General features: G+C 66.7%; 114 protein-coding genes, 2 tRNA genes, 2 pseudogenes and 1 CRISPR repeat array (1 of these 119 running past the window's edge). Of the genes and pseudogenes, 67 read left to right on the top strand and 51 right to left on the bottom strand.

Translation table 11 applies throughout. The features are described from left to right. Together CW348_RS09590 and CW348_RS09585 are read right to left on the bottom strand one after the other, a co-directional pair. Nucleotides 1-46 carry the 5' portion of an MMPL family transporter gene (locus CW348_RS09590; protein ID WP_287463498.1) on the bottom strand. The gene continues 2,288 nt to the left of window position 1, outside the view, so the window shows 46 of its 2,334 coding nt (coding positions 1-46); the start codon lies at nt 44-46; its stop codon lies off the left edge, out of view. Nucleotides 47-436: 390 nt separating this feature from the next. Beyond that, a complete protein-coding gene (locus CW348_RS09585) occupies nt 437-949 on the bottom strand; it encodes a hypothetical protein (RefSeq protein ID WP_011293413.1) in 513 nt (170 codons plus the stop codon). Between the two features lie 138 nt (nt 950-1,087). Between CW348_RS09585 and CW348_RS09580 the strand changes: the two genes are divergently transcribed. Continuing rightward, on the top strand, nt 1,088-2,086 hold the full coding sequence (locus tag CW348_RS09580) for a glutathione S-transferase family protein (protein ID WP_011293412.1): 999 nt from the start codon (nt 1,088-1,090) through the stop codon (nt 2,084-2,086). 7 nt (nt 2,087-2,093) lie between these two features. Here CW348_RS09580 and CW348_RS09575 read toward each other — a convergent pair whose 3' ends face one another. Beyond that, a complete protein-coding gene (locus CW348_RS09575; protein ID WP_016189407.1) occupies nt 2,094-3,305 on the bottom strand; it encodes an MFS transporter in 1,212 nt (403 codons plus the stop codon). A gap of 154 nt (nt 3,306-3,459) precedes the next feature. Here CW348_RS09575 and CW348_RS09570 point away from each other — a divergent pair, with 154 nt between their 5' ends. Genes CW348_RS09570 through CW348_RS09560 form a run of 3 tightly spaced genes read left to right on the top strand, consistent with a single transcriptional unit; the run spans nt 3,460 to nt 5,125 of the window. Then, nucleotides 3,460-4,056, top strand: a complete 597-nt coding sequence (locus CW348_RS09570) for a hypothetical protein (protein ID WP_104612682.1) — start codon at nt 3,460-3,462, stop codon at nt 4,054-4,056. Between the two features lie 41 nt (nt 4,057-4,097). Next, entirely contained in the window at nt 4,098-4,538 is a 441-nt protein-coding gene (locus CW348_RS09565; protein WP_011293409.1) for a phage holin family protein, read from the top strand. Next, nucleotides 4,514-5,125: a DUF3618 domain-containing protein gene (locus CW348_RS09560; protein ID WP_258076857.1), complete on the top strand. Its 612-nt coding sequence runs from the start codon at nt 4,514-4,516 to the stop codon at nt 5,123-5,125. The genes CW348_RS09565 and CW348_RS09560 overlap by 25 nt, the downstream gene beginning before the upstream one ends. 103 nt (nt 5,126-5,228) lie before the next feature. Here CW348_RS09560 and CW348_RS09555 read toward each other — a convergent pair whose 3' ends face one another. The 4 genes from CW348_RS09555 to CW348_RS09540 form a co-directional block, all read right to left on the bottom strand. After that, nucleotides 5,229-6,329 carry a cellulose binding domain-containing protein gene (locus CW348_RS09555; protein WP_104612681.1) on the bottom strand — a complete coding sequence of 367 codons (1,101 nt, stop codon included), beginning with the start codon at nt 6,327-6,329 and terminating at the stop codon, nt 5,229-5,231. Nucleotides 6,330-6,477: 148 nt separating this feature from the next. Continuing rightward, a complete protein-coding gene (locus tag CW348_RS09550; RefSeq protein WP_016189404.1) occupies nt 6,478-6,705 on the bottom strand; it encodes a hypothetical protein in 228 nt (75 codons plus the stop codon). Between the two features lie 163 nt (nt 6,706-6,868). Next, nucleotides 6,869-8,413, bottom strand: coding sequence for an MDR family MFS transporter (locus CW348_RS09545; RefSeq protein WP_016189403.1), 1,545 nt, complete (start codon nt 8,411-8,413; stop codon nt 6,869-6,871). Continuing rightward, nucleotides 8,410-9,069 carry a TetR/AcrR family transcriptional regulator gene (locus CW348_RS09540; RefSeq protein ID WP_011293404.1) on the bottom strand — a complete coding sequence of 220 codons (660 nt, stop codon included), beginning with the start codon at nt 9,067-9,069 and terminating at the stop codon, nt 8,410-8,412. Before CW348_RS09540 ends, CW348_RS09545 begins: the two co-directional genes overlap by 4 nt. A 674-nt stretch (nt 9,070-9,743) precedes the next feature. Here CW348_RS09540 and CW348_RS09535 point away from each other — a divergent pair. The 4 genes from CW348_RS09535 (at nt 9,744) to CW348_RS09520 (ending at nt 13,645) form a co-directional block, all read left to right on the top strand. Continuing rightward, the gene (locus tag CW348_RS09535) at nt 9,744-10,280 is read left to right on the top strand and encodes a hypothetical protein (protein ID WP_011293403.1); all 537 of its coding nucleotides are present in this window, start codon (nt 9,744-9,746) and stop codon (nt 10,278-10,280) included. After that, the gene (locus CW348_RS09530) at nt 10,273-11,310 is read left to right on the top strand and encodes a DUF916 domain-containing protein (RefSeq protein WP_238569775.1); all 1,038 of its coding nucleotides are present in this window, start codon (nt 10,273-10,275) and stop codon (nt 11,308-11,310) included. The genes CW348_RS09535 and CW348_RS09530 overlap by 8 nt, the downstream gene beginning before the upstream one ends. A gap of 413 nt (nt 11,311-11,723) precedes the next feature. Continuing rightward, nucleotides 11,724-12,581, top strand: coding sequence for a hypothetical protein (locus CW348_RS09525; protein WP_011293401.1), 858 nt, complete (start codon nt 11,724-11,726; stop codon nt 12,579-12,581). 287 nt (nt 12,582-12,868) lie between these two features. Next, nucleotides 12,869-13,645, top strand: coding sequence for a thioesterase family protein (locus tag CW348_RS09520; RefSeq protein WP_011293400.1), 777 nt, complete (start codon nt 12,869-12,871; stop codon nt 13,643-13,645). Nucleotides 13,646-13,860: 215 nt separating this feature from the next. Here the strand turns inward: CW348_RS09520 and CW348_RS09515 are convergent, their stop codons facing one another. Beyond that, nucleotides 13,861-14,400 (bottom strand): hypothetical protein, encoded by a 540-nt coding sequence (locus CW348_RS09515; RefSeq protein WP_104612680.1) that lies wholly within the window; start codon nt 14,398-14,400, stop codon nt 13,861-13,863. A 162-nt stretch (nt 14,401-14,562) separates the two neighbouring features. Next, the gene (locus CW348_RS09510; RefSeq protein ID WP_011293398.1) at nt 14,563-15,012 is read right to left on the bottom strand and encodes an SRPBCC family protein; all 450 of its coding nucleotides are present in this window, start codon (nt 15,010-15,012) and stop codon (nt 14,563-14,565) included. Between the two features lie 185 nt (nt 15,013-15,197). Here CW348_RS09510 and mftD point away from each other — a divergent pair, with 185 nt between their 5' ends. From mftD to CW348_RS09485, 5 genes are all read left to right on the top strand, one after another. Beyond that, complete coding sequence (mftD, locus tag CW348_RS09505) at nt 15,198-16,406, top strand: pre-mycofactocin synthase MftD (protein ID WP_011293397.1); 1,209 nt, start codon at nt 15,198-15,200, stop codon at nt 16,404-16,406. Between the two features lie 42 nt (nt 16,407-16,448). Further along, nucleotides 16,449-16,649 carry a hypothetical protein gene (locus tag CW348_RS09500; protein WP_146088098.1) on the top strand — a complete coding sequence of 67 codons (201 nt, stop codon included), beginning with the start codon at nt 16,449-16,451 and terminating at the stop codon, nt 16,647-16,649. A 29-nt stretch (nt 16,650-16,678) separates the two neighbouring features. Next, nucleotides 16,679-18,817 carry a glycogen debranching N-terminal domain-containing protein gene (locus CW348_RS09495; protein WP_011293396.1) on the top strand — a complete coding sequence of 713 codons (2,139 nt, stop codon included), beginning with the start codon at nt 16,679-16,681 and terminating at the stop codon, nt 18,815-18,817. A 55-nt stretch (nt 18,818-18,872) separates the two neighbouring features. Next, nucleotides 18,873-19,955, top strand: coding sequence for a glycosyltransferase family 4 protein (locus CW348_RS09490; protein ID WP_011293395.1), 1,083 nt, complete (start codon nt 18,873-18,875; stop codon nt 19,953-19,955). Between the two features lie 1,090 nt (nt 19,956-21,045). Continuing rightward, entirely contained in the window at nt 21,046-21,381 is a 336-nt protein-coding gene (locus tag CW348_RS09485; RefSeq protein WP_011293394.1) for an Lsr2 family protein, read from the top strand. A gap of 102 nt (nt 21,382-21,483) precedes the next feature. Here the strand turns inward: CW348_RS09485 and CW348_RS09480 are convergent, their stop codons facing one another. Together CW348_RS09480 and CW348_RS09475 are read right to left on the bottom strand one after the other, a co-directional pair. Beyond that, a complete protein-coding gene (locus CW348_RS09480; protein ID WP_011293393.1) occupies nt 21,484-22,587 on the bottom strand; it encodes a cytochrome P450 in 1,104 nt (367 codons plus the stop codon). Beyond that, nucleotides 22,551-23,909 (bottom strand): cytochrome P450, encoded by a 1,359-nt coding sequence (locus CW348_RS09475; protein WP_104612679.1) that lies wholly within the window; start codon nt 23,907-23,909, stop codon nt 22,551-22,553. The genes CW348_RS09480 and CW348_RS09475 overlap by 37 nt, the downstream gene beginning before the upstream one ends. Nucleotides 23,910-24,840: 931 nt before the next feature. Between CW348_RS09475 and CW348_RS09470 the strand changes: the two genes are divergently transcribed. Beyond that, nucleotides 24,841-25,059, top strand: a complete 219-nt coding sequence (locus tag CW348_RS09470; protein ID WP_287463488.1) for a hypothetical protein — start codon at nt 24,841-24,843, stop codon at nt 25,057-25,059. Nucleotides 25,060-25,198: 139 nt separating this feature from the next. After that, nucleotides 25,199-25,675, top strand: a complete 477-nt coding sequence (locus tag CW348_RS09465; protein ID WP_011293390.1) for an NUDIX domain-containing protein — start codon at nt 25,199-25,201, stop codon at nt 25,673-25,675. Nucleotides 25,676-25,753: 78 nt separating this feature from the next. Here CW348_RS09465 and CW348_RS09460 read toward each other — a convergent pair whose 3' ends face one another. From CW348_RS09460 to CW348_RS09450, 3 genes are all read right to left on the bottom strand, one after another. Further along, a complete protein-coding gene (locus tag CW348_RS09460; protein ID WP_011293389.1) occupies nt 25,754-26,176 on the bottom strand; it encodes a YciI family protein in 423 nt (140 codons plus the stop codon). 91 nt (nt 26,177-26,267) lie between these two features. Continuing rightward, nucleotides 26,268-27,353 (bottom strand): acetate/propionate family kinase, encoded by a 1,086-nt coding sequence (locus CW348_RS09455; protein ID WP_011293388.1) that lies wholly within the window; start codon nt 27,351-27,353, stop codon nt 26,268-26,270. Continuing rightward, a complete protein-coding gene (locus CW348_RS09450) occupies nt 27,353-29,731 on the bottom strand; it encodes a phosphoketolase (protein ID WP_061783915.1) in 2,379 nt (792 codons plus the stop codon). Before CW348_RS09450 ends, CW348_RS09455 begins: the two co-directional genes overlap by 1 nt. A 353-nt stretch (nt 29,732-30,084) precedes the next feature. Here CW348_RS09450 and CW348_RS09445 point away from each other — a divergent pair, with 353 nt between their 5' ends. The 3 genes from CW348_RS09445 (at nt 30,085) to CW348_RS09435 (ending at nt 32,209) form a co-directional block, all read left to right on the top strand. Beyond that, the gene (locus CW348_RS09445) at nt 30,085-30,690 is read left to right on the top strand and encodes a hypothetical protein (RefSeq protein ID WP_011293386.1); all 606 of its coding nucleotides are present in this window, start codon (nt 30,085-30,087) and stop codon (nt 30,688-30,690) included. 274 nt (nt 30,691-30,964) lie between these two features. Continuing rightward, complete coding sequence (locus CW348_RS09440) at nt 30,965-31,246, top strand: GlsB/YeaQ/YmgE family stress response membrane protein (RefSeq protein ID WP_011293385.1); 282 nt, start codon at nt 30,965-30,967, stop codon at nt 31,244-31,246. Nucleotides 31,247-31,696: 450 nt separating this feature from the next. Beyond that, on the top strand, nt 31,697-32,209 hold the full coding sequence (locus CW348_RS09435) for an ATP-binding protein (RefSeq protein ID WP_324970214.1): 513 nt from the start codon (nt 31,697-31,699) through the stop codon (nt 32,207-32,209). A gap of 65 nt (nt 32,210-32,274) precedes the next feature. On the opposite strand, the gene CW348_RS09430 is transcribed toward CW348_RS09435, so the two are convergent. The 3 genes from CW348_RS09430 to CW348_RS09420 form a co-directional block, all read right to left on the bottom strand. After that, entirely contained in the window at nt 32,275-32,877 is a 603-nt protein-coding gene (locus CW348_RS09430) for a hypothetical protein (protein ID WP_011293383.1), read from the bottom strand. A gap of 10 nt (nt 32,878-32,887) precedes the next feature. Beyond that, entirely contained in the window at nt 32,888-33,472 is a 585-nt protein-coding gene (locus CW348_RS09425) for a TasA family protein (protein ID WP_011293382.1), read from the bottom strand. Between the two features lie 81 nt (nt 33,473-33,553). Continuing rightward, nucleotides 33,554-34,168 carry a SipW-dependent-type signal peptide-containing protein gene (locus CW348_RS09420; RefSeq protein ID WP_227480946.1) on the bottom strand — a complete coding sequence of 205 codons (615 nt, stop codon included), beginning with the start codon at nt 34,166-34,168 and terminating at the stop codon, nt 33,554-33,556. A gap of 445 nt (nt 34,169-34,613) precedes the next feature. Here CW348_RS09420 and CW348_RS09415 point away from each other — a divergent pair, with 445 nt between their 5' ends. The 5 genes from CW348_RS09415 (at nt 34,614) to CW348_RS09395 (ending at nt 39,083) form a co-directional block, all read left to right on the top strand. After that, entirely contained in the window at nt 34,614-35,087 is a 474-nt protein-coding gene (locus CW348_RS09415; protein WP_227480945.1) for a hypothetical protein, read from the top strand. Beyond that, entirely contained in the window at nt 35,071-35,856 is a 786-nt protein-coding gene (locus CW348_RS09410) for a hypothetical protein (protein WP_255266185.1), read from the top strand. Before CW348_RS09415 ends, CW348_RS09410 begins: the two co-directional genes overlap by 17 nt. A gap of 225 nt (nt 35,857-36,081) precedes the next feature. Further along, a complete protein-coding gene (locus CW348_RS09405) occupies nt 36,082-36,786 on the top strand; it encodes a signal peptidase I (RefSeq protein ID WP_169803323.1) in 705 nt (234 codons plus the stop codon). Nucleotides 36,787-36,831: 45 nt separating this feature from the next. Beyond that, nucleotides 36,832-38,316, top strand: coding sequence for a sensor histidine kinase KdpD (locus CW348_RS09400; RefSeq protein WP_011293377.1), 1,485 nt, complete (start codon nt 36,832-36,834; stop codon nt 38,314-38,316). An 89-nt stretch (nt 38,317-38,405) separates the two neighbouring features. After that, nucleotides 38,406-39,083: a response regulator transcription factor gene (locus tag CW348_RS09395; protein ID WP_011293376.1), complete on the top strand. Its 678-nt coding sequence runs from the start codon at nt 38,406-38,408 to the stop codon at nt 39,081-39,083. Nucleotides 39,084-39,260: 177 nt separating this feature from the next. On the opposite strand, the gene CW348_RS09390 is transcribed toward CW348_RS09395, so the two are convergent. Both CW348_RS09390 and CW348_RS09385 read right to left on the bottom strand, forming a co-directional pair. Continuing rightward, on the bottom strand, nt 39,261-39,638 hold the full coding sequence (locus CW348_RS09390) for a hypothetical protein (RefSeq protein ID WP_011293375.1): 378 nt from the start codon (nt 39,636-39,638) through the stop codon (nt 39,261-39,263). Then, nucleotides 39,638-40,060 carry a hypothetical protein gene (locus CW348_RS09385; protein WP_016189386.1) on the bottom strand — a complete coding sequence of 141 codons (423 nt, stop codon included), beginning with the start codon at nt 40,058-40,060 and terminating at the stop codon, nt 39,638-39,640. The genes CW348_RS09390 and CW348_RS09385 overlap by 1 nt, the downstream gene beginning before the upstream one ends. Before the next feature lie 351 nt (nt 40,061-40,411). Between CW348_RS09385 and CW348_RS09380 the strand changes: the two genes are divergently transcribed. From CW348_RS09380 to CW348_RS09370, 3 genes are all read left to right on the top strand, one after another. Further along, nucleotides 40,412-41,659, top strand: a complete 1,248-nt coding sequence (locus tag CW348_RS09380; protein WP_016189385.1) for an LCP family protein — start codon at nt 40,412-40,414, stop codon at nt 41,657-41,659. A gap of 422 nt (nt 41,660-42,081) precedes the next feature. Then, nucleotides 42,082-42,801 (top strand): hypothetical protein, encoded by a 720-nt coding sequence (locus CW348_RS09375; RefSeq protein WP_011293372.1) that lies wholly within the window; start codon nt 42,082-42,084, stop codon nt 42,799-42,801. A 263-nt stretch (nt 42,802-43,064) separates the two neighbouring features. Next, the gene (locus CW348_RS09370; RefSeq protein ID WP_011293371.1) at nt 43,065-43,625 is read left to right on the top strand and encodes a hypothetical protein; all 561 of its coding nucleotides are present in this window, start codon (nt 43,065-43,067) and stop codon (nt 43,623-43,625) included. Between the two features lie 47 nt (nt 43,626-43,672). Here CW348_RS09370 and tenA read toward each other — a convergent pair whose 3' ends face one another. The 5 genes from tenA to CW348_RS09345 form a co-directional block, all read right to left on the bottom strand. Beyond that, on the bottom strand, nt 43,673-44,380 hold the full coding sequence (tenA, locus tag CW348_RS09365) for a thiaminase II (RefSeq protein ID WP_011293370.1): 708 nt from the start codon (nt 44,378-44,380) through the stop codon (nt 43,673-43,675). Between the two features lie 583 nt (nt 44,381-44,963). Continuing rightward, nucleotides 44,964-45,473 carry a hypothetical protein gene (locus tag CW348_RS09360; protein WP_227480944.1) on the bottom strand — a complete coding sequence of 170 codons (510 nt, stop codon included), beginning with the start codon at nt 45,471-45,473 and terminating at the stop codon, nt 44,964-44,966. Between the two features lie 399 nt (nt 45,474-45,872). After that, a complete protein-coding gene (locus tag CW348_RS09355; protein ID WP_011293368.1) occupies nt 45,873-46,310 on the bottom strand; it encodes a pyridoxamine 5'-phosphate oxidase family protein in 438 nt (145 codons plus the stop codon). Nucleotides 46,311-46,348: 38 nt separating this feature from the next. Continuing rightward, the gene (locus tag CW348_RS09350; protein ID WP_011293367.1) at nt 46,349-47,014 is read right to left on the bottom strand and encodes a response regulator transcription factor; all 666 of its coding nucleotides are present in this window, start codon (nt 47,012-47,014) and stop codon (nt 46,349-46,351) included. A gap of 408 nt (nt 47,015-47,422) precedes the next feature. After that, entirely contained in the window at nt 47,423-48,892 is a 1,470-nt protein-coding gene (locus CW348_RS09345; RefSeq protein ID WP_011293366.1) for an NAD-dependent succinate-semialdehyde dehydrogenase, read from the bottom strand. A gap of 169 nt (nt 48,893-49,061) precedes the next feature. Between CW348_RS09345 and CW348_RS09340 the strand changes: the two genes are divergently transcribed. Continuing rightward, nucleotides 49,062-49,134, top strand: a tRNA-Arg gene (locus tag CW348_RS09340). Nucleotides 49,135-49,177: 43 nt separating this feature from the next. On the opposite strand, the gene CW348_RS09335 is transcribed toward CW348_RS09340, so the two are convergent. The 9 genes and pseudogenes from CW348_RS09335 to CW348_RS09300 all read right to left on the bottom strand — a co-directional run bounded on the left by CW348_RS09335 (nt 49,178) and on the right by CW348_RS09300 (nt 53,928). Continuing rightward, nucleotides 49,178-49,399 carry a tyrosine-type recombinase/integrase gene (locus CW348_RS09335; protein ID WP_258076860.1) on the bottom strand — a complete coding sequence of 74 codons (222 nt, stop codon included), beginning with the start codon at nt 49,397-49,399 and terminating at the stop codon, nt 49,178-49,180. 83 nt (nt 49,400-49,482) lie between these two features. Continuing rightward, on the bottom strand, nt 49,483-49,839 hold the full coding sequence (locus tag CW348_RS09330) for a tyrosine-type recombinase/integrase (RefSeq protein WP_255266184.1): 357 nt from the start codon (nt 49,837-49,839) through the stop codon (nt 49,483-49,485). Further along, nucleotides 49,818-50,375, bottom strand: coding sequence for an Arm DNA-binding domain-containing protein (locus tag CW348_RS09325; protein WP_258076855.1), 558 nt, complete (start codon nt 50,373-50,375; stop codon nt 49,818-49,820). The genes CW348_RS09330 and CW348_RS09325 overlap by 22 nt, the downstream gene beginning before the upstream one ends. Before the next feature lie 43 nt (nt 50,376-50,418). Further along, nucleotides 50,419-50,811, bottom strand: a complete 393-nt coding sequence (locus CW348_RS09320; protein ID WP_287463477.1) for an excisionase family DNA-binding protein — start codon at nt 50,809-50,811, stop codon at nt 50,419-50,421. A 3-nt stretch (nt 50,812-50,814) separates the two neighbouring features. Further along, nucleotides 50,815-51,192: pseudogene (locus CW348_RS15945) on the bottom strand (replication initiator). Nucleotides 51,193-51,201: 9 nt separating this feature from the next. Continuing rightward, nucleotides 51,202-51,375 (bottom strand): annotated as a pseudogene (locus tag CW348_RS15940) (plasmid replication, integration and excision activator); the annotation flags it as partial. Nucleotides 51,376-51,497: 122 nt separating this feature from the next. Continuing rightward, nucleotides 51,498-52,238 carry a GntR family transcriptional regulator gene (locus CW348_RS09310; RefSeq protein ID WP_011293360.1) on the bottom strand — a complete coding sequence of 247 codons (741 nt, stop codon included), beginning with the start codon at nt 52,236-52,238 and terminating at the stop codon, nt 51,498-51,500. A gap of 99 nt (nt 52,239-52,337) precedes the next feature. Continuing rightward, nucleotides 52,338-52,598, bottom strand: a complete 261-nt coding sequence (locus CW348_RS09305) for a hypothetical protein (RefSeq protein WP_258076939.1) — start codon at nt 52,596-52,598, stop codon at nt 52,338-52,340. Nucleotides 52,599-53,148: 550 nt separating this feature from the next. Further along, nucleotides 53,149-53,928: a GntR family transcriptional regulator gene (locus CW348_RS09300; RefSeq protein ID WP_011293358.1), complete on the bottom strand. Its 780-nt coding sequence runs from the start codon at nt 53,926-53,928 to the stop codon at nt 53,149-53,151. Nucleotides 53,929-54,003: 75 nt separating this feature from the next. Here CW348_RS09300 and CW348_RS09295 point away from each other — a divergent pair, with 75 nt between their 5' ends. Together CW348_RS09295 and CW348_RS09290 are read left to right on the top strand one after the other, a co-directional pair. Continuing rightward, complete coding sequence (locus tag CW348_RS09295; protein WP_016189377.1) at nt 54,004-54,414, top strand: NUDIX hydrolase; 411 nt, start codon at nt 54,004-54,006, stop codon at nt 54,412-54,414. A 22-nt stretch (nt 54,415-54,436) separates the two neighbouring features. After that, nucleotides 54,437-54,637: a hypothetical protein gene (locus CW348_RS09290; protein ID WP_146088132.1), complete on the top strand. Its 201-nt coding sequence runs from the start codon at nt 54,437-54,439 to the stop codon at nt 54,635-54,637. Between the two features lie 749 nt (nt 54,638-55,386). Next, a CRISPR array of direct repeats spans nt 55,387-55,968; the repeat unit is 28 nt; unit sequence GTGAGCCCCACGCACGTGGGGATGGACC. Between the two features lie 179 nt (nt 55,969-56,147). On the opposite strand, the gene CW348_RS09285 is transcribed toward CW348_RS09290, so the two are convergent. Further along, nucleotides 56,148-56,221, bottom strand: a tRNA-Gly gene (locus CW348_RS09285). 134 nt (nt 56,222-56,355) lie between these two features. Here CW348_RS09285 and dcd point away from each other — a divergent pair. Further along, nucleotides 56,356-56,946, top strand: a complete 591-nt coding sequence (gene dcd, locus CW348_RS09280; protein WP_011293355.1) for a dCTP deaminase — start codon at nt 56,356-56,358, stop codon at nt 56,944-56,946. Here dcd and CW348_RS09275 read toward each other — a convergent pair. Further along, nucleotides 56,940-57,569 carry a rhomboid family intramembrane serine protease gene (locus CW348_RS09275; protein ID WP_011293354.1) on the bottom strand — a complete coding sequence of 210 codons (630 nt, stop codon included), beginning with the start codon at nt 57,567-57,569 and terminating at the stop codon, nt 56,940-56,942. The genes dcd and CW348_RS09275 overlap by 7 nt on opposite strands. Nucleotides 57,570-58,047: 478 nt before the next feature. Between CW348_RS09275 and CW348_RS09270 the strand changes: the two genes are divergently transcribed. The 3 genes from CW348_RS09270 to CW348_RS09260 all read left to right on the top strand — a co-directional run bounded on the left by CW348_RS09270 (nt 58,048) and on the right by CW348_RS09260 (nt 61,408). After that, entirely contained in the window at nt 58,048-59,124 is a 1,077-nt protein-coding gene (locus CW348_RS09270; protein WP_173668342.1) for a glycine betaine/L-proline ABC transporter ATP-binding protein, read from the top strand. Next, nucleotides 59,121-60,368 carry a proline/glycine betaine ABC transporter permease gene (locus CW348_RS09265; RefSeq protein WP_016189375.1) on the top strand — a complete coding sequence of 416 codons (1,248 nt, stop codon included), beginning with the start codon at nt 59,121-59,123 and terminating at the stop codon, nt 60,366-60,368. The genes CW348_RS09270 and CW348_RS09265 overlap by 4 nt, the downstream gene beginning before the upstream one ends. A 98-nt stretch (nt 60,369-60,466) precedes the next feature. Next, complete coding sequence (locus CW348_RS09260; protein ID WP_011293351.1) at nt 60,467-61,408, top strand: glycine betaine ABC transporter substrate-binding protein; 942 nt, start codon at nt 60,467-60,469, stop codon at nt 61,406-61,408. Nucleotides 61,409-61,481: 73 nt separating this feature from the next. On the opposite strand, the gene CW348_RS09255 is transcribed toward CW348_RS09260, so the two are convergent. Next, on the bottom strand, nt 61,482-61,967 hold the full coding sequence (locus CW348_RS09255; protein WP_011293350.1) for a hypothetical protein: 486 nt from the start codon (nt 61,965-61,967) through the stop codon (nt 61,482-61,484). Between the two features lie 325 nt (nt 61,968-62,292). Between CW348_RS09255 and CW348_RS09250 the strand changes: the two genes are divergently transcribed. From CW348_RS09250 to CW348_RS09240, 3 genes are all read left to right on the top strand, one after another. Continuing rightward, nucleotides 62,293-62,796 carry a hypothetical protein gene (locus tag CW348_RS09250; protein WP_016189374.1) on the top strand — a complete coding sequence of 168 codons (504 nt, stop codon included), beginning with the start codon at nt 62,293-62,295 and terminating at the stop codon, nt 62,794-62,796. A 299-nt stretch (nt 62,797-63,095) separates the two neighbouring features. Next, nucleotides 63,096-63,362, top strand: coding sequence for a hypothetical protein (locus CW348_RS09245; RefSeq protein WP_016189373.1), 267 nt, complete (start codon nt 63,096-63,098; stop codon nt 63,360-63,362). 242 nt (nt 63,363-63,604) lie between these two features. Then, nucleotides 63,605-63,967 carry a DsrE family protein gene (locus CW348_RS09240; RefSeq protein ID WP_011293347.1) on the top strand — a complete coding sequence of 121 codons (363 nt, stop codon included), beginning with the start codon at nt 63,605-63,607 and terminating at the stop codon, nt 63,965-63,967. A gap of 122 nt (nt 63,968-64,089) precedes the next feature. Here CW348_RS09240 and CW348_RS09235 read toward each other — a convergent pair whose 3' ends face one another. The 3 genes from CW348_RS09235 to CW348_RS09225 all read right to left on the bottom strand — a co-directional run bounded on the left by CW348_RS09235 (nt 64,090) and on the right by CW348_RS09225 (nt 67,953). Further along, a complete protein-coding gene (locus CW348_RS09235; protein ID WP_287463467.1) occupies nt 64,090-65,592 on the bottom strand; it encodes an endo-1,4-beta-xylanase in 1,503 nt (500 codons plus the stop codon). A 176-nt stretch (nt 65,593-65,768) separates the two neighbouring features. Continuing rightward, nucleotides 65,769-66,194: a D-aminoacyl-tRNA deacylase gene (dtd, locus tag CW348_RS09230; protein WP_011293345.1), complete on the bottom strand. Its 426-nt coding sequence runs from the start codon at nt 66,192-66,194 to the stop codon at nt 65,769-65,771. Between the two features lie 13 nt (nt 66,195-66,207). Further along, nucleotides 66,208-67,953, bottom strand: coding sequence for a DUF2207 domain-containing protein (locus CW348_RS09225; protein ID WP_011293344.1), 1,746 nt, complete (start codon nt 67,951-67,953; stop codon nt 66,208-66,210). 160 nt (nt 67,954-68,113) lie between these two features. On the opposite strand from CW348_RS09225, the gene CW348_RS09220 reads away from it, so the two are divergent. Both CW348_RS09220 and CW348_RS09215 read left to right on the top strand, forming a co-directional pair. Further along, complete coding sequence (locus CW348_RS09220) at nt 68,114-69,082, top strand: neutral zinc metallopeptidase (protein ID WP_011293343.1); 969 nt, start codon at nt 68,114-68,116, stop codon at nt 69,080-69,082. 11 nt (nt 69,083-69,093) lie between these two features. After that, nucleotides 69,094-70,053: a neutral zinc metallopeptidase gene (locus CW348_RS09215; RefSeq protein WP_104612723.1), complete on the top strand. Its 960-nt coding sequence runs from the start codon at nt 69,094-69,096 to the stop codon at nt 70,051-70,053. A gap of 5 nt (nt 70,054-70,058) precedes the next feature. On the opposite strand, the gene CW348_RS09210 is transcribed toward CW348_RS09215, so the two are convergent. The 5 genes from CW348_RS09210 to CW348_RS09190 all read right to left on the bottom strand — a co-directional run bounded on the left by CW348_RS09210 (nt 70,059) and on the right by CW348_RS09190 (nt 74,352). Then, nucleotides 70,059-70,373, bottom strand: a complete 315-nt coding sequence (locus CW348_RS09210) for a DUF2516 family protein (RefSeq protein ID WP_011293341.1) — start codon at nt 70,371-70,373, stop codon at nt 70,059-70,061. A gap of 86 nt (nt 70,374-70,459) precedes the next feature. Further along, nucleotides 70,460-71,404 (bottom strand): M56 family metallopeptidase, encoded by a 945-nt coding sequence (locus tag CW348_RS09205; RefSeq protein ID WP_011293340.1) that lies wholly within the window; start codon nt 71,402-71,404, stop codon nt 70,460-70,462. Nucleotides 71,405-71,408: 4 nt separating this feature from the next. Further along, complete coding sequence (locus tag CW348_RS09200; RefSeq protein ID WP_016189369.1) at nt 71,409-71,795, bottom strand: BlaI/MecI/CopY family transcriptional regulator; 387 nt, start codon at nt 71,793-71,795, stop codon at nt 71,409-71,411. Between the two features lie 238 nt (nt 71,796-72,033). Next, nucleotides 72,034-72,276 (bottom strand): hypothetical protein, encoded by a 243-nt coding sequence (locus tag CW348_RS09195; protein ID WP_011293338.1) that lies wholly within the window; start codon nt 72,274-72,276, stop codon nt 72,034-72,036. A 96-nt stretch (nt 72,277-72,372) separates the two neighbouring features. Continuing rightward, nucleotides 72,373-74,352 carry an N-acetylmuramoyl-L-alanine amidase gene (locus CW348_RS09190; protein WP_104612724.1) on the bottom strand — a complete coding sequence of 660 codons (1,980 nt, stop codon included), beginning with the start codon at nt 74,350-74,352 and terminating at the stop codon, nt 72,373-72,375. Between the two features lie 710 nt (nt 74,353-75,062). Here CW348_RS09190 and mshA point away from each other — a divergent pair. The 3 genes from mshA to CW348_RS09175 all read left to right on the top strand — a co-directional run bounded on the left by mshA (nt 75,063) and on the right by CW348_RS09175 (nt 77,785). Further along, nucleotides 75,063-76,367 carry a D-inositol-3-phosphate glycosyltransferase gene (mshA, locus tag CW348_RS09185; protein WP_104612725.1) on the top strand — a complete coding sequence of 435 codons (1,305 nt, stop codon included), beginning with the start codon at nt 75,063-75,065 and terminating at the stop codon, nt 76,365-76,367. A gap of 76 nt (nt 76,368-76,443) precedes the next feature. Beyond that, a complete protein-coding gene (locus CW348_RS09180; protein WP_011293335.1) occupies nt 76,444-76,965 on the top strand; it encodes a YbjN domain-containing protein in 522 nt (173 codons plus the stop codon). 76 nt (nt 76,966-77,041) lie between these two features. Further along, on the top strand, nt 77,042-77,785 hold the full coding sequence (locus tag CW348_RS09175) for a phosphoglyceromutase (RefSeq protein ID WP_011293334.1): 744 nt from the start codon (nt 77,042-77,044) through the stop codon (nt 77,783-77,785). 82 nt (nt 77,786-77,867) lie between these two features. On the opposite strand, the gene CW348_RS09170 is transcribed toward CW348_RS09175, so the two are convergent. Together CW348_RS09170 and CW348_RS09165 are read right to left on the bottom strand one after the other, a co-directional pair. Continuing rightward, a complete protein-coding gene (locus tag CW348_RS09170) occupies nt 77,868-78,560 on the bottom strand; it encodes a response regulator transcription factor (protein WP_011293333.1) in 693 nt (230 codons plus the stop codon). Further along, nucleotides 78,557-79,735 carry a cell wall metabolism sensor histidine kinase WalK gene (locus tag CW348_RS09165; RefSeq protein WP_016189366.1) on the bottom strand — a complete coding sequence of 393 codons (1,179 nt, stop codon included), beginning with the start codon at nt 79,733-79,735 and terminating at the stop codon, nt 78,557-78,559. Before CW348_RS09165 ends, CW348_RS09170 begins: the two co-directional genes overlap by 4 nt. A gap of 123 nt (nt 79,736-79,858) precedes the next feature. Here CW348_RS09165 and phoU point away from each other — a divergent pair, with 123 nt between their 5' ends. The 3 genes from phoU to ispF all read left to right on the top strand — a co-directional run bounded on the left by phoU (nt 79,859) and on the right by ispF (nt 82,102). Further along, entirely contained in the window at nt 79,859-80,521 is a 663-nt protein-coding gene (phoU, locus tag CW348_RS09160; protein ID WP_016189365.1) for a phosphate signaling complex protein PhoU, read from the top strand. Between the two features lie 595 nt (nt 80,522-81,116). Then, the gene (locus tag CW348_RS09155; RefSeq protein WP_011293330.1) at nt 81,117-81,599 is read left to right on the top strand and encodes a CarD family transcriptional regulator; all 483 of its coding nucleotides are present in this window, start codon (nt 81,117-81,119) and stop codon (nt 81,597-81,599) included. 38 nt (nt 81,600-81,637) lie between these two features. Further along, a complete protein-coding gene (gene ispF / locus CW348_RS09150; RefSeq protein ID WP_011293329.1) occupies nt 81,638-82,102 on the top strand; it encodes a 2-C-methyl-D-erythritol 2,4-cyclodiphosphate synthase in 465 nt (154 codons plus the stop codon). Nucleotides 82,103-82,137: 35 nt separating this feature from the next. Here the strand turns inward: ispF and CW348_RS09145 are convergent, their stop codons facing one another. After that, nucleotides 82,138-83,430 carry a nitrate/nitrite transporter gene (locus CW348_RS09145; RefSeq protein WP_011293328.1) on the bottom strand — a complete coding sequence of 431 codons (1,293 nt, stop codon included), beginning with the start codon at nt 83,428-83,430 and terminating at the stop codon, nt 82,138-82,140. 511 nt (nt 83,431-83,941) lie between these two features. Between CW348_RS09145 and CW348_RS09140 the strand changes: the two genes are divergently transcribed. Then, entirely contained in the window at nt 83,942-84,283 is a 342-nt protein-coding gene (locus CW348_RS09140) for a hypothetical protein (RefSeq protein WP_104612726.1), read from the top strand. 61 nt (nt 84,284-84,344) lie between these two features. Here the strand turns inward: CW348_RS09140 and dacB are convergent, their stop codons facing one another. Continuing rightward, nucleotides 84,345-85,739, bottom strand: a complete 1,395-nt coding sequence (dacB, locus tag CW348_RS09135) for a D-alanyl-D-alanine carboxypeptidase/D-alanyl-D-alanine-endopeptidase (protein WP_104612727.1) — start codon at nt 85,737-85,739, stop codon at nt 84,345-84,347. 80 nt (nt 85,740-85,819) lie between these two features. Here dacB and CW348_RS09130 point away from each other — a divergent pair, with 80 nt between their 5' ends. Further along, a complete protein-coding gene (locus CW348_RS09130; RefSeq protein ID WP_011293325.1) occupies nt 85,820-86,335 on the top strand; it encodes an inorganic diphosphatase in 516 nt (171 codons plus the stop codon). A gap of 596 nt (nt 86,336-86,931) precedes the next feature. Here CW348_RS09130 and CW348_RS09125 read toward each other — a convergent pair. Further along, on the bottom strand, nt 86,932-87,555 hold the full coding sequence (locus CW348_RS09125; RefSeq protein ID WP_227480942.1) for a hypothetical protein: 624 nt from the start codon (nt 87,553-87,555) through the stop codon (nt 86,932-86,934). A gap of 578 nt (nt 87,556-88,133) precedes the next feature. Here CW348_RS09125 and CW348_RS09120 point away from each other — a divergent pair. Next, complete coding sequence (locus CW348_RS09120) at nt 88,134-88,673, top strand: hypothetical protein (RefSeq protein ID WP_011293323.1); 540 nt, start codon at nt 88,134-88,136, stop codon at nt 88,671-88,673. Here CW348_RS09120 and CW348_RS09115 read toward each other — a convergent pair. Continuing rightward, nucleotides 88,663-89,064 carry a hypothetical protein gene (locus CW348_RS09115; RefSeq protein ID WP_016189362.1) on the bottom strand — a complete coding sequence of 134 codons (402 nt, stop codon included), beginning with the start codon at nt 89,062-89,064 and terminating at the stop codon, nt 88,663-88,665. The genes CW348_RS09120 and CW348_RS09115 overlap by 11 nt on opposite strands. Nucleotides 89,065-89,243: 179 nt before the next feature. Here CW348_RS09115 and CW348_RS09110 point away from each other — a divergent pair, with 179 nt between their 5' ends. From CW348_RS09110 to CW348_RS09015, 20 genes are all read left to right on the top strand, one after another. Continuing rightward, nucleotides 89,244-90,347, top strand: coding sequence for a zinc-dependent metalloprotease (locus CW348_RS09110; RefSeq protein WP_016189361.1), 1,104 nt, complete (start codon nt 89,244-89,246; stop codon nt 90,345-90,347). Between the two features lie 18 nt (nt 90,348-90,365). After that, complete coding sequence (gene tilS, locus CW348_RS09105; protein WP_011293320.1) at nt 90,366-91,340, top strand: tRNA lysidine(34) synthetase TilS; 975 nt, start codon at nt 90,366-90,368, stop codon at nt 91,338-91,340. 166 nt (nt 91,341-91,506) lie between these two features. After that, nucleotides 91,507-92,061, top strand: a complete 555-nt coding sequence (hpt, locus tag CW348_RS09100; protein WP_011293319.1) for a hypoxanthine phosphoribosyltransferase — start codon at nt 91,507-91,509, stop codon at nt 92,059-92,061. A gap of 342 nt (nt 92,062-92,403) precedes the next feature. Beyond that, nucleotides 92,404-94,452 carry an ATP-dependent zinc metalloprotease FtsH gene (ftsH, locus tag CW348_RS09095; protein WP_011293318.1) on the top strand — a complete coding sequence of 683 codons (2,049 nt, stop codon included), beginning with the start codon at nt 92,404-92,406 and terminating at the stop codon, nt 94,450-94,452. Further along, complete coding sequence (gene folE, locus CW348_RS09090) at nt 94,445-95,068, top strand: GTP cyclohydrolase I FolE (RefSeq protein WP_011293317.1); 624 nt, start codon at nt 94,445-94,447, stop codon at nt 95,066-95,068. The genes ftsH and folE overlap by 8 nt, the downstream gene beginning before the upstream one ends. A 168-nt stretch (nt 95,069-95,236) precedes the next feature. Beyond that, on the top strand, nt 95,237-96,091 hold the full coding sequence (folP, locus tag CW348_RS09085; protein ID WP_038044188.1) for a dihydropteroate synthase: 855 nt from the start codon (nt 95,237-95,239) through the stop codon (nt 96,089-96,091). After that, nucleotides 96,088-96,525, top strand: coding sequence for a nuclear transport factor 2 family protein (locus tag CW348_RS09080; RefSeq protein WP_011293315.1), 438 nt, complete (start codon nt 96,088-96,090; stop codon nt 96,523-96,525). Before folP ends, CW348_RS09080 begins: the two co-directional genes overlap by 4 nt. Next, nucleotides 96,522-96,902, top strand: a complete 381-nt coding sequence (folB, locus tag CW348_RS09075) for a dihydroneopterin aldolase (protein ID WP_011293314.1) — start codon at nt 96,522-96,524, stop codon at nt 96,900-96,902. Before CW348_RS09080 ends, folB begins: the two co-directional genes overlap by 4 nt. Then, complete coding sequence (gene folK / locus CW348_RS09070) at nt 96,899-97,423, top strand: 2-amino-4-hydroxy-6-hydroxymethyldihydropteridine diphosphokinase (RefSeq protein WP_011293313.1); 525 nt, start codon at nt 96,899-96,901, stop codon at nt 97,421-97,423. Before folB ends, folK begins: the two co-directional genes overlap by 4 nt. Nucleotides 97,424-97,476: 53 nt before the next feature. Continuing rightward, the gene (locus tag CW348_RS09065) at nt 97,477-97,917 is read left to right on the top strand and encodes a DUF3180 domain-containing protein (protein ID WP_049754991.1); all 441 of its coding nucleotides are present in this window, start codon (nt 97,477-97,479) and stop codon (nt 97,915-97,917) included. A gap of 91 nt (nt 97,918-98,008) precedes the next feature. Next, the gene (locus CW348_RS09060; RefSeq protein ID WP_104612728.1) at nt 98,009-98,575 is read left to right on the top strand and encodes a PH domain-containing protein; all 567 of its coding nucleotides are present in this window, start codon (nt 98,009-98,011) and stop codon (nt 98,573-98,575) included. A gap of 3 nt (nt 98,576-98,578) precedes the next feature. Beyond that, nucleotides 98,579-100,879, top strand: coding sequence for a PH domain-containing protein (locus CW348_RS09055; RefSeq protein ID WP_104612729.1), 2,301 nt, complete (start codon nt 98,579-98,581; stop codon nt 100,877-100,879). Between the two features lie 333 nt (nt 100,880-101,212). Next, complete coding sequence (locus tag CW348_RS09050) at nt 101,213-101,449, top strand: chaplin family protein (RefSeq protein WP_104612730.1); 237 nt, start codon at nt 101,213-101,215, stop codon at nt 101,447-101,449. 293 nt (nt 101,450-101,742) lie between these two features. After that, the gene (locus CW348_RS09045) at nt 101,743-102,633 is read left to right on the top strand and encodes a Rossmann-like and DUF2520 domain-containing protein (RefSeq protein ID WP_016189356.1); all 891 of its coding nucleotides are present in this window, start codon (nt 101,743-101,745) and stop codon (nt 102,631-102,633) included. A gap of 33 nt (nt 102,634-102,666) precedes the next feature. Next, complete coding sequence (panC, locus tag CW348_RS09040; protein WP_011293307.1) at nt 102,667-103,557, top strand: pantoate--beta-alanine ligase; 891 nt, start codon at nt 102,667-102,669, stop codon at nt 103,555-103,557. A 33-nt stretch (nt 103,558-103,590) separates the two neighbouring features. After that, on the top strand, nt 103,591-106,194 hold the full coding sequence (locus CW348_RS09035; protein ID WP_011293306.1) for an L-aspartate oxidase: 2,604 nt from the start codon (nt 103,591-103,593) through the stop codon (nt 106,192-106,194). 30 nt (nt 106,195-106,224) lie between these two features. Then, a complete protein-coding gene (locus tag CW348_RS09030; protein ID WP_011293305.1) occupies nt 106,225-107,001 on the top strand; it encodes a type III pantothenate kinase in 777 nt (258 codons plus the stop codon). Between the two features lie 207 nt (nt 107,002-107,208). After that, complete coding sequence (gene lysX / locus CW348_RS09025) at nt 107,209-108,699, top strand: bifunctional lysylphosphatidylglycerol synthetase/lysine--tRNA ligase LysX (protein WP_011293304.1); 1,491 nt, start codon at nt 107,209-107,211, stop codon at nt 108,697-108,699. 699 nt (nt 108,700-109,398) lie between these two features. Next, a complete protein-coding gene (locus CW348_RS09020) occupies nt 109,399-109,644 on the top strand; it encodes a LuxR C-terminal-related transcriptional regulator (RefSeq protein WP_370492685.1) in 246 nt (81 codons plus the stop codon). Between the two features lie 155 nt (nt 109,645-109,799). After that, the gene (locus CW348_RS09015) at nt 109,800-110,375 is read left to right on the top strand and encodes an amino-acid N-acetyltransferase (RefSeq protein ID WP_011293302.1); all 576 of its coding nucleotides are present in this window, start codon (nt 109,800-109,802) and stop codon (nt 110,373-110,375) included. Here the strand turns inward: CW348_RS09015 and CW348_RS09010 are convergent. Further along, on the bottom strand, nt 110,372-113,524 hold the full coding sequence (locus CW348_RS09010) for a UvrD-helicase domain-containing protein (protein WP_104612731.1): 3,153 nt from the start codon (nt 113,522-113,524) through the stop codon (nt 110,372-110,374). The genes CW348_RS09015 and CW348_RS09010 overlap by 4 nt on opposite strands. Between the last annotated feature and the right edge of the window lie 15 nt (nt 113,525-113,539).

Below are 113,539 nucleotides of genomic sequence, written 5' to 3'. Positions count from 1 at the left end.
CGGGCGGGGTGTCACCAGCCGCCGACCGGCTCGTGTGTTGCGGCAAGGGTGGCTCCTCACATGTAGCACCAACGGGAAAACAAGGGCTATGCCAGTGCGGGATCCGGTGCATGCCGCCGCTGGCTGCGACCGGACGCGGGGGACATCACACCACATCCCCTCCCGCGTGATACGGGCCACATCGGTCGGCGGGGTGTGCTGCGGCGTCAGGACCGCACACGCCCTTGCTGTCCCCCCGTCACGATCACCGTCTCGCCAGCCCGCCGCGTGTCCCCCTCCTCCGACAGCGCGGCCGCACTACCGGCACAGCCGGACCAATCTACCCACCGTGGAACACCTGCCACTCGGGGGAACCGCGGGTGGACACCGCTGTCCGGGCCCGCTTTTCCACTGCGGCACGGGCAGGCCGCGGCCGGGAAGCATCCCGCGGTTCCGCTCATCCCCGGCCGACAAAGAACGGGCGCGCCCGCCGCGGCGGTTCCGGCACCCACCGCGGGTTCCGGGACCTCCAGTACGGGTTGTCGTAGGGCAGGCGGCCGCTGAACCTCCCGTACATGCCGGACGTCAACAGCACCATTCCGGCCACAAAGCCGCAGATCACGTCCGAGATGCGCAAAGCGAGCAGGTTGTGCGGGGTGTCCAGTACCAGCAGCGCGCCCAGCCCGCCCAGCACGAGCACCGCGCCCACCGCGATGTTGACCGTGGAAGCGACCGTGCCGCCGACGATCGCTCCGCCGACGAGAAACGACCCGACAGCCACCATGAGGAACCCCAGTGCTTCCGCAGCCGAGACCCCCGGGACCACCTCGTGGTCGACGGCGAACCCGACACCGTGGCCCGCTGCCCCGAGGAGACCGGTGATGATCAACGGCACGGCGACCGCCACAGCACCCCAGCGGTAGACGGCGTCAAGCCGGCGGTCAACCGCCCGACTCGTGTCAAGCCTCATCCCTCTCCCTCCTGACAGGCCCCCTCTACCCAGCCGAAAAGCGGGATAGCGGAAAATCCCGGAAGGAGCGGGGAATGGTTCTCTGGGCATCAACCAGAGGCGGATGCGCTCCCGACAGCGCAGACGGAAAGGGTGGATATGGGAGCCGACACGTCAAACAAACCCGAGTTCAAACGGTCGCCGAGCCACTTCGTCGACCGTATTACCGCGGACGGCTCCGAAGGGTGGCCGGTAGAGGCGGGACGGTACCGGCTGATCGTCAGCCGGGCCTGCCCGTGGGCCAACCGGGCGATGATCGCCCGCCGCCTCCTAGGGTTGGAATCCGCGATCTCCCTCGCCGTGGCCGACCCTATCCAGGACGAACGCAGCTGGCGGTTCACCCTCGACCCGGACGGCCGCGACCCGGTGCTCGGCATCCGCTTCCTCGCCGAGGCCTACTACGCCCGCGACCCCGAGTACACCGGCGGGATCAGCGTTCCCGCGATCGTCGACATTCCGAGCGGAAAACTCGTCACCAACGACTACCTGCATATCCCCGCGAATTTCGCCACCGAGTGGCGGAGCCTCCACCGTGAAGGCGCACCCGACCTGTACCCCGAGCCGCTGCGGGACGAGATCGACGAGATCAGCGAAGTGATCTTCCGGGACGTGAACAACGGCGTCTACGTGTGCGGTTTCGCCCGCACACAGCAGACCTACGAGCGGGCGTTCACCGCCCTGTTCACCCGGCTCGACGCTCTCTCAGAGCGCCTGTCGCGGCAGCGGTACTTGGTCGGCGACAGCATCACCGTCGCCGACATCGCGCTTTTCGTGACCCTCGTCCGCTTTGACGCGGTCTACCACGGCCACTTCAAGTGCAATCGGAACAAACTCACGGAAATGCCGGTGCTGTGGGCCTACGCCCGCGACCTGTTCCAGACACCGGGCATCGGCGACACCGTGGACTTCGACCACATCAAACGGCACTACTACGTGGTCCACCGCGACATCAACCCGTCGGGGATCGTGCCGTTGGGACCGGACCTGTCCGGCTGGCTCACCCCGCACGGCCGGGAAGAACTGGGCGGCCGCCCGTTCGGGGACGGCACCCCGCCGGGACCTCCCCCAGAAGCGGAACGCATCCCCGCCCAGTGGTGACCGTCCGTCAACGGGCGGGTGCGCTGCCGCGCCTGCGTCCGGCATCACGCCACGCGAAGGGGACCGCGGCGGTGATGAGGAACGCGGCAGCACCGTAGGCGCCGGGAATGGACACGGCCTGCGCGATGAGCCCGGCCGAGACCGACCCCGCCCCGGTGCCCGCGTCGAAGGAGACGTTCCAGGCCGCGCTGGCCGTGCCGTGGTTCTGCGGGCCAGCGCGGTGGAACATCACGACCATGGCGTCGTTCTGCACGGTGCCGAAACCGAACCCGTAGAGCGCCGCGGCGGCGACAGCCAGGACCGGGAACGCGGCGACCGCGACCGCGAGGCCCGCCATTCCCGCGGCGCACAGGATCGCGCCGGGAACGAGGAGGCGTCCCGCGCCGTAGCGGTCGCTCCACGCCCCCGCGCACCACCGTCCCGTGGTCATCGCGGCAGAGAGCGCGAACAGGGAGGCCGAGACGATCACGGTGTCCACTGCCAGCGGCAGGAACGCGGTGGCGCCGCCCAGGGCGCACGCGGAGACGAGCATGACCAGGCAGGGCGCGGTGAGCGGGCGGAGCGGAACGCGGCGGGAACTCGGCTGGTCGGCTTCCGGTCGGCTGCCGTAGGCCGTGCTCCGCCGGGTCATCCCGCCGACGAGGAGAGCAGCCAAGGAACTGGACAGCCCTGTGACCAGGAAGACGGCGGGAAAACCGAACGTGTCCGCCGCCCACACTCCTAGCGGAAGAAACCCGATCTGGGGGATGCCGACGGCGACCCCGTGCCACCCCACAGCCCTGCCGCGCTGGTCAGGAGTGGTGAGCTCGGCGACGAGCGCGCTTCCCACCACGGTGACGATGCCGAAGCCGAGGCCCCGCACCGCACACACCGCCAAGATCCACCCCAGGTCCGCGGAGAGTGGGTAACCGAACGTCGGCACGCCGAGCAGCAGCGCCCCGGCGACGAAGAGCCGGTACGGCCCCCACCAGCGCAGCAGGCGGCTCATACACACCTGGATGCCGACGGTTGTCGCCATGGTCACCGCGGTCGTGGTGCCCACCCCGCTGTGGTCCGAGCCGCCCACCGCGGCCCACAGCGGGACCACGGACAGCAGGGGCGCGTAGTTGGTGAACACACCGACGGTCGCCGCCAGCAGGAGAAGGAAGTCCCGGTCAGCGAGCGGACCACGGGACCGGACGTCGCTGCCTTCGCGCTTCCGCAGGAGGAAAAAAGCCATGGCTCCTTGGTACTGGGTGGACGCAACCGGAGACGCACCGGGGTGAGCGGTGGTGCTGCCGTGATTCGTCGGCGGTGCGGGCATGGCCGGGGGAGCTGTGGGTAGCTGCGACTACCAGCAACCGCACAGACCCGAGACGAAGAGGTGGGCGGCAATGGCCTATGAGACCGCGCCTTCCGAGGCAGGTGAACGGTCCAGCGGAGCGAAAGAGAAAGCAGGGGAGGTTGCCGACCAGGCCCGCCAGTCCACGGGAGAAGTCGCCGCGACGGTCAAAGAGCAGGCCCGTGAAGTCGCTGGCGAGTCGCGCACCCAAGCCCGGCACGTAGCCACGAGGATACGCGACCAGCTCGACGAAGAGACGTGGACCCAGGCCCAGCGGGTCGCGGAGATGGTGCGTGAATGGTCGGACGACCTGGCGGCGATGGCAGACCAGACCGAGGTCGACTCGCCGGTACGGGATGTGGTGCGGCAGGTCGCCGAGCGGGGACACCGCACCGCTGACTTCCTGGACCAGCGCGGCCTCTACGGAGTCGCCGATGAGATCCGGGGGTTTGCACGGCGACGGCCGGGACTCTTCCTCGCCGGGGCTGCCCTCGCCGGATTCGCGGTGGGGCGGCTGGCCAAGGCGGTCACCAAGGAGTCGCAGGAGGAAACAGCGGAGTCTTCGGCCGTCGAGAGTTCCGGCCCTGGACCGGTGCGGACCCCTCCGCCCCGCCAGGAGGAGTCCGCACCCTCTGCCGAGGAGCCGTAGGGCTCCCCCGCACACAGGCGAGCACGCAGAGAGGACGTGACATGGCTTCACCGCAGATTCCGCAACAGAGCACTGGCTCGCGTGTCAGCGCACCGCAGCAGCGGGACGAAGCCTCGCTGGGCGAGTTGATCAGTGAGGTGATGAACGACCTGCAGACCCTGTTCCGCCAGGAACTGAACCTGGCCAAAGCCGAATTCCGGGAAGAAGGGGTCAAAGCAGGAAAGGCCGCGGGGATGCTCGCCGGAGCAGGCGTGGCAGCACTGCTCTTCCTCGGCTTCGCCAGCCTTGCCCTGGTGTATGCGCTGGCGAATGTGATGGACGCCGGGTGGGCGGCGCTGATCGTGGCCGTGCTGTGGGGGATCGCCGCCGGAGCGCTGGCCTTCGTGGGCCGCGCCAAGATGCGCGACGTCTCCCCGAAGCCGGAACGGACTATTGAGACGCTGAAGGAGGACGCGCAGTGGGCCAAACACCCGAGGAGATAAGGAACGACATCGAAGTGACCCGCGCGGAGCTCCGCGACGACGTGGACCGGATCGCCCAGCGTGCCAGCCCTCGGGGGATGGTGCGGCGGCGCATCGACCAGCTCCGCGGCGCATTCCGCACTCTCAAGGAGCGGGTGATGGGAACCTCCCCGGACCAGGCAGAAGCACAGGAGGCTGGGCAGCGGGCCCAGGAGTACGCTGCCTCAGCTAAAGAGAGCGTCCGCAGCGGGACGGGCCAGGCGTCGGAAGCGGTGAAGTCGATGCCGGGCCGGACTGTGGAACGCACCCAGGGGTATCCGCTGACCGCTGGACTCATCGCGTTCGGCGCCGGACTGCTCGCGGCGTCGGTGATCTCCGACAGCCAGACGGAACGCGAAGCGGCCCGCCGGATCAAGGAACGGATGGGCGGCGCAGTGGAACCGGTCAAGCAGTCGCTGACGGAGTCCGCGCAGCGGGTCGGGGAAGAAGCCCAGGAGTCCACGCGGCAGGCCGCCCAGCAGGTGAAGGAGTCCGCGGCGCACGGCGGGCAGGCGGCCCGGGACACCGCTCAGCGGGAAGCCCAGCGGGCCCGGGAGCACGTCCAGTAGACCGGTTGCGGAGCGGACGTGCCGTAACTCCCGCGGGCGGCGTTTCCCGAGTGGAAAAAGAGGGGGCGCGGCACTGGGCCGCACCCCCGGCTGGCGGAGACGGTTAGTCAAGCAGCGGGATCAGCGCCTCCAGCCAGTTCTGCGCGATCTTGGCGTCCCCGGAAGCGTTGGGGTGCACCCCGTCGTAGGTGTCGGTGCCAGTGTCGAATCCGGTCCACTGGTCCACGACGATGACGGGGGACTGGGCGGTGCTTTCGCTGGCCGCCCACGCGGGGATCGCAGCGTTGAGGGCTTGCACGCCCTGGGCGCAGGTGGCGCAGCTTCGCGCCGAGTCCATGGGGATGATCTGGGCCACGAGGATCGTCATGTTCGGGTTGTTGGCCCGCATCTGACTGACCAGCGTGCTGTAGGCGTCGAGGATCGTCTGGGTGGGCAGAGAGCTCCAGACGTCGTTGGTGCCGAAGTGCATGAGCACGATGTCGGGGTTGGTGGCGGACAGCCAGGTGGACAGTTGTCCGCTGCGAGCCAGGTTGGTGACCAGCATGCCCCCGTGGCCTTCGTTTTCGTGGTCGTAGGGGAAGCCGCAGCCGTCGCCGGCGCGGGAGCCGACGAAGTCGATGTTGGTGTATCCGGCGTCGGTCAGGTCACGCCACAGGAGGGCCCGCCAGCAGCCGGGGGAGCCGGTGATCGAGTCGCCCAGCGGCATGATCCGCACCGGTTCGCCCGGGGTTCCAGGACCGCCGGGCTCATCGGGGCCACCGGGCTCGTCAGGGCCGCCCGGGGTGCCGCCGCCCGGGGCGGCGAGGAAGCACGCGATGTCGGTGGGGAGGGAGGAGGCGCCCGACCCCGTGCCCTGGAAACCGAAGGACGCGCTGCCGCCCACGGGGAGCGACCCGTTCCACGAGGCGTTGGTGGCGGTCACTGTGGAGCCGTTCACGGACAGTTCGGCGTTCCACGTGTTGGTGATGGTGTGACCGGACGGCAGGGTCCACTGGACCGTCCACCCGGTGGCGGGCGTTCCGCTGGTGTTGGTGACGGTGACGTTGCCGACGAAACCGCTTCCCCAGTCGCTGGCAACCGTGTATTCCGCAGAGCAGCCGTCGGCTGCCGAGGCTGCCGGGGCGCCGCCGATGACGAGCGTGGCCGCTGCTACCACCAGTGCGCTGCACGCGCCGGTGACCGCACGTGCCCAGGTACGGGACATGAAAGACTCCTCAAGGTCGCTTCCCCTCCCTCCTCCAGGATTGGAAAGCACCGTGAGTGCAGGTGTCGATACCCGCTGTGAATGCTAATGGCCGGTAGCTCGCGGTGTAAAGAACGGGCAAAGCGAACGTGAGGGAGCACCCCGGCAATTAGGGCTCTTCGGCTTCGTCGTGCAGCACGGGTTTGCGGGAAAGCGACGGCAGCGGCCGATAGGGCCGGTGCCGGAAGGCAAGGAAAAGCCAGAGTGACGCGAGGAGTAGACTCGCCGCGATGTGGGGTTTGCCGCTCCCCACCAGCCCTGCGGCGAAAAGGACAAGCACCACTATGACCAGGGCCCCACGCGCCCGGTGGCGCAGGGCCCGCTGCGACGACGCCATCCGGACTCCTGTCTTCTCAAAGTCCGTTTGGGACTGCACCGTTGTTCAACCAGCCGTGCCGGGCGCACCGCAACGGCTGTGTGTCTGCTGCCCCGCCCGCGTCGAACGCAAACGTGCCCGCTGCCCGCGGGACCAGAGGGAGCCTGCGCCGGACAGCGGGGGACTAGTCGCGTTCGATGGTCGTGGCCAGTGGTTTCTCTTTGACCAGGGTCAACAGGGCGGCCGCGACGAGACCCAGCGGGGAGAGCACCAGGAACAAGGGGATGAGAGCGTCATTGTACGAGTCGATGACGACCTGGCGGAGAGAATCGGGCAGTCTGTGCACCAGCTCGGGGGTGAGGGACGACGTGGTGCCCCCGGAGGGGAGTGCGGCTCCCCCGGGAAGGCGTTCCGTCAGGAAGTCCATGAGGCGCACGGTGAAGAGGCTGCCCACGATCGCCGAGCCCAGGGACGCCCCGATCTGGCGGAAGAAGTTGTTGGCGGCGGTCGCCGTCCCCACCTGGGAGAGCGGGAACGCGTTCTGCACCATCAGGACGAGCAGTTGCATGCTCGACCCCAGTCCGATGCCGACGACGACAAGGTAGCCGCAGATGGCCCAGATCGGCGTGGTGGGGGTGACGGTCGACAGGAGCAGGAGCCCTGCGGTGACGATCAAGGACCCGCCCACGGGGATCCACTTGTAGCGCCCGGTGCGGCTGACGAACTGTCCTGTGCCGATCGAGGTGACCAGCAGGCCGCCCATCATGGGGGTCATGAGCAGGCCCGCCACGGTGGCCTCGGTCCCGGTGGCCATCTGCACATAGGTCGGGACGTAGCCGAGGATGCCGAACATCATGAGGCCGGTGAGCAGCCCGGCAACCGTGGTGAGGACAAAGGTGCGGTCGCGGAACAGGTGGAGCGGGATGATGGGTTCAGCGGCGCGGTGCTCGGCCAGGATGAACAGGGCGGAGGAGACCACGGTGCCGAGGATGAGGCCGATGATCACCGGGGAGTTCCAGGCGTACTGACTGCCGCCCCACGTGCTGGTCAGGATCAGGCAGGTGGTGGCAGCGGCCAGGAACGCCATGCCCCACGCATCCACGTGCAGCCGTTCCGGACGCGGCCGGGGCAGGCGCAGGAGAAAAGCTGCGGCGGCCAAGGCGAGCAGGCCGAGGGGAATGTTGATCCAGAACGCCCAACGCCAGCCGATCCCTTCGGTGAACCAGCCGCCGAGGAGCGGACCGGCAACCGAGGAGACCGCGAATACCGCTCCGATGAACCCCGCATACCTGCCGCGCTGCCGGGCCGGGACGATGTCGGCGATGATGGCCTGGGACATGATCATCAGACCGCCGCCGCCGAGCCCTTGCACGACCCGGCCCGCGATCAGCCAGTCCATGGTGGGGGCCAGACCGCCGATCACCGAGCCCGCGATGAAGAGGGAGATGGCGGCGAGGAAAAGGCCTTTGCGGCCGATGAGGTCGCCGAGTTTGCCGTAGATCGGCATCATGATGGTCGACGCCAAGATGAAGGCCGTCATCACCCACAGCATCTGGTCGACACCGTTGAGCTCGCCGACCATGGTGGGCAGGGCGGTACTCAACACGGTCTGGTTGAGCGAGGCCAGCAGCATCGCCAGCATCAAGGCGAGGAAGATCAGGACGACGCTGCGCCGGGTGATAGGGGCCGGGCTTGTCTCGGAGGAGTCCGAGCGGGCAGGCACGGTCATTGGAGCTTCTGTATCACCTTTCTCAGTAATTCCACCGTCTGGTCGAAGTGGTGTTCGGTTTCCTCGAGGGATGCGGCGTGGTGGTCCGCGGACTTGTGGATGGCGAAGCGGATGGCGCCAGCGCAGATCGCGACGATCATGCGGGCCGCGTCTTCGATGTCGAGGGAGCCGTCGCTGAACCGGGGGTCCGACTCCAAATGCCGGGCCACGATGCGGCCTAGCCGCTGTTCGACGAGGGAGAAGCGTTCAAGCTGGCGGCGCCGGAGCTGCGGGTAGCGGATCACGGCTTCCCGGATCTGGTCGCGGGTGTTTCCGCTGAGCGTCGCCGAGAACACCGAGCGGACCAGGTTGGTCACGTCCGCGAGGAGGTCGCCCGTGGGTTCGCGGTCCATGAGGGACTCCATTGCCGCGTCCTCGGCGACGCTGTCCTGGACGTCCCGGAGGCCCAAGATCGCGTCTTCCTTGGTGGGGAAGTAGTTGAAGAACGTCCGTGGGGAGACGTTGGCTTCGGCGCTGACCTCCGCGACGGTGACGTTGTCGATCCCGTATTCCAGGGCGCGGCGGAGGGCTGCCCGGTGGATCGCTTCCCTGGTCTGCCGCTGTTTGCGCGCTCGAAGGGTTTCGCCGCTGGACCGTGCCGTCTTTGCCTCACTCATGGGGGTAGTTTGTCACTCACAAAAAATTGCATGAATGCAATCTTACACCTGAGCAATGATGCATGTCTGCAAAAATCACCCTCAGTGGTGTGATGCTCCCGATACGGCTTTGGTCTGCAGGCACAGCAGCGCAGCCTCGGGGGACACAGGGGAATCCGCTGGTGCGTGGGGTCTTCCAGGCGGTGTCGGCTCTCCAGTGCGGTAGGCGTCCCTGGGACGCCAGGGTGCTGGCGTGGGGGAGCAGTCGATCATGCCGGCGCGTGGAGTGCACCGCAGCACATCCGGTCACAGTTGTTCCGCTATGGGAAACCCCTACGGGCAGGTCCGCTGAGGTGCAGGTCTCGTTGACCGTTGTCCGTGGCTCTTGCGCTCAATCACCGGGAGGCAACTGCGCAACAAGTCCGGGATGAGGGCTTTTTCAGGGCGGTGCAGACCAGCGCCCAGGCGGGCGCGGAAAGTGCCGAGTACTGCCTCAAAGTCTGAAGCGCGGAACAGGTGGGCGCGAATGGCTGCTGGGCGCATGCTGCTGGCCCGCGGTGTTTCCGTCGGTCAGTTTTCCTCTGCGGCTGCGAGAAGAAGTGTCACCGACACGGTTTCCGTAAGTGAAATATCAGTTACGGATAGTGATGTAAAGAGGTCGCTGGGGTACCACCGATCTCTTGCAAGGAGCACCGATGCGCATTTCCAGAATGGCTGGCATCGCAGCAGCGACCACCGCCCTCGTTGCCGCCGCGGCAGTTCCGGCAGCCGCAGACACCACGGCGAGCACGACGACGACCTTTGCGGTGACCGCTGCGGAGCTGGCCATCACCGCTCCCACGACCGCGACCCTGCCCGACGCGACCCCTGGAGGCTCCACCTCCGGTGCCCTGGGCACGGTCAGCGTGACTGACGGCCGCGCCGCGCTCGACGCGAGCTGGGTCGCTACTGCCACCCTGGACGCGCCGTTCACCACCGGAACGGGAACAACGCCGGAGACGATCCCCGCGGCGAACGTCACCTACGATCCCGGGGCCGCGATCGACCCCACTCCGCCCGGGGAGTTCACTCCTGGAAGCCCGGGGACCCTGGACTCCCCTGTCACCGCGATGAGCCACACCACCGGCTCGGGAGCCAACTCGGTGTCCTGGAATCCGACACTGACCATCGCAGTCCCCAGCGGGGCTGTTGCGGGCACCTACACCGGCACGGTGGTGCACTCGGTTGCGTAGCCCCGTGCGAGCCGGTGTGATGACCGTCCTCGCCGCACTGCTCGGCCTGGCCGCTGCGCTGCTCGTTCCTGTCCACGCCAGCGCGGCGGCCACGCCGGCCCGCCCCGCGGACGGTCAGGGAAACATCGGCATTCAGCTGCTGGAAGCCCCGGTCAACCGCAGGGACGACCCGAGGGCGCACCTCTACATCGTCGACCATGTCAAACCGGGAACCACCATCGAACGGCGGGTGAAGGTCAGCAACGACACTGGGGAGCGCCGCCAGTTCGAGCTCTACCCCGCCTCCGCGGAGATCAAGAACGGCGCGTTCACTTTCGCCCCGGGCCGCACCGCCAACGAACTGGCGGAATGGACCAGTGTCGCTCCTGAGAAACCGGTCCTCGACCCCCACGAGAGCATCGAAGCGACCGTCACCATCGCGGTTCCCGAGGATGCGGCGGAAGGGGAACGCTACGCCGTGGTGTGGGCGCAGAGCAGCGTCCCGCCCGACGAGAAGCACAATGTCGGGCACACCCACCGAGTGGGAGTGCGGATCTACCTGAGCGTCGGGCCAGGCGGGGAGCCTCCCTCAGATTTCGAGATCACCGATCTCACCGCACAACGCGACGATGAAGGCCGCCCCAGCATCATCGCTCAGGTCCGCAACACGGGTGGTCGGGCTTTGGACCTGCGTGGCGAACTTCGCCTCACCGAAGGCCCCGGGGGGTTGAGCGCGGGACCGTATCCGACTGGGACTGCCGTCACCCTGCAACCCGGCGAGACCGGGAAGGTCGCCGTGCCGCTCACCGAAGAGCTGCCGGATGGACCGTGGCGCGCGGAACTCCTCCTCCGAAGCGGCAAGGTGGAGCGCACGGCTGCCGCCGAGGTGGTCTTCCCAGAACCGGGAAGCGTCGTCAGCCTCACCCTCCTGCGTGCCTGGAGCGATCTGACGTGGTACGTCGTCGCTGCAGCCCTGATGTTCGCGGTGTTTACCGTGGCGTTGGCCCTGGTAGTGCGACGGAAGCGGCTCAGCGCCCCGGCCCGGGACTGATCGGCGATACAGGTGTCCGCACCGCTCACTCCCCGGTGCGGCGTGCCCTCGGCAAAGCCAGACAAAGGAGGTGTTCGCCCAGACACACACTCTTTCGATGACGGTAGGGCCCTCTTGCTCCGTAGTTCCGTCCAACGGGGCAGGAGGGCCCGTCATATTTCGGAATAGAGAAGGGAATTGTCTCGATGTTTGCCCAGAAGGTCCGGGCATCTACACGGCCTTCCGGCTGGTGAATTCTGTGAAAAATACGCCATCTATTGATATGTCTGACTTTGGGAACCATTGATCAGATTGGGGATCAGTGGAATCACCAGTCTCCTTAGCCCGGTGTTGACACTCCAATAATCCAATCGAATATTTGACCGCAGATCGGAAAATCCAGAAAAGTCCGCAATGGTTATTGGAGTGGAGAGATGAGAGCGCGCGCCCTGGAGCGCCGTGCAGCAACCCTCCTCGCCGGTCTGCTGGCGGCAGCCCTCCTGATACCCGTCACTTCGAGCACAGCCGTTGCCGCCTCCGGCACCGGCCCCTACCCGGCGGAATACGTGACCACCCTGCGGCTGCGGAACCACACCATCTTCCGGCCGGCCACTTTGCCCAGCAACGAGAAGCTGCCCATCGTCGTGTGGGGGAACGGCGCCTGCCTAGCCAACGGCACGATGTTCGAGAACATCCTCCTCGAGTTCGCCTCCCACGGCTTCCTCGTCATCGCGAACGGCCGCCCGAACGGCTTCGGCCGGACCGATGCCGCCATGCTGACCGAGGCGATCGACTGGGCGATCGAAGAGAACAGCCGCCTGCTCAGCCCGTACCGCGGCAAACTCGACACCACCAAGATCGCGGCCATGGGGCAGTCCTGCGGCGGCCTCGAAGTCTACGAGATCGCCGACGACCCGCGGATCACCACGACCGTCCTGTGGAACAGCGGCCTGCTCAGCGACCGTGACAACCACCTGCTGACCCACCTGCACGCCCCCATCGCCTACTTCACCGGCGGCCCCAGCGACATTGCCTACGCCAACGCCGTCGACGACTGGGGGCGCCTGCCCGCCGGACTCCCGGCCTTCATGGGCCACCTGGACGTCGGCCACTACGGCACTTTCGGCCAGCCCAACGGCGGCGAGTACGGCCGGGTCGGTGTCCAATGGCTGAAGTGGCAGCTCAAAGGCGACCAGAATGCCCGCCAGCAGTTCGTCGGACCCCACTGCGGCTTGTGCACCCACCCTGAGTGGGATGTGGCGCAGAAGAACCTCGGCTCAAGGGTTCCCTGACCCCCACTGGCTGTGGACTTCGCCGGCAGCGGAGCGGATTACGCCCGGCCCCTGGCCGTCGGGATCGCCCGCTACTCGCCCTGAAAGCCCAGGCTGCACATGGTGTGGCGGGGCTTTCGGTGGTTCTGGCAGTAGTCGTCGGGAGACGGACCGCATCCCTGGCGCTCCGCGGGCGGGGCGGGCGTTCTAAAGGCGGGATCCACCTCCCGCAAAACCGAATCCGATTCGGTAGTGTCGGTTGTCGTGACCTCCGCTCTCAACTGCGCCGTCTCATCGAGGACGAAACCATGAGTGAACCCGCGGAAGCCTTCTACCTCCCCCTCGGGGACAACCGATACGAACCGACCCGCGCAACCGAAAGCCCGTGGGACTCCCAAGCCCAGCACGGTGGCCCGCCCACCGCGCTCCTCGGACACCTCCTCGACACCGCCGCCGGCCCCGACAAACGCTTGGCCCGCATCACCGCAGACTTTCTCGGTGCCATCCCGCGCCGCCCCTTCCGCGTCGACACCGTCGAGATACGGCCAGGCCGACGGATCGCCCTCCTGGAAGCACGGATGGTCTTCGACGACCGTCCAGCAGTCGTCGCCCGGGCTTGGGCCATCGAAACCGGACCGACCCCGCCTGCCACTGGGGAACAGCTCCACCCGCCCGCCCTCGCCGACGCCGATCCGGCCCTCGACCTCACCGGGTGGGGCTACGGGGAAGCCATCGAATGGCGGTACACCCGGGGCGGCTACGGCACCGCCGACAGTGCCGCAGACGTCTGGACCCGGGTCCGGATCCCCCTGATCGCGGGAGAAAAACTCACCGGACTGGCCCGCACCCTCGTAGTCGCGGACTCCGCCAACGGCGTCTCCGCGGCCCTGCCGATGGAGCACTGGCTGTTCATCCCGCCGTCCATCACCGTCACCCTGGCCCGCTTCCCCGACACCGAATGGGTGCACATGGCCTGCCGTTCCCACCTGTCCCCCGACGGGCTCGGCGTCTCCCACGCCACCCTGAGCGACACCGACGGCTACCTCGGGGAAGTCAGCCAACCGCTGCTCGTGCGGCCCCGCTGAGCACCGCACCGGGGAACGGCCCCGACCGCGCTGCCGCCGGGGCCGTTCCCTTCCCCGACACAGCCCTGCAGCAACCGCCGCCGCACCCGGACGGCGCCACCACAGCAGAAGACGGTGTCCCTGCCCTCGGCCCGCCTGTCACGAAGGGCGAGCCAGAGGACGAGACCACCGCCGTGGGGTTCTCGATTTCCGGTTGGTGTTCTGCTGGAGAACAGTCAGCGCGCGTGCTCGCCGCGCGTCGGCTGCGGGATGTGCGCGCCTGAGGAGGAAACCTTCCGGGCATCCTGGGTCTCCCGGGCCTCCCGGAGTCCGGCTTCATAACCCGACTGGTAGGACTCCTCGGCCTCCTGGATCGCCTCCTGCTCCTCTTCCACCGCGGCAGCAGACGACCAGCCCGCCGTCAACGCGTAGATCGCGAGCAGGTTGACACCGGTGACGACCAGCGACCACAGCGGGTTGGCGGCGAAGAACGCCAACTGCGCCACGATGTTGATCGCGAGCAGGACCACGCCGAGGGCACGTGCCCACCCCTTACGCGTGACGAGGGCGAACCCCGTCCCCAAGAGGAGCAGGCCCCACAGGCCCAGCAGGATGCCCCACGGCGTCAAGTTGAAGAAAAAGGCCTCCCCACCGAAGCTGAACAGGTTGTCGGTCATGAACAGGGCAGCGACCCCCTGGATGAGGTTGATCGCCCCTGTCAGGAACAACAGGGTCGCGGCGAAGAGCATCCAGCCGCGGGAACGTGTCCGGTTCATTGCCTTCCCTTTCCCGTCACGGGCTTGTCCTAGGCCGGAGGCGAACAGAGGGGGACTGTCCCTCCCCTGTCGTTCCGCCCCTCTTCGCCAACTCCCCCGAAAGCGGACAAAGGTTCATGCAGCAAGGCAATGACTTTGCAAAGGACGGAGTGTTGCGTTCCCTCAGCCTGATGCGGATGCTCCACGGCCGTAACGCTCGGCGAGCGCGTTGAGCCCTACCGCGAACACGCCGTCGCCTATCACCGACTCCAGCTCCCGCGCGGTCTCCGGAGAACAGTCGAACATCGCCGTCCACACCACCGTGCAGTGCCGGTCGTCGCGCGGCACCACCTCCAGCACCGCTCGATGGTTGGTGATCGGAAACGGCGGATCCGGCATCGTGTACACGAGACGACGCGCCGACTCGTCCCGCTCCACCAGCCGCTCCACCAGCTCCTCCTCGGTACCCGCACCGAAGACGCGCTCCGCCCCCGGGGTGTGCGGGGATGCGCCGCGCAGGGTCGGCGCGCTGACCTGCGGATGCCAGCGGTGGATCGCGGAAAAGTCACCGACAAGAGTCCAGACGTCCGCGGCCGGAGCAGCCACCTCAACACTGCGTCGTAGGGTCGCCATGCCTCGAGTATTCGACACCCGAACGGCGGCATCCCGGAGGCGCGCCCAGCGACAGGACACCGCTTATCCGGCGTTTGCCCTAGTCACTCACGGTTAGAAGGACGCACACATCGTGGGCAGCCCATCGGTGACTGGATGTGGAGGGCGGTGGGCTGCCGTGCCGAGCCAACGAGGAGGGTGTCCCAGTGCTGTTTACGAGTGCTCCACTGGAGTCTGTCGCCGAAGCACAGCGGCGCGCCAAAAAACGGCTGCCCACGGCGGTCTACGCGTCACTCATCGCCGGGACAGAGAAAGGCCTCACACTCCACGACAACATCCAAGCGTTCGACGAGATCGGGTTGATCCCGCGTATCGCCGCGGACCTGCCCCCTCAACGGGAGATGAGCACCACCGTCATGGGGCAGGAGATCTCCTTCCCCGTCATCGTCTCCCCAGCGGGAGCCCAGGCCGTCGACCCCGGCGGGGAAGTGGCCGTGGCACGGGCCGCCGCAGCAGCGGGCACCGCGATCGGGCTCAGCTCGTTCGCGAGCATGCCGTTCGAAGACGTGGCTGCGGCCAACCCTAAAGCGTTCTTCCAGCTGTACTGGGTGGGAACCCGAGACGACATCGCGGAACGCGTGGAACACGCCCGCCAGGCCGGGGCGAAAGGACTCATCCTCACCCTGGACTGGTCGTTCGCCAGCCGCCGCGACTGGGGAAGCCCGACCATTCCGGAGCGGGTGACCCTCTCCACCCTGGTGGAGTTCCTTCCCATGGGGCTTTCCCGGCCGGGATGGGCGCTGCGGTTCCTGCTCGGCGGAATCCCCGACCTCAAAGCCCCCAACCTGCGGACCCGGGCCAAAGGCACCCCAACCTTCAAACAGGCGTACGTGGAATGGACGCAGACCCCGCTGCCCACCTGGGACGACGTGCGATGGCTGCGGGAGCTGTGGGGCGGCGAGTTCATGGTCAAAGGCGTCTTCTACCCCGACGACGCGCGGCGGGCCGTCGACTGCGGGGCCACAGCGATCTCCGTTTCCAACCACGGAGGCAACAACCTCGACGGTATCCCCGCCTCCCTGCGTGCGCTGCCTGCCGTAGTCGAAGCCGTGGGCGACCAGGTCGAAGTGCTGATGGACGGCGGGATCCGCCGCGGCAGCGACGTCGTCAAAGCCCTGGCCATGGGCGCGAAAGCCGTGCTTGTGGGCCGCGTATGGCTGTGGGGGCTTGCCGCCGGCGGAGAGGAAGGGGTCCGCCAGGTGCTGGAGATCCTGCGTTCCGGCATCGACGAGGCCCTCATCGGGCTGGGCCACAAGTCGATCCGCGAACTGAGCCCGAACGACCTGGTCATCCCGGAAGGGTTCACCATCCCCATGACGGATGGGAAAGTGCCGGCAGCCCGGAAAAAGAAGTAGTACCGCTCCGGCAGCAGCCCCACCGTCGCGACCGCACAGTCCGTGACTGCCCGCCGGTCTGCTCCCCTGCGGGAAACCGGCGGGCGACTGCGGGCGGAATCCGCGGTATGCCCGCCGCGGCCGCGCCGCGCGATCCCGCGTGACACCCCTAGGCCGAGCATGCTGCCGCGCGCCGACAACCGCGGCCGCGCTGCGGGGCGCTCGGTGGAAACCTTCGGCAATAGCCCCGACTACTACGGCTGAAACCGCACAAAAGGGGAAGAGGCGCACGCATGAAGGTCTGGAATATCAGCACTGGTACGAGCGGGGAAGGAAGCGGCGCGGTCACCATTGTCGAGGGGACCTCCTTCGCCATTTCGGCAGGCGACGGCAGCATGCTCCCCGACCACCCGCACGGAGTCTTCTACGACGACATCCGTATCGTGTCGAAATGGGAGTTCTCCGTCGACAACCAGGCGCTTGAGCCGCTCACCGTCATCGTCCACGACCAGCCCTACCAGGCCGTGTTCCTCGCCCGCGCCCGACGCGGCGGCAGAACCAGCAACACCATCTTCGTCGAACGGGAACGGCGGGTAGGCACCGGCATGCGCGAAGACATCACCCTGCGCAACATGGGCCGGGAACCCGCGGCCTGCACGGTAACCCTCGTCGTCGACGCGGACTTCGCCGACCTGTTCGAGGTGAAGAAAGGCGAACCCCAGAACGACGGCCACTACGTCTTCCGCAGCGAAGGCACCCGCATCATCGTGGAACGCTGGTGGCGCGGCATGCAGCGCGGCGTCATCATCCAGGCAGACGACGCCACCTCGGTCGCCCACGACCGGATCACCTTCCGCGCCGTCGTCCCCGAACGCGGCCAATGGTCGACCACCGTCCTGGTGCGTCCCGTCGTCGACGGGGAGGACCTGAGACCCCGCTTCCCGAAAGAGCAGCCGGTGGACGAGTCCGAGCCGGCCCGCCGGCTCCGGGAATGGCAGAGCAACACCCCGGTCGTCTCCACCGACAACGACGCGCTGCTCGCGGTCCTGCGTCGCAGCCAGCAGGATGTGGGCGCCCTCCGCATCTTCGACTCCCGGCACCCGCAGCGGTCCATCGTCGCCGCGGGAGCCCCCTGGTTCATGGCCCTGTTCGGACGGGACTCGCTGCTCACCGCCTACATGGCGCTGCCTCTCGACCCGTCACTCGCGCTCGGCACCCTGCAGACTCTTGCCGACCGGCAAGGAGTTGAAGAGAACATCCTGACCGAGGAAGAACCCGGCCGTATCCTGCACGAATCACGGTTGGGCAAGGAGAGCGGCCTCTGGCTGGGCGACGGCACCGTCTACTACGGCACCGCCGATGCGACCCCGCTGTTCGTCATCCTCCTCGGTGAACTGTCCCGGTGGGGCGCAGACCCAGCCGAGATCGAAAAACTGCTCCCCCACGCCGACCGCGCCCTGGAATGGATCGAACGCTACGGCGACCGCGACGGGGACGGGTTCGTGGAATACCGGCGGCGCACCGACCAGGGGCTGGTCAACCAGGGGTGGAAAGACTCGTGGGACGGTATCAACTTCGCTGACGGGCGGATCGCCGAAGCACCGATCGCCCTCTGCGAGGTGCAGGGCTACGTTTATGCTGCCTACCTCGCCCGCGCCTACCTGGCCCACCAGACAGGAGACGACCAACGTGCCCGGTACTGGACGGAACGGGCCGCCGACCTCAAAAAAGCGTTCAACGAACGGTTCTGGCAGCCGGAGCTCGGCTACTACGCCGTGGCGTTGGACCACGAGAAGAAACCGGTCGACGCGTGCACGTCGAACATGGGCCACTGCCTGTGGAGCGGCATCGTCGACGAGGACAAAGCGCCTTACGTGGCCGACCGGCTGCTCAGCCCGACCATGTTCTCCGGGTGGGGGATCCGCACCCTCGCCACCGATATGGGCGCCTACGACCCGGTGAGCTACCACAACGGGTCGGTATGGCCGCACGACAACGCGATCATCGCGTCCGGGCTCATGCGCTACGGCTTCACCGAGCACGCCCAGCGCGTCGCCACCGCCCTGTTCGAAGCAGCCGAACACTTCGGATACCGGCTCCCTGAACTGTTCTGCGGCTTCGACCGCACCGACTATCCCAAACCCGTGCCCTATCCCACTTCCTGCTCTCCGCAGGCTTGGGCGGCCGCAACACCGATCCACCTGCTGCGGACCCTGCTCCGCTTCGACCCGTGGGTGCCGCGCGGGGAACTGCGCCTCGCCCCCAGCCTGCCGCCGGGATACACCCGGCTGCGGATCGAACGCCTCCCCATTGCGGGAAGCCAATTGACCGTTGACGTCACCGGCGACGAGGTCTCAGTGGAGGGCCTGCCGGAAGGGCTGCGGCTCGTCTCAGAACCGCGTGAGCTGGACTCCCTGTCCTTGGTGGAGTGACCGGGAGGGATGCCGCCACGACCGGCTCGATATCCGTGTGGGAGTTGATCGGGTCATGGACCAAGCAACCACTCTCGAACGCCCCCGGCTGCGGCTCGCCCTGCTGGCACCGCCCTGGTACGAGATCCCGCCCGTCGCCTACGGAGGCGTCGAAGAGGTCATGGGGGAGCTCGCAGAGCAACTGGTCGCCCGTGGCCACGACGTGACCATTGTCGGAGTAGGGAGGAAAAGGACCCGGGCGAAGCTCCGGACGACCTACGACGAGCCGCAGGGCGAGCGGATCGGCGACCGCACCGTTGAGATCGCGCACGCCGCGGAAGCACAGCAGGTCATAGCGGAACTGCAACCGGACCTCGTGCACGACCACACGATGATCGGAGCGCTCACGGCAGCGGTCCGCCCGGCGCCCACTGTGGCGACCGTCCACTCGATCGTCACCCCGGACCTCGCCCGGTACTACCGGGCGGTGCGGGAGAGCGTGCAGCTTGTCGCGGTCTCCGATACCCAACGGCGGTTGGCGCCGGATCTGCCGTGGGCCGCGACCGTGCACAACGGGATCAACCCCTACCGGTTTCCGTTCCGCGCAGACAAAGAGGACTATGCGCTGGTGCTGGGCCGCAGCACCCCGGAGAAAGGGATCGATATCGCGATCCGCGCGGCCCGGGAGGCGGGGCGCCGACTGGTGATCGCGCTCAAACGCAGCCAGCCCGACGAGCGGGCCTACTTCGACGAAGTGATCCGCCCTCTGCTCGGGCCCACCACCGAATACGTGGGGGAGGTCTCCCAAGAGGAGAAGCTGACCCTGCTCGCTAGGGCCCGCTGCCTGCTCTTCCCGGTCCGCTGGGAAGAACCGTTCGGCATGGTGGCCGTAGAAGCAATGGCGTGCGGCACCCCGGTGGTTGGATTCAGCCGCGGAGGGATTCAGGAAACCGTGCGCGGCGGGGTCACCGGCGTGCTGGTTTCCCGGGAGGCCGAACTCGCCGCGGCAGTGGATCACGCCGCCCAGTTGGACCCCCACGCCTGCCGGGAGCACGTGCAGCGCAACTTCAGTGGGGAGACGATGGCGCGGAACTATGAACGGGCCTACTATTCCGTGCTTCACCTAAGAGCGGTGCCGCAGTTCTCCGGGGCCCGCTGACCGCACATTCCCCGGGGCCGTTGGGAAAGGTGTTTCTTGATCGGGATCCCCGGCAATGGCGCGGCCGCGCGCCCTCCGGTATCGAGAGGGCGTTTTTCTTGCAGCTAGTGCAAGGTCTACCAGGGAAAACGCTGTCTCTTTGCCACGGCGGGCCAGAAGAACAGCAGCACTATCGGCATCGGAGGAAACCCGCGGATGTCCCCGGAGGGTTTCGAGATACCTGCGCAGAAACCCGGCGGGCACCCGAAGGCTTGCGTGACATCAGCACAGGTCAAAGGGAGAGAGGGCGGGAGGAACACTTCTTCGGAGCGTGGTGGCCTGCTTTTCTCCTCCTATCTGAGCGGCGCGGGCGGGAACGGTTGGCGATGGGTTTCCTGTTCTCTTCGCGCGGCACCACGGGCGCGTTTCGGTCGAGGCCGGCAGAGCCAGCCACCCCGCAGCGGGGCGTCGCGGCCGGTCGCTTCCGCGTGGCTCTGGGCGCAGCCTGCCGCAGAAGAGCTAAAAGCGGTGTCCGGCATAGCGGTGATCAGGCCGTTGGAGATATGAAGGACTGCGCATTCCTTCTCGGCACGCAGTGCTGTCCCGGGAGGGCCGCCCTGGGAAGCGGGCGACGGCGGCAGGGAAGAGGGGACCCGGGCAGAAAGAAGTGGCAGGAAGGAGCTGTTTTTCCGTAAGGAGTCCGGCTGAAAGGATGTATTATTGACAGCCGTTGTCTTCTGAGTGTCAGGGTGAGACCGCACAGTGGTCGGCGACGTCCCCAGCAGGAACGAGTGCTAGCCGACAAGCCCCGTTATTCGCATTTGTGGACAACTCGGAAAACTGGCCGTTCCGCCGCGATTAGCGGTGGCAGCTCTGCGGTGAACGGATGCCTCAGTGTGTTTTCTTGCCTCGCTTCATTAGGTAAAATGAAGCTGGTTTTCTAAACGGAGGCCAAAGCGGCTCCTGATTCTATCGAAATCTTATAGAAAAGATAAAGATCGTAATACGAGGTGCCGCTTCTTCAGGAAAGACCTGACATTCTGTTGGAGTTATCCAGATAGCTTGTCTGGTTACCCGAAGTCTCTCTTACCCATGGATGGAGACCGTCCCTATGGCACAGAAGGTTCAGGTGCTTCTCATTGACGACCTCGATGGTGGCGAGGCCGAGGAGACGGTCTCGTTCGGACTCGACGGCTCCACCTACGAGATCGATCTCAGCAGCGACAACGCGGCAAAGCTCCGCGCGGCCCTCGCCCCGTACGTCGAAGTGGCCCGCCGGGCACCCGCGAAGCGCCCCGCCGCCCGGGGAAAGCAGCGCACCACCTCGGCCAAGGACCGCAGCGCCGAAATCCGGGCGTGGGCCAAGGCTGCGGGAAAGCAGATCAGCGACCGAGGCCGCATTCCTCAGGCGATCGTAGACGAATACTTCGCGACACAGCAGGGCTGATCCGCACCGCACCCGCGGATAGGACACGGTGAGGGCCGGGAGGCAGCGGCGGACGAACCGCTGCAGAAAGCTTCCCGGCCCTCGTGCTGTGCGCAGTGCAGATCAGGGTTTCGGGCGCAAGAGCACCGGTCGGCTCAGCGGATGGTTCATGAACACGGTCGGCGTCGGCGGGGCCTCACCGACCAGGGTGATGTCGGGGAAGCGCTCAAACAACGCGGGGAGCGCGATCAAGAGCTCCAAGCGGGCAAGCGCCGCCCCGAGACAGAGGTGGGCGCCGTGGCCGAACGCCAAATGGCGGGGCCTGGGGCGGGTGATGTCGAAACGGTCGGGGTCGTCATAGGCCTGCGGGTCCCGGTTGGCCGGGCCGAAGCCGATGAGCACGGCGTCCCCAGCCGGGATCGTGATGCCGTCGATCTCCACGTCCCGCGTGGTGTACAGGAACGGCAGCATGACCACCGCTGATTCGAAGCGCAGGCACTCCTCGATGGCGTTCTCCCACGACGCCTGACCGGTGCGGAGCAGGTGCAGCTGGTCGGGGTGGGTGAGCAGGAGCTGCACCGAGTTGCTGATCATGCCCATGGTGGTTTCGAACCCGCCGATGATGAGCAGCAGCGTGTTGTGGATCAGCTCGGTTTCGCTCAGCCGGTCGCCGTCCTCCGCACGCGCCTCGATCATCGCGCTGATCAGGCCGTCGTCCAAGTTCTTCCGTTTAGCCTCGATCAGCGAGGCGACGAAGGTGAACGCGTCGGCGTTGGCCTCAGGGTCCGTGCCGGAGAGGGTGCGCGTCACCAGCGTCTGCAACGTGAGGTGGTCTTCCTCGTTGAGGCCGAGCAGTTCGCTGATGACACGGATCGGCAGCGGGAAAGAATAGGCGGCTTTGAGGTCGACCACCCCGTCGCTCTCGGCCATCCGGTCGAGGAGCTCGTTCGTGATCTCCTCGATGCGCGGACGGAGGGCTTCGACGCGACGGCGGGTGAAAGCGGCTTGGACCAGGCCGCGCATGCGTTTGTGGTCCGCTCCGGAGCGGGCCAGCATGGATTCCACGCGCAGCATGTTGGCGACCGGATGGGTGGGGTCGACTTCGCCCGCCATCAGGGCGCGCCAGTTCCGCCAGCCGCGGACGAAGACCGATTCGTCAGCGAGGGCGTTGCGGAGCGGGGCGTCGTGGGTCAGCGCCCAGACTTCCAGGTTCCCGGGAAAAGCCACGCGTACCACCGGGCCTTTGTCGAGGAGTTCGCGTCGCTGCGCGGGGATGTCGACTCCTTTAGCCGGATCGAGGTAGACGGTGTGGGGTCGGCGGGACTGTCCCATTCAGTTCCTCCTGGGTTGCTGACGGGGGTAGGGGTGAAGCGGACAGGCAGCGACTCCAGGCCACGGACGGCTAGTGAAGGGCGCCAGCGCAACTGCTCGGGCGGAACAGCCAAGGCCACGTCAGGGAGCCGGCGGAGCAGCCGTTCCACGGCGGTTTCGGCAATCGCCAGAGCCATGTCTTGACCGCGGAGGGGACAACTGTGCGGGCCCACCCCCCAGGTCAGGTGGGCGCGGTTCGTGGACATCGTGTCCGTGTCGCTGTGCTGCGCCAGGTCGAGGCTGGCCGCGGCGAAGCCCAGCACGAGGCACTCTCCCGCCCGGATGGGAACCCCGGCCAGTTCCACGTCCCGGACGGGGTAGCGGCCGACGAGGGTTTGCAGCGGCGGGGTGGTCCACAGCGCCGTGTTGACGGCCTCGGAGATCAGCCCTGGCGAGGTGGTGAGTGCGGCGCGGCTCTCCGGGGTGGTGAGCAGCATCCGGATGGTGTTGCCGGTGAGGTGGGTGACCGGGTCGTCGGCTGCGGCGATGATCAGCAGCAGATTGTCGCGGACCTCGACGTCGCTGAGTCCTTGGGCGACGAGGACTGAAGCCAGGTCTTTGCCGGGGGTGCGGCGCCGCTTCCGGGCCAGCTCGGTGAGCATCTCCGCGATGCGCATGAGGGCGGGAAAAGCGTTGGGGCCCTCGTCCCACATGGCCTGCATCTCGAGGCAGATGCGCATGGTTTCGGCCGGTCCCAGGCCGAAGAGACGGGCGAGCACGGTGACGGTGAGCTGCCGGGTGTACTGGGTGACCAGGTCAGCTTTGCCGTGGAGGCAGAAGGCGTCGATGAGCTGGTCTGCTGCCGCGGTGATGTGCCCGGTGACCTGGCGCAGGCTCAGCGAGTCCAGAGCAGCGGTGAGCGCGGCGCGGTAGCGCTTGTGGTCGGCTCCGTCGGAGTACAGGGCGGACTGGTATTTGCCGTAGAGGACGCGGAGCGGGGAGCGTGGGCCGATCCGGCCGTTGGCCATGTCCGCCCAGCGGTCGGGGTCGCGCGCGTAGGTTTCGGCATCGCGCATCACTTCCCAATTGAGTCGCCACGACAGCAGGAGCCAGCCGTTGATGCCCGGCTCGAGCTCGACCGGCGCGATCTCCCCGTATTCGGCGAGCAATGCGGGCCACAGGGCGGTGGGGTCGGCAGCCTGGTAGAGGCGGATGGGTGGGGAGGGAGAGCGGGTCATAGCACTATTTCTCGGCGCGGATAGAAGGGGTGATGGGGAAAGTCGGTGTGCTCGTGGATACCGCGGGACGTTGTTGCGCGGTAGGCAGGGATACGGAAGCCGATTGGTGCGAGATGGTCTCTTTGTGAAGAACTCCTTACTGCGCTCCGGTCATTCGAATAATGGATCATAAGCCATGGAATGGTGAAAAGTGGGGAAATCAGAAGTTTTTCGCTGGAGTTTTCTCGTGATGCTCGATAGGGGTCGTTTCCGTGATTGTCTTTGTTGCACGATACGGGGAGAAAATGTGGTTGAAGAGTGCTGTTTGTCTGCTTTGCCCCTAAGTGCGAATTGATGCGTCCGAAAAATAGATAACGGAGTGTCCGGTGCCGTGGAAGGGGTGCCGCGGACGCGGTTCCCTCATGTTTGTGCAGGTCAACGCCGAATGAGTAGCGATCCCCGAGGTCGGGCAGCAGATCGCCGTCCGGCGAGAGTGGACGAAAGAAAAGGACCGTAGAGCGGTGTACAGGGCTATTCCCGCCGCTTATCCCACGGGAATGTCGCGGCGGAGCTCTTGCCGCCCGCTCCGTCAGCTTTCCGGTGCCTCCCGCCTCTCCGTTTTCTGCGTCAATGCCGACCAGCGGGAAAGCGTCCGCTGCCGAACCGCGATCCCCGAGGCAGTCGACCAGTCCGTCCGTACTCCCTATTCCCCGACGTGATGCGGACCGCGGAAACCCCTTCGAGAACACGGCCCTTTTTCCGACCCGTGGCGGGCCGCGAACAACGCAGAGCCCTGCACCACGACAGAAAGGTCTGTGAACCGGTTCCCCGGGCAGAAACTCCCTTGAAACACCGCGATACCACCGCCAGGATGCTGCTCGGCCGAACAGTCGCGCAGAGCTCCACCGCCACACACCTCCCGGCGGCACAGCACCCCCAGGAGAAAGGCCTGATGAAACACCAGAAGCACGCAGTGTGCCCCGAATGCGGGCAGAGACAGATCGCACGGGTGGTGTACGGGAGAGTGCCCGCCACCGACGAGATCAAGCAGGCCGTCGACGCCGGCGAGATCATCCTGGGCGGCTGCTTCAAGAGAGCGACAGAATGGCAGTGCACCGCCTGCGGAGCGGAATTCTTCGAACACCCGGCTAGCCTCGCCGACCGAACCTGAACCGTTCTGCCCGGGAGACCATCCCCGGCAGATATCGACAGGCGATACCAGGGCGCAACGATCACCCCGCCGTACGGGGACCAGCCCCGGGGAATCGTCAGCGCCCGGACCCTGCCGCCACCCTGAACAGGGAGACCCTATGGCCCGCCGCATCGACTACCTCAACGATCCGAATGCGCCGAAAGCCAACAGCATCGTGCCGTCCGTCAACATCGCTGTCCGGGACGACACGGGACGGCTGCTGCTGATCTGCCGCAGCGACAACGGCAACTGGGCGCTTCCCGGCGGAGCCGTAGACGTAGGGGAACGCCTCACCGAAGCCGGGGTCCGCGAAACCCTGGAAGAAACCGGGATCCGCTGCGCAATCACCGGGCTGGTCGGGATCTACACCGACCCGGGCCACGTCATCCACTACACCAGCAACAATGAGGTCCGCCAAGAGTTCTCTATCGTGCTGGCCGCCCGGGCTGTTGCGGGCGCCCCCACCCCCAGCAGCGAATCCACCCACGTGCGCTGGGTGGCACCGGACCAGATCGACCACTACCGGATCCACCCATCCATGCGGCTGCGGATCACCCACGCCCTCGAAGACCGCACCACCCCCTACCTCGGGTGAGGAGGCGGGCCAGCCCACCGCTGATCCTGCGGCCCTGAACCGGCCCGCCAAGCCCTGTCCCAGGGCGTCAGCCAGCGGTCACCCGGTGCCGAGCCGCTGACGCCACTCCGCCTCCTTCTGGAGGTACTCGTTGTCGGCGTAGTCAGCGAAGTCCTCCACTTCCTGCACGCGCCGCACCTCCAGCTCGGTGCCGGGGCCGAGCGGGGCACGACGCGCCCATTCAATGGCCTCCTCCCGGCTCGACGTCTGGATGATCCAGAAACCGTTGAACAGCTTCTCGGTGTCGCCGTACGGGCCGTCAGTGACCTGAGGGCTGTCGGTGCTGAAGTCCACCACAGCGCCTTCCTCCGGTTCGGCAAGCCCTTCACCAGCGACCAGCACACCGGCGTCGATCATCGACTCGTTGTACGCGCCCATCTCGTTGAGGATCTCTTCGAAGTCCCGGTTCGCGGCTTCCGCCATCGCCTGGTCAGTGGCGCGCATGATGAGCATGTGCTTCACGGTTCTCCCCCTGTCGGATTCGGGATCACTGTTGTTAACACCGCTACCCGACAGCGGGCGAATCACGGATGACAGCGGCGAAATTTTCCCGTCACGCCACAACGTTCCGGGTCTCCGCGGCGATCTGAAGATCCTCTCGCGCCGCAACCACGAAGACCCGGACGCGGGAACCGTCCCCGGTTACCTCGGCGTCCGGTTCCGCGCCCCGATCGGCGTCCTCATCCACGCGCACGCCGAGAAAACCGAGCCCAGCCGCCGCCCCGGAGCGCACCAGCGGCTGGTTCTCGCCCACACCCCCGGTGAACACCAGCGTGTCGAGGCCCCCCAACGCCGCGGCCATCGCCGCGATCTTGCTGCGCAGCCGGTACACGTAGACGTCGAGCGCCAAGCGCGCCGCGGCGTCACCCGCCTCAGCCTGTGCTACCACCGTCCGGATGTCGGCGGCTCCCCCCAGCCCGGCCAGCCCGCTGTAATAGGTGAGCCCGCGGTCCACCTCAGCAAAACTGAGCCGCCCGTCCCGCAGCAGCCACAGCACCAGGCCCGGGTCGACGTCCCCGGGACGGGTGGCCATCACCAGGCCCTCCAACGGGGTGAACCCCATAGTGGTGTCCACGCACTGCCCGTGGCGCACCGCGGCCAAGGACGCACCCGCGCCCAGATGGGCGGTCACCACCCGGCCCGGGTCGCCCCCCACCAGTTCGGCGGCCCGCCGGGACGCATACGCGTGCGACAAGCCGTGGAACCCGTAGCGGCGCAACTGGAACCGGTCCCGCCACGAGGCAGGCAGCGCATAAGTGGCCGCCACCTCCGGCACGGTGGTGTGGAACGTAGTGTCGAAGCACGCCACCTGCGGCACGCCAGGGAGCAGCGTGCGGAGCAGGTCGATCGCGGCCAGCGCCTGCGGCTGGTGCAGCGGAGCCAGTTCCACCAGCGCCTGGAGCTGCTGCAGCACAGTGTCGTCGACCCGCACCGCCGACCGGTAGACCGTCCCGCCGTGCACCACCCGGTGCCCCACCGCGTCGAAAGCACCGAGCTGCTCCAACGCCCCGGTCATCGCGTCCACCGGGATCGTGCCGTCGACGACAGGGAAGTCGCACCGGCCCAGCAGCGCGTCGTCCGAGCCTAGGAGCCGGAGTTTGACGCTCGTGGACCCGGTGTTGACGATGAGGACCCGCATCAGGGCTCCCACACCCAGTTGCGGATGTCCGGGGCGTCCTCCCCGTACTGGCGGGTGTAGGCGCGGCAGCGCAGCCGCTCGTCCTGCATGTGCTGGCGGAGCCCGGCTGCGCGCACCCCCAGCCCGGGCACCCGGTCGATCACGTCCATCACCAGGTGGAAGCGGTCCAAGTCATTGAGCATCACCATGTCGAACGGGGTGGTCGTCGTGCCTTCCTCCTTGTAGCCGCGCACATGCAGGTTGGGATGCCCGGCGCGGCGGTAGGTCAGCCGGTGGATCAGCCACGGGTAGCCGTGGAACGCGAAGATCACCGGCTTGTCCCGGGTGAACAAGGTGTCGTATTCGCGGTCGGTCATAGCGTGCGGATGCTCGCCTTCGTTGCTGAGCCGCATCAGGTCCACCACGTTGACCACACGCACCCGCAGCTCAGGCAGGTGGCGGCGGAGCAGGTCCGCTGCGGCCAGCGTCTCCAGGGTGGGCACGTCCCCCGCACAGGCCAGCACCACGTCAGGCTCTGCACCCTCGTCCGAGCTCGCCCACTCCCAGATCCCCGCGCCCCGCGTACAGTGCGCGATCGCCGCTTCCATCGGCAGGTAGGTGAGCTGCGGCTGCTTGCCGGCGATGACCACGTTGATGAAGTTCCGCGACCGCAGACAGTGGTCCATGGTGCACAGGAGCGTGTTGCAGTCCGGCGGGAGATAGACCCGGATGATCTCGGGTTTCTTGTTGACGACGTGGTCGATGAAGCCGGGGTCCTGGTGGCTGAACCCGTTGTGGTCCTGGCGCCACACGTGCGAGCTGAGCAGGTAATTCAGCGAAGAGATGGGACGCCGCCACGGCAGCTCGCGGCTCACCTTCAACCATTTGGCGTGCTGGTTGACCATCGAGTCCACGATGTGGATGAACGCCTCATAGGAGTTGAACAGGCCGTGCCGCCCGGTCAGCAGGTAGCCCTCCAGCCAGCCTTGGCAGAGCTGCTCGTTGAGGACCTCCATCACCCGCCCATCGGGGGAGAGCTGCTGGTCGACAGGGAGGCGTTCCGTGGTCCACGCCCGGTCAGTGGACTCGAAGACCGCGCCGAGCCGGTTGGACTGGGTCTCATCAGGGCCCATGATCCGGAAGTTGTGCGGGTTCGCGGCGACCACATCGCGGAGGAACCCGCCCAGTACCCGGGTGGCTTCCACCATGTCCACACCGGGGCGTTCTACCTCGACGGCGTAGTCCCGGAAGTCCGGCAGGAGGAGGTCACGCAGCAGCAGGCCCCCGTTGGCGTGCGGGCTGCTGCTGATCCGGCGGTCCGGCGGGGGCACCACCGCCGTGGTCTCCGGGCGGGGTGCGCCGTGCTCGTCGAACAGCTCCTCCGGACGGTAGCTGCGCAGCCACTCCTCCAACAGGCGCAAGTGCTCCGGGTTCTCCCGCGTGGCAGCAAGCGGCACCTGGTGGGAACGCCACGTGTCTTCCACGGGTTTTCCGTCCACGGCGCGGGGACCGGTCCAGCCTTTAGGGGTGCGCAGGATGATCATGGGCCAGCGCACGTTCGCGATGTCCCCGTCCTCCTGCCGGGCACGGAACCGGATCGTGTCGATGCGTTCCAGGCAGCTCGCGAGAGTCCCGGCCATCAACTGGTGGACCGTGTCCGGGTCGTCGCCCGCAACCACATGCGGTTCGTAGCCGTGCCCGCGCATCTGGGCCAGCAGGTCTTCCTCGGGGATGCGGGCCAGCACGGTCGGCCCGGCGATCTTGTAGCCGTTGAGGTGCAGGATCGGCAGGACTGCGCCGTCGCGCGCCGGGTTGAGGAAACGGATCGACTGCCAGCTTCCGGACAGGGCGCCGGTTTCGGCTTCACCGTCCCCGACGACCGCGGCGACAACCAGGTCGGGGTTGTCGAAGGCTGCACCGAAAGCGTGGGCGAGCGCGTAGCCGAGCTCGCCGCCTTCGTGGATGGAGCCGGGGGTCTCCGGGGCAGCGTGGCTGGGCACTCCGCCGGGGAAGGAGAACTGGCGGAACAGCCGGCGCATGCCTTCCGCGTTTCGGCCGACGTCCGGATAGATCTGCGAATAGACGCCGTCCAACCATGCTGTGGCGACGGGGGAAGGCCCGCCGTGCCCCGGGCCGACGATCCACATCATCTCCGTGCCGCGGCTGCGGATCTGGTGGTTGAGGTGGGCGTAGATGAAGTTGAGGCCGGGCGTGGTGCCCCAGTGGCCGAGCAGCCGCGGTTTGATGTGCTCGGGGACGAGCGGTTCGCGGAGCAGCGGATTGTCCTGGAGATAGATCTGGCCGACAGACAGATAGTTGGCGGCCCGCCAGTAGCGGTCGATCTCCTGGAGTTCGGTGACGGTGAGAGCCTGGCGGGGAACTGATTCGGTCGACGTCATGCCGCTTCCCTCGGGTCGGTGGACATCATCCACGTCCCCTACCGCCCCCACCGGCGTTCTATGCGGGATGCAACGTCCTTTGCGGAGGACTGCACGTTTCTCTTCGTGGAGTAGGCCGGGCAGCGGACGCCACCGGCAGGCACGGCCAAGGCACCGCCGAACCGTCTGCCTCAGGCTCGGTCCGTATCCCCGGTGAGGGGTTCACCCGGGGTGTCCCACCGCGCAGACGACGCTGACCGGGCAGGACAGTGGCCCTTCCCCCGCAAAGCAGCTATGCATGATTCTTGACAAGTGACCATCCAGTAGCGAATGCTCACCAAACATCTGTTTCCTCCCCTCCACGGAGCGTAGTCGTGAACGAATTCCTGCTTGTCCTCGCGGGTGGCGCCGTCAGCCTGGTGACGAGCGCCACCGTCACCTGGCTGCAAGGGCGCTACGCGCGCAAAGCTGAAACCCGCGCGGCCTCGCACACCGCCACCCGGCAGTTGACCAGACTGCTCATCGCGCAACGCGACGCCGCGGAAGAGGCTCCGTCCACCGCCGCCCTGGCCGAGGCGGAACTGCTCGCCGCGACCATCACGGCCCGCCGCCCCCGCGAAGCCGTCCAGGAAGTGATCCGGCTGCTCCGCGAATGCACCATGCCGGAGCTGGAACAGCTCAGCGGAGTCCCCGCCCAGCAGGCCCGGCAGCTGCTGTGCGACTACGGGCTGGCTGTGCTAGGCGCACACCTCCGCGGCGACCGGCTGCCGCAACCGCCCGAGACCGTGCGCAACATCCGCCGTGTCGAGGAGGAAGCGTTGAAGATCCGCGCCGGCGGTGTCTCCGAGGCTTCCGCCGAGAGTGCGGAGTCCGGAGCCGACGAACCCCCGGCAGAAACCGCCCCCAAGATCACTTCGCGTAAGGTGCGCACCAAACCGCGCACGACCCGGCGGGCAGCCGAGGCCGACCCCCTGGACTGACCCGGCTCCGCCGCAAGCCGTACAGAACGCCGCGGTGAAGGGGCACGGCCTCGGCCGCCGACAAGGCTCCGCCTCGACGTGGCGGGCGGCAGAGCAGCACCCCCGAACCGCACGATTTTTCCCGTTCCCTCGGCTACGGCGGCCAGGATAAGGGCACGTCACAGCGCTATCCGGCGCGGCATGGCCCCATCCCGCCTCCTTCGTCGACCTCCTCGTGCATCTTTCTGCCCGTGCCGGGCAGTCAGGGGGTATCCGGAAAATCCAGGAGGTCAGTATGGAAATCGGCGGCGGTTTCTTCGGCACGATCATCAGTGCCTTAGTGGTCGGTTTAATCATCGGGGCACTGGGACGCCTCATCGTCCCCGGCAAACAGGACATGCCGATCTGGTTGACGATCGTGATCGGCATCATCGCCGCACTGCTCGGCACCGCAATCATGGCGAGCTTCACCACGTCCTTCTGGCTCACCCTGATCGTGCAGGTGGTGCTGGCAGCGATCGGCGTCTACCTCATCTCCGCGATACGCGGCGGACGCCGCGGGCACAGTCCCGCCTGACAACCGGACCCTGCCCCCGACCGTTCCACGAGCCCGCACATCCGGTTGCGGGCTCCGCTGCTGTGGGAAGACCCCGCTGCTGCTCGCACCGGACACCACACCTGGAGCTAGCGGGGCCGTGGCCTCCCACAGCGCCCAGTCCTGGCAGCGTCCGCCGCAGCCGCGGCGCATGCGGGGGCATCCCCAGGCCGGGCAGGCGCCCATTGCCGCAAGGAGGCAGCCGTGCTGCCCCGCGACGCCCCATCAGGAACCGCAGCGCGGGCACCCCTGTCCCACGCAAGCACCAGCCCTGCGGATCCGCTGCCACCCGGCAGGCCTGTGTTGCTCTTTTGGGGCATGGGTGAGCCCACAGTAGACAAAAGACAAAAAGTAGGACGGGAATGCCGTTTCTGAGCGTCGTGAACTGATTACGGGGTAGCCGCACCCCATGATCCGGTGCGACGCCCAGGAATGGTGATGCCCATGAGCGATGACGCCCGAGGCCTAATCCAGGCGACGCGGACCTTTCCGGGAACGGCCGAGAACTGCGGCCGGGCGCGTTCTTGGGTCCGCTCTCTGCTCCTTGCATATCCGAGCATCCGCGACTCGGTGGAACTGGTGGTCAGCGAGCTCTTCACCAACGCGATCAGACACACGGCGTCCGGGGAGCCAGGCGGAGCGGTCCGGGTCACGGTACGGACCGAAGGCGACCCACCCGTCCTGCTGCGGTTGGAAATCACCGACGAAGGCCGACGCGAACCCATGCCCGCACAGGTAGCACGCGCCATGCTGCCGCCGGAGGACGCACAGAGCGGACGGGGCTTGTTCATCGCTTCAGCGCTCTCCTACGCGTGGGGGCGTCTTCCAGCCAGCAACGGGGAAGTCCACCCGGCCGCCCCCACCTTCCACCACCGACACGGGTCCATGATCACCTGGGCGGAATTCGCGCTCCGCCCGGAACTGCAAATGGCTGCCAGCCCGTGACCGGTGCTCTGCCGCTCCGCCCGCCGCTCCAGCACTGGGGGACCTGCCCGCCCAGGGTCCCCCAGTCACAAAGCCTGGGACACCGTGGCCGCCAGACGGAACGAAGTGGTCGCTCCCGCATAGGAAGCTGCGTCGTCCTCACCCACGAACCGCAGCTTGACGTGGAAGGCACGCATCTCGCCGACCGGAAGGCTCCCCAGCTCCGAAGCGACAACCCGACCAGAAGGAGCGGCATCCCCTGCCACACGCTCCCAGGTCAACGCCGGATCATGCCAGTTCTGCGCAGGGTTGGTGCTGACCGCTATCTCCAATGCCCGGCTCAACTCCGCGGAACCGGCAGGGCTGTCGTCGACAACCTCCACCGTCTCCAGGGCGCTGATCACCCCGTCCAAGGTCCCCGTGTTTCGCAGCGACACCGTCAACGCGCCGTCCGGCGGCCACATCCGGTCCGGGCCCACCTCCGACAAGTCCACCCGGATCGGATTCTGACCGGTCCGCGACGTCGTCAACTCCACGTCGAGCCGGCCCGCGGCGACTGCGAGGGGTCCCGTAGCAGTCCGCGCAGTGAACGCGGCATGGGTGGTCATCAGGACTCCCCACACCGCCGCCGTCGTGGCCGCGGCAGCAGCGGCCACCAGCACCGGCTTGCGCAGCCTCATCTTCTTCATCCAGCCCTCGCTACGCCTGACCGAGACTGACATCGAACATGAACTCGGTCTCAGCACCCTGGAAGAGATTGTCGTACTCGGAAGCACGGTTAGGCCAGCGGAGTTGGAAATGGAGCGCACAGGACTCGCCGGGCTGGATCGGGGCGGGACGCCGGGGCAGGAGGTCGAGGATAGGTCCGGGAACTAAATCCACCCAGCCGCTGCCCTGGGACCAGTCCGGACCGTGACGCCCCCCAGCAAAGCTGTACCGGATCTCCAGGGCTTCGCTGAGATCCGGCTGACGGCCAGAAGTGATGACGACGTCGATGGAGTCGATGAGCGCGGAAAGCGAACCGGTGTTGGTGATGACCAGGGTGTAGGACTCGGAGTCGGAAGCCGGCCACTGCCCTCCCGGAGCGGCGCCGCGAAGACCGACAAAACCGCTGGCCCCGCTCGGATCACGTTCGTCTACTTCCACCGAGAGGTTTCCAGCGGTGATCTGCCCGGGCTTGGAGACTGCGCTCGCAGAGAAGTAGGCGTACGTACCGCCGAGAGTCAACAGCAATGCGGCACAGGCCGTGGCCACTCCCAGGACCAGTGCTGTCTTTTTCCTCATGCTCGCGTCTCAATCTCCCCGGCTGCCCACGGCCATGGACCAATCCCGCACCGACACAGCGCCGGTGCGGGGATGGCACGCCTAGTTCCCCTGGTTGACCTGGTCCAGGTTCACCCGGAACTTGAAGGAGGTCGTCGCGTTCATGTACGGGTTGTCTTCTTCTGGGCTGCCGTTGGGCCACTCGATCTGGAAGTAGATGTAGACGGACTGGCCCGCCGGAACAAGCTTGATTCCGGGAAGATTGTCCAGCTTGCCGTTGTCCAGCGGTTCGAACCCGGGGTTGCCGAACGAGCCCGGCTCAAAACCGAACTGCTTGACTACGGCGCGGATCTGCAGCCGGTCGGCCAGGTTGGGGGTGCTTCCGGTCAGGTCCACGATTTCCAGGGAGTTGATCTCCCCGTCGATGCTTCCCGTGTTGGTGACCCGCATCCTGTACCAGCGGTGCCCTGCGTGCGGGAAAGCCAGGTCTTCGACGTAGACGTGCCCGGGGGCGGCGTTGGCGATCTTTACCGGCTTGTTCGACACTCCCTGGCCGGACTGGTCGATACGGACCTCCAGGTCGCCTGCCTGGATTGCCTGCTCGGTGGTCTGCGCGCTGTCCGTGAAATAGGCGTAGGTGCCTCCGGTGATCGCCACTGCGGCGCCGATCACCGCAGCGGCACCTAAACCTGCGACAAGCCTTTTTCTTTTGTTCATTCTGGTGGCCACAAAGGCCCTTCCTTTCACGCCGTGCCGGCGGGAGTTGGGGAGACCGCAGACAGAACCGGAAGATGGTGGTCCCGAGGGTGCATCGGGAAAGGGAAGCGTGCGCGCCGAACAGTCCCGTTGCCGCCTCCGCGGCCTCCCGCGGTAGCGCAGCGGGGCCGTCAGGGGGATGTGGCGTAGCTTCCCGCTGCTTCCCCGCCGGTGGTCGACAGTGCCGTCATCGGCGAGGTCGCATTCCGCCACCGACTCTTCCGGTTCTGTCATCCAGTACTCTGCCGATTCTCCGGTTTCTGGTCATCCCCAAAGTGAACGAAGTATGTTTCCCACTTTTTGGCGATGAGCCCGCACCACTTCCGGGGCAGTCTGGGTGGCACTATCCGTGCTCGTGGACGAAAGTTGTGAACATCCACGATGCCCCGGTTCGAGGAACGACAGCATGAACATGAACCACGCCGATCGCGGCACCAACGCGGTGACGTGGCGTCTCAGCCTGCCGCTTCCAGGCCAGCGTGCGGCCTGGGCCGTGATCGGTGCTGCCGCGGTGGCTGCGGTCGCGCTGTCGCTCCTGCAGTTGGGAAAGGCGAGCGCCTCGTTCACGGTGCGCGCCACCACTCCCCCCATCGAAGTGATCGCGCCCACGCCCACAGCTTCCCCGACCCCGTCGGCGTCGCCAAGCCCGGCCACGCCCGCCGCGGAGCCCACGCCTTCCGCTACTCCTTCATCCCCGCCCGTCTCGCAGCGAGAGGAAGGCACCGATCCGGACTTCCTGCACCCCGGGCCTCCCGGATCCTCGGACCATTCCCACGAAGGGGGCCGTTCCCCCCACGCCCCGTACAGCCCGTACAGCGACCCGTCCTCATCCCAGGTGGAAAGGCATGCACACGAACCGAGAGGTGTCGGCCTTGAGTAGGAGTGAGCGCTCCATCCTCCGGTCGATCACCGTGGGGACGGCCGCGCTGGTGCTGTGTTCCACCCTGCTGGTCTGCCGCGCTCCCGCCTTCGCAGCAGCCACCCCCCAGCCCGGGGGAGTGATCCACATCGACCAGCAGTTAGACGTGAGCGAACTGCGGGTGCTCGACGTCGCCGACATCGCTCCCGGCTATGAGGAGGCCTGGCTGGTCACCGTGATCAACCAGCGCAACGAGCCGGTGACCCTCGGGGTGCGGGTGGACGAGCTCCACAACGCCGACAACGGGTGCAGCGTCCCTGAGACCCGGGTGGACGACACCTGCGACAGCCCGGGAGAACTAGGGGAGCACGTGCAGTTGCGGCTGGGGACACCGGGCAACCTCCGCATGTTCAGTGCCCCGCTGAACGAGGCGGTCTCCGGAAGCGGCCAGATCGTCACCGTTCCCGCCCGGGGCACAGCCGAGGTCGTGATCGGCCTCAAACTTCCGGCCACTACCGGCAACGAAGTGCAAACCGATTCGGTGAGCTTCGTCCTCGTCTGGCGGGCCGAAGCGATCCCGAGCACGTCGCAGTGGGAATCCGAGGACGAGGTGCCGCTCCAGACGGCTGCGGCAGGCACCCCCGGTCCTGCTGCGCTGGCGCTCACCGGAGCCCACGTCATGCTGCTGGCCGGGGCCGCGGTGGTCCTGCTCGCGGGAGGCGCTCTGCTTGTGGTCACGGTGGGAAGCGAGGCGGGACGGCGGTCGGCAGACCGTCCCGTCGAGCAGTGAATCCCCGGCACAACATCAGCGCCCCGGGAAATTCGGAATTTATGACACCTAATCCCGCTCTATATCTAATTTTCGTAAAATCGCTGGAGTGCGGCACGAACCGGTGTCGCTCCTTCCATGCGTTCGACGCGTCACGCGGGAAGGGCTTTCCGACCTCGCAAAGAAAATCCGGTCTCCGGCGATGACCAGGCCCGCGGGGCACGCGAACGTGAAGGGGAAATGGTGATGGACAACCGTCTCGGCCCGCTCAACGACGACACCCCGCCACTCGGTGAATCCTCACAAAACATCCAAGAAGAAGAACAACCGGAACCGCGACATAGAAAACGCTCCGTGCTCCTGCGCATCCTCTCAGCACTTTTTCGGATCACCGTGGTGGTCCTCGTCCTCGGCTCGCTGGTCATCGTCTTCTCGGTCTCAGTCCTGCCCCGCATCACCGGCGCCCAAGCCCTGATCGTGCTCAGCGGCAGCATGGAGCCCGCCCTCCCCGTGGGCTCGGTGGTGATCGCCGGACCCGTCGAGCCCCACGAGATCGACGTAGGCGACATCATCACGTTCACCCACGCTGACCCGGCCCAGACGGAAGTCGCCAACACCACCACCCTTCCCCTGGTCACCCACCGCGTGATCGACATCGAAACCACCGAGGAAGGCATCGTCTTCCACACCCAGGGGGACGCCAACACGGTCCCCGACGAACCCCCGGTTCCCGCCGCCGACGTCCGCGGAAAAGTGTGGTACCACATCCCCTACTTCGGCTACGCCCAGCAGGCCATGGTGCAAGGCCCCACCGCCCTCTACGTGCTGGCGGGCCTGCTCTTCGTCTTCGGTATCTGGCTGCTCAGCGTGGCGCTCAGCGACGACGAGCCTCCCGCGGAGAACACCCAGCAGTCACCCCAACCCGTCGGAGAAGGAGGGGACGGGAACTGATGAGCCGGGTCACGACCACTGCCGCGGGGTGAAGGACGGTCCACTGTGCGCAGACTCGTTGTGGAATCAGCCGTGCTGCTGGCGCTCGTCATCGCCAGCGCGTTCACCCTCTCCGCCCTCGAATCCCAGCTCTCGCTGGCGTCCGGGGCAGTCGCGACCATGGCGATGCTCGCCGCAGCCACCTCGGTTGCTGCCGGGTTCGCCGCGGAAATGGTCGCCCGGCTCTCTGAACAGTCCTCTCTGCGCCGGATCGCGGCCGCGATGATGCTCTACGGCATGGTGGTGGTCCCCACCACCGCTTCAGGGCTCGCCGCAACCACCCTCGACACCATCGTGGTCATAGCGATCCGCCACACCGCCACCCTGCTCACCATCACCCTGCTGCTGCTCGCCGTAGTCCCCTTCGACCGGCCCCACCCGTGGCCGATCCGCCCGTTCCGGAACCCGGCAACCGGCCTGCGCGGCCTGCTCGTGGCAGCCGTGTGCTCCCTGGCCTCAGGAGGACTCGCCGCGGCCTTCCCGGAAGCCGCCTACCTGGTGGTCCGCTCGCCCATCCTGTTCTCCTGCACCGCCCTGCTGTGGCTGAACGTCGCATTGACCTGCCTGGTCATCGGCGTGCTGCGGCGCAACCGCATGCTGGTGTGGCTCAGCTTCGGGCAGCTCGCCATCGTCCTGGCGCACGCCCCCCGATTCTGGAGCGGCGACTCCCTGTTCTACGCACCCCCCTTGTACTCGCCGCTGCTCGCCCCCGGCATGCGCGTCCTAGGCACCACCCTGGTCCTGCTCGCGGTCCTCCAAGTCGCCTACCGTACCTACCAGCGGTTCCACCTCGACCAGGAGCGGCTCGCCAAAGCAGAAGCCGAAGCAGTGGAGGCACGCCAACGGCTCTCCACCCAAGCGCACGAACTCCGCAACGCCCTGGCCGGACTGGACGGCGCGGCCCAAGTGCTCGCCATGGACGACCCGGAAGGAAAAGTGGACCGTGCCGCTCTGCGCGCCGCACTGTCCGCAGAGCTGAACCGGATGCGGGCCATGCTGTCCCCGCAGTCAGAGCACACCCGCAACGACACCACCCGGCTGCGGTCCCTGTTGAAGCAGCTGGTGCTGATCCGGCGCAGCAACGGCACCGCGATCGACCTCACCGTGGACGGCGACCCCGTCGTCGCCATGCCCCAGGACGCTGTCGCCCAAGTCATCACCAACATCCTCGCGAACTGCGAACGGCACGCCCCCGGAGCGCACGTGTGGGTGGAAACGTACCGGATCAGCGACACCATGGTGCGGGTGCGGATCCACGACGACGGGCCCGGAATCCCGCCCGGCCAGGAGCAGGAGGTGATACGGCGCGGAGTCAAAGGCAGCGGCTCGGTGGGAGAAGGGATCGGCCTGGCCGTCTGCCAGGAACTCGTGACCCGCCACGGAGGCCGCCTGCAGATCGCCCCCGCCGATCCGGAACGGCCCGGATTCACCGTCCTCATCGACCTGCCCCTCAGATCACGGGCACAGCAGTCGTCCACCCCAGGAGTGTGAGACCCCACAGTCCCCTCGTCAGAAAGCACGGGTCGCACCGCTGACCCGTCCACTACGTCCACCAGGGCCACGAAGTATCGGGAGCGGCAATGTCGAATCCTGACCGCGCGGTTTCCCCGTCGGTACTCATCGTTGACGACCACGAGCTTTTCAGCGCGTCGGTCGAGATGACGCTCTGCAATCGAGGAATCCATGCGGTGCGCGCTCACTCCCTGGAACCCTCAGCGGTCCTCGACCAGGCCACCCAGCTCCAGCCGTCGCTGATCCTCCTCGACCTGGACCTGGGACGCGACGCGGAGGGCCGCCCCAGAGACGGGGTTCCGCTCGCCCGGGACTTGACCCGGTCCGGCTGGCAGGTGCTGCTGGTCACGGGAAGCACGGAACGAGAGCGGATCGCTGAAGCGCTCGCCGCGGGCGCTGCCGCCTGGCTGTCGAAATCGGTGCCGTTCGACGAGCTGATCTACACCATTCTCGACGGTTTCGCGGGCCGTCCGATGATGGACGCCAAGGAACGACAGGAGCTGATCGCCGAATACCGCGCCCTGCAAGCGCAGCAGCGCGCCACCAACCAGAAGCTCGCCCAGTTGACCAAACGGGAACGGCAGGTCCTCGACGCGCTCGTGGCAGGGAAGCGTGCCAAGGTGATCGCTGAAGAGTCGTACGTCTCGATCGCCACGGTCCGCTCCCAGATTCGGTCGATCCTGGCCAAACTCAACGTGCGGTCCCAGCTTGAAGCGGTCGCCCTCGTGAAATCGTTGAACCGCTAGCGGGACGGCCGCGGCACACCTTCCTTACCTGCCGGCACCGCGGAAGATCCGCCACCCCAGGTTTGGGCCGTCCCTCCCCGGTCAGAGAGGACGCTGGGGGGATGGCAAGCGGGCGGTGGCTTTCCCGGGGGAGGAGCTGCCGCCCGTCTCCGTTGTTTCCCTGCCCGCGGGCAGCAGTCAGGACCCCCGGTAGTACTCGCGCGAGGTGCGGGACAGCGCCAGAACTACCACTGCGAGCGGTAGCACGAAGTGGGTGAGCATGGCCCCCTGGTGGGCCGTGAGCAGCACGGTAACGATGGTGAACGCCTGGACGGCCAGGACCGTCACCAGGACCGGCAGGCCACGGTGCCGCATCATCAGGCCCAGCATCAGCTGTGCCCCGCCGGAGGTGCCGGCAGCGAGCAGCGGGCCGGTGGCTTCCGCAGCGGAGCCGATGCCCAGCAACTGCACCAGGCCGTGGGCGAAGCTGAGCCCAGCCAGGAGGAACACCAGGATCCTGGCCCAGCGGACCGGTCCAGGCAGCACGTCCTGCGCCGTAGGCGACCGTTCCTCCATCACTCAATGCCCCGGGGAATGCGCGGGCCCGGCCGCGGACCCGCCCCGGGAATCCGGCGAGGCAACTGCCCGTCCGGAAGGTCGTCGTGCACGGGCAGTTCCAGAGGGGCCGTGGCCTGGACGTTCCGTTCCACCGAGGACTCCACCGAGGGTTCTGGCACCCACTGCTCCTGCTCATCGGAGAGCGGAGCGTAAGAGTCGTCGAAGTCGACGTCGTCGAACTCGATCAGTACGCCTCTGCTGGTCACCGCGGCCTTCGTTGCGCGCTTCAGATACTTGCCCGCGACTTTGCCTGCGGCAATGGTGCGCTGCTGGTCCCGCTCGGTGGCTGCATCCAAGATGACGCGCGGATGGTGCCGCAGTCCGTCAACGATCCGTTCGACCAGGTCGGGCTGCCGCTCGTCTGGGGAGACGGCCGGCAACCTGAAGGGCTCACCATGGGCAGAGAAGAGGGAGACAGGCATCCAGAATCCGGTTTCACATGCTGAGTCGCCGTTGTTGTCGGCCCACTGGGTCCACGGGGCGACCAGTGGTAAACAAAGCTGATCACCAATATTCTCCACCACCCTAAACCACATGAGGAACAGGGTTTTTCGTGCGGTACCGATCTGTAACCTGAGGTATCAGCAACCTCTGCCTACCCGCCCCGTGCACTCCGGGTGGGGAATCTCATAGGATCAGCTTTCGGTCATCCCTTATCACCCCTTGTGTCTTTTGTGCCTCGCCCCCGGGCACGTGACTCCGCCGAGTCCCACACACCAGTGGAAGTCTCCATGTCCGACGACGCCCGTCCGTCCACCCCCTCTCCCGAGGACCCGCCACCACGCCGCCGTAGCCTCCGCCGGGTCCTGGTGTGGACGTCGATCCTTCTGAGCGCGGCCCTGATCGCCTGCCTCGGCACGGCATACGCCTACTACCGGTCCCTGCGCGCCAACATGGTCCAGCACGATCTCGTCGCCCTGCTCCCCGAAGAAGAGCGGCCCCCTAAAATCGGCGACGCCGTCAACATCCTCTTCATCGGCTCCGACGGGCGCGAGGGAGGCAACGCCGCCTACGGCGGACGGGACTTCGTCGGGGAACGCTCCGACTCCCTGCTGCTGGCGCACATCTCCCCGGAGAACAGGGTCATCGTGGTGAGCTTTCCCCGCGACTCGCTCGTGGACCTGCCGGCCTGCGACCCGTACGGGGAGACCGAAGGCACCTACGGCTACTACGGCATGATCAACGCCGCCCTGTTCCACGGCGGACCGCCCTGCGTGGTGAAGACGATCGAATCGCTCACCCAGATCCGCATCGACCACTTCGTGCACCTGAGCTTCGTAGGGTTCCGGGAGATGGTGGACGCCCTCGGCGGCGTCGAAATGTGCATCCCCGTCCCCCTCCACGACGAGCGGTCCAAACTCGACATAGAAGCGGGCACCCAGGTGCTCGACGGGGAGCAGGCGCTGGCTTTCGTCCGCGCCCGCTACGAGATCGGCGACGGGGGCGACCTGGGCCGTATCGACCGCCAGCAGATGTTCCTGGGCGCGCTCGCTTCGCAGATGCTCGACAGCAAGGTGCTCGCCAACCCCACGACCATGCACGCCCTGCTGGAGTCGGTGACCCAGTACACGGCGACCGACGCGGACCTCACCTTGGACACGATGCTGTCGATCGCGTTCACCCTGGCCGACGTCGAACCGCGGAACATCACCTTCTACACGGTGCCGTCCTGGCCCGCCCCCTGGGACCCGAACCGGGTGATCTGGAACGAGGAGAAAGCAGAACGGCTGTTCCGCGCGATCAAAGAGGACACCCCGGTCGAGGACGTGATCGTGGAAACCGGGCGGCCAACGGCCGAGCCCAGCCCGTCGACCAGCCTCACCCCGTCCTATCCTGCGGAGCCGTCCCCGAAGCCCACGAACCCGGAACCGACCCCGTCCGCGGCGCCTCCGGACGCGATCGAAGGCCGCGACGCGACCGCGGACCCCTGCGTCAACGGTCTGGGCCTGGGCACGGAGGACATGGTCACCCCGCGCTAAGGAAAACCCGGACCAGGGGAGGGCAGAAAAAGACGGCGGGAGCGGCCGAGTCCGCGCTCCCGGCCGCTCCCGCGAGGGCGCTCAACGGCTGCGAGTCTGCCCGGCACAGCCGTGAGAGGAGTTCTTCGCGCCCGCCCCGTCGGGGCTTCCTGTGGTGGCGGTCGAGGACCGCACTCCCGACCGCCACCATTAGTCAATCCCACAGCGCGGGGAGAGAGCATCGGCACAAAGACCGCACATACCTGGGGCTTTAGTCCTAAGACGTCTGCGACTCCGACGGGTTTTGCGTAACTCCCGACGTCAAGGCCCGAGGCATGCTACGGTCACTGGCGACACCAGGCGATCACTTTACGTGTCATAGGCGGAACTCGTCGTCACAGCTTGGTGGTACTCGCAGAGGACCCAAGGCGTGGAGGAGGCGAATGGCACACGCACCGCGTTGCCCCGAGCCCAGCCACGCCGCTCGGCTCCCCGGGATCCGCCGTGTTCTCCTCCTCAGCGGATTCACCTTCGTCGCCTGGGTGCTCGGTGCGGCCGCCCCGGCGTTCGCCGACACCCTCGACACGCTCACCGGCGCCATCCGGCACCCGGAAACCGCGGTAGCGCAGACCACTGCAGAGCTCACCGAACTCGTCGACACCGCGCTCACCACCGACCGCCTCGCGCCGCTGCCCCTCCCGCAAACCGAGCTTCCGGTCGACACTGCCCTGGCCGTGGACGTCGACCAGCTAGAGCGCACCGACACGCCCCTTCCCCCACCGGTGGAGTCCCGTCCCGCCCCCACCGGAACCGGTGACAGTCCGGCAACCGCAGCCGGCACCGCCCCCGAGGCGCCGCAACCCCAGCCCACCGCGCCTGCCGAGGCCAGCGGCCACGCCACCGCCCCGAACCACGTTCCAGCTGCCGCGGACGACACCGTCGAGGACGAGAGCGGACCACAACCCGCAGAACCCGCCGCGCCCGCTCCCGCAGCACACTCGCACGCCCCCCAGCAGGGGCCGTCCCTGACCGGGGGAATCGTCGGCGACCTCACCGACCCGCCTGCCGTGGCCCGCCGCGACAGCGTCACCGCGCTCACCGATCTGTCCGTCGCGCTCCCGCCCCGGCACTACGTTGCCGACCCCTTCTTCTCGCCCGACTAGGAGCAGTCCTCACCGGGCCTGCGACCGGACCCGCGCCTGAAGACGTCTCCGCTTCCGGCGCTGCTCTCTCCCCCACCGGTTTCGTGATCCCAGCGTGCTCTGGGAGCTGACCTGAGCTGCGCACCCCGCCTGCTGTGGAGTTCAGGCCAGCCGGGCGGCCCGCACAACCCCTCGGCTGACCGGCCGGTGGCGGCGCGACCACTTGCCCGCCGACCGGCCCGCTACACAACCCATTCCCGACCCAACAATCAGCAAGGAGAAGCATGCTCGCGAACATCCGCGCCGTCGTCCGCACCGCTGCGCTTTCCGTAGGGGCAACCGGTCTCATCGCCCTCGGCAGCAGCCTCATCTCCGGCCTTCCCAGCAGCACGGGACTCGACGGACTCGGCGTCGCCCTGCCCGCAGTGTCGACGGACGCGTTGGAAATCGACCTTGCCGGGGCGCACACCCCGGACCTGTCCGCGCCAACGATCCATGAGGAGACCCTCTCCCGCCCGCTGGGGACGGCTGCCCTGCCCGACGAGAACACGGTCATCGCGCTGCTCCACCAGGCAGGCAGCCACCACCTCGTCCCCCAGCAGGAGAACGCGGCCCTCTCCGGCCCCGGCGCCGGAGCCGCTGAGGGCGCACAGCACAGCGCCAGCGGCCAGGCCCGCGCCGGGCAGAGCCCTGCCGCTGACTACGCCACGTCCGCCCGCCCCTCCGGCAGCAAGAGGGCCCGCGCCGGACAGAACGCTGACGTCACTGACCCTGCCGAGTCGCTGGGCCTATCCACGGAAGGACTCCTCGGCAAAGGCCTGCTGGGCGAGGGCTTGACCCTGTAACCGGGCAGCGGAGGGCGACCGGTGGCGGACGGTCGCCCTCCCCAAGGTCAGGAGCCGTTCGGCGGAGTCCAGTCCTCCAAAGACCAGGCCATCTCCCAGAACCGGATCTCGTAGTGGCAGCTCGCGACGAATGCCCGCTCCATGCGCTCCCGCTCAGCGGGACCCGCCGCGGCAGCCAACTCGTCCAGCATGGCCCGGGTTTGGGTGAGCTTCTGGGACTCGTACAGGCCCGCGTAAAAGTCCCACCAGCCGTAGAAGGGGTGGCTGGGGTCCAGCGGGGTTTCGCTGGTGAACCGGGCCGCCGCCCACAGGTAGGTCCACGGGCACGGCAGCAGAGCGGACAGCAGCACGCCGAGAGTGTCCCGGCCCGCCTCCATCATGTGGTTGATGTACGCCTGAGCAGTGGGCGCCAGATGGTCCGCCTGCGCCTCCTCGTAGGACACCCCCACGTACGCGCACAGCGACTCGTGCGCGTGGGTTTCCGCGCAGAGGATCACGGCAGCGTTGTCGTGGAAGAACCGCATCCACCGCCGGTCGGGGGAGAGCGCCATCCCCAGCCCGTAGCAGCGGGTGTACGCGGTCAAGTACTGGTAGTCCTGCGCGACATAGTGCAGCACCTGCTCCCGGCTGAGACTGCCTTCCCGCAAGCCTTTGAGGAACGGATGCTGGTAGAAGGCTTCGAAAAGGTCAGCGTGCCGCCGTCCCAGCTCGGCAGTGAAACCTGTCTCGCCGTCGGTGACAGGAAGTACGCCCACGATTCCTCCGCTCGCATATCCGGATCGTTGAGTACAGGGTGGGGGAGTGGAGTATTTCAGCGGAATTCCTAGGAATCCCTAGGAAATAGCGGGGGTGGGAAACCCGGATTCCCGTCTCGGGAAGAAGTTTCCCGTGTGTCTACTTTGCCCTATCTTCCGCGGCGCGTCCACCCCGGCCACGGAATGCTGCCGCCAGGGAGAAGCCCGGCAATTCCGCTGGTCGCACAGGTTCTGCTCGTGCGACAACGGCACAGAGAAGCCGTGTCATGCCTGGTCAAGGCAGTTTTCAAACATTCCTCTCCGGTGTGATGGGGGAAAATTCCCGATCATGAATCGAGAAAAGAGGACAGTGGCGGAATTGTCCCGGTATGCGGCATTTTCTTAACTCAATCCCAGAAAAGAAAAATTCCGTCTCTGTTGAACGAGACGGAAAAACCATGATAATCCACAAGGAAAGGAGTGGTCTCACCGCTGTTCGCGGAACAGCAGGGGAATGAAAACGGGATACGCTGTCCGCCTGCCCGGCGCCCCGTCCAAGAACCATGGCCGGGCCCCGGGCACCAGCCCTGTCGCGCCTCCCCGCTCAAAGCACTGCTCGGGCCTTCCCCCACGACCGCGCCCCCGTCAACAGCTTCTCGATAGGGGCCGGAGGATAGAACTCGGCACCCACGATGCCGCTCAACACGTCGTCCATCACCCACACCCGCTCCTGGTAGGTCAACCCCCGCAAATGCTCCAACACCCGGGACACATCCACGGACACGTCAACCCCGTCCACCGTGATCGTGCACAGCTCGAACGTGTCCGGCGTGGGAGGAAAGAGCATGCCCTTGCGGCGCCCCATCAACGTCGCCAACGTCACCACCCTGTCCAACGGCTTCCCCTCGGCCAAGGCAGCCAACGCCTCATGCTCCGCCCACGCGGAATACAGCTCGGCAGCCAACCCGCCCGGGGCGATATCGCGAGCCGCGAGCCTAGCCCCGTCCCAGCGGCAGATCTTGCAGGACTCCATGACCGCTCCCGCGATCTTCCGGGCCAGCGGAGACTTGTGGCGCACGGTCGACCGCAAATCACGGGCATAGGTATGAGACATGCCAATCCGGCACACCAGGTCCATAGACTTCCCTTCCGCTGTGTGAAGGCTCCGGCGGCAAAGCCGCGGCGATGCCTGACTGCACCTGGAATTCACCCCTGGAACGCCAGTGGTCAGCGGGCTGTCAAAAGGGCGCAGAGGTCGCGCGAAAGTAATGAACGGGCACGATAGTTGTACCCCAGGACCACGGAAGGCCCGTCCCCCGTTTCCCGTTCCGCAACTCGCCGGAAAACACACCTCTTCGCCCCCGGCGTCGAATTCGCCAACGGCACCCCGGCCGCCGGCCCACCATGGCACCCGCCGCTCACAGCACGAAAGGGAAGAGATGAAAGTCACACCGCCGCGCTGGCTTCTGGAACCCACGGGGGAAGGCCACACGCGAAACCAGCGCGGCGGAAGTCACGACTTCTTCGGAATGCGGCGCCCGCTCACAATGTCCGTCATGATGCGGATGAAATGCGGCTTAGGGCCCGGCGCCCACGGCTGCAACGGCAGCGACTCAAGAAGCGCCAACTCCTCGGGGTCGTCAACCGCACGGCCGATCCCGACCACCGCCACCGACCAGCCAGTGCGAGTCTCCACGTCGTAGTCGTCCACCTCGAACGCGACCACCGTGTCCCGGATGGCCTGCGCGAGCTTCGACTCCGGGGACGTGCGGATGATGATGTCCGTCCCCAACATGGCGAAGTTGACGGGCTGAACCGCTGGAAGCGCATGATCAGTGAAGACGATACGGCCGATCGGAGCCTCCGCCAGCAACTGGAGACACTCCTCCCGGGCAAGCACTTCCAGGCCGGCCCTGTCGGTAACGGCCGTACCACGCCCATTCACGTTCATGCGCCTTCCTCCTGAGCGTTCAATCCTCCCGAGGAACGTCAGATCTGGTTCTTCGCGCGCAACTGCGCGACCAGCACCGCAGCCTGGGTGCGGCGCTTCAGGTCAAGCTTCCCCAACAGGCTAGAAACGTAGTTCTTCACGGTCTTCTCTGCCAAGAAGAGCCGCTCCCCGATTTGCCGGTTGGTGAGCCCTTCCCCGATCAGATCGAGGATCTGCCGCTCCTGCGGGGTGAGTGCCGCCAGCGGATCGGGTTTACCGCCGTTCTGCCGCAGCCGCTCCAACATCCGCCCCGTGCTGCGCGGGTCAAGCAGCGAACCACCCGACGCCACGGTACGCACCGCCCCCACCAGATCAGAGCCGTGGATCTGCTTGAGCACGTAGCCGGCCGCGCCCGCCATCACCGCCTTGAAGAGCGCGTCGTCATCGGCGAAAGAAGTGAGCATCAGGCAGGCGATGTCAGGGTGGGATGACCGGATCTCCCGGCACACTTCAACCCCGGAACCGTCAGGCAGTCGCACGTCAAGAATCGCTACATCCGGTTTCACCACCGGGATGCGGCTGAGCGCTTGCTCCGCGGTGCTCGCCTCGCCGACAACCTCCAGGTCGTCCTCGTCTTCGAGAAGCGAGGCAACTCCCCGGCGCACCACCTCGTGATCGTCGACCAGAAACACCCTGATCGGCTTAGGCGTGTCCGCCTGCGGCATGGCTGCCTCCCTGATTTCCTCGTCTCTCTTTGACGGTAACGGCCTGAACCAGGGACAGCCGCGCCGAACGGCTTGATTAGCTCTGCCAAAGGTCCCGAATCGGACCGCCACTAGGCCCCGCAGGCGAGGGGACGGGCAAGCCGCACACCAGCAGAGAAAAATCCCCGAGCAGGGAATCTCTGCGAGGACCAGCCCGTTATAAGGCGTGGGTCGGTGCGGTAGAAAGTGTCCCCCGGGCTCCAACCTATGCCTTCGCGGAATACCGCGTTCGGACACCGCCTCGGCGGTGGCCCCGGACGGTCTTCGGAGCCGCGTTGCGCCCTGCGCCGCGAGGCGACCGCCGCACCGCTCCGCGAACGTGCAGGCCCCGCCAGGAACTCCAGGCGGGGCCTTCGCGCTGTCTAGGCTTCACACCCCGGCGATACCGACGTACTTGGTCTCCAAGTACTCGTCGATACCGACCCTGCCGCCTTCACGGCCCAACCCGGAATGCTTCACACCCCCGAACGGCGCCGCCGGGTTGGAGACGATGCCCTGGTTGAGGCCGACCATGCCGCTCTCCAGCTTCTCCGCCATGCGCAGCGCACGCCGCAGGTTCTCCGTGTACACATAGCTGACCAGACCGAACTCGGTGCGGTTGGCTTCCGCGAGCGCCTCCTCCTCCGTGTCGAACGGGATCACCGGCGCCACCGGACCGAAGATCTCCGTGCGGCACACCTCACTGTCCTTCGGCACGTCGGTGAGCACCGTTGGATGGTAGAAGTAGCCGGCGCCGTCCCCGCGCTTCCCGCCGAGCAGCACACGGGCACCCCGGTTCGCCGCGTCGTCGACGAGACTCTGCACTTTGGTGCGGGCCTTGTCGTCGATGAGCGGCCCCACGTCCACGTCCGGCTCAGTACCGCGCCCCATCCGCAACCCGGCCATGCGCTCCGCGAGCCGCCGGGAGAACTCTTCCGCCACCCCGGACTGGACGTAGAAGCGGTTGGCCGCGGTGCACGCCTCACCGATGTTCCGCATCTTCGCCTGCAACGCCCCCGCCACGGCCGCGTCCAAGTCGGCGTCGTCGAACACGAGGAACGGCGCGTTGCCACCCAACTCCATAGAGGTGCGCAACACCTGGTCGGCGCTCTGCTTGATCAGCGCGCGGCCCACCGGCGTAGAACCGGTGAAAGACAGTTTGCGCAGACGGCCGTCACGCAGCAGCGGCCCCGTCAACCCGGCCGCGTCAGTCGTGGGCAGCACGCTGAGCACCCCCTCAGGCAGCCCAGCCTCGTGCAGGATGTCGGCGAGCGCCAGCGCCGACAGCGGGGTCTGCTGAGCGGGTTTGAGGATCATGGTGCACCCGGCGGCGATCGCCGGACCGATCTTGCGGGTGCCCATCGCCATCGGGAAGTTCCATGGCGTGATGAGAAGCGACGGGCCCACCGGCTGCCGCATGACCAAAAGACGGCTCTGCCCGTTCGGAGCAACCGAATAACTGCCGTCGATCCGCACCGCCTCCTCGGAGAACCACCGGAAGAACTCGGCGGCGTAGGCGATCTCCCCTTTGGACTCGGCTACCGGCTTGCCCATTTCCAAGGTCATGAGCACTGCCAGGTCCTCTTGGCGGTGCATGAGGAGCTCGTAGGCGCGCCGCAGGATCTCCCCGCGCTCCCGAGGCGGATACTCGGCCCACGTGGGCTGGGTAGCGGCCGCCATCTCGAGGGCGGCCATCCCGTCAGCCACGCCAGCGTCAGCAACCTCACACAGCACCGACCCGGTGGCGGGGTCTTCCACTTTGAACGTCGCCCCGGACTGGGCGTCCCGCCAGTGCCCGCCGATGCACACCTGCTTGGGGACCTGTTCGACGATCCGGGCTTCACGTTCTATGGTGGTCATAGACGGATCTCCTCTCGGGCGTGGTCGTTACCGCCGTCTGGCGGGTACGCTGCCCGGCACATGCCGCAGCTAACGACCACCCGGACGGGAGCGGATAATCCGTCGAAGGCAGCTCCGGCGCTGTGCTACAGTTTTTGATGACGGCACAGGGAGTGCCGAGGACAACCAAGCACTCGTAGCTCAACGGATAGAGCATCTGACTACGGATCAGAAGGTTGGGGGTTCGAGTCCCTCCGAGTGCGCGCACGTCAAAGGGCCGCTCCTCATCGAGGAGTGGCCCTTGTGCTAACGCTCTTGCTCACAGCTCTCCCGCACCGCCTCGGCGAAGGCGTGAGCCACCGCGGCTATCCGCTCCCGGACCACGTGTGCGTACACCCGCAGGGCCACCGACGGGTCGGCGTGCCCGAGGCGAGCGGCGACCAGGTGCACGGGCACCCCGGCCAACAGCGTGGTCGCGTGGACGTGCCGCAGGCCATGCAGCCGTGCTGGCGGAAGCCGCTCAGTCAGCCCGGCCCCTGCGCCGGTTCGTTGTACCTGTGGATCAACTGCCTCATCAATGAGGACCCCGTGTCGGGGTGAATCGGCTCACCCTACGCCGTGGTGAACACATAGCCGTCGGGGTCGCCCTTCCACGCCTCTCCCAGGACCTCACATTCCCTGTCCTGTTCGACGCGGTGGCGACGGAGCACGGCCACTGTTTCAGCGCCGAAGCCCACCACCCGCGTTCTCTCGCTCTTGGTGGAGCTTTCCACTCGTCTGCCGTCGATGACGGAGACCGAACGGGCGATACGGATTTCCGCGGCGTCGAGGTCGACGTCCGACCAGCGCAGCCACAGCAGTTCCCCTCGCCGAGCACCCGTGTAGGCAGCCACGTGGAAGAACGCCCACAGCCGGTGGCTGCGTGCCGCCTCTTCCAGGAACACCTTCAGTTGGGCAGGTGTCCACACTTCCCCGACTCAGGACGCTTCTTACGAGGGCGCTTGGCCCGTTCCACGGGGTTGCTGGGAAGGAACTGTTCGATCTCCACGGCGTCGCGGAACGCCTTGCGCAGCACGGCATGGACGTACTCGACCGTACACGGCGACAGTCCTTTACCGTCGCGCCCGCCACTTGCCGAAAGATCTCGGTAGACCTTGGTGAACGTGGACGGCCGCAGCGCCTGGACCTTCACCGATCCGATACGAGGAACGACGTACCGCTCAACAAGGAACCAGTACATCTGCAACGTCTTCGGCTTGATCTGCACAGAGTGCGTTTTCAACCACTCGGTCAGATAGCCGGTCACGGTCAGGTCAGAGCGTTCGATGTATTCGCCGCGTCGGGCTTTGATCCGCGCTTCGTCGCGGGCGGCCTTGGCTTCGTCCTCGGTGGCGAAGCCGCCGACCCACTTAGGTTTGCTCACCCCGGTTTCCGGGTTGGGAACGCGGATGACGTAGGACCAGGTCTTGTCGCGTTTCATCACGCCGTCGCGGAGCTTGCCCATCAGGCCGCCTCCTGTTGGGTGAGGAGGCCGGAGACGTAGTCGTTCAGCGCCGAGAGCCGCCGATGCGCAGCGAGCGCACTTCTCCGGAGACAAGAAGTTCGTAGAGCTTGCTTCGGGAGATCGCCAGCACGCGCGCGGCTTCGGGAACGGTCAGAAGGATGCGTGGGGGTTGGTGATGCTGCCCTCTGTTCAGTTGCCGAAAGGGGGCCTGTTGTTGGGGCGGCTTGTGCCGCGTGGAGTGCTGCGCGGCGTTTGAGTGCTTCGCCGACGGCCCGCAGGAGGCGGTGTTCTCGGGGTGGCAGTCCGGGTCGGTGGGTTGGGCCAGTTTCCAGGCGATGCGATCGCCGTCGCCGAGGAAGTGCGGCGGGAAGGCTGCGGGGTGGGTGTTCTCTTGGTCGTTGATGGGGTTGGTGGGGTCGAGGCCGAGGGTGCGCAAGACCTAGGCCAGGCGGTCGGCTTTGTGGTTGGCCAGGGTTTTGCCGGACCATTTGCGTGAGACCAGGACGCGTCGGCCCGCGTAGCCGAGGTGTTCGCGGCGGTGGGCTTTGGAGGTGCAGAAGCCCGGCCGCAGTCCGGCTTTGGCGTCTTTGGGTTGGATGCCGTGGCGCAGCTAGTTCGCGCACCGCGGCGAGCACGGCTCATAGCGCAGCGCCTCCAGGAGGCGTTCGACGTGCTGTTCCTGCGCCACCGTTTCGACGGTGTGGCATTCGGCGATGTCCTTGGTCAGGTACTTGGCCAGGTACCTGATGCACCGGTCGGCGTCGGGTGATCCGGCAAGCACGCCTTTGGCGTCGACTTGGGGGCCGAAGCGGACCACGTGCAGGGGCTGGGCGTGGGGGGCGGCGTCGATCACCTCCACCGCCCACAACGGCAACCCGGTCTCCCGGCCCACCTCCGGCCGCTTGGTCTCGAAGTTCGTCACCGCCTCCACCCCCAACGCGAACGCCCCGTGCGGGAACACTGTCCCGAACTCCACCGGCAACGCACCCTGAATCGCCATCTAGCCGCACCTCTCCAGGACATCCACTCGATCACTTAGTCACTTGTTTGACTAAGTTAAGGTCAAGATAGCCCGCCCAACTCGACCAAACAAGTGGCTAAGCGATCGAGATTCCCTGGCCCCTACACAGCCGAGTAGGAGTCTTCCAGTTCATGCAGGTCACCGGGGAGAACTACTTCGGCGACGGCAAGCACCTCCCCCGAAGTGTCCACTATCCGCGCGAGGATCCCAAGCACGGGGGTTCCCTTTTCGAGCCCAAGGAGTTCATTCTCCTCATCGGTGGCTAGTCGTGCGCTGAGCCGCTCGAAGACCAGTGAAGGACGGAGTTGCTTGACACGCTGGATGTGTTCACGGGCGCCGATGCTGATCGGGGCGAGGTCCCCGAGATCCGTTCCTTCTGCCACGTCCAGAGGAAACCACAGCGTCACCAACTCGCTCGGTTTGCCGTCGTCGAGCACCAGGCGTCGCCGCATGATCGCCGGAGCGTTCTCGGGCAGGCCGATCACCTCGGCGATGGTCGCGGGAATGGACATTCGTCCCGCACGGACGATCCGGTCGCTCTTGGAGTTCTCAGGAGCCTCAAAGGCACTCGCCCCGGCGCGCGAACGTTCGACAGCCTGGTGAGGAACACCCTTGACGAACGAACCGCGTCCGTGCTCGCGTTCGATCCACCCCTGCATGCTGAGGATCTGGAGAGCACGAACAACCGTAGACCGCCCCGCGCCGAATTCACGCACCAAACGCGTCTCGGAGGGCAGCTTCTCGCCTACCGGGTAGGTGCCGTCTTCGATCCGCTCTTGGAGCGTTCGGACAATCTGCACGTATTTAGGAGGCGTGAACTCCAGACCTGACATGTTGACCATCCGGTTGGTCCACTGCTCGTTTGGTCAAGTTTACCTGCGAAACTTGATCCAAGTTGATCTGACCCACTCGCGCTTATGACTCTGCGCCTCGACAAATGTTCAGAGGGCTTGCCAGTCCACCGCGCGTTCCACCATGTAGACTTTCAGACTGTCCGCAGTGGCCCCGCAGGTCGCACGCCGTTCCATATCGACCAAGGCGCGAGCGACCAGCACCGCATCATCACATGCTGCTTTGTCACCAGACGACAGGACCGGAGAGACAACCTGGCGGACGTGGTAGCACGACGCTCCGTCGACTTCGTGCCACAAGCCCACGATGTAGGTCGCCCTGAGCCGTCGTAAGGCTATGGCTTTGGGCAAGGCGCACTGATAATGCCTGACCACACGTTCACCGTTCGACTGGGTGAACTCAGCCTCATAGGTGATGGACCGCCAGTCTTCAGCGACGACACGAACCCGTGCTTCCCCTGGACGCATTCATCCCCCCTGACAACTCCGGTTTTAGCTCTGAGGCCCGTACCTGGTCACGACTGAGGAAGTTGGGCGATCCCCATCACCGCAGCACGCCCTTCCCTCGGCACACGGAGCAAGCGACGACGCGCATCAACGGCTTGCGGGTGGTGGACGAACGCACGACGACCAGTCGTCGAGGTCGGACGATTTTCCAGCCGCGGCCCCGCCAGGCCCGGCAGTGTTGCGGAGCGGAGGCAGTCACGGAATTGCTCCTCGGAGGACTGTGGTGACGTCCTTCCTCGAGGGACCTACGGGCATCACCACACCAGCAAACCCAGAAAGCAGCTCATTAACATGAGATGAACTCATGTACTCATGTACATGAGTTGCATGGGCAAGAGTGCCGTACCTATGTACATAAGTCAATCCTCCTGGGGGAGGAAAAGGGAACAACCGGTTAGTCCGTCGCAGGAATCCGGTAGTCGAGCACGAACTGATCAGCAGCCATGATCGTGTCGCAGACCTCTACCACGCGCCCTGTCGTGGTCACCGCGTTGCGGGTGAGGTGGATGACCGGAGAGCCGGGACTCAGTCTCAGCGCGCTCGCCTCCTGTTTGGTCGCGATACGCACTCGAATGGTCTCGGTGTACTCGGCGAACTCGTGCCCGTGGTCCTCTAGTCGGGCGTAGATACCGCCTCCACCCGGATTCTCCTCGAACAGTTCGGGGATGTCTCGAGCCACATCCCATGGCAGATACGACGTCGCTTCCTCAGCCGGGGTCCCGTCACTGAAGTACAGGCGGCGCCGGGCCAGCACCTTGGCCCCTTCCTCCACCCCCAAGCGGTCGGCGATCTCCCGTGGAGCAGGAACCGGACCGATCGAGAGCACCTGAACTGTAGGCTTCACTCCCGCCTGTTCAGTCTCCGCGATGTAGGCGGCCTTGCCGGCCCGCCGGTGCGAACGCCGAAAGCGATCCGAGGACTTGCGCGTCACCGGAGGACGCGACTTTACAAACGAGCCTTTGCCCTGGTAGGTCACCACCAGGCCAGCCGTGCGCAGTTCTGCGACGGCCTTGCGAACCGTTCCCGAGGAGACGCCGTAACGCTCCATCAGCGCCGCCTCGCTGGGAATCTCCTCGCCCGGAGCCAGACGGCCGGACTTGATCTGTTCCTCGATGTCGTCAGCGATCTGGAGGTACATCGGCTTCGCCGACCTTGCCCCTACTGTGCTCGCCATAGTCCTTGGGTACCTCCTATGCTCCTGTACATGGGTAACAGGACCAGAGAAGCCCCGTCAACGCCGCTGCATTCAGTGTCAGTTGCGGGAGCCGTCATCCGAGACGACGGGCGGTTTCTGGCCATCCGCCGCCGGGACAACGGAACGTGGGAACTTCCCGGCGGCGTCCTGGAACTGGATGAGACCCCCGAGGACGGCGTCGTCCGCGAAGTGCGGGAAGAGACCGGCATCCTGGTGAAAGTGGACCGCCTCACCGGCGTCTACAAGAACATGGCCCGCGGAATCGTCGCCCTGGTCTTCCGCTGCCACCCTGCCGGAGGCCGGGAACACCCCTCTTCGGAGTCGACCGCCGTCGCCTGGCTCACTCCCGAAGAAGTGAAAGAGCGGATGACCGAAGTTTACTCGGTCCGCCTCCTCGACGCCCTGGACAGCGACGCACCCCACGTCCGCACACACGACGGCAAACGCCTCCACCCAGCACGCTAGTCAGAGACTTCGCCTTCCGGCATTGACTGCCGAATTGGGCTATGTGGGGATCAAGGCGTTGGCGCTGCGCGCCGCCGCCCGGTCCGGAGCTACCCCCAAAGGGCTCTTGATTGGACCTGCCGTGGTAGGCAACCGTCCAATGGCCGTAGTCACCGAGCTGTGGTTTCTGGCGTCCTCGGTTCCCGTGGCACTCGATCGCGCGGCTCTGCCTGTCTGTGGCTGAGGACTCCGGCGCGGTCGAGCACCTTGGATCAAGGACCGTGGTTACCCGCCGCTGTGGTTGCCGAAATCCCGGGTGACGCAGGGCTGCCCCGATCCCGTAGCGTCGCTGCCCCCGTGCTGACACGGCTGCTAACAACGGCTCCGAATAGGGATGGACAGCTCTGGAATCACGGCACTCTCGGACAGGCTTCCACCCAGCTCAGAAGCCGTTTCCGGACCTCCACAGACATTCCGCACACGACTACGGATCAGAAGGTTGGGGGTTCAAGTCCCTCCGAGTGCGCCACCTGTGACTGAAGGCGAGCACCTGAGAGATGCCTGCCCTCAGTCGTCTGCTTCAAGGATCGCTTCAGCAATTGCTCCGGTCTGCTGAAGCCGGTTTCCATCCCATCACTCTTAGGCGTTTCTCTGGGTCGCTGTTCCCCGCGTCTTCACATCAAACATGGGTGTGTGCTTCCCATGCACCCCGTATCGATAGGGATTCGAGCCTGCGCGGCTGGTATCGCTGCGGCCTGGAGACAGCATGGGGACGCACCAACCAGTCGTGACGCCTCCGGAGTGATAACGGTGCTCACGGCATCGCCTCTTCAACCCCCTGGGGCCACCAGCTGTCGCCAGGCTGCGGTGATCAGTTGGGTTCGAGCCCTGATCAGATTTCTGGAAAACGGTCTAGAGTGTCTTGTGTGATGAAGCTGCCCACGCCTTTGATAACGATGAGATAACGTCTCGTAAATCTGCAGGTCAGCTTCTGTGAGCCCCACGCACGTGGGGATGGACCGACGCCCGTCGGGCCCTGGATGACGCATATCGCGTGAGCCCCACGCACGTGGGGATGGACCGGACGCTGACGTGGTGATCGGCGTCTACCGGGAGTGAGCCCCACGCACGTGGGGATGGACCTCAGCGTGGCGCGGCGGGCTCGGGATGGGTCTGGGTGAGCCCCACGCACGTGGGGATGGACCGCAGATCAACCTTCAGTCCTGACCCGCTTCCCCGTGAGCCCCACGCACGTGGGGATGGACCGACGTGGACTCGTCGGTGCGATCAGACGTGGACGTGAGCCCCACGCACGTGGGGATGGACCGCGCTCCATCAGCTCCGGCTCGTGCGGGATCGTGTGAGCCCCACGCACGTGGGGATGGACCGACCCGCTCACCCTGCTCGTCGACCACACACCAGTGAGCCCCACGCACGTGGGGATGGACCGCCGCAGCGACGTGTGTGTTGACCGTGCACCACGTGAGCCCCACGCACGTGGGGAGGATGGACCGGGCTCGCCATCGGTGTAGTCCAGCAGGGCGCGGTGAGCCCCACGCACGTGGGGATAGGCCGAGCTGAGACGAGGGCGGGAGAACAACAGTGCGGGTGGGCTGTCCTTTCCCGCTGTGCAGAGCTGGGTGGGGGAGAGGACGAGTCAGCAGACAGTGTGGAACGGGCGTACGCCCTCAGGCGCTCTTTCAACGCTGAAGGCCCAGGCTCGGGATGATCTCCCTGACCTGGGCCTTCGCTTGTGGAGCGGATGACGGGAATCGAACCCGCGTCTTCAGCTTGGGAAGCTGAGGTTCTACCATTGAACTACATCCGCACTGGTGGCGATCTCGCCTACGGCTAGGCTATCACGCTCGGCGAGTTCACCGATAAGAATAACCATCTCGGCGAAGCTTGCAAGGGGAGAGCTGCCCTGCCGAGGTAGGGAAAACACAAGGTAGATTCTTTACTGTGCTTCTCTCCGACCGTGACCTTAGAGCCGCCATCGAATCGGGGCGGGTCAAGCTAGACCCCTACGACCCTGAGCTTGTCCAGCCGTCGAGCATCGACGTGCGGCTGGACCGCTACTTCCGGGTGTTCGAGAACCACAAGTACCCCCACATCGACCCGGCGGTGGAGCAGCCGGGGCTGACCCGGCTGGTTGAACCGGAAGGGGATGAGCCGTTCATCCTGCACCCGGGCGAGTTTGTGCTGGCGTCCACTTACGAGATGGTGACGCTTCCCAACGACATCGCCAGCCGTTTGGAAGGCAAGAGCTCTTTGGGACGGCTGGGGCTGCTCACCCACTCCACGGCCGGGTTCATCGACCCGGGGTTCTCCGGGCACGTCACCCTTGAGCTGTCCAACGTGTCGACGCTGCCGATCAAGCTCTACCCCGGAATGCGCATCGGGCAGTTGTGCATGTTCCAACTGTCCTCGCCCGCGGAGAACCCCTACGGCTCTGAGGTGTGCGGGTCGCGCTACCAGGGGCAGCGTGGTCCCACCCCTTCGAGGTCCTACCTCAACTTCACGCGCACGAAGATCCGGGAGGGGGATCAGTAGCCCGGATACCCCGGGGGACCGTAGGGGCCATAGGGGCCGTAGCCCGGTGGGGGAAGCTGCTGGCGTTTGGGCCGCGTGGGCAGGATGTAGGCGGCGAGCAGGCCGCCGAGGAAGCCGAAGAGGTGCGCCTGCCACGAGATGCCTTGGCCTTGCGGTAGCACGCCGAAGATCAGCCCGCCGTAGAAGAGTACGGTGCAGATCATGATGACGATGTCGATCGTCTTGCGTTCCACGAAGCCGCGGAGCACCAGGTAGCCGAAGTAGCCGAAGATGAGGCCGCTCGCGCCGACGGTCAAGGAGTAGGGCACGGAGAGCAGCCACACGCCGATCCCGCTGACGACGGCGATGATGAGCGACGCCCACAGGAAGCGTCCCAGCCCGCTGAACGCCACCAGGGAGCCGAGGACGAGGAAGGGCACGGTGTTGGCGGTGAGGTGGGCGAGGTTGGCGTGCATGAACGGTGCGGTGAACACCGTCCACAGGTTGTCGGCGACCCAGGCGTGGATGCCGAACTGGCGGTCGAGTAGGCCGCCGAGGAGGAAGAAGTCGACGATCTCCAGGATCCACATCGCCGCGGCGAATACCGCGACGGTCAGGACTGCGCTGATCCGGGACTTGGTCATTCTTCGACTCTATTGAACCGGGTTTGCTGCGGGGAAGGGCAGGCTTTCGCGCCCGTAGCTGTCACGTTCTGTGATGTCCCGCATCCAGAAAGTTGGTTACTGAGAGTTTCTGTCTGGTTGCGCAGACGAACTGTCAGGCCAAGAAATAGTGATCCAAATCACTCAAAAATGACCAGTGATGTAAATCACAAAATCTTGCTTTTTGGGCTCCCTATCCCCCCTTGCATGAGGGACTTTTCCGAACCCGCTTCTTAAACCTGTTGCTTCTCTGTGATCTTTCTAAGGGAAATCCCAGGTCAACGACTCTAAGGTGTCATAACCGTGCAAAACGGACGTGTGGTGTGTGAAGTGTAGGGCTTAGCGGTCACACCAGGCCCAGCAACTCAGCCCCGCGCGTTCCTCAGTGGCACGTCACAAGAGCCGAGGAGGGCACCACACAGAAGACGCCGTGCCAGACGAAGTCGACCGAAGGGAAACCGTGCCAGCTGTACGCGCGAACCACCTGTACAAGGTGTTCGGCAAACGAGCATCCCAAGCCGTCGCACTGTTGTCGGACGGGCGCCACCGCGACACGATCAAGGACCTGAACGTCACAGCCGCGGTCATCGACGTCTCCTTCGAAGTCCAGCCAGGTGAGATCTTCGTGGTCATGGGGCTTTCCGGGTCCGGGAAGTCCACGTTGATCCGCATGCTCAACGGGCTGCTGCCGCCGACTGCGGGGACAGTGGAGATCGACGGAACCGACATCACCACCCTGTCCCGGCGCGCCCTGCGCGCCCTGCGCGGCGAAAAGATCAGCATGGTCTTCCAGCACTTTGCGCTCCTCCCGCACCGCACTGTGCTGGAGAACGCCGCCTACGGGCTGGAAGTCCGCGGGGTGTCGCGTGCCGAGCGCCACGAACGCGCCGCGCACGCCCTCGACCTGGTCGGACTGGGCGACTGGAAGGACCACCTGCCCAACCAGCTTTCCGGTGGGATGCAACAGCGCGTCGGCTTGGCACGGGCGTTGACCGCCGACACCGACATCATCCTCATGGACGAGGCGTTCAGCGCCCTCGACCCGCTGATCCGCCGCGACATGCAGACCCAGCTCCTGCAACTCCAGGCGGAACTGGGGAAGACCATCGTCTTCATCACCCACGACCTGAACGAGGCGATGCGCCTCGGCAACCGCATCTGCGTGCTCCGCGACGGGCGTGTCGTCCAGATCGGCACCCCCGAGGAGATCCTCAACCACCCGGCCGACGACTACGTGGCCCGGTTCACCGAGGACGTGGACCGCAGCCGCGTGCTCACCGCGGCCTCCGTCATGGAGCCCGCTCCCAAGGCCGAGGCTGCCGACTGGGAGCGCGTGGCACCGGACGCCCCCGTCGTCGAACTGTTCCAGCGGGTGGCTGCCTGCGACAGCCCGCTCGCCGTGGTCGACAAGGAAGACCGAGTCATCGGCGCGGTGTCGCCCACCACGATCCTGTCCGCGCTCGCGATGCCGGAGGAGGCGAGCAGCGCTGTGCCCAGCCTGGCGAACGGTACTCGACGTGAAGGGGCTGCCAAGTGAGCTGGCTTTCGCCCTTCCCGCCCCGGATTCCGCTCGGTGAGGGCTTCGAAGCATTCAACACGTGGCTCAAAGACCACTTCGGTGGGCTATTCGACGTCATCGGCACCGTCATCAACTGGGCGGTCACCACGCTCCGGGACTTCCTCACCGAACCCCAGGCCACCCAGTTGACGGCGATCGCCGCCGCCATCCTGGCGGTGCTCCTCGTGCGGGCGCGTCCCATCCCGGTGCTCGTCATCGTCGGCAGCACCATTGCCCTGTACGTGGGGCAGGCGACGTTCGAGCTGGGCAACACGCTCGTCAACCATTCACCGCCGCAGCTCTTCCTGTGGGCGATGCACCTGTTCGGCCAGGAGAAAGTGGAATCCAACCTGGTCATCGGGATCGTTGCTCTCATCGCCCTCGTCGTGGTCGCCGCCGTCTACCGGATCCGGCTGCCGTTGGTTGCTGCCGTTGCTGGCGGCTGGCTGGCGGTGATCCTGTGCGGCTGGCTGCTGTTCGGCGCGATCCCCGAAGTGATCGGCCAGCCCACAGCCATCCTCATGATGCTGCTGCTCAGCACCCTGGCGTGGGTGGTGGCGGGCTGGAAGCTCGGCGTGTTCTCCCTGGTGGCGCTCACGCTCGTGATCAGCATCGAGCAGTGGAGCAACGCCATGTCGACCCTGGCCCTGGTGCTGGTGGCCAGCCTCATCGCGGTAGTCATCGCCATCCCCATCGGGATCGTGGCCGCCTACAGCACCGTGGTCAGCCGCATCGTCAAACCGGTGTTGGACCTCATGCAGACGATGCCGGCCTTCGTCTACCTGATCCCGGCGATCTTCTTCTTCTCGCTCGGCGCTGTCCCCGGGGTTGTGGCCACCGTGGTGTTTGCCATGCCTCCTGGGGTGCGCCTCACCGAGCTGGGCATCCGGCAGATCGATAAAGAGGTCGTGGAAGCGGGTGAAGCATTCGGCGCCTCCCCCTTCAAGATCCTCACCGGGATCCAGTTGCCGCTGGCACTGTCCACGATCATGGCGGGCGTCAACCAGGTGATCATGCTCGGCCTGTCCATGGTCGTCATCGCCGGCATGGTCGGCGCTGGAGGACTCGGCAACCAGGTCTACCAAGGCATTTCCCGCAACGACGGCGCGCTCGGTTTCGAAGGCGGTATCGCCGTCGTCATCCTCGCAATCTTCCTGGACCGGCTCACCGCGGCGATCACCCGCCGCTCGCCGCAGGCTCGCGCCGAGCGCGCCGCGGCCTGACCGGACCACACAGACCGCGCCGTCGCTCCCGAACGCGCGGCGGCCCACGCTTCCTTCCCGCACGGAAGCGTGCAGCACGAGTAGAAGGGAACCACGACGTGAAACCCACCAAGCGCACCCGGCGCTTCGCCACGGTTGCTGCTGGACTGACTTCATTGGTCCTGCTGGCCACTGCCTGCGGAGGAGACGGGGGTAGCGGCCTGGCGGGCGGAGACGAAGCTTCGGGGCACGACGGCAAACAGATTGAGATCGCCCTCATCCCGTGGGAAGAAGCCATCGCTACCACCCACATGTGGAAGGTGATCCTCGAAGAACTCGACTACGAGGTGACGATCACCGAGGTCGACGTGGCGCCCATGTACCAGGGGGTGGCCAACGGCGACATCGACATGTTCCTGGACACGTGGCTTCCTCTCACCCACGGCGACTACTGGGAGGAGTACGGCGAGCAGGTGGAGGACCTCGGCGCCTGGTACGACAACGCGGTGCTGACCCTCACCGTCCCCTCGTATGTGGACGAGGTGGACTCCATCGCCGACCTGGCCGACCACGCCGACCTGTTCGGCGGCCGGATCGTCGGTATCGAATCCGGGTCGGGCCTGGTGCGTACCACTAAGGAAGAGGCGATCCCCACCTACGGCCTGGACGACTACGAGCTGATCGAGTCCTCGACCGCGGCGATGCTCGCCGAGCTGGACTCGGCGATCTCCGACGAGGAGCCGATCGTGGTCACCTTGTGGCGGCCGCACATCGCCTACGCCCAGTACGACCTGAAGGACCTGGAGGACCCTGAAGGCGCGATGGGCGGCGCGGAGGAGATCCACGCTGTGGGCCGCAAGGGCTTCAGCGAGGACTTCCCCGAGCTCGCCGAGTGGCTCCGCAACTTCGAGCTCAGCGACGAAGAGTTGAGCTCCTTGGAACAGGCCGTGCTCGCTGACCACGAGGACGACCCGGAGGCGGGGGCCCGCGAGTGGCTGACCGCCAACCCCGAGTTCCTCGAGCGCACCCTGGGTGACGCGGCGAAGGACCTCTCCTTCTGATCCGGCGCGCCGACACCGGCGGTGGGGTTGTCCCAGTACAGGGATGACCCCACCGGGGCGGCTGGGCAGGCGTTTAGGCGCCCGCGGTGATCGACCGGTCCCGGGGCGGGATGCCCGCGGTGTTCATGAACGCTTCCACTTTGGCCGGTGAGGTCGCGGCGGTGAGCGGCAGGTACGGGCGGCCGGCCCGACGGCCTTCCACCGACGGGAAGATCTTGGGCCGTCCCGTGGGGTCGCACAGGCCCAGCGACCGGATACGGCCAGGAAGCAGATAGTAGGAACCGATCTCCGAGAACGGGATGCGCACCACGTAGCGGCCGCGTATGTAGCAGAACTCCTGGCCGTCGATCTCCAAGACCGGGGTTTGGGCGCGCAGGCCGTGCCAGACCAGGGCCAGACCGGCGCCGATGGTGAGCACGCCTAGCACCACACTGGCCCAGTGGGACGGATCAAGCGCGATGATGACCCCGCCGAGCGCTACCACGGCCGCTCCGCCCCACAGTTCGACGTATTTGTGCACCAAGGGGCAGGTGAGGCGAACCTTCTGGGTCACGGACATGCCTCTTTCACAGTTGTCTGGATCTCGCGACGAGCCACGGGAGAACCCGCCGTCCCAGTGACCGGCGTGGAGCTGTCAACCGAAGCCACCCATGGTGAGTGGGGCATCTGTCGCGGGAGAGAAGCGATGACTATCGCTGAAGGAACCATATCGTTCCCTGGCGTCCGTTAGGTGCCGAATCCTCACCTCAGCGGCGTGCTCATGGCCGCTTTCCGCTCCGAAGCTGAAGGAGTTCCATGGGAAGGCCAAGGACAGGTATTGGGAGCAGAGGTCGGCGGGAATGACCGGCATGACGAGTGCCCGACGTGGAGGAGACGGACAGGCCATGGCCCGCCTCAGCATTGACTTCGGTGACCACGCAACTGCTATCGCGGCGGCGGTGCGCGCCCGGCGCGAAGAGCTGGGGTGTGGTCAGCTCGAGTTCGCCCAGCAGACCCCGAAGATTCCCTTGCGGCTGCTGCAGGACGTGGAGCGCGGCCGGAGGACCAAGTACAGCAGGGACGTGTGCGCCAAGCTGGAGTTCAAGCTGGGGTGGACGCGTGGGTCGATTGAGCGGATGGCTGCGGGCGGGCTGCCTGAGGAGGTCAACGACCTCATCTCGGTGGTGCGGGACGAGGACCAGGGCACGGAGACGCGGCGCTATCTGATCGGCAACGAGGAGCTGTTGCAGCGCATCTACGTCGACTTGCAGGCGACGACCGCGGACATGCCGGAGGAGGAGGCGCGTGCGCTTGTGGAGCAGGCTTTGGAGAGCGCGCGGACCCAGGCGCTCCTCGTCGTCCACCGGGAGAAGCGAAAACGGATGAGCCGCAACCGCGCAGCCCGGTGAATGCTGCGGACAGATCACCGCGGAGGTGAGCGGAAGAGCAGGTCCGGTAAGGTAAGGAAACTTTCCTCGCATATCGTTGCGGGGTAGTGCAAGAATAGTGACACAACGTCGTGTGGTGGCCGCTGGGGATCGGGAGGAGCACGCGGAAACCCTGAACTCCTTGGGCGGCCGCCGTGTCCGCACCGTGTTCACGAGGGATCACAATGCCGCAGCCATCCCACAGCCGCTCCCGGGCCGGACCTCGAACGCCGCGACTGTCGCTCACCTACAGCCCACTCCCACCGCACGTACCTTTCTTGTTGACCCGGCACCGGTACGGGACACTCCTCACCATTCGCGAATCATCCACGTACGCCGAGCTGATCGACGCAGGGCTGCGGCAGATGCAGCCGAAACTGCGGGATCTCGTCTTCACGGCCCTGGGCATGGGTGACCCGCACGCTCCCGGCGGCGTCCAGTTCCGGGGGGACCCGAACGAGAAGATGGACTGGGACTTCATTTACCGCCTGGAGGAAGCGGGACGTATCCTGCCGTGGCCGCACAAGAACTCCACGGCACGTTCCTGAGCCTGGGCGGCGTACCCCGTCGGTTCAAAGAGGCATCACCGGCCTGGCATCGGGAGCCGGAGAGCGCCCCTGCGGGCGCCCCAGCGGGTGTGGCCCGCGCCCCGGCTCCCCTCCCCAAGGACCCCTCTTTCCCCGCACGCTGCAGGTTCGCGGATGCCGGGCTGCGCCAGGCATCCGGGAGGAATCGTGGCGTTCTCGACGAAGCGCGGAACCCGGTCGGGGACGGACGTTACGCTGACGGCATGGAACGCGTGTTGGTGATCAAGGCGACCGCCGGCGAGGACGCTCCGGAACGCTGCAACCAGGCGTTCACGGTCGCGGCAGCGGCGGTGGCGAGCGGGGTGCGGGTGTCGCTGTGGCTGACGGGGGAGGCGAGTTGGCTAGCGGTTCCCGGGCGAGCTGAACAGTTCTCTTTGCCGCACGCGACGCCGCTCAACGAGCTGCTCGACGTCGTGCTTTCAAGCGGCCAGGTCACCGTGTGCAGCCAGTGTGCGGCGCGGCGTTCGCTGACCGAAGAGGACCTGATCGAGGGCGTGCGGATCGCGGGCGCTCCCACTTTTGTGGAAGAAGTCATGGCAGAGGGAGCCCAAGCCCTGGTCTATTAAAAAGGTGTGCTCCTCTCCCGAGCGGCGTGGTACCGGGTGCCACTCGAGACAGGAGCTGTGGAGAGAGGCCGGGGCCGCCCTTGGGGCGGCCCCGGTGTGGTTCACCTCAACGTGGGTCCGGGTCAGGAGCAGGTGGCTCCGTTGAGGGTGAACTGGGAGGGCGGGGAGACGTTGCCGGTCTTGTCAGCAACGAAGCCCAGTTCCACGCTCTGGCCCGGCTGGAGCGTGGAGTTCCAGGCAGGAGCGCGGACGGTGATCTGCGAGCCGCTCTGGCTCCACTCGCCGTTCCAGCCGTTGGAGATGTTCACACCCGAGAAGCTGAACTGCAGGGTCCAGTTGTTGATGGGCGAGGATCCGGTGTTGGAGACGGTGATCGCCCCCTGCATACCGTGACCCCAGTCGTTGACCACGGTGTAGTTCACCGCGCAGGTGCCGTCACCGGGGCCGCCCGGTTCACCCGGACCGCCAGGACCGCCCGGCTCACCCGGACCGCCAGGACCGCCCGGCTCACCCGGACCGCCAGGACCGCCCGGCTCACCCGGACCGCCGCCGGAGGAGTCGCCGCCGAGAGCCTCGTAGACCGCGTACCAGGCGGGCTTGCGGTTGTACTGGCCGTCGTAGAGCAGCGGAGCACCTTCACCCGGGAAGGTGTAGGGCACCCAGGAGCGCTCGTCGTCGATACCCCAGACGGTGATACCGATGCAGCGGGTCACCGCGAGGCAGGCGTTGACCACGGCCTCGTAGTCGCGGGCCTGCTGCTGGAGCTTGTACTGGTCGGCCGGCATCTGCATGCGGATGTCCAGCTCGGTGATGGCCACGTCCAGGCCGAGGTCAGCGAACCGCTGGATGTTCTGCTGGAACGTGGACGGCACCTGGCCGACGATCAGGTGGGACTGGATACCGATACCGTGGATCGGCACACCGTCGCGGAGCAGGTCGACCACCAGGTTGTAGAGGCCGTTGCTCTTAGCGTTGATGCCTTCGATGTTGTAGTCGTTGATGTACAGCTTGGCGTCGGGGTCGACCTCGTGCGCCTTGCGGAACGCGTGGGCGATGTAGTCGCGACCCATGCCGCGGTACCAGATCGAGTCGCGGAGCGTACCGTCCTCGTTGAACGCTTCGTTGACCACGTCCCAGGCGTAGACGTCACCCCGGTAGCGTCCGGCCACCACCTCGATGTGGTTCTCCATGATGGACCGGAGCTGGCTGCCGGAGAAGCCGCCGTTGTTCAGCCAGGACGGCAGCTGGCTGTGCCAGACCAGGGTGTGGCCGCGCACAATCTGGTTGTTGGCCTTGGCGAAGTTGATGATGTTGTCGGCCTGGCTCCAGTTGTACTGGCCCCGCTGCGGCTCCAGCGACTCCCACTTCATCTCGTTTTCGTGGGTGATGGCGCTGAACTGGGTAGCCGCGATGTTGCGGTACTGGGCGTCACTGTTGAGCGGGCTGTAGGCGATAGCCGTACCGAAGTGGCGGCCGCCGTTCTGGGCAGCCAGTTCCCGCAGGGTCGACTCGGCCTGTGCCGGGGCGGCCGTGACCAGCAGGCCGGCGGCAGTCAGCGCCGAGGTGAGGAGGAGGCTGAGCGAGCGTCTGGCTCGCCGCGAAGGACGGTGACGGGTTTCCGTCATCGACTTTTCCTTTCGCGCGACGGATGTTCTTTTGTGGCGCGACCGACGTGCCCCCTCAGCCTGTCGGTCAGACCGCACGTTCGGGAGCGCTCCCACGTGCGACCGGTGACAAATCTAACACGTTACATATCGGAGTGGAAGATCGTCTTTATAAAACCCATACGGACAGCCGTTACTCAAACCTCGAGCAGGACAGTGAACGGGCCCTCGTTGGTCAACGCCACCGACATCCGCGCACCGAACACACCCGTCTCCACTCGGGCGCCCAAAGCACGCAACTCTTCGACGACCTGGTCCACCAGAGGCTCCGCCACCGGTCCCGGTGCCGCAGCGTGCCACGTGGGACGGCGCCCTTTGCGGGCGTCGCCGTACAACGTGAACTGGCTGACCACCAACAGCGGCGCGCCCACGTCAGAACACGACTTCTCGTCCTCCAAAATCCGCAGCGTCCACAGCTTCCGCGCCAGCTTGGCAGCCTCGGCAGGCCCGTCCGTGTGGGTCACCCCTACCAGCGCCAGCAGACCTGGCTCGTCAATCGCCCCCACAACCTTCCCGTCGACCGTCACCGAGGCATGGCTGACCCGCTGCACGACCGCGCGCATGACACTGCTCCTCTCAGATCAGGGTCCGGAACTGCCGAGTGTTGGAGATGACCCCGGACAGGGTCAGCGTGAACACCTTGATGGAGTCGGCAAAATCCTCCAGACCCCAGTCTGCCGGCCCGCGATACCAGGACAGTCCCTGACCGGATGCCTCTTCTGCTCCGGCAGCCGCCAAAATCCGCGCCCACTGTTCCACGTTGTCGAAGATGATCGCGTACGGCAGGTAGCGGGAGAACACGTGGACGCGCCGATCCGGCGGAATATCGTCCACCTGGGCCCGCAGCAGGTACGCGCGGAACCCCACGACGTGCGCGAACACAGCGCTGCCCAGTTTGGTCTTCGCGGGCACGTACTGGGCGCCGACCGTCACCGCGGCCCCCGCGATGACCAGCGCAAGCCCGGTGAACGCCGCGTTCGTGAAGATCGCCAGCATCACGGTGACCACTACGCCCAGCAGTGCCAGGAAGATGCCCACTGTCGTCCACTGGTTGCGCTCCCGATTGGGGCGGCGCGCAAACCACTTCAACCGCACCATGTCCCGGTACAGTTCCTCGCGCACGTCAGCTAACTGCTGGGCGAACTCCTCGCCCAGCTCGGAGAGCCGGGTCTGCGGGCCCTTCGGGAACAGCGCGTCCAACAGAAGGCGCTCATACGGCAGCAGCGTCTCCTCACCGCGCTGACCGGTCCGGGTGAGCAGCCAGTCCACCGAGGCGTAGCGTTCATGCGGCAGCTCCTCGATCCGCAGATAGCCGCGCACCGCTAAATCCACCACGGTCGCAGTGATGTCCACGACGTCTGCCTGCTCGTCGATCAGCGTGCCGATCTGCCCGGGGTGGACGTTGTCCGGGGGATGGAACTGCAGGCTGCCGCCCACCCCCGGCTCTACGGGGGCGTGGTCGGCTTTCCGCGCCTCCGACCGCAGCGCCCGCTCGTCTCGGCCACGGACCCAGATCAGCAGCACCAGGCCGCCGACCAGCACCACGAGCAGCAGCCCGAACACCCCCGCGGTCACCGGGGTGATCGCGAACGCTGAGGTGAGCGACCAGGAGCGGGACAGGATCAACGTGCTCTCCGCGGTGCCCTGCGGATAGCTCACCACGATGTCGAACGTCTGGCCCGGCTCCAGGTCGGTTTGGAGGAAACGGGCGACGAGCGCTTGAGGGCCGCCCATATCCGACGACGTGCAGTAGATGGAACTGAGCGGCTCCCCGGCCGCGCACGACAGCGCCTGCGGCGGGCTGGGCGCGTCCACCACCACCGTCGTTTCTTCCACGAACTCGCTGTAGCCGCCGATCGCGGTCCACTCCAGCTCCAACCGGTCGCCGACCTCGCTGACCGTGCCGAGCACCTGATAGTCGAGGATGACGACGGAGGCGCCCCCGGTGGCGAGCACCGCATCCATGGTGGTGTCGTCTTCAGTGACGGTGACCTCGACCGGGTCGCCTGCCCCGGTGTGCGCACTCAACCCGCTGATCTCGTACCGCCGGTCGTGGTCGGTGTCGTAGGGCTCCTGCAGCAGGAAAGTCCGAGTGAACTCGGCGGGACTCTCCCCGCCGAACGTGATGCGTTCCTGCGCGTGCAGAATCCCCTGCTCGTCCAACCGCAGCGAGATCGTGTTGACGATCTGCCCGGCAGCAGGCTCCCCTTGCTGGATGGTGTGGGTCTGCGGGTCGTGAGGAGCCGATGCTGGGACCGGGCCCCCGAGCAGCGCCCCCGTCGACACCACGGCAGCGAGGCTGAGCAGAGCCGTTCCCCTCATCGTCTACCTCACCTGTTCTTCCCCGCACACCACACACGGTGAGCCTATCGAGCGCGTCCAGCGGATCTGCGAGAAAGATGGCCGGGCAGAAGTATCGCCCTATTCGTCCTTGCATAATCAAAAAGTGACCTAAGACGGGCCGACAGTGGGGAACAAGCGGGTGCGAGGACGGAACAGCACAGCGGCACCAGCCAGGAAACGGAATTTCGGCAGCGAGTACCTGCTGCCTGCCTACACAGCACGCGCCGGGCCACGCCCCCTGGGGATCGGGGTGTCGATCTCCCTGTTCATGGGCTTGGCGTCCGTCGCCTTGGCAGGTTTCGTGCTCGTGGCCTCCTTCCTGGAGTCGGGCACCAGGCCGCTGGCGGGCACCGCGCCCCCGCCCGCCGACTCCGGTCCCGCGCCCCCTGAGGGAGCTCTGGCCCGGGACATCCTGACCACCAACCCGCTCTACTTGAGCGGGGAGCTGCGGCCGGTGACCTGCCCTGCCCCGGAGCTCGACCCTGCCGACCCGGAATCCGTGGAGAACTTCCTCCACGAGGTCACCGACTGCCTTGATGAAGCGTGGGGCACCCACCTGAGCGCCGCAGGACTAGAGTTCGAACCCCCCAACCGGATCTATTGGTACACCTCGGGGCAGAGCCCGTGCGGGACCTATCCCGCGGAGGGGACGTCCGCGTTCTACTGCCACGCAAATAAAGGACTGTACCTCGGGGTGGAAGACATCGTGGCCGATTCCGGACACAGCGACCAGGCCGTGGCGTACACGTTCCTGCTCGGCCACGAGTACGGCCACCACGTGCAGGGGGAGACCGGCATCCTCACCCAGTACCAGGCGATGCGGAGCGGCAGCGACGGCAAAGAGAACCGCGACGCGTGGAGCCGGCGCAGCGAGCTCCAAGCCAACTGTCTGAGCGGGGTGTTCCTCGGCGCGGTAGAGAACAGTTTTCCCGTGGGCACAACGGAACGCGAAGAGGTGCTGCGGGACGTCGCGCTCCGCGCTGACCGGGGGGATATCCACACCCACGGCAGTCCTGACAACGGTCAACTGTGGACCAAGCACGGCATGGACCGCAAAGACCCCGCCGCATGCAACACGTGGGAGGCGAGGGAGGAACTGGTCGACTGACCAGGAAGCCGGTGGACGAGTCACGCTGGGACTGGGAGTGGGAAGACAGCCAGACCGCGGAGAGCCACAACCGCGCCTGGGGCCCCTTCGCCGCGGTGGGGGCGGCGGTCCTCGCCTTGGCGCTCCTGCTGGGCCACAGCACCGGGGCGTTCGACGTGCTGCGGCCAGATCACGACGCCGCCGAACCGGAACCGCAGGACGCCCCCGATGACACCCGTCCAAGGCCCGACAGCAGCCTGCTCACAGAGTTCCCTGAAGAGAGCGTGCTCTTCCAGAACCCGCTCTACGCCACTGGGCGGCTGGCCTCCCCGCCCTGCCCCGCCCCGGAGCTTGACGTCCACGACGCCGACTCCATGGAGCACTTCCTGCACACGCTCACCGACTGCCTCGACCAGGCGTGGACGGTCCAGTTCGCGAAAGCCGGACTGGACTTCGAACCCCCGGAACGGGTCTTCTGGCGGAAACCCGGCAGCAGCCCGTGCCGCGACTACCCGTCAGCCGCGGGCGGCTTCTACTGCAGAGCGAACAAGAGCATCTACCTGGGGGTGCGGGACATCGCGGCTAAATGGAAGTACAGCCCGGAGAGCGTCGTCTACGCCTCGCTCCTCGCCCACGAGTACGGGCACCACGTGCAGGGAGAAGCGGGGATCCTGGAGTACTACCACGAGCAGCGCCGTCAAGAAAGCGACCCCGCCCAGCAGAGCTTCTGGACCCGCCGCAGCGAACTGCAAGCCAACTGTCTGGCCGGGGTCTTCCTCGGATCAGTGCAGGTCACCTATCCCATCGGGGACAGCGAATACGAGACGCTTCTCGAAGACGCCGCGAACACTGCGGACCGGGAGGGCAGCAGCGCCGCGGAACGCACCCACGGGTCTGCACACAACAGCGCGCTCTGGCTGGAGCGAGGGCTCAGCCACCAGACCCCCGGCTCCTGCAACACGTGGACAGCCGACGAGAGCCTGCTCGAATAGGCGGATTACCAGGGACCGTAGGGGCCGTCGCTGCCGGAGCGGCCGATCTGCCGGACCGCGGGCCGCACGTCGATCAGGAAGATGAGGGAAACGGCCAGCGCCAGGATCGTCAGGAACACGAACATGCCCGCTACCGCGGCCAGCGAGACCAGTGTGCTCGCACTGAGCAGACCCACCCACAGCCCTTTGGTCTGCTTGTCCATCGCGGGGAACGCAGGTGCGGGGGTGCGGGCCGCCTCGATCAGCGCGTACAGCGACACCACGAAGATCGCCAGATGGAAGACCTGGAACAGCAGATCGAAAAAGCCAATGGCGTACACGCGAGCACCCGACCTCTGCTTCGAAGAACCTTGCCTTCAGAGTAAACGTACGACGGCCGCGAAACGTGCCCGGACAGCACGGCCTGTTACAGAGGCAGATGCCACAGTGTCAGGGTCACCGCCATGAGGGAAGCCGACCCGCTCAACACCGCCGCCGTGGCCCTGCGGGACAGTTTCACCGGGTTCAACAGCCGGGAAACCCGCGCCAACACCTCGGGCTGGTTCTCGTTGGGCACCACCGCCATGGCGCCGAGGGGGATTGCCGCCTTGCCTGCCGCGCCGAACCGCACCAATGCCGTCGCCAGCTCGCGGGGCGAGTGGTAGCGGCGGGCATGGTCGTCCGCGCACATTTCGATGAGGAGCGCCACCGCGTTGTAGCAGCGTTCCATCAGCCGGATCTTCGGGAAGGCGCGTTTCAGCGAAGAAAACGGGAGGAGGACAAGGTCGTGGCGTTGCCGCAGGTGGGCGTGCTCGTGGGCGAGGACTGCGGCAAGCTCTCGGCGGTCCAGTACTTCCAGGGCTCCCGCGCTGATGACGATCTGCGGGTTCAGCACGCCGGGCAGGCAGTAGGCCGCCGCTGCGGGATGGTCGAGCACCCGCGCCCCGGGAATCTCCGGGTGGTCGCGGGCGACCAGGGCGAGAAGTGCCCGATGGCGGCGGCGGGTCCGCACGACCTGGATGAAGGAGACCGCCAGCCCCCAGAGGAGCACGGTGGTCAGGCCGACCGCGGCGACGATTGCTGCCACGCGGGTTGCAGCGAAGTGCCCCTCAGCCAGAACCCCCAGTTGGAGGCCGTTCGCGGCAGCATCCTCGGCGAGGGCGGCCAGACCGAGAAGAATTCCCTGCCCGTAGGGGGCGAGGCCGAACGCTAGCAGGGCGCCGATGGTGGATATCCCCCACGCCAGCCCCAGCGCCTGCCAGGCGACCACAGCGACATGCGGGCCTCGGGAAGGCCACTGGGCACGCAGCAGGTGGTGGGCGGCGAGAAGGCAGCCGCCTGCGATCAACGTGAGCAGTGCGGCAACGACCATTCAGCTACATCCTTGATCTGTCGCTCTCCCCGTGCTCCCCGTGGTTCTCCAAGAGGAGGCGGCGGAGCACTTCGGCTTCCTGCCCGCTCATCGAGCGGACGAAGGCCGCCAAAGCGGCATCGCGGTCACCAGTCTGGCCGAGCGCGTCAAGCATCAGCTCCGAGATGTAGGTCTCTCGGCTGGCTGCCGGGCGATACCGCCACGCACGTCCGTCGCGGTGCCGACGTACGACTCCTTTTTTGGCGAGCCGGTCAAGCACGGTCATGACCGTGGTGTGGGCGAGGTCGCGGTCTGCAAGAGCACGACCTACTTCCCGAACCGTCATGGGCTCGGTTTGTTCCCACAGTACATCCATCACCGCGCGTTCAAGGTCGCCGAGCCTGGTCTTCATAGAAGTCAGTTTACTGTTGGTAGTACTACACCGTGTAGGAGGGAAGGGTTCCGCTCTCCGGCAGGCACTGCACGCCATGGCCTGGAGCGCAATCGGTGACGAGACGCGGGGCCGTGGGGTCGAACCTGGTGGCGCAGAGCGCCCGGCGCCGGGACGCTAGCGGACTGGTCCAGAGCGCATGAAACGGAAGCGCCCCGGGGCGGTGACGGGGCGCTTCCTCCAAGAAGGTCCGCAAGAGCTACGGCTTCGCCTCGTACTTAGGGGTGCCGCGCAGGCCCAAGCCGAGCAGGATGCGGCCGAAAGCGGGCGAGACCCGCTCTTCCAGGAAGCGGGCCACCGTGTAGTAGATCCCGGCGACGACCACGGTGACGAGCTCGGTGAGTACTTCCTCCGGCAGCTTGATCCCGAGATGGGTGGCAGCGAAGGTGGTGAGGGCCCCGACGATCAACGGCACGGTGGTGCGGACGATGGATGTGAGCATGGACGACCTCCCGGTCGACGGGCTGACAACGAAGGTGCGGGCAAGGGGAGGGGCCGGAGAGCAGACTTAGGCGGTGCAGGAGCGAAGCAGGGCGGCTCAGCGCAGCCAGACGTGTCCTTTGAACGTGGCGCGCCGAATAGTGAAGGGCTGTTCCCCGACGTTGTAGACGCGCAAGTCCATGGTGCGTCCGGAGCCGAGACGGTTGACGACCGGGAACACGGGGAACGACCGGCCTTCAGTGCCGATGCCTTCTGCGATCGGGTGCAGCGAGTACTTCTTGGTCGCCCGTTCCCAGTCGGCCATGCGCACTTGGACGTCTTCGCCTTCCGCCAATCCTTCAATATCCAGCCAGAGCGCACCGTTGAGATCGCAGGGCTTGGAGATGACGGCGAGGCCGTCCTTGTGCGCGGTCTTGGCAGTGTCCGTCCACACGGTGTCCCAGCGCAGTGAGACGTATTGCTTGGGTGGGACGACGACCTCCTTGGTCTGCGCGACGTTGAGGTAGTGCGGCACCTCGTCCTCCTCGGTGTCGGTGGTTCCCCAGCGTGCTGGCTTACTGAAGACCCCGTCTCGGACCATCCGGTAGAGCGTGTCACCGGGACAGGACGTGCTGATGAAGTCGCGGTGGCCTTTGACCGTCCCGGCGATGGACGTCGCCGGTTCCATGAGCCATTCGCGGAGCTGCCGGACCGCGTTGATCTGGGCGTCGGTGATCGTGTCGGAGGGCCCGCACATGAGCGTCACCGAGTAGTAGGTCGCGTTGCCGCCCGGCTGGGCGGCCTGGGATTTGTACAGTCCGCGGCCTTCGAACACGTAGCCGTGCGGGCATGCTCCGAAGCTGTTGCCCGTGAAGTAGACAGTTCCGGCGCGCCGGGCCAGCCAGGTGGCGTTCGGGGTGCGGGCGCACCACACACGCCCCGTATACGGTTCTTCGGCGATGGTGAGGCCCGGTGTCGCAGCTTTGGGGGCGAAGTCCTGGGCCGTGTCGAGGTGCACGAGCCACACGTCGGCGGGGGCGGGGCCGGGCAGGGTGCGGTGGCGCAGCGATGCCGGGTATCCCGCCAGGATGGCGGCGAATTGGAAGGCTTCGGCCCGCCGCCGGTCCCGGTGGACGAGAGCGGTGCGGGAGGCCGTGGTCGTGCCGTGGGCGCGGCACGCGCGCACAGAAGTGTCGATGAAGAGGTTGAGCTGAGCCCGAGTCAGGGAGCGCAGGAAACCGAAGCTCACTGCCCCGTCGGGGATGTGTTCGAGCAGCATCCGGCTCGCCCCCGGGGACAAGTGGAATTCCACGCAGGACCGGGTGAGGCGCTCTCGCCACCAAGGCCTCCGGCCGCCTCGGGAAGGCTGCGGTGCAGGGGGACCGAACAGGGAGTGCAGTGCTGCTCGGATCCGGGCTGCTCCGAGCCCGTCCCTCTGGGAGAGGGCGAGGGTGGCGGAGTGGCGGCTGCGGGTGGCGTGGTCGCCGAGCCAAAGCCACGCTACGAGCTCGACGAGAGCATCTGACCATTTGGGTTCGGTAGGGAGGTCCCGGCACGGGGCTGCCTGGGGGATGCGGTCCCCGTCGGTCAGGGTTTCGGTCGTGGCCCACGTGCGTTCCCGGCGGGTTTCCTCAGACGCCGCCGTGGTGCGGGTGGCGCGTTCCACGGGCCAGCGGTGCTGCGGGGTGGTGAGTGAGGAATGGGTGCGCCCCTCCATGCGGATCATGGTCCGCGGTTGCGCGGGAAACACGTAGACGTCGAGGATCGGCTGCCATTCCGCGAGCCCGGTGCTGTGGTTCAGGGTGAGCGCGAGGTCCCCTGAGGCGGTTTCCCGGAATGTCTTCCAGCCGTCTGTGGTGAGAATTTCGGTCTCTTCGTCTACGCAGTAGCCGATGTCTGCCCAGCCGCGCGCTGGGCCGGTGTGGAATGATCGAGTGTTTTTCCAGTAGTTGATACAGGCGCTGTGGTCTTTGGCGGCGAGGTTTTGGTTGGAGCCGTCGTAGTGGATGACTAAGCCCAGTTTCGGGTTGGCGTATGAGGCGTTGGAAGGTCCCCACCTGAGGTCGGACCTGGACACAAATCGCTCGGGTTTGGGCATGTGTCCTCCAAGCGGAAAACAGGCTTTGACCAGGGCTGTTACTGGTTGTTCCGCGACAAGGGGGACTTGATAACCAGTTGAAGAAAAGCGGTCACTACGTTCCGTAAAAAGGGGTGGCCGCAATTTCCTCGGTCCATCGGGAAAGAAAACGGCAATAGTCGAATTCGGGAAGCTGTCGAGAAAGCGTGGCGATGTCGTATTAAGCGGTTTTTGTCGGCTGCGCGACAGGAAAGCGTCTTTGCTTCCTACGGGCGGTGGATCCCCGGGATTCCCGGTGCTGCCGGGCATGCGGCGCAAAGAAGTGCGGCTGCAGGCTCTGCGCCTCCAGCCCTGGCCCTGCTCTGAGCAGGGAGGCCTCCGCTGGGCGGACGGTGCTGTGCAGGCGCAGGCGCCGGCACCAGGGATGCCATGCGACAGTAAGGAGACCGTAAGTAGAGTCTCCGCTACTGTCCGAAATACTGTGCCGGGTGTGACGTATGTGAGTTTTGTCGTATTCGGTGGGCGGGTGTGTCGGGCCTTTGCCCAGACAGGTAAGGGGAAGGTCAAGAAGGCCTGACCTTTCGCAGAACCAGGCCCAGGCAATCCCCACCCCGAGTGCCGGTGCCCACTGACCTCGTGGTCAAGATGGGAACACTGCGCCCTTGGGCGAATGTTGACCTTGAGGTCAGCAGCAGTACAACCGCAGAGGACCGGAAGGGACGGGGAACCGAGTGGCGTCACAGACTCCGGGTACGGAGGCTCAGAGCCAGACGGTGCAGCCCGGCAGGATCGCCGCCATCAGCCTGCACACCTCACCCCTCGACCAGCCCGGAACCGGCGACGCCGGTGGGATGAACGTCTACATCGTCGAGGTAGCCAAGCGGCTGGCGGAGCGCGGGATCGCCGTCGACATCTTCACCCGGGCGACCTCCTTCGAACAGCCTCCCGAGGTCGAACTGGCGCCCGGGGTCACCGTCCGCAACATCGCGGCGGGCCCCTACGGCACACTCGACAAAACTGCCCTGATCAACTACCTGTGCCCGTTCGTGCACGGCATGCTGCGCGCCGAAGCAGAGCACCTCGGCGGCAGCTACGACCTAGTCCACACCCACTACTGGCTCTCCGGCCAGGCCGGATGGCCCGTCGCCCGGGAATGGGGCGTGCCGCTCGTGCACTCCATGCACACCATGGCCCGGGTGAAGAACATGTCCCTCGCCGAAGGCGACACCCCCGAGCCTGAGGAACGAGTACGCGGAGAAGACGCCCTGGTCGCCCTCGCCGACCGGCTCATCGCCAACACTGACGACGAGGCAGCCCAGCTCATCAACTACTACGGCGCCTCCCCCTCGCGCGTCTCCACCGTGTTCCCAGGGGTCGACCTTACGACCTTCACCCCCGGGTCGCGCGCCGAATCGCTGCGCCGTCTCGGCCTGCCCGAGGACACCATCCTGCTGCTGTTCGTCGGCAGAGTGCAGCGGCTCAAAGCCCCCGACGTGCTGCTACGCGCCGCTGCCCGCCTCCTGGAGCTCAACCCCAGCCTGCGTGACCGCCTCGTTGTCGCAGTAGTCGGCGGCCAGTCCGGAACCGGCTACCGGGAGCCCCGGCTGCTGTCCGACTTGGCGGACTCCCTGGGCATCGCTGACCTGGTCCGCCTGGAACCGCCCTGCCCACGGGCGGAGCTCGTCCACTACTACCGGGCAGCCACCGTGACCGTGGTGCCCTCCCACTCGGAGTCCTTCGGTCTGGTAGCAGTGGAGTCTCAAGCCTGCGGCACTCCCGTGGTCGCGGCCCGCGTCGGCGGCCTGCCCACCGCGGTGCGCGACGGCGTCTCCGGAGTGCTCATCGACGGGCACGACCCCCACGACTACGCCAACGTGCTGCACCGGATGATCACCGAACCCCGTTGGCGGGAACGCATGGGAGCCGCGGGCATCCACCACGCCTCCGGGCTGAGCTGGGAGTCGACCGTGGACGGGCTGCTGGCGGCCTACCGCGACGCCCTCCACCAGTGCCGACTCACCGTGCCGTGCCGGTGACCCCCGCCGGTGCGCTGAAGGCGAGGACGGCGACGAGAACAGCCCACCCAGGACGACACGACCGAGAGAGGACCGTATGCCCACACAGGAACAGGTCGACGCGGCCGAGGCGATCGAACAAGCGCTCAAAGAAGCGGAACTGGAGTACGAACGGCCCCGGCCCGACGCCTTTCTGGTCACCCTGCCGGGCGAGCGCAAGCTCAAGACTCTGGTGTGGCTGAACATTGGCAGACACAGTCTGCTGATCAAGAGCTTCTTCTGCCGGCGGCCAGACGAGAACGAAGGCGAGTTCTACCGCTACCTGATGCGGCGCAACTCCGACATGTACGGCATGGCCTTCACCGCCGACGACGTGGGCGACGTGTACATTACCGGGCGGCTGCCGCTGGCCGGGATCACCCCGCAGGAAGTGGACCGGCTGCTGGGGTGCCTCCTCTCTTACTCTGATGAGAACTTCAACCCGGCGCTGGAACGCGGGTTCGCCACGGCGATCCGCAAGGAGTGGGAATGGCGCACCAAACGCGGCGTGAGCCGCCGCAACCTGAAAGCCTTCCGCCACCTGGTGGAGCAGGGCTCTGACGACGGGTGCGCCCGGTGAAACCTAGGAAAATTGGCGTAGACCATTCGCTGCCCTCCGCCGTGGGCGGCCAGGACGAGTCGCTAGGCTGAGACACATGTCGACTCTGGTTCTGCTGCGCCACGGCGAAAGCGTGTGGAACGCTGAAGGGCTGTTCACCGGCTGGGTGGACGTGGACCTGTCCCCGAAAGGCGAAGAGGAAGCCCGCCGCGGGGGCAGGCTGCTGGCCGAGGCGGGAATCCGCCCCGATGTGGTCCACACCTCCCTGCTGAAGCGGGCCATCCGCACCGCCAACATCGCGCTTGAGGAGGCCGGACTGCACTGGATTCCGGTCAAGCGCTCCTGGCGGCTCAACGAACGCCACTACGGCGCCCTCCAAGGAAAGAACAAGGCGCAGACCCGCGCCGAATTCGGTGACGAGCAGTTCATGATCTGGCGGCGTTCCTACGACACGCCTCCGCCGCCGCTCGCCGAAGACAGCGAGTTCTCGCAGCACAACGACCCGCGTTACGCCACCCTGCCCCCCGAGCTGATGCCGCGCACCGAATGCCTGGCAGACGTCGTGCGGCGGATGCTGCCCTACTGGTACGACGCGATCATCCCCGACCTGGCTGCGGGACGCACCGTGCTGGTCGCGGCGCACGGCAACTCGCTGCGCGCCCTGGTCAAGCACCTGGACAACATCGACGACAAGAGCATCGCCGGGCTCAACATCCCCACCGGTATCCCGCTGGTGTACGAGCTCAACGACGACTTCACTCCGCGGAAGACGGGCGGCGAGTACCTGGACCCCGAGGCGGCCAAAGAGGCCATCGAAGCGGTCAAGAACCAGGGCAAGTAGTCCGGAGCAGTGGACGCGAAGGCGGCCGGAGCCCCCGTGGACCCGGCCGCCTTGCGCGTGCTGGAACTGCTCGCAGCGGCAGTCACGTAGCCGGTTCGGGCTCGAACTTGTAGCCCAAGCCCCGGACCGTGATGATGTGCTGCGGTTTGCTGGGATCGGTTTCGATCTTGGCGCGCAGCCGCTTGATGTGGACGTCGAGGGTTTTGGTGTCCCCCACGTAGTCGGCCCCCCAGACCCGGTCGATCAGTTGCGGACGGGTCAGCACCCGGCCGGCGTTGCGGAGCAGGACTTCCAGCAGCTCGAACTCTTTGAGAGGAAGCTGCACGTTTTCCCCGCGCACCGTCACCACGTGGCGCTCCACGTCCATGCGGACCGGCCCGGCTTCCAGGACGCTGGGCAGCACCGTGTCGTCCGCGGTGCGGCGGCGCAGCACCGCGCGGATCCGGGCCACCAGCTCCCGCGACGAGAAGGGCTTGGTCACATAGTCGTCTGCACCCAGTTCGAGACCGACGACTTTGTCGATCTCGCTGTCTTTGGCGGTGAGCATGATCACCGGGACGTTAGACTTCTGTCGCAGGGTGCGGCACACCTCGGTACCGGACAGGCCCGGCAGCATCAGGTCGAGAAGGACGAGATCAGCACCGGTACGGTCGAAGATCTCTAGAGCACTCGTTCCAGTCGGGGCAACGGCGACCTCGAAGCCTTCCTTGCGAAGCAGGTACGACAGGGCATCGCTGTAGGATTCCTCGTCTTCAACGACGAGTACACGCGTCACTGTGCTGCCTCCTGATCACTTGTGGCAGTGGAGCCTGGCGGCTCCGGGGTCTCGGACCGGGGGAGACGCAAGGTGAACGTCGACCCCTCGCCCTCTTTGCTCCACACTGTCACTTCCCCGCGATGCAGGGTCATGATGTGTTTCACAATGGCCAGGCCAAGGCCGGTACCTCCGGTGGCCCGACTTCGAGCCGCATCCACTCGGTAGAAGCGCTCGAAAATGCGTTCCAGGTCTTGTGGGGGAATGCCGATTCCTTGGTCAGCGACACTGATCTCCACCGTGGTGTCGGTGGTCCGCACCGTCACCGCGACGCGGGTGTTCGCCGGGCTGTAGGCGACGGCGTTGGCGACCAGGTTGCGCAGCGCGGTGATCAGCAGGCCCTCGTCACCCATGACGGTGACGCCTTCGGCGCCACCGGAGACCAGTTCGATGTTTTTTGTGTCGGCGGCGGTACGCACCGCATCCAGTGACTCTTCCACCACGGTATCCACCGCGACTTCGACGGGTTCGGAGAGGGGTTCGGCTCCCTGGATGCGGGAGAGGGTGATCAAGTCCTGGATGAGGCTGGTCAACCGGTCCGCCTCGTGTTTCATCCGGGAAGCGAAGCGACGCACAGCGTCCGGGTCGTCGCTGGCGTCGTTGATCGTCTCCGCGAGGAGGGAGAGTGCGCCGACCGGGGTTTTGAGTTCGTGGCTGATGTTGGCGACGAAGTCGCGGCGCACCGCTTCCACGCGGCGGCGCTCGGTCTGGTCTTCGGCCAGGACCAGGATCAACCCGGTTGCGCCGAGCGGGGCGACCCGGACCGCAAAAGTGGTGGAGTCAGGGCCGAACCTGCGCACAGACACTTCGATCTCGGTTTCGCGGATCACCCCGTCTCTGCGGACCTGTCGGGCCAGAGCGAGCAGTTCCCCGATGACGAGTTCGTCACCGCTGACGAGCCGGTAGGCCCGGGCCGCAGAACTGGCGCGCAGCACCCGGTCGGTGGAGTCCAGGACGACTGCCGACGAGGGCAGTGCGGCAAGTACTTCGGCGATCCCGGGAGGGAGGCTCGATTGCGGGGCCGGATCGGGGGTATGGCTATGGCTTGACTCGCTGATGCGGAACGCTAGACCGGCCGCGACTCCTGTCACGAGCCCTACAAGTCCCGCGATCGCGGCCAGCAGCTCCCCTTCCACAATTCGATCGTAAGCGGACAGAACGGGCCGCTACCCGGAAGGTGGGCTGGTAGAGCGGAGTTTTTTCAAGAGTTCACCGGGGATTCCTCGGTGATTCACAGACCCCTTGGAACGATTGAGGACATGCGCGACACCTATCACGAGGAGCTGGACGCTCTCTCTGACCGGCTGATCGAGATGACCCGGCTGGCCCGGCACGCGATTGCGCGCGCCACCACCGCACTGCTGGACGCCGACCTCGACGCGGCCCAAGAGGTCATCTCGGGGGATGAAAAACTCAACACCCTCAACGACGAGATCGAAAGCAGCGCCATGGCGCTCATGGCACGGCAGCAGCCCGTGGCGCAGGACCTCCGCACTATTATCACCGCTCTCCACATGTCTGGTGACTTGGAGCGGATGGGGGACCACGCGGTGCACATCGCCAAGATCGCCCGGCGCAGGTACCCCGATTCGGCGATCCCGGCCGAGCTGCGCTCGATCGTCCTGGAGATGGGCCACCAGGCGGAGATGCTGGTGATCAAAGCGGGGGAGGTCGTCGCGAACCGGGACGTGGAGACCGCCCGGGAACTGGACAAGGACGACGACCGCATGGACCGGCTCCGCCGCAAGCTGCTGGAGCGCATCCTGTCGTCGAAGTGGGAGTACGGGGTGGAAGCCACGATGGACGTCACCCTGGCAGGCCGGTTCTACGAGCGTTTCGGGGACCACGCCGTCCACGTTGCCGACAACCTCGTCTACCTGGTGACGGGGGAACGGCCCAAGGACTCCTACGGGGAAGGCTGATCGTGCTGCGCCGACCCTGAAGCGGGGTGATGGGTGTCGGCTGGCGGCAACAGGAGCGGACCGGGGTGGGAAGTACCGCGGCTCCTCCGCGACGGGATGTTTCGGAGCCAGGAGCAGGGGGACCGAGCAGGGCTGGCTCGGGAGATGGGCTGTGCCACCTCGTCCCGCCGCGAGTTGCCGGGATTTTTACTGGTTTTTTGCTACGGGGAGTGGGCGAGTTCGGCCGCGAGAGGGCCGGGCTCGCCCATGTCGTGTGGGGCGGCCGGGGTTCTGCTCCCGAATTGTTCGGGAGGTCCGTGCCTCGCAAGGACTTCTGGACAGGGGATGACGGGATCGTAGGAGGACTATGGCCCTGTCTTGGGCGTACCCATGGCCGACTTGGGGGGTCGCGGGTAGAATGGGGGTTTCCCACCGCTATCAGGAGAAGCGGACTCTGGTGAGTGTCCCGTGAGTTTTTCCGATGCTTCGACAGCTACTCAAGCTTGCTTTGTCAAGCCGGTGATTGCGGCTTTGACCTGCGTATTCATAAATCCGATAGGTGCGTTAAGGGACGAGTTCGTGGTATCCTGGTAGTAGCGGAAGGGGTACTTGTCACATGACTTTCAAGGTCGGCGACACTGTTGTCTACCCCCATCATGGGGCTGCTCGAATCGAGGCTATCGAAACACGGACCATTAAGGGCGAGGAAAAGACTTACCTCGTTCTGAAGGTCGACAAAGGTGATCTTACGGTACGTGTTCCCGCGGACAATGCCGAGGAAGTCGGCGTCCGCGACGTGGTTGGTCAAGAAGGTCTAGATCGGGTTTTCGAGGTGTTGCGCGCGCCGCACACCGAGGAGCCCACGAACTGGTCTCGGCGCTACAAGGCAAACCTCGAAAAGCTGGCCTCCGGCGACGTCAACAAGGTTGCAGAAGTCGTTCGGGACCTCTGGCGGCGTGATAAGGAGCGCGGTCTTTCCGCCGGAGAAAAGCGCATGCTCGCGAAAGCCCGACAGATTCTGGTGAGTGAACTGGCGCTCGCCGAGAAGACGAATGAGGATAAAGCCGAGGCTCTTCTCGACGAGGTTCTCGCCGGTTAACGAACACAAGAAACACAGATGTGATTCGTGAATTGCCGATGGTGGGCGTCGGAACAGACGTTCACCCTTTCCAAACGGGACGTCCGCTTTTCCTCGCCGGTCTCGAATGGCCTGACGAGGTGGGGCTGAGCGGGCATTCCGACGGTGACGTCGCGGCTCATGCCGCCTGCGATGCCCTCTTCTCGGCGTGTGCTCTGGGCGACCTCGGTTCGCAGTTCGGCACCTCCGACCCCCGCTGGCGCGGGGCGTCCGGAGTGGCGCTGCTGACCGAGGCCGCCCAACGTGTTCGTGCGGCCGGTTATGAGATCGGCAATATCGCCATCCAGATCATCGGCAACCGGCCGAAGTTCGCGCCGCGCAGGCACGAGGCAGAGAAAGTGCTCAGCGCCGCGGTAGGCGCGCCCGTGTCCTGTGCTGCGACCACAACCGACGGCCTGGGTTTCACCGGTCGCGGCGAAGGGATTGCGGCGGTCGCTACTGCATTGTGCGTGCGCGTGCGCTGACTCTCTTTTCCACGGCGGTCCGCAGCGCTGGGGCGCTATTTCTTAGCGGCACGACTCCGCCTGTTCCGGAGAAGCAGCGTCATTGCGGTCGATGCCACCAGGCAGAGCAGTGTCATGGGCACGAACGCGGCCTGGAACGACAGGCCGAGGTCGAGCACGATGCCCGCGCCCACCACGCCCAGCATCACCGAGGTGAAGCCGCTCATGTTGACGAGGCCGGAGGCGGCACCGGTGCGCTGCTCTGGCAGCCCGTCCCGGGCGTAGTCGAACGAGATCGACGGGGCCAGCACCGAGGCGAAAGCGCTCACCAGGATCACCCCCGCGATGACTGGCAGCGGCGGCAGCCCGCCCGGCCACAGCACGACACCGAGCCAGACCAGGGTGACGGTCCACGCCAAACCCAGTCCCATCGGCTTGCGGGCGCGCGGGTAGTGCCCGGGGATGCGTCCCAGGAACGGGACGAGGGACATGGGCAGGAGCATCGCCCCGGTCAACAGCACGCCGGTGGTGTGCGAGGAAAGCCCGTAGCCCTCTTCGAGCAGGGGATAGCCCCACAGCACGCCGAGCACGGTGAACGGCACCATGATGACGGCGTGGGCGGCCATGCCGACGCGGGGGCCCCGGTGCGACAGGGCTTCGGCCAGGCTTTCCCGCATCGACAGGAGGGCGTGCGTCTGGGCGCGGCGGCCGTCGGGGCGATCGCGGATCACCAGCAGCACGAGCGCGCCGACGACGAGGTTCACCGCTCCTGCGCTGAGGAAGGAGACTTCCCAGCCGAAGGCGGTCAGCAGGGCGGACAGCGGGGCGGCGCTGACGAGCTGGCCGAGGCCGCCAGCGAGGCCGGTGAGCGCACTGACCAGGCTGTAGTGCCGTCGGGGGAACCACAGGGCGGCGAGCCGGATGGTGTTGAGGAAGACCAGGGAGTCGCCTGCGCCGATGAGGATGCGTCCCGCGATGGCAGTGGGCGCGTCAGGGGCGACGGCGAACAGGACCGTGCCTGCGGCCATGACGCCCAGGCTGATGAGCAGCGAGCGTCGCGGTCCTAGCCGGTCGGCGAGCAGTCCGGAGGGGATCTGGAGCAGGACGTAGATCACCAACTGGACCATCGGTAGCGTGGAGAGCAGGGCCGGACCGATGTCGAAGCGTTCCTGGGCGTGGAGGGCGGCCGCGCTCATCCCGTTGCGATGGAACATGGCGAGGAGGTAGACGGTGGCGGCGGTGCCCCAGACCAGCCAGGCGCGGAGACCGCCGGAAGGCTCGCCTCCTCCCGAATCGATCCCATGATCGGATCTTTCTCTGTTTTTTCGCAGGGGTGGTTCCAGAGTCATCATTCTCCTGTTCGCGCCCAAAACAGCGCTGATCGTACTCCTCCGGTCACCCTCAGCCTCGGTGGAGCTCCCCGAAAACGCGGCCGGTATGCGGAAGAGCGGGATACACGGGTGCGGGACTCAGCGCGGGACAGAAGGCAGGGGAGTCTTGCGGGTCCAGGTGGGTGATCCTGGCTGCTGACGGGAGCAACGGGTGTGCGGCAGCGCCTGAAAGGTGCAAATCAGGCAATGATTGGGCAAAACACACACCATGTCATGGTTGCAAGAAGATCACAATGTGACATGGCCTACAGCTCAAAGTAGCTCCAGTGGCGGGGGAGATGCTGCTAGCATCCCGGTTTCGAGGATCACTAAGAGGTAACGGAGAGATCTGTTCCTCGTAAAGAAGGGTGGTCCTCGGGTTGTCCGCCATCTGGAGGCGAGACGACCGGGCGGGCACAGCCAGTGGCCGCTGAAGAGGGGAAGGAGTGCCGCAGCGCAGCGGCGACTACGCCAGCCAGCAGGAGAAACCTTGAGTCATCCACGTCTGAACAATCCGCGGACTTATCGGGCGAAACTTGCGGAATCTGCTCGAATCCGGCGTCTCCCTCGGCACGGGTTTCGCGCCGACCGTTCGGTAGAAGCGCTCTTCGTCGAACTCCGCGAAACCTGGGCCGAACCCTGGTACCAGGCAGGCTCCTCGGACGTGGCCTTCATCTCCACCCGTTGCGGACTCAACGTGTGGTGTTGTGACGGCAAGTTCATCTGGAGCGACAAAAACGGAGCAATGGTCACCCACCCCGCCAACGATCCTTCCGGCGCAGCCGCCCTCCTCAACGCGATGTTCGCCCCCCGACTCTCCACCGCGGCCTAGAACCGCTCCTCCCCCCGAAGACCAAGCCCTCCCTGGCCTGCGGTCCCGCACACTTCGACGCTCAACACCCGCATTCCGCGACGGCCGCGGCAAGACGGTCAAGGGCTGCCCCCGTCGCGCTCGGATGGTTTGCGACAAACGCGAACACCAGGAGACGGCCTTGAGCGGTGTAAATGGTTCCCGCCAGCGAACTGACCCCGTTGAGAGTTCCAGTCTTGGCGCGGACCAGCCCCGCACCTGAGGCCGCATCGCTCTCCGGCGCGTACCGGGCGCTCAGACTTCCCGTGCTGTGCGCGGTCGGCAACCCGGAAAGGACCGGGTAGAGCTCGGGCCGCTCCGGGTCAGCGGCCAACACCAGAAGCGTCGCCAACGCCTTGCTAGTGATCCGGGTGTCCACCGACAGGCCGCTGCCGTCACTGACCTGCACACCCGCCACACCCAGCTCGTCCATCACCGCCATCACTGCTCGGGCCGCGCCCGCAAAACTGGGCTCCTCCCCCTGCGCGATCGCCACCTGGCGGGCCAGCGCCTCCGCGACATTGTTGTCACTGTCCATCAGGGTCTTCTCCACCAGCGCGGAAATCGGTGGAGACGACACCCGGGCCAGCAGTTCCGCGCCCGCAGGCGCCTGGGTCGGCTGCGGGGTTTCCAGCACACTGATTCCGGCCTCATCCAGTTTGCGGGCGAACGCTTCCGCCGCCGCCAACGGCGGATCAGCCACCCGCGGACCGTACTTGCTCTCCACAGGGATGTCGATCCGCCCGCACTCGTCGATGACCCGGGCCAACCCGCAGTCCACCATCAGGGCGTACACCGATGCGGTGCTGCCCTCGTCGATGTAGCCCTGCTTCCAGCCCGGGCCGAGCGGCTCACCCGCATAAGCCGACGTGTCATAGCCCAGCCGCACCGCGGTCACCCCCGCCTCCGACAGGGCCGCCGCGGTCTGCTCGGCGAGCTCTTCGAGACTGGCCAGCCGGGGGTAGCGGTGCGGGTCGGCGTTCTCGGTCAAAGTGGGGTCGCCGCCGCCGACCAGAACGATCTCTTCCGGCGAAGCCCCCTGGACGACGTCCGTGTGGATCTGCGCGTCCGGGCCGAGCACGTGCAGCGCCGCCACCGAGGTGACGACTTTCGTGGTGGAGGCGGGCACCAGTCCTTCGTCGGCATCGCGGGCGTAGAGTTCCTGGTGGGTCTCGGCGTCGATGACATATGCGGAGAGCCCCTCACCGATGCCCGACTGCGACATGGGATCATCAAGCTTATCCGCGAGTCGGGCCGGATCCACGGTCTCGGCATTCGCGGCGTCCGGAAGAGGCACCGCCTCTGCGACCGCGACGGGAACAGGCACGGTCTCGGGTGGGCGCGCGGCGATGACGTCGCGGGCGACCAGGCCGGTGGTCAGCACAAATAGGGTGAGCAAGGCCAAGGTGAGGAGAGCCCAGAGTCGATCGTTCCGCACTCCCGGTACCTGCCTTCCGTCGGCGTCGCGAAAACTTGTGAACTATGGCGACATTAGTCGTCAGGGGAGCCGAGAACAGTATGGAATTCGACGTCACGATCGAAATCCCTAAGGGAGAGCGAAACAAGTACGAGATGGACCATGAGACCGGCCGTATCCGGCTGGATCGCATGCTGTTCACCTCGACCAGTTACCCTGCCGACTACGGTTTCATCGAAGGCACCCTGGGTGACGACGGTGACCCGTTGGACGCCCTCGTGCTGCTCAAGCAGCCCACCTTCCCCGGTTGCATGATCCGATGCCGCGCCATCGGCATGTTCCGCATGCGTGACGAAGCCGGGGGAGACGACAAAGTTCTCTGTGTCCCCGCGACGGACCCCCGCATGGAACATTTGCGTGATATTCATCACGTAAATGAGTTTGAGCGGCTGGAGATCCAGCACTTCTTCACCGTCTACAAGGACCTGGAGCCGGGCAAGTCAGTGGAAGGCGCCATCTGGGTCGGCCGGCACGAAGCGGAACAGGAGATCAAGAACTCCATCAAGCGCGCCGCCGAGAGCGGGCAGCAGCACGGCGCGTACTTCAAACTGGACTGATCCGGAGCCGACGGCGGTGGCGCGGTCGTCGCGACACAAGGCCACCGGTCCTGACAGACGCCTCACCCCACGGTTGGACCACCGGACCGGCAGGCCACGGACACCAGACCCTCCGCACACGTCCAGGCGGGCGATGCCATGCACCGCCGCAGCGGCCAGCGCCACCTTCGTACGGACTTCAGCGATCAGCACGGACCAGGGAAACCCGGGCGCCGGACCGTGATCGGCAGCGGAATCCCCGTGGACTGCACTGGTTGCCCCGGGCCGCGCGGTTGGCGCGCGCCGTCTGCTTCCGGGGCGACCGTTCCACTCAGCTTCCTGACACGGACCATGCGGGGAGCCCGACGGGAGGGGAACACGGGCTGTCCCGCTACCCGGTGCAGGGCTGCTGGGTAGGCCCCGTTCGCGGGGCGCACCGCACTGGAGGGAGAGCCGAGCGGTGAGCACGGCTTGTCCAGCCACGGGTCTCCTGGCCGGGACACGCGGCACTCCTCCGGCAGGGGAAACCGCCGTGGCGTGCGGTGCCCCTGCCGGGAAAGCCGGTCCGGGCCGCACCGCGGTTCCGCACGGCCGCGCCCGGCGGGCAGACAGACCCGCTAGGGGACGGGGCACGCAGTGAAACGCTGGGCGATACCGGTCACATCCTGGGGGTCGAGGATGGTCGGCTGCGCCAAGAGGTACTCCACCACCTGTCGGGGCCGGGTGATGATCGTGCGGCCCACGTGGAGTACCGGTTCCGGCATGCGTCCGGCAGCCGTGATCACCGGGGTCACTTTGACTCCCGGCCAGTTCTCCGCCAAGTGCAGGGAGCGTTCCAAACGGGCCGCGTGAGCGCTGATCCGCTCCGCGGCACGCCGTGCAGGCAGCGTGCCCAGCATGATCGTGTCGCCGTCCCGGGAGACCACGTGCCGCCACGTCCGGGTCTCCAGCAGGTAGACACCTCCCGCGCCGATCGCCACATGGCGGGACTGGTCACAGGGGACCACGTGGTAACCGTTGCGGTGCAAGGCACGCAGCAGGCGGCCCCTTCCCCACGGGGCGCGCAGGTGAGGGGCGAGAGTGGCGGACAGCAGGTAGCTGAGCGCGACCAGTACCGCGACCAGGGCGCCTGCCCGCCAGCCGAGGAATCCGGCGGCCATCACCCCCGAGGCCACGGCGACGAGGGACCGGATCGCGAAGCGTGTGACCTGGGCGCCTAGGGAATCGGGGACGACCGCCACGGTCCTGAGGTTCTCGGTGTGCGAGTTTCCGCCATATCCCACGTGGTGTCTCACCTCCGGTGTGGATCCCGAAAGCCGAGGCGCGGTCCCGGCGGGTGGAGCGCCCTCGCTGTCCGGCTGCGGTGCCTACGCAACCCCAACATCAGTCTTTTCGGCAAAGCCCAATGTCACCATTAGCCCCTCCAAAAACACAACTTCTCCGTAAACAGGCCGGGTGCGGCGATTCCAGGCCTCAAGGAGACACTTTTCCAGCTCGCCGCCTGTGACTTGACATCGCACCCCAAGGTTGATCTGCTTAACCACATGCGTACGCGCACGGTCATGTTCCACACAGCTCTCGCTCGTCAGGCCCCAGTGGTCTTCCAGCGGGTGGCCAGTGCGCTGTGTCGGGTTCCTTCGTGTTGTTGTTGATCGACTGATCCGCACCGCGGTTGCAGAGCCCTCGTGCGGCGGCTCTCCCGCGTGCGTCTTCTCACGCATCCTCGCGCGAACCGGGCTCCCGTGAGCCATTTCTCTGCCTGATCGCACCCCGCTCGGCATTGCGGGGGCTGACTGAACTTCACGAAGGACCACCGCCCATGTTCTCCGGTATGCCCACTGTTTCCGCTTCGTCCACTACGTCCGTCACGGAACGCAACGAAACGATCACCGTTTCCCCGGAAGGGATCGGGGACATCGTGATGGCCGGCGAAGCTAGCGGCTACGCGCATCTCGCGGCCCGCGCGGTGCCGACCGTGGGCCAGTTGACCACCGCGGCCCGGCGCGCCGCCGCACTCCTCGCCCAGCCCGAGCTGTGGCCGCGGCAGTACGGCCAGTGGCAGCGTCCCCCGCGCCCGGTGCGGCAGCGGGTGCCTGGACGAATGCGGATGAGCGTGGTAGCGCTGGCCCCCAACGGATTCGTCACCCTGCCTGCCGCCCGCCCGACCGCCCCCGTGCACGGTGATGTGCTGCTGGTGGTCCACGGCCGGATGCACGCGGTGATCATCGGAAGCGACGGTCGGCTGCTGGCGGTGCAAGAACTGGTAGCGGGCCGCACCCGAGTGCTCGGCGGAGTAGACGGCCGCCAGCTCGTCAACACCGGCTCCGAACCCGCCGTCGTGGTGCGGGTCACTGCCTGACCTGGGATTCACCGGACGGTCCAGGACTGATGGAGCGCAAGGCGCGATCAACGGCTTCGACTGCGCGGAGCGTGCGCGCAAGGCGGCTGCCCTCCGCGCGGTAGACCTCCCTGACCTGCTCCACCGCGGCCCGGGGCAGGAGACCGACCAGGTCGTCCGGGGCGGCCCGGTACCCTTCCCGGGCCGCGGCCAGTTCCGCCCGCACATAGCGCACCGCCAGCGCGGACAGCGCCGCCGGATACCTGCGCAGCACCCCGTGGATTCGGTAGTCGGCGGGAAGCAGGCCCAGCAGCCACTCCGCCGCGCTCTGCGGAAAATCCTCAGCCCAATAAGGGTGCACCCCCGCGGGCCACTCCTCAGGCAACCGTCGTTCGGCCATGCCGCCAAGCATAACCGTTATTCGAACACCAGTTCGATAGCGCAAGCGTGACAAAAGGCTTCCCCGGCGTACAAGACCCGGCCTCGCAGCGGTCACGCTCCGCAACACCACAGGCGTCCGTGGAGAAAACCCCGAAATACTCGCTGATCCCTAATGAGCGGAGACCCAGTGGGTACGGTGAAAAGGTGACTTTGATCGACTGGGACGTAGCTGTCAACACCGGTGTGCGCCTCGTGCGGCCCGGTCCGAACATCAGTCTCGCTGAGGCCCGGCAAGCAGTGGCCCAACTGCGAGAACTCTCCGTGATCGCACAGACCCATGTGCGTGATTTCACGGGGTTGACCAGTCTCGAACCGGCGGGCCCCGCCACCATCGTCGACCGCCCGGGGTGGATCAGGGCGAACGTCGACGGTTTCCGGGTCGTCCTCGAACCGGTCCTCGAGGCCCTCGGCCCCTCCACGCTCAGCAGCTCCCCGGTGGGCACCATCACCACGGCGGTTGGCTCCCGGGTCACCGGGGCGCAACTGGGCGCGGTCCTCGCCTACCTCGCCGGCCGAGTCCTCGGCCAGTACGAACTGTTCCTGCCGCCCGACCCTGAAGGAAAAGCCCCCACCGGCCGCCTCACCCTCGTAGCGCCCAACATCGTGCAGGCAGAGCAGGAACTCGACGTCGACCCGCACGACTTCCGCCTGTGGGTGTGCCTGCACGAAGAAACCCACCGCACCCAGTTCACCGCCAACCCGTGGCTGCGCGGCTACGTGCAGCAACTCATCACCGACTACCTGCGCGCCTCCCACCTGAGCGCCGGCGACTTCGTGGAACGGCTGCGCGCGGTAGGGGAAGCCGTCGCCGAGGTGATCCGCGGCAACGAAGCCAACCTCATCGACATCTTCCAAACCGAAGAACAGAGCGAGATCCTCGACCGCATCACCGCGGTCATGACCCTGGCTGAAGGCCACGGCGACTACGTGATGGACGCGGTCGGTCCGCAAGTGGTGCCGAGCGTCGCCGAGATCCGGCGCCGCTTCCAGCGTCGCCGCCACGGCGGAAACCGCATCGACAAAGCCATCCGGCAACTGCTCGGCCTCGACCTGAAACTGAAGCAGTACGAGGAAGGCGCGGCCTTCGTGCGCACCGTGGTGGCCCGCGTCGGCATGGCGAACTTCAACCGGGTCTGGGAGTCGCCCGACACCCTGCCCACCCTGGCGGAGATCCGCGACCCGCAGGCATGGATCACCCGCGTCCTCCACCCGCCGCTCCCGCTCACCCCAGGCGAGGAGCCCGAAACCGAGTAACCACGAACAGGAGCACGTGTGAGCGGACCGCCGCCTCCTGTCGCGCTGGTGCGCACCGCGGTACGCCGCGCGCTGCGGGACCTGCCCGCCGGCAGTCTGGTGCTCGTGGCCTGCAGCGGCGGCCCTGACTCGCTGGCGCTCGCGGGAGCCACCGCCTTCGTCGCCCCCCGCCTCGGCCTGCGCGCTGGCGGGGTCACCGTCGACCACGGACTCCAGGAAGGCTCAGCGGAACGCGCCGACACTGTGGCAGCGCTCCTCCGTAACCTCGGCTTCGACCCCGTGGAACGGGTCTCGGTGACCGTCGGCACGGCGGGGGGACCGGAAGCCGCGGCCCGCAGCGCCCGGTACGCGGCCCTGGAGAAAACCGCCGACGTCCACCAGGCAGCCGCGGTGCTGCTGGGGCACACCCGCGACGACCAGGCCGAGACCGTGCTCTTGCGGCTCGCCCGCGGATCCGGGGCGCGTTCACTGGCGGCCATGGCCACCCGCACCGGCCGCTATCTGCGCCCGTTCCTGGACGTGGACCGGCGCACCGTCCACGAAGCGGCGTCGCTCATGGGTTTCGAACCCTGGTCCGACCCGCATAACACCGACCCCGCCTACACCCGCTCCCGGGTCCGCCACGAGGCCCTGCCCGTATTGGAACGCGTCCTGGGGCCGGGGATCACCGAAGCCCTCGCGCGGACCGCCACCCTGCTGCGCGACGACGCCGATGCCCTTGATGCGTGGGCCGACCAGGCCCAGCAGCAGGTGGGACGGGGGCCGACCGCCTTGGACGCCGCCGGACTGGCGGGCCTGCCGCGCGCGATCCGCACCCGCCTGCTGCGCCGCATCGCCCTAGCCGCGGGATGCCCCGCGGGCGCCCTCACCGCGGAGCACGTCTTCGCGTTGGACCGGCTCGTCACCGAGTGGCGGGGGCAGAGCCACGTCGACCTTCCCGGAGCCCGGCGGGGCCGAAGACACGACGGGCAGATCATCGTCTCCGCTGACTGAGCGGCCGCCCGTACGGCAGGGAGAGTTGTGCACGGTACGGTGCGACGGAGTACTGTCCGAATCGGTACGCTCCTCCTGTCCGGAGGGGGACGAAAATACCGACGTTTGGTCCGTTTATCCTTGAATCCAGCAAGAACTCCCCGTCTGAGCAGCGAGGACCTGAAGCGTGGACGCGAAGGACATGGGCTCCGCCCTGGACAAAATCCTGGTCACCGAGGAACAGATCAGGACCCGCACCCGGGAGTTGGCAGCCGAAATCGACGCCGACTACGCAGGAAAGGACTTGCTGCTCGTCGGTGTCCTCAAGGGCGCGGTCATGGTGATGGCCGACCTGGCCCGCGAACTTCACCACCCCTGTGAGATGGACTGGATGGCGGTCTCCTCCTACGGGGCGGGGACCACCTCCTCCGGTGTCGTCCGCATCCTCAAAGACCTGGACACCGACATCCAGGGGCGCAATGTGCTGATCGTCGAAGACGTCATCGACTCCGGGCTCACCCTGTCCTGGCTGGTCGGCAACCTCAAATCGCGGCACCCGGCGTCGGTGGAGATCTGCACCATGGTGCGCAAGCCGATGGCGTTCAACGTCGACCTGGACGTCAAATACGTCGGCTTCGACCTGCCCAACGAGTTCATCGTCGGATACGGCCTGGACTACGCCGAGAAGTACCGCAACCTGCCGTTCATCGCGACTCTCGCCCCGCACGTGTACGACGACTGATTCGCGGCTGAGAGGCAGGTCTCGTTCCGGAAGCGACCCGGGTCGGGAACAACGGAGGCGCCGTTGAGCGTTGCGTCCATGACGGGACAACTCCGGCGCGCTGCCGCATCACCTGAGTGATCCGGCAGGGGCTGGGTGTACCGTCGATTATCCCGGCATCATTGTAGGGAGCACATGTCCGACAGGTCCCGCTTCCGGCGGTCGGCATGAGGTGCCGTGTCGCGCGGCACGGTCCGGTACGACAGCGGATCGTCGCCCCGGACCGCCGACGCAACCGACACCTCTGGCGGTATTCGGAGGGACCGCTGTTAGAAGGGACGGGCCCGGCGGGGTTCCGTATCGATGAATCTGAAGCGTTTGTACCGTGGACCGTGGCTGTGGTTCATTGCCATCCTGCTCATGCTCCTGGTGACCTCCCAGTTCATGGGATGGGGCAGTGGACCCGAACACGTCAAGACCGACACGTCGAAGGTCTTCACCCTGATCGAGCAGGACCAGGTCAGGGATGCCAAGATCATTGACAAGGACCAGCGCATCGAGCTGACCACCGTTGACGGCAAGCTGTATGAGGCTTACTGGGTGGACGGCCAGGGCGCTGAGCTGGCCGAAGCTCTCCGCGCCAACCAGGGCGGCAACCTGGAGGCGTACGACGTCGAGGTTCCCGGCGACAACATCTGGCTATCCCTGCTCTTCAGCTTCCTGCCGCTCCTGCTGGTCATCGCCGTCTTCTTCTTCATCATGAACCAGATGCAAGGCGGCGGCTCCCGGGTCATGAACTTCGGCAAGTCTCGGGCAAAGCTGATCTCCAAAGACACTCCCAAGACCACCTTCGCTGACGTGGCGGGAGCAGACGAGGCGATCGAAGAGCTCAAGGAGATCAAGGACTTCCTGCAGAACCCGGGGAAGTTCCAGAGCCTGGGCGCCAAGATCCCCAAAGGTGTGCTCCTGTATGGTCCGCCCGGTACCGGTAAGACCCTGCTGGCCCGGGCTGTCGCAGGCGAAGCGGGAGTGCCGTTCTACTCCATCTCCGGTTCGGACTTCGTCGAAATGTTCGTCGGTGTGGGCGCCTCCCGGGTCCGCGACCTGTTCGAGCAGGCCAAGGCCAACGCCCCCGCGATCATCTTCATCGACGAGATCGACGCGGTTGGCCGCCACCGCGGCGCCGGCATGGGCGGCGGCCACGACGAACGCGAGCAGACCCTCAACCAGTTGCTCGTGGAAATGGACGGCTTCGACTCCCGGGGCGGGGTCATCCTGATCGCCGCGACGAACCGTCCGGACATCCTCGACCCGGCGCTGCTGCGCCCCGGCCGTTTCGACCGGCAGATTGTCGTGGACCGTCCCGACCTGGAGGGCCGCAAAGGCATTCTCCGGGTGCACGCCCAAGGCAAGCCGCTCGGCCCCGACGTCGACCTCGACGTCATCGCCCGGCGCACCCCCGGGTTCACCGGTGCCGACCTGGCCAACGTGATCAACGAGGGGGCCCTGCTGACGGCCCGCCGCGGCAAGCAGCAGATCGACATGGCCACCTTGGAGGAGGCCATCGACCGCGTCATCGCGGGGCCGGAGCGCAAGAGCCGCGTCATGTCCGAGGCGGAGAAGAAGATCATCGCCTACCACGAGGGCGGGCACGCCCTGGTGGGCCACGCTCTGCCGAACGCCGACCCGGTGCACAAGGTCACCATCCTGCCGCGCGGCCGTGCCCTCGGCTACACCATGTCGCTGCCGACCGAGGACAAATTCCTCACCTCGCGTTCCGAGATGATGGACCAGTTGGCCATGATGCTGGGTGGACGTGCCGCCGAGGAGCTGGTCTTCCACGAGCCCACCACCGGCGCGGCCAACGACATCGAGAAGGCCACCAACCTGGCCCGCAGCATGGTCACCGAGTACGGCATGAGTGAACGGCTCGGTGCCCGCAAGTTCGGCAACAGCAACACCGAACCGTTCCTGGGCCGGGAGATGGCGCACAGCCGCGAATACTCCGAGGAGATCGCGGCCCTCATCGACGAGGAAGTGCGCCGCCTTATCGAAGCCGCCCACGACGAAGCGTGGGAGATCCTCGTCGAATACCGGGACGTCCTCGACGAGCTGGTGCTCCAGCTGCTGGACAAGGAGACCCTGTCCAAGGAGGAGGTCCTGGAGATCTTCGCCCCGGTGCGTAAACGCCCGTCCCGCGGCTCCTACAAGGGGTACGGCAAGCGGATCCCCTCAGACAAGCCGCCGGTCCTCACCCCCAAGGAGCTCGCCCTGATGGGCCCCAAGGACGTGGAAGACCTCGTCGGGGGCAGCAACGGACAGGCGAACACCGCCGGCGAACTGAGCTGGGAACAGAAGCACGACCGCAAGGCCGGTCCGGGAGACGCCAATCCTGGAGCAGACCGTGACTGAGTACGAATACCGGGTTGGTGATACCGACGCGGGTCTCGCCCCCGCGGGGATCGACCAGCCGCGGATCGAGAAAGCGGTGCGGGAAATCCTGCTGGCTATCGGCGAGGACCCGGATCGGGACGGTCTCGTGGAGACCCCGGCCCGGGTCGCACGGGCCTTCGCGGAGCAGTTCGCTGGGCTCAGCCAGCGCCCCGAGGACGTGCTGACCACGGTGTTCGAGGCCAACCACGAAGAGATGGTGCTGGTCAAGGACATCGAGTTGTACTCCACGTGCGAGCACCACCTTGTCCCCTTCTACGGGGCTGCGCACGTGGGGTACATCCCCAACACGGACGGCCGGATCACCGGACTGTCCAAACTGGCCCGTCTCGTCGACATCTACGCCCGCCGCCCCCAAGTGCAGGAGCGGTTGACGTCGCAGGTCGCAGACGCGTTGATGGAGCGGTTGGAGCCGCGCGGCGTCATCGTGGTCGTCGAAGCCGAGCACCTGTGCATGACCATGCGCGGTGTGCGGAAACCGGGGGCGAAAACCGTGACGTCCGCGGTGCGCGGCGCGTTCCGGGAGAGCTACAAGACCCGCGCCGAGGCGATGGACCTCATCCTGGGACGCCGGTGAGCTCCGCTGTTTCCTTGAGGGAAACTTGACCCGCGCCCCGGGCACGACCGGGGAGATACCGGGGAGAAGGCCAGAAAACCTGGACGCTGGCGGGAAATCTGTAGGCTGACGACTATGGCGACGACAAAGGAACTTCCCGGTCTTCCGGTCGAAGAACGCTGCCTGGTGATGGGGGTCGTCAACGTCACCCCTGACTCGTTCTCCGACGGTGGCCGATGGTTCGACGCTGGTCGGGCGATCGAGCACGGTCTGCGGATGGTCGGGGAGGGCGCGGACATCGTCGATGTGGGCGGCGAGTCCACACAGCCCGGTGCGCAGCGGGTCCCCGCGGACGAGGAGCTGCGCCGGGTGCTGCCGGTGGTCACCGAACTGGCCCGGCAGGGAGTCGTCGTCAGCGTTGACACCATGCGCGCGGAGGTCGCCGCGGCGGCCGTGGACGCGGGCGCGGTGCTCGTCAACGACGTCAGCGGGGGGATGGCGGACCCGGCGATGGCCCGCCTCGTAGCGTCCACCGGTGTCTCCTATGTATTGATGCACTGGCGTGGGCATAGTCATGACATGCAGAAACGCGCCGTGTACACCGACGTCGTGCAAGAGGTCTACGACGAGCTGGAGCAGCGCATGACGGCCGTGGTTGATGAGGGGGTCGACCCGGGCCAGATCATCATCGACCCTGGGCTGGGGTTCGCGAAAAGCCCGGAGAAGGGGCACAACTGGGCGCTGTTGGCGCACCTGGACCGCTTCGCCCAGCTGGGCCGCCCGATCCTCATCGGCGGATCCCGCAAACGCTTCTTAGGGCGGCTGCTCAGCGACGCGGACGGCAACCCGCGCAGTTTCACGGAGTGCGACGACGCCACGGTCGCCGTGACCGCGTTGGCTGCGTTCCACGGCGCCTGGGCGGTCCGCGTCCACGAGGTGCGCCCCAACGCGGACGCGGTGCGCGTCGCCCAAGCGTGGCGGAGCGGCGGGACCGCCCTCATCGACGGGCGCGCCGAGATCCCCCGGGTGCGGGGCGGCCAGTGAGGTCCCGGCAAGAGATCGAGGAGCGGGTGGCCGCGGTCAACGCTGACTTCTACCAGGCCATCGAAACCGGCGACATCGATCTCATGGACCGCGTGTGGGCTGAAGAAGGGCAGGCTCCCGACCTTGTCTGCGTCAACCCGGGCTGGCCGATGCTGCGGGGACGCGCCGAGATCATGCGGGCCTGGTCGCTGGTCATGGCAAACATCCCGTACATCCAGTACGTGCTCACCGGAACCCACGTGGGAGTCAGCGGCACGATCGCCATGGTCACCTGCGAGGAGAACGTGCTGACCGCTGAGGACGACGAGCCCGGGTTCGTTGCGGGCGGCCGGGTGGTGGCTACCAACCTGTTCGTGGAGACCGAGCAGGGCTGGCGGATGTGGTCGCACCACGCTTCGCCAGTGATCCTCCAAGAGGACCTCGAGGGCGCATGACTGAGACGTTCGAACCGTTGGATCGGATCGCGATACGCGGGCTCCGGGCCCGGGGCCGGCACGGGGTGTTCGACTTCGAACGGCACGAGGGGCAGGAGTTCGTCGTGGACGTGGTCTTGGGTGTGGACACGCGTCCGGCCGCGCGGACTGACAGCCTCACGGACACGGTCGACTACGGCGAACTGAGCAGCCGCCTGGTCGACGTGATTGAGGGCGAGCCCGTGAACCTGATCGAGACGCTTGCCCAGCGGCTCGCCGACGTGTGCCTGACCGACCCCCGGGTGGTGGCGGTCGACGTCACGGTGCACAAGCCTGAAGCGCCGATCCAACACCGGTTCGACGACGTGTCCGTCACCATTTCCCGGAGGCGCGGGTGAGTACCGACTGGAGCAAGGCCAGCCGCGTGGTGCTGGCGTTGGGCAGCAACCTGGGGGACCGCCTGGCCGCGCTGCAGGGCGCGCTCGATGCGCTCGCTGACCCCGATGCGCTGCGACTGCTGGCCGTGTCCCCGGTCTACGAGACGGCTCCAGTGGGCGGCCCGGAACAGGACGACTACCTCAACGCGGTAGCGGTGGCGGAAACCGTGCTCGCCCCGGAGGCGCTGCTGGCCCGCGCCCAGCAGGTGGAAAAAGAGTTCCACCGGGTCCGCGACGTGCGCTGGGGGCCGCGCACCTTGGACGTGGACATCATCGACTATGCGGCGCTGGTCCGCACCGACCCGGAGTTGACCTTGCCGCACCCCCGCGCTCATGAGCGCGCTTTCGTGCTGCGCCCGTGGGCCGACATCGACCCTGCCGCTGTCCTTCCTGGGCGGGGAGCCGTCCGCGACCTGCTCGCGGGGGTAGCCGACCAGGAAGTGCGGCGACGCGACGACCTGGTATTGCGGGTGCCACGGTGAGTTCCCCGAGCGACAACGGCCGCAACGGCCGGATACGTCCTACCGGCTGGCGGATGCCGCTGGCGGTTGCCGCGGTCACCGGGACCATCGTGTTTCTGGTGGTGCGGGAAACCTACTCCAGCCTGGTGCTGCTGCCGTGGACGGCGATTCCTACGCTGGCGCTGCTGGCGCTCGGGGAGTTGATCACAGCGGTTCAGGTGCGCCGCCGGATCCGCGGGGAACCAGGGACGGAGCCTATCGAGCCGCTCAGCGCGGCGCGGCTGCTGGCGTTCGCGAAAGCCAGTGTGCTGCTCGGTGCGCTCGCCTGCGGGGGGTTCACCGGGTTTGCTGTGGCGCTGCTGGAGTGGCTGCACAGTCCGCACGCCCGAGCGGACGCCCTTATTGCGGGCGGTACCGCCTTGTCGGGACTGCTGCTGGTGCTTGCCGCGGTGTTTTTGGAGTACGCCTGCCGCGTGCCACCGGACAGCAATGAAAACAACCAGGTCAGTGGGTAGCAGAGCTCTTCCACGACCGGTTTGACCGACAGACGGTGAGTAATTTATCGCTCAGTGCAGGGGTTGGCCCGTTCGGGGGTGGTTGACTGGAATGGTGGACTTCGCCGAATCATCCAAGATGCCGCGATTGGCGGCCCCCGTGCTGCCGAAGGAGCCGGGGTCTCCCCTGGAGCTGGCGTTCGCCGCACCCGTGGGATCCGAGTGGCACCGGTTGGATCCGGCGTTCACCCGGTACCGCAGGATTCTCGCGGCGCTGCTCGCCGTCCCGGTCGCTGCCCTGGGTGGTACTGCCGTAGGCATGTGGCTGCACTGGGCGGTGGGGGCGGCCGTGGCCGCCCTAGTCCTGCTCGCCATGGTGGTTTCCTGGGCCACCGCGGAACGGACCAGGTTGTCGTGGGGGTACGCCGAGGGGGACAGCGACTTCTATCTGACGTTCGGCACGGTGATCCGGCAGTTGCTGGTCATCCCGTACGGCCGGATCCAGGTAGTGGACATCACCGCCAACCTGCTGGAGCAGGCTCTGGGGATCGCGACGGTCCAGGTGCGGACGGCCGCGAGCACCGCTGACATGCGCATCCCCGGGTTGCGGTTGGTGGATGCCGCCGCGCTGCGGGACCGGCTGGCTGAACGCGGTGAGACCTTCCCTACGGGGCTGTGAGTCGTGACTGATCCACGACACGACCCGAAGGCACAGCGGCCACAGGAGAGCACAGCAGACCAGGACCACAAATACCGTGCCTGGGACCAGGACACCCACCTGGGGGACGAGGGCGACCTGCCGGTTCCCGAGCCGCTTCCGGAGGTCGACCCGGCTGGTGAGGACAGCGTCGACACCGAAGAGCCGCTGCCGGAACCGGAACCACTGGATCCGCCCCAGGAGGCGAGCGGCGAGTCCACCGATGCGGGGAGCAGCGTTTCCGAAGACCGGTTGTCCCCCGTGGACGCGCCTCCGCTGCGCGAGGTGACCGCGCCCAACGAGTACGACGAAGACGAGGACCAGACCGCCGGGCCGATCGCGGCGTGGACGTTCTCCGAGCTTCGCGATGCCGCGGGACGGATTTCCTGGCGTTCCCCGGAAGAGGGGCCTGCCAGCCCGGCTCAGCGGCCGCAACAGCCCGACGCCGGCGAGGATGCGGCGGCGTCCGACCGGGAGCAGGCGACGCCTGACCCGCCCCCGCCGCCCAGCCCGCCTCCAGCCCCGCCGCAGCGGGGACGCACCCCGCTGTGGGGGACGCCCGCGGTCCGCCAGGCACAGGCGCCGTCCGCAACCGCTGCCAGTCCCGGCAGCCACCATCCTCCGGCCGCCTCCCCGCAGCCGGGAGCCGAGCAGCGGGCCGAACCGCCCCGCCACCCGGGGGCGCCGCGTTTCGCGCCCGCCCACGCGCCCGCGTTCCCAGCGACGTCGATCACCCAGGGACGTCCGTACGTTCCCCCGGTGTCGCCTCCCGGACCGTTCTGGGCGCCGGGGCACCGGACACCGCCCCCGCCTGCGGGGGCGTACCCTCTCCACCCTGGTCCGGCGCAGCACCCCGGCCCGTGGGGGAGGCCGCCTGCCTCCGCGCCGTGGAGCGGCCCCCACAGCCCTGTACCGCCGCCGCAGGGGGCGCCGGTGTTCGCCCCGCCGTCTTTCGGTCCGGGGTGGACATGGCCGCAGCCTAAGCTCAGCATGCCCACCGGGGCAACGGAGGACATCACGGCCGGCTCCCACCGGCTGCACGGGGCCACGGTCGTCCTCAACGCCGCGATCGTCACGCTCGTGTTCCTGGCGCTTCCCGGACCGCTGCTGCTTCCGCTAGGGATCGGCTGGCTCCTGCTGGCGCTGCTGGTGGTGGCGTTGGGGTCGCTCATGGTGTCCGTGGTGTCCTGGTACTACACCCGTTTCGAAGTGCACGAGGAGCGTCTCATCCTGCGCACCGGCCCGTTCCGGCAGCGCGTCCGGGAAGTCCCGTTGAGCCGCCTCCAGGCCGTAGACGTGGTCCGCCCCCTGTTCATGCAGGTCGTCGGGCTTTCTGAGCTGCGGGTCGAGGTTGCGGGGGGAGACCACGGCGAAGTCCGGCTGCGCTATCTCGGCCGGCGGAAGGCGGAACGGTTGCGCGCGGCCCTCTTGGCGGCCGCGGCCGGGCTGTCAGAGCACCTCCCGGAAGCCCCGGAGATGCCGCTGTACCAGCTCCGGTTCTCACTGCTCATCGGCGCGCTCACGTTCCGCATCCCGGTTTTGGTGGCTTTCGCCCTGTTCGGGGCGCTGATTGCGGTGGGGTGGGCGTTCGACGAGCCGGGCGTGCTGGGTGGGGCGGTGCCGCTCCTGCTCGGGCTGGTCCACGGTTTCGTGGGGCCGCTGCTGCGCTACATCGACTTCTACGCTTCGCTCTCCCCGGACGGGCTGCGCGTGCGCTACGGGGTGTTCCAGGCGCGGATGCAGACGGTGCCGCCGGGGCGGGTGCAGGCAGTGCGTATCGTCGAGCCGCTGCTGTGGCGGTGGCTGCAGGTGGTGCGGGTCGAGGCGAACATCGCCGGGTACGCAGGGCAGCGGCAGGTCGACTCGACGACGCTACTGCCGGTGGTGCCTCGAGCGCTCGCCTACGAGCTGCTGCGCGGTTTCCTGCCCGGGAATGGGTTGGACACGGTCCGGTTCCGCCCAGGGGCGCGGGAAGGCAGCTCCGAGGAGCTGGGCATGGACGACGCGCTGTTCGTGGTCCGACGCGGCAGGTTCTGCCGGATCGTGGAGGTCGTGCCGTATGCGCGGATCCAGGCGGTGCGGCTGCGGATGGGGCCGTTGGAGCAGCGGCGCGGTACCGCTGTCGTCGAAGTGGAGGTCCCGGCCGGTCCGGTGAGTGGTCGTGCCCCGGAGCTTGAGCTGGCGGAGGCGCGGGAAACACTGGACCGGATTACGGCACTGGCGCGGCAGGCCCGTGCCCAGACCGGAGGGCCCGAGCGGTGGGCCATTCGAGGGGAACCGGTCTGAAGTTTGCTGCCCGCGTGCGGCGGGGCACGCCCCGGAAAGCCCGACAGGGACGGGGATTTCGCATCAGGAGCCCAGTAACCGCCCCACCAGCGGAAAGTGATCTATGGCACACAAACGGGGTGGTGGTGTGGAGTTTTTCGGTACCAAATCACGACATGTCAGCCACAAACAGTCACTGAATGGATTCGCTTAGTTATTCACATTCGCGAAATGGGCCACAAAGCGGCGGAAGATGTGGCTAGATGGAGCCCGAACACACCAAGTGTTCGCCACAACACCCATCGTCAATGGGTCGGGCCCCCCTATTCCCCTGACCCTCTGGAGGGAAGAAACGTGCTGAAGAAGATCCTCGCCGTCGCCGCTGTCACCGCCGCCACGACCCTGAGCCTGACGGGCACCGCCCTCGCCCACTCCGGAGACGACATCATCACCTCCGGAAAGGGATCGATCCTCGGCGGCAACCAGCTCGTCGACGCCAACGTGCCGGTCAACGTCTGCGGCAACGCGATCGCCATCCTCGGCTTCGCCAACGCGGGCTGCTGGTACTCCGGCGCCGCCGTCCTCAACTAACACCCGCACCCCTAGCTTGCGGTGACATGGGGCCCGCACAGCCCCATCGGCGTCAGGACAATCCTGGTGGTATCCGCTGAACGGCCGACGCCGACCTTCCGGTCGGTGTCGGCCGTTGTCGTGGTTCCGGAGGCCCGCCCCCACGTGTCACCGGGACGCAACCGGCAAGTAACCTAGAGCGTGTCTGACGGACCGTTCCGGAGTCGAGGCCACAGCCACCGTTTCGGAGACCACCTCGCGAACACACCCAGCCGTCGACAAGTCCGGTACCCGAGTGGACTGGAACGAATGCCATGAACACGGCGCATGACACACGGCAGCGCCCCGCACGGCTCGCCGTCGGGGTCATCGGCCCGGGCCGGGTCGGGTCAGCACTCGGTGCGGCACTCGAACGCGCCGGACACCGCGTCGTCGCGGCCGCAGCGATCTCCGAGGCGTCACGGCAGCGGGTCGCCGCCCGCCTGCCCCACGCCCGGATCCTCGAACCCGCCGACGTCATCGCGGAAAGCGACCTGGTCCTGCTGACCGTCCCCGATGACGCCCTCGCTCCGCTCACCAACGGACTCGCTGCCACCGGTGTCACCGTCACGGGAAAACTCGTCGCGCACGCTAGTGGCGCACACGGCTACAGCGTGCTCGCCCCCCTCACCCAGGCCGGGGCACTCCCGCTCGCCCTCCACCCGGTCATGACCTTCACCGGCCGGGACGAAGACCTCACCCGGTTGGCCAACTGCTCTTTCGGAGTCACCTCACCCGAATCGCTCCGCCCCATCGCCGAGGCCCTCGTCATGGAAATGGGGGCCGAACCCGTGTGGATCGCCGAAGAATACCGGGCGCTCTACCACGCGGCCCTCGCCCACGGTGCGAACCACCTTGTCACCCTCGTCACCGAAAGCGCGTCCCTCCTCGCCCAAGCCGGGGTCGACCACCCCGGCCGCATGCTCGCCCCACTCCTCGGCGCAGCCCTGGACAACGCGCTACGCCTCGGCATCGACGGCCTCAGTGGGCCGGTGATGCGTGGAGACGCCGACACCGTCGCCACGCATCTCGCCCAACTACGCGAACACGCACCGGAGAGCGTCGCGAGCTACCTCGCGCTGGCCCGCCTCACCGCGGACCGCGCGCTCGCGGCGGGTCTGCTCAGACCGCAGGACGCCGAACGGCTCCTCGACGTCCTCACCTGACACGCCCAACTTCCCGAGCAACGGAGACCAGCCGTGACTCAATCGACCGCCTCCGCACACAAAACCCCGGTCGTGACCCGTACCGCCGAAGAAATCCAGGCCCTGCGCCCGCAGCTGGGGCGTCTTGCTCTGGTCCCCACCATGGGAGCCCTCCACACGGGGCACCGCAGCCTCATCGCCCAAGCCCGCGAACACGCCGAATCCGTAGCCGTCAGCATCTTCGTCAACCCGCTGCAGTTCGGACCCAACGAAGACTACGACCGCTACCCCCGCACCTTCGACCACGACCTGCGCGTCTGCGCTGAAGAAGGAGTGGACGTGGTCTTCGCGCCCACCGTGGACGTCATGTACCCGGACGCGGACGGCGACAGCCTGGGACAGATCGTCACCGTCGACCCCGGAAGCATGGGCCGAGTCCTGGAAGGAGAATTCCGCCCCGGCTTCTTCCACGGCGTGCTCACCGTCGTCAACAAACTGTTCAACCTCATCCGCCCGGATGTGGCGGTCTTCGGCCAAAAAGACGCCCAACAGCTGGCCGTGGTGCGCCGCATGGTCCGCGACCTGTGCCTGCCCGTCACCATCGTGGCTGCACCGACCGTGCGCGACCCCGACGGTCTGGCCACCTCCAGCCGCAACGTCTACCTGAGCGCTGAAGAGCGCGCCAGCGCGCTCGCCCTGTCCAAAGCCCTGTTCGCCGGGGCAGACGCCGCCTCCTCCGGCCCCGCCGCAGTGCTTGCCGCCGCCCGCGCCATCCTCAGCGAAGCAGCCCGCGCCACACCCCCGGTCAGCGTCGACTATCTGGCCCTCGTCGACCCCACCACCTTCACCGAAGTGGGCGACGACTACCGGGGCGACGCAGTACTAGCGGTAGCCGCGTGGGTGGGGGAGACCAGGCTGATTGATAACGTTCCGCTGACCCTGTAACCACCCTCAACAACCGCGCAAGGGAGCTTCGTTGTGAACGCGAGCCCTGCCCCGATACCGCTGCGGCTGACCGCACCAGAGCCCGGCTGGACCGCACACACCGATGTGGTCATCGTCGGATCAGGGATCGCAGGGCTCAGCACCGCACTGCGCTACATCGAGCGGACCCCCACAGGCAGGGTCGTGCTCGTCACCAAGGACCTCATCGCCAACGGCTCCACCCGGTGGGCACAAGGCGGGATCGCTGCCGCCGTCGACCCCGGCGACAACCCGTGGGCCCACCTGGTGGACACCATCGAAGCCGGGGCAGGGCTGTGCGACCCAGACGCGGTCCGCATCCTCGTTGACGAAGGCCCCGCAGCCCTGCACTGGCTGATCGACCAGGGAACCGTCTTCGACCGCACCGACACCGGGGACCTCGCCCTCACCAGGGAAGGCGGCCACCGCGCGCACCGCATCGCACACGCCGGTGGGGACGCTACCGGCGCGGAGATCGAACGCGCCCTCGTCGAAGCGGTCCGCGCCTGCGACCGCATTGAACTCATCGAACACGCTTTCGTCCCCGACCTGCTCGTCGGCGTCGACACCCAGGGGCAGCGCCGGGTCGCCGGGGTCACCGTGCACGTCATGGGCGAGGGCGAACGCGACGGCGTGGGCGCAATCCACGCCACAGCCGTTGTGCTCGCCACCGGAGGCATGGGACAGGTGTTCGCCGCCACCACCAACCCGGAAGTGTCCACCGGAGACGGTCTCGCGTTGGCGCTGCGCGCCGGAGCACGCGTCCAAGACCTCGAATTCGTGCAATTCCACCCCACCGTGCTGTGGCTGGGCGCCCACGCCCGCGGCCGCCAGCCCCTCGTCTCCGAAGCGGTCCGCGGCGAAGGCGCGTTCCTCGTCGACGTGCACGGCCGCCGCTTCATGCGCGGCGTCCACGAGCTCGCGGACCTCGCCCCCCGCGACGTCGTCGCCCGCGAAATCGCCCGGGCCATGGCCGAAACCGGCGCCGACCATGTCTACCTGGACGCCCGCCACTTCGGCGCCGACAAGTGGGAACGCCGCTTCCCCACCATCCTCGCCTCGTGCCGCACCCACGGCATCGACCCGGTCACCGACCTCATCCCCGTCGCCCCGGCCGCGCACTACGCGTCCGGCGGCATCCGCGTCGACCACGACGGGCGCACCGACCTCGCCGGACTGTACGCGGTCGGCGAGACCGCCCGAACCGGCGTGCACGGAGCCAACCGGCTCGCCTCCAACTCCCTGCTCGAAGGAGTGGTCTTCGCCGACCGGATCGCCGCCGCCCTCGCCGACGAGCAGCCTCCCGCGTTGACCGGTCCGGTCCTGCCCGCCGGAGGCGGCCCCAGCGGGCTCGCGGACCCGGAGATCCTCCCCGAACTGCGGGAAGCCATGTCCCGCTACGTCGGAGTGCGCCGCGACGCGGCAGGGCTTGCCAAAGCCACCGCGGTACTGGAAGAGCTCACCGCCCGCGCTACCGCCACCAACCCCGCGCCGGGCGTGCCCGCCTGGCAGGCCACCAACCTGCTCACCGTCGCCTGGGCCCTGGTGCGGGCAGCGGAACGCCGCCAGGAAACCCGCGGCTCCCACTGGCGGGCCGACTACGAGCAGCCGTCGGCTCAGGCACGCTCCCGGACCTTCATCCTCGACCCGTCGGGAATCAGGGAGGACACGTCGATGCGCCCCTACACGCTGCCGGAGGAACTCGTCGAGGAGCTCAACCGGATCACCGTGCCCGAAGCTGCGCTGCGCGGAGCCGCACCGGAGAAAACCCGGCCCGCCGTGGCATGGCACGAAGAGCTCATCCGCACCGCGCTCGCCGAGGACTGCTCCGGACACCAGGTCGACGTCACCACGGTCGCCACGATTCCCCCCGCACAGATCCGCACCGCCGACGTAGTCGCCCGCCGGGACGGGGTGGTCGCCGGGCTGCCCCTCGCGGAACTCGTCTTCCGCCTCGTATGCGAAGGCGTTGTCGAAGTGATCCGGCACGCTCGCGACGGCGACTCCGTCAAACGCGGCGACATTCTCATGACGGTCACTGCGCGCACCCGCGACCTGCTCACCGCGGAACGGACCGCCCTGAACTTCCTCACCCACCTGTCGGGGATCGCTACCGCCACCCGCGCCTGGGTGGACGCGGTAGCCGGCACTAAAGCCGCGATTCGGGACAGCCGCAAAACCCACCCGGGCCTGCGCGTCCTGGAAAAATACGCGGTTCGCTGCGGCGGCGGGGTCAACCACCGCTTCGGGCTCGCGGATGCCGCTTTGATCAAGGACAACCACATCGCCGCGGCCGGGGGAGTAGCCGAAGCAGTGCGAGCAGTCCGGGAGCGTTTCCCCGACATCCCGCTGGAGGTGGAAGTCGACCGGATCGACCAGATCGAACCGGCGCTGGCCGCGGGCGCGGAAGAGATCCTGCTCGACAACTTCACCGTGCCCGAACTGCGGGAAGCAGTCGCTCTGGTCGCGGGCCGCGCCCGCTTGGAGGCCAGCGGCGGGCTCACCCTCGATCGGGCAGCGGATGTGGCGGCCACCGGAGTGGACTATCTTGCGGTTGGCGCGCTCACCCACTCCAGTCCCGCACTGGACATCGCGCTCGATCTCCGTGAGAACTTCTGACCGACAGCGACCCCCTTTTGGTAGGCCCCCATGCTGCTCACGATCGACGTCGGCAACTCCGACACTGTCTTCGGTCTATTCGAGGGCGAGGATCTGCTGGAACACTGGAGAGTCTCGTCTAAGGGGCGGCGGACCGCCGACGAATGGGCCGTGGTCGTCCAGAACCTGCTGCACTTCGACTCGCTGATCCACGGCGACATCGACGGGATCGCCATGTGCTGCACCGTGCCGATGGTGCAGAACGAGATGCGCCAGATGTTCCGCCGCCACTACGGGGACGTGCCCGCCGTCATCGTCGAACCCGGGGTCAAAACGGGCGTACCGATCCGCATGGACAACCCCAAGGAGGTCGGCAGCGACCGTATCGTCAACGCGCTGGCCGCGGCGCGGCTGTACGGCGGTCCCGCCGTGGTCGTGGACTTCGGCACCGCCACCACCTTCGACGCGGTGAGCGCCCGAGGGGAATACGTTGGCGGAGCCATCGCCCCGGGGATCGACATCTCGGTGGAGGCGCTGTCCAAACGGGGTGCGCAGTTGCACATGGTGGAGATCATCAAACCGCGCTCGGTGATCGCGAAGAACACCACTGAAGCGCTGCGCTCCGGCATCGTCTACGGGTTCGCGGGCCAAGTCGACGGCATCGTGGACCGCATGGCCCAGGAGCTCACCGACGACGTGGACGACGTCACCGTTGTCGCCACCGGTGGCCTGGCGCCTCTGGTGGTGGACGAATGTGAGACGGTGGACGTGCACGAGCCGTGGCTGACGCTCATCGGCTTGCGCATGATCTTCGAACGGAACACGTGAGCAGAAGATCAGGAGACCCTGCGCCAGGAGCAAACCCCTGGTAGCAGACGCACGAGCGGCGCTGCAGGACGGCTGTCCCCCCGCCCAGCGCCGCCAGCACGGCGGTGGCATGCACCGCGTGCGGCGCTGTGTCTTTCCCGTTCAACCGAGGGTGCACGCTGTTGACGCGTAGATTGCTGTGCTCCCCTGACCGATAGGATCGACTGCGTGAGTGAAGTACTGGATGATCTGCCGGAACAGATGCGGGTTCGCCGCGAGAAGCTGGACCGACTGCGTCGGGAGGGTGTCGACCCCTACCCGGTGACCTTCCCGCGCACGACGACGATCGCAGAGGTCCGGGCGAAACACGGCGATCTCGCTCCGGACGTCTACACCGGGGAACGCGTGGCCCTGACCGGGCGGGTCATGCTGTATCGGACCGGCGGCAAACTCTGCTTCGCCACGATCCGGGACGCGTCCGGGGACATCCAGGTCATGCTCTCCCTGGACAGGGTGGGCGCCGAGCGTTTGGCGGCGTGGAAGAGCGACGTCGACCTGGGCGACCACATCGGTGTCGAAGGGGAAGTGATCACTTCTCGGCGAGGCGAGTTGTCGATCCTCGCGGACACCTGGACGCTGACCTCCAAGTGCCTGCGCCCGCTGCCGGACAAGCACAAGGGGCTGACCGACCCTGAGGCACGGGTGCGCCAGCGCTACGTGGACCTTATCGTCAACCCCGAGTCGCGGGAGATGGTGATGCGCCGCGCCCGCACGGTGCGTGCGCTGCGCGACGGGCTGCACAACCGCGGCTACATCGAGGTTGAGACGCCGATGCTGCAGCAGGTGCACGGCGGGGCGACGGCACGCCCCTTCGTCACCCACATCAACGCCTACGACCTCGACCTCTACCTGCGCATCGCCCCCGAACTGTACTTGAAGCGGATGGTGGTCGGCGGGGTTGAGAAGGTCTTCGAAATCAACCGGAACTTCCGGAACGAGGGCGCGGACTCCACGCACAACCCCGAGTTCACGATGCTGGAGTTCTACCAGGCCTACGCGGACTACAACGTGATGGCCGACATCACCCGCGAACTCATCCAGGAAGCCGCCGTCGCAGTGTTCGGCAGCACGGTGGTCCAGCGGGGCGACACAGAGGTCGACTTGGGCGGCGAGTGGCCGCAGATCACCTTGTACGGCGCGGTCTCTGAAGCGCTGGGCGAAGAAGTCACTCCGCGGACCCCGGTGGAGACGCTGCGGAAGCTGGCGGATGCGCGCGGTGTCGAATGGAACCCGGAGTGGGGTCCGGGCAAGCTCGTCGAGCACCTTTTCGAGGAGTTGGTCCAAGACAGCCTGGTGCAGCCGACTTTTGTCCGGGACTACCCGCTTGAAACCAGCCCGCTGACCCGCCAGCACCGTGAAGACCCGCTGCTCACCGAGAAGTGGGATCTCATCGGATTCGGTATGGAGTTGGGCACCGGATATTCCGAGTTGATTGATCCGGTGGAGCAGCGCCGCCGCTTGACTGAGCAGTCTCTGCTGGCTGCCGGGGGCGATCCCGAGGCAATGCAGTTGGACGAGGATTTTCTGCGCGCCTTGGAGTACGCCATGCCGCCTACCGGCGGTGTCGGTGTGGGCGTCGACCGGCTGTTGATGGCCTTTACCGGAAAGAACATTCGCGAGACGATCCTGTTCCCATTGGTCCGACAGGAACAGAGATAAGTAAGTCCTGTCGAGGGCACACTCATACGCGTCTCTTACGCGTGAGTGTGCCCTTCCTTTTCGGTCAGGAGACGTCGAAAACTCCTCGAAGGGCTGTCCAGAATTCCTGCTACGGAATGCGGACCAGCCTTTAGTGTCGAGCTCCCCCATGACCAGGGCAAACACTGTTTATGCAGGTCAAAGTCTGTCATGGGGTTCTTTCTCTAGCTTTTGTCGCCGTGGGTTTTTGAAATATTACAGTTAGTGTTTGAATAACTCTTGACGGTATGTCGCTATACGCTTAGCGTTTTGCGAGGAGCGGAGAATCCGCGCGCGTTTGCCGCAGAGGACCACAGCAGATAGCGAGGGGGCGAGGTGGTTATCACCGTTTCGAGCACTGTCTGGTGAGCACATACCCGCGCGAGGTCTGTCCGTCCCAGGCCACCGCGTGTGAGTGCGTGAAAGTCCGACCACCGAAGCCCAGCCATTCCCCAATCCCACGGGGCCTATGGGGGCAATGTGGCGCAGAGTTTCGAGAAAAGCACCAAAAGTGCGAACCAAAAGATCCCGTATCTCATCTGAATGTGTGTCTTCGCGGTGATGGAGTCGTTGTTCCGCACTCACCGGACGGATGAGGAGGACGGAGTGGAACAGGCCACACTCGTACGTCAGACAACCGCTAAAGAAGAACTGAACGGACCGGTCCTGCGCGACTGCTGCCTGGTGCCCGCCCAAGGGCGTGAACGCGACTCGAACGAGGAGTACGCCCGGGCCGTGGGCCTCAACGAAGACGAGCTGCGCATGCTGGCCGAAATCGCCACCGGCGTCACCACCGACGTGGTGGCGCGTCGCCTGGACCTCAGCGCGCGCACCCTGCGCCGCCGCCTCCGCTCGATCTGCGACCGTCTTGGCGTCAACACCCCCATCGAAGCGGTCGTCTGGGCCGCCCGCCGGCACCTGATCTAGCCCGGCTGCGCTGCGCGGACACCGCTCTGTATGCCACTACCAGGCCTTGGACCTCCACGGCGCCGCCCGCACCCGCCCACGGAGCACACCACAGCGCCGTTTCGGCGGGAGCGCGGACGGCGCCGTCGCCGAGATACGGATAAGCTGACTCGGCGATGACAATAGAAGAAGCGATCACCGTCCGCCGGGCACGCACCCGCGACGTCGTCCACATCCGCAGACTCATCGACCTCTTCAGTGGGGAAGGCCGCATCCTCACTAAGAGCACGGTCACTCTGTACGAGGACATCCAAGAGTTCTGGGTGGGCGAACTCGACGACGGAACAAGCAAGCGGGTCGTGGGGTGCGGGGCGCTTCACGTGCTGTGGGAAGACCTCGCCGAGGTCCGCACAGTCGCCGTCGACCCGGAGGTCCAGGGCCGCGGGGTGGGGCACCGCATCGTCTCCGCGCTGCTGGACACCGCGCGAGAACTCGGTGTGCGCCGGGTCTTCTGCCTGACCTTCGAAACCGCGTTCTTCGCCAAACACGGTTTCGTGGAGATCAAAGGCACCCCGGTCTCCGACGAGGTCTACCAGGAACTCTTGCGCTCCTACGACGAGGGGGTCGCGGAATTCCTCGACCTGGACCGGGTCAAACCCAACACCCTCGGCAACGTCCGCATGCTGCTGCACCTGGACTCCGACCCGGCCCAGGACTCCGCGAACGGCTCCTCGGCCCGCCCCGGGGCCTAGAGCAGCCGCAACTGCCGGTCCTTCGGGCGCTTCCGGAGCGCCGACTCCGCATCCACCGCCATGGTGAGCTTCGCGTCAATGGCCGCGAGGAAAGGAGACGGTGCCGCGTCGAAGGTGCGGCCCCGCCGCGTGCGCCGCCGCGCCCGGGACAGGTACAGCCGACGCTGCGCCCGCGTGATCCCCACGAAGAACAGGCGGCGCTCCTCAGCCGTGTCCTCGTGCTCCTCACCCGGGAAGAAGAACGGCAGCAGCCCGTCCTCGCAGCCCACCAGGAACACCACCGGGTATTCGAGCCCTTTAGCGGCGTGCAAGGTCAGCAGCGACACCCGGTCGGCCCGCGGATCCAAGGCGTCCACTTCAGCGCCGAGCGCCAACGCGGAGAGGAACTCGGAAAGGTCGGTGCCGCACCGCTCCGCCAGCGGGGCCACCAGTTCCCCGGCGGCCCGTACGTCGGTGACCCGCCGCTCGTTGTCGGCATAGCGGCGACACAGCGTCTCCACCGCGGACCGCACCCGGTCGACCACCGGACCGTCCGGCTGGTGTGGCAGCTCCGCGACGAGGATCCGCATCTCCGGGCGGGACAGCAGCCGGTCGTGCGAACGCTTCTGGAACGGGATGCCCGCCGTGTTGAACGCGCTGATGATCGCCTCGCTCTGCGCATCGGTGCGGTACAGCACGCAGATGTCGCTGAACGACAGCGAATCGTCCCCGTCCTCGGTGACCCGGCCGCTGTCCAGCGAGTGCAGCGACGTCCCACCGAGCAGCCGGTCGATCGCGCGGGCCACGAACGACGCCTCGGCGTACTCGTCGGCTGCAACGTGCACGCCGATCCGCGGCGCCTCACCGAACTGGCCCACGGCGCGCAGCGTCCGCCCCGGCACCAGCGAGGCGGGGGCGATCGCCTGCAGCGCAGCGTTGACGATCGTGGAGTTGGACCGGTAGTTGCGGGTCAACTGGACGGTGCGCGCGCTCGGATAGTCCTCGGTGAACCGCAGGAAGAAGCCCACATCAGCGCCGCGGAACCCGTAGATGGCCTGGTCGGGGTCGCCGATCACCGTGAGGTTCGCCTCCGGGCCGGCCAAGAGCCGCAGCAGCGCGTACTGGCTTTCGTCCACGTCCTGGTATTCGTCCACGCTGATGTACGGCCAGCGGCTCCGATAGTGGGCGACGAGCTCCTCGTCCGCGGAGAGCAGCCGCACCGGCAACCGGATCAGGTCGGTGAAGTCCACCAGGTTCGCTTCCCGCAGCCGGGCATCAAACCGGGCGATCTCTGCGTCGTCCTCGTGCAGCGCCGTCTCCCGGCGGGCGAGGAGCCGCCGCCCTTCCCCGGCAGAACCGGCGATCTCGGCGGCGATCTCCTGACGCAGGCTGTCGTCGGCGATGGTGAAGTCGGGGCTCAGCCCGGCCCGCGCGTACTGCTCCCGCAGGATCAGCGCGCCCAGGCCGTGCAGCGTGGTGATGGTCATGTCCGCGGCGCGTTCGCCGAGGAGCGCGTGCAGCCGTTCCCGCAGCTCGTCGGCTGCCCGCCGGGTGAACGTGATCGCCAAACACTGGCTGGCGGGAACACCGCGTTCCGCCACCACGTAGGCGATCCGATGCGTCAGGGTGTGGGTCTTCCCCGTGCCGGGGCCGGCGACGATGAGCAGTGGCCCCCCGGTGTGTTCTGCGGCGGCCCGCTGGTCCGGGTCCAGGCCGTCCAGCAGGCTGGCGGGCGACGGCTGGGACGAGGTTTCCTCGGCCGAGAAAAGCGCGGGCTCGGCGTCGGTGTCCGCTGGTGTTACCGGCTCCGGTGCGGGGGTTGGCGCCGACGGGGCGGAGCGGCGCGCCGTCCGCGGAGCAGCCGGGGCTTGCTCCGGAAGGTCGAGGTCGCCGAAGAGGGTCGGCGTAGTGTTCTTGGAGCGCAGCTCCTCAGGCTGGAACATGCGGATCACGCCGTATTCGCCGTCGTAGCCGGCTTCCCGGATGACCTCGCCGCGGCGCAGTCGGGTGATCGCCTCCCCCAGCAGTTCCCCGCCGACCCGAGTCACCTCGTCCAAGGGGACCGACTGCAGAATGTCCAACTCGGGGCCGAGTTCACCGACCAGGCGGGTCACTTCGCCCATGACGCGTTTGCTCTTCGGGCCCACACCCACGATCTCGCTGACGATCTCCGGCAGCGGAACCAGGCTGGTGAAGTCCGCCGCCCCTGGCACCCGGTAGCCTTCAGACCGGTCAGCGAGTTCGCTGACCCGGTGGAAGACGCCGACCGTGAGCGGTTTCCCGCACACCGGGCAGCGACCATGGTGGTCCCGGGTGGCCTGCGGGTCGAAGCGGATCCCGCATTTGCGGTGCCCGTCCAGGTGGTATTTCCCTTCCTCGGGGAAGAATTCGACCGTGCCGCGGAAGCCTTCCCCGGTCTCCAAAGCCCGCCGCACCGCGTAATAGTCGAGATCGGTGTCGAACCGGGTCGCTTCCCGCGCCAGCATCGGCGGGGAATGCGCGTCGGAATTGCTCACCAGGGTGTAGGAGTCGAGGGAAGAGACCATCCAGTTCATGGCCGGGTCGCTGGACAGCCCGGTCTCCACCGCGAAGATGTGGTCAGCCAGGTCGGCGTAGCAGTCGGCGATGCTGTCGAAACCGGATTTGGAGCCCAGGGCCGAAAACCACGGGGTCCAGATATGGGCGGGCACGAGATAGGAGCCGGGATCGCTGGAGAGCGTAATGTCCAGCAGGTCGCGGGAGTCCAGGCCCAGAATGGGGCGGCCGTCCGAGGCGAGGTTGCCGATCTTGGCGAGGTCGGCGGTAATCCGCCCGGCCGCCTCAAACGACGGCGCATAAAGCAGGTGGTGCACTTTGCGGGTGCGGCCGTCGCGTTTGTAGATCGTGGAGATCTCCACGGAGAGCATGAAGCGGGGCAGGGTGCGGCAGTTCGGTGGCAGAGTCCGCAGGATGCGCGACTCGATTTCGGGGCGCAACCGGAAAAGACCGGGTTCTGCGGGGACCAGGTCGCGCTCCAACTCGGCCCGCCAGGCAGGGTGAGTGAAATCACCGGTTCCGACCAAGGCGATCCCCTTGCGGGCAGCCCACCACGCGAGGTGTTCCAGATCGGAATCTTTGCTGCACGCCCGCGAGTACTTGGAGTGGATATGTAGATCGGCGTGGAACTCCACGGCGAGGTCCTCTCA

Origin of the sequence: Thermobifida sp. (assembly GCF_017577275.1) — a bacterium.
GTDB lineage: Bacteria > Actinomycetota > Actinomycetes > Streptosporangiales > Streptosporangiaceae > Thermobifida > Thermobifida fusca.
This window is presented reverse-complemented; position numbering and strand designations above follow the sequence as displayed.

Bases quoted from the DNA above. Each gene is read 5' to 3' on its own strand.
- CW348_RS09585 (WP_011293413.1), bottom strand. From the start codon at position 949: ATGAGGCTTGACACGAGTCGGGCGGTTGACCGCCGGCTTGACGCCGTC.
- CW348_RS09580 (WP_011293412.1), top strand. From the start codon at position 1,088: ATGGGAGCCGACACGTCAAACAAACCCGAGTTCAAACGGTCGCCGAGC.
- CW348_RS09575 (WP_016189407.1), bottom strand. From the start codon at position 3,305: ATGGCTTTTTTCCTCCTGCGGAAGCGCGAAGGCAGCGACGTCCGGTCC.
- CW348_RS09570 (WP_104612682.1), top strand. From the start codon at position 3,460: ATGGCCTATGAGACCGCGCCTTCCGAGGCAGGTGAACGGTCCAGCGGA.
- CW348_RS09565 (WP_011293409.1), top strand. From the start codon at position 4,098: ATGGCTTCACCGCAGATTCCGCAACAGAGCACTGGCTCGCGTGTCAGC.
- CW348_RS09555 (WP_104612681.1), bottom strand. From the start codon at position 6,329: ATGTCCCGTACCTGGGCACGTGCGGTCACCGGCGCGTGCAGCGCACTG.
- CW348_RS09550 (WP_016189404.1), bottom strand. From the start codon at position 6,705: ATGGCGTCGTCGCAGCGGGCCCTGCGCCACCGGGCGCGTGGGGCCCTG.
- CW348_RS09545 (WP_016189403.1), bottom strand. From the start codon at position 8,413: ATGACCGTGCCTGCCCGCTCGGACTCCTCCGAGACAAGCCCGGCCCCT.
- CW348_RS09540 (WP_011293404.1), bottom strand. From the start codon at position 9,069: ATGAGTGAGGCAAAGACGGCACGGTCCAGCGGCGAAACCCTTCGAGCG.
- CW348_RS09535 (WP_011293403.1), top strand. From the start codon at position 9,744: ATGCGCATTTCCAGAATGGCTGGCATCGCAGCAGCGACCACCGCCCTC.
- CW348_RS09525 (WP_011293401.1), top strand. From the start codon at position 11,724: ATGAGAGCGCGCGCCCTGGAGCGCCGTGCAGCAACCCTCCTCGCCGGT.
- CW348_RS09520 (WP_011293400.1), top strand. From the start codon at position 12,869: ATGAGTGAACCCGCGGAAGCCTTCTACCTCCCCCTCGGGGACAACCGA.
- CW348_RS09515 (WP_104612680.1), bottom strand. From the start codon at position 14,400: ATGAACCGGACACGTTCCCGCGGCTGGATGCTCTTCGCCGCGACCCTG.
- CW348_RS09510 (WP_011293398.1), bottom strand. From the start codon at position 15,012: ATGGCGACCCTACGACGCAGTGTTGAGGTGGCTGCTCCGGCCGCGGAC.
- CW348_RS09495 (WP_011293396.1), top strand. From the start codon at position 16,679: ATGAAGGTCTGGAATATCAGCACTGGTACGAGCGGGGAAGGAAGCGGC.
- CW348_RS09490 (WP_011293395.1), top strand. From the start codon at position 18,873: ATGGACCAAGCAACCACTCTCGAACGCCCCCGGCTGCGGCTCGCCCTG.
- CW348_RS09485 (WP_011293394.1), top strand. From the start codon at position 21,046: ATGGCACAGAAGGTTCAGGTGCTTCTCATTGACGACCTCGATGGTGGC.
- CW348_RS09475 (WP_104612679.1), bottom strand. From the start codon at position 23,909: ATGACCCGCTCTCCCTCCCCACCCATCCGCCTCTACCAGGCTGCCGAC.
- CW348_RS09470 (WP_287463488.1), top strand. From the start codon at position 24,841: ATGAAACACCAGAAGCACGCAGTGTGCCCCGAATGCGGGCAGAGACAG.
- CW348_RS09465 (WP_011293390.1), top strand. From the start codon at position 25,199: ATGGCCCGCCGCATCGACTACCTCAACGATCCGAATGCGCCGAAAGCC.
- CW348_RS09455 (WP_011293388.1), bottom strand. From the start codon at position 27,353: ATGCGGGTCCTCATCGTCAACACCGGGTCCACGAGCGTCAAACTCCGG.
- CW348_RS09450 (WP_061783915.1), bottom strand. From the start codon at position 29,731: ATGACGTCGACCGAATCAGTTCCCCGCCAGGCTCTCACCGTCACCGAA.
- CW348_RS09440 (WP_011293385.1), top strand. From the start codon at position 30,965: ATGGAAATCGGCGGCGGTTTCTTCGGCACGATCATCAGTGCCTTAGTG.
- CW348_RS09435 (WP_324970214.1), top strand. From the start codon at position 31,697: ATGGTGATGCCCATGAGCGATGACGCCCGAGGCCTAATCCAGGCGACG.
- CW348_RS09430 (WP_011293383.1), bottom strand. From the start codon at position 32,877: ATGAAGAAGATGAGGCTGCGCAAGCCGGTGCTGGTGGCCGCTGCTGCC.
- CW348_RS09425 (WP_011293382.1), bottom strand. From the start codon at position 33,472: ATGAGGAAAAAGACAGCACTGGTCCTGGGAGTGGCCACGGCCTGTGCC.
- CW348_RS09420 (WP_227480946.1), bottom strand. From the start codon at position 34,168: ATGAACAAAAGAAAAAGGCTTGTCGCAGGTTTAGGTGCCGCTGCGGTG.
- CW348_RS09415 (WP_227480945.1), top strand. From the start codon at position 34,614: ATGAACATGAACCACGCCGATCGCGGCACCAACGCGGTGACGTGGCGT.
- CW348_RS09405 (WP_169803323.1), top strand. From the start codon at position 36,082: ATGGACAACCGTCTCGGCCCGCTCAACGACGACACCCCGCCACTCGGT.
- CW348_RS09395 (WP_011293376.1), top strand. From the start codon at position 38,406: ATGTCGAATCCTGACCGCGCGGTTTCCCCGTCGGTACTCATCGTTGAC.
- CW348_RS09390 (WP_011293375.1), bottom strand. From the start codon at position 39,638: ATGGAGGAACGGTCGCCTACGGCGCAGGACGTGCTGCCTGGACCGGTC.
- CW348_RS09380 (WP_016189385.1), top strand. From the start codon at position 40,412: ATGTCCGACGACGCCCGTCCGTCCACCCCCTCTCCCGAGGACCCGCCA.
- CW348_RS09375 (WP_011293372.1), top strand. From the start codon at position 42,082: ATGGCACACGCACCGCGTTGCCCCGAGCCCAGCCACGCCGCTCGGCTC.
- CW348_RS09370 (WP_011293371.1), top strand. From the start codon at position 43,065: ATGCTCGCGAACATCCGCGCCGTCGTCCGCACCGCTGCGCTTTCCGTA.
- CW348_RS09360 (WP_227480944.1), bottom strand. From the start codon at position 45,473: ATGTCTCATACCTATGCCCGTGATTTGCGGTCGACCGTGCGCCACAAG.
- CW348_RS09355 (WP_011293368.1), bottom strand. From the start codon at position 46,310: ATGAACGTGAATGGGCGTGGTACGGCCGTTACCGACAGGGCCGGCCTG.
- CW348_RS09350 (WP_011293367.1), bottom strand. From the start codon at position 47,014: ATGCCGCAGGCGGACACGCCTAAGCCGATCAGGGTGTTTCTGGTCGAC.
- CW348_RS09345 (WP_011293366.1), bottom strand. From the start codon at position 48,892: ATGACCACCATAGAACGTGAAGCCCGGATCGTCGAACAGGTCCCCAAG.
- CW348_RS09325 (WP_258076855.1), bottom strand. From the start codon at position 50,375: ATGGGCAAGCTCCGCGACGGCGTGATGAAACGCGACAAGACCTGGTCC.
- CW348_RS09310 (WP_011293360.1), bottom strand. From the start codon at position 52,238: ATGGTCAACATGTCAGGTCTGGAGTTCACGCCTCCTAAATACGTGCAG.
- CW348_RS09300 (WP_011293358.1), bottom strand. From the start codon at position 53,928: ATGGCGAGCACAGTAGGGGCAAGGTCGGCGAAGCCGATGTACCTCCAG.
- CW348_RS09275 (WP_011293354.1), bottom strand. From the start codon at position 57,569: ATGACCAAGTCCCGGATCAGCGCAGTCCTGACCGTCGCGGTATTCGCC.
- CW348_RS09255 (WP_011293350.1), bottom strand. From the start codon at position 61,967: ATGTCCGTGACCCAGAAGGTTCGCCTCACCTGCCCCTTGGTGCACAAA.
- CW348_RS09250 (WP_016189374.1), top strand. From the start codon at position 62,293: ATGGCCCGCCTCAGCATTGACTTCGGTGACCACGCAACTGCTATCGCG.
- CW348_RS09240 (WP_011293347.1), top strand. From the start codon at position 63,605: ATGGAACGCGTGTTGGTGATCAAGGCGACCGCCGGCGAGGACGCTCCG.
- CW348_RS09235 (WP_287463467.1), bottom strand. From the start codon at position 65,592: ATGACGGAAACCCGTCACCGTCCTTCGCGGCGAGCCAGACGCTCGCTC.
- dtd (WP_011293345.1), bottom strand. From the start codon at position 66,194: ATGCGCGCGGTCGTGCAGCGGGTCAGCCATGCCTCGGTGACGGTCGAC.
- CW348_RS09225 (WP_011293344.1), bottom strand. From the start codon at position 67,953: ATGAGGGGAACGGCTCTGCTCAGCCTCGCTGCCGTGGTGTCGACGGGG.
- CW348_RS09205 (WP_011293340.1), bottom strand. From the start codon at position 71,404: ATGGTCGTTGCCGCACTGCTCACGTTGATCGCAGGCGGCTGCCTTCTC.
- CW348_RS09200 (WP_016189369.1), bottom strand. From the start codon at position 71,795: ATGAAGACCAGGCTCGGCGACCTTGAACGCGCGGTGATGGATGTACTG.
- CW348_RS09195 (WP_011293338.1), bottom strand. From the start codon at position 72,276: ATGCTCACATCCATCGTCCGCACCACCGTGCCGTTGATCGTCGGGGCC.
- CW348_RS09190 (WP_104612724.1), bottom strand. From the start codon at position 74,352: ATGCCCAAACCCGAGCGATTTGTGTCCAGGTCCGACCTCAGGTGGGGA.
- CW348_RS09180 (WP_011293335.1), top strand. From the start codon at position 76,444: ATGCCCACACAGGAACAGGTCGACGCGGCCGAGGCGATCGAACAAGCG.
- CW348_RS09175 (WP_011293334.1), top strand. From the start codon at position 77,042: ATGTCGACTCTGGTTCTGCTGCGCCACGGCGAAAGCGTGTGGAACGCT.
- phoU (WP_016189365.1), top strand. From the start codon at position 79,859: ATGCGCGACACCTATCACGAGGAGCTGGACGCTCTCTCTGACCGGCTG.
- CW348_RS09155 (WP_011293330.1), top strand. From the start codon at position 81,117: ATGACTTTCAAGGTCGGCGACACTGTTGTCTACCCCCATCATGGGGCT.
- ispF (WP_011293329.1), top strand. From the start codon at position 81,638: ATGGTGGGCGTCGGAACAGACGTTCACCCTTTCCAAACGGGACGTCCG.
- CW348_RS09145 (WP_011293328.1), bottom strand. From the start codon at position 83,430: ATGACTCTGGAACCACCCCTGCGAAAAAACAGAGAAAGATCCGATCAT.
- CW348_RS09130 (WP_011293325.1), top strand. From the start codon at position 85,820: ATGGAATTCGACGTCACGATCGAAATCCCTAAGGGAGAGCGAAACAAG.
- CW348_RS09120 (WP_011293323.1), top strand. From the start codon at position 88,134: ATGTTCTCCGGTATGCCCACTGTTTCCGCTTCGTCCACTACGTCCGTC.
- CW348_RS09115 (WP_016189362.1), bottom strand. From the start codon at position 89,064: ATGCTTGGCGGCATGGCCGAACGACGGTTGCCTGAGGAGTGGCCCGCG.
- ftsH (WP_011293318.1), top strand. From the start codon at position 92,404: ATGAATCTGAAGCGTTTGTACCGTGGACCGTGGCTGTGGTTCATTGCC.
- folP (WP_038044188.1), top strand. From the start codon at position 95,237: ATGGGGGTCGTCAACGTCACCCCTGACTCGTTCTCCGACGGTGGCCGA.
- folB (WP_011293314.1), top strand. From the start codon at position 96,522: ATGACTGAGACGTTCGAACCGTTGGATCGGATCGCGATACGCGGGCTC.
- CW348_RS09065 (WP_049754991.1), top strand. From the start codon at position 97,477: ATGCCGCTGGCGGTTGCCGCGGTCACCGGGACCATCGTGTTTCTGGTG.
- CW348_RS09060 (WP_104612728.1), top strand. From the start codon at position 98,009: ATGGTGGACTTCGCCGAATCATCCAAGATGCCGCGATTGGCGGCCCCC.
- CW348_RS09045 (WP_016189356.1), top strand. From the start codon at position 101,743: ATGAACACGGCGCATGACACACGGCAGCGCCCCGCACGGCTCGCCGTC.
- CW348_RS09030 (WP_011293305.1), top strand. From the start codon at position 106,225: ATGCTGCTCACGATCGACGTCGGCAACTCCGACACTGTCTTCGGTCTA.
- CW348_RS09015 (WP_011293302.1), top strand. From the start codon at position 109,800: ATGACAATAGAAGAAGCGATCACCGTCCGCCGGGCACGCACCCGCGAC.